Origin of the sequence: Acidisoma cellulosilyticum (assembly GCF_020621385.1) — a bacterium.
Lineage (GTDB): Bacteria > Pseudomonadota > Alphaproteobacteria > Acetobacterales > Acetobacteraceae > Acidisoma > Acidisoma cellulosilyticum.
On the sequence record NZ_JAESVA010000001.1, the window covers coordinates 112,067 to 227,409 of the forward strand.

91 protein-coding genes (2 of these 91 running past the window's edge) are annotated in these 115,343 nt (G+C 61.9%); 39 read left to right on the forward strand and 52 right to left on the reverse strand.

What is annotated here, in order from left to right; genetic code table 11:
* Window positions 1-397 carry the beginning of a citrate synthase/methylcitrate synthase gene (locus tag ACELLULO517_RS00530; RefSeq protein ID WP_227304615.1) on the reverse strand. It extends 680 nt beyond the left edge of the window, so 397 of the gene's 1,077 nt are visible here — the first part of the coding sequence; its start codon is at window positions 395-397; its stop codon lies off the left edge, out of view.
* A gap of 112 nt (window positions 398-509) precedes the next feature.
* Here ACELLULO517_RS00530 and ACELLULO517_RS00535 point away from each other — a divergent pair, with 112 nt between their 5' ends.
* Window positions 510-1,601, forward strand: coding sequence for a citrate synthase (locus ACELLULO517_RS00535; RefSeq protein WP_227304618.1), 1,092 nt, complete (start codon window positions 510-512; stop codon window positions 1,599-1,601).
* A 4-nt stretch (window positions 1,602-1,605) separates the two neighbouring features.
* On the opposite strand, the gene ACELLULO517_RS00540 is transcribed toward ACELLULO517_RS00535, so the two are convergent.
* From ACELLULO517_RS00540 to ACELLULO517_RS00565, 6 genes are all read right to left on the reverse strand, one after another.
* Entirely contained in the window at window positions 1,606-2,745 is a 1,140-nt protein-coding gene (locus ACELLULO517_RS00540) for a hybrid-cluster NAD(P)-dependent oxidoreductase (RefSeq protein WP_227304621.1), read from the reverse strand.
* Entirely contained in the window at window positions 2,745-4,022 is a 1,278-nt protein-coding gene (locus tag ACELLULO517_RS00545; RefSeq protein ID WP_227304623.1) for an aromatic ring-hydroxylating oxygenase subunit alpha, read from the reverse strand. The genes ACELLULO517_RS00540 and ACELLULO517_RS00545 overlap by 1 nt, the downstream gene beginning before the upstream one ends.
* Before the next feature lie 152 nt (window positions 4,023-4,174).
* A complete protein-coding gene (locus ACELLULO517_RS00550; protein WP_227304626.1) occupies window positions 4,175-5,236 on the reverse strand; it encodes a GlxA family transcriptional regulator in 1,062 nt (353 codons plus the stop codon).
* Window positions 5,237-5,362: 126 nt separating this feature from the next.
* A complete protein-coding gene (locus ACELLULO517_RS00555; RefSeq protein WP_319796404.1) occupies window positions 5,363-6,226 on the reverse strand; it encodes a transglutaminase-like domain-containing protein in 864 nt (287 codons plus the stop codon).
* 293 nt (window positions 6,227-6,519) lie between these two features.
* Window positions 6,520-8,034: an anthranilate synthase component I gene (trpE, locus tag ACELLULO517_RS00560; RefSeq protein WP_227304630.1), complete on the reverse strand. Its 1,515-nt coding sequence runs from the start codon at window positions 8,032-8,034 to the stop codon at window positions 6,520-6,522.
* Between the two features lie 32 nt (window positions 8,035-8,066).
* Window positions 8,067-10,013, reverse strand: coding sequence for a peptidylprolyl isomerase (locus ACELLULO517_RS00565; protein WP_227304632.1), 1,947 nt, complete (start codon window positions 10,011-10,013; stop codon window positions 8,067-8,069).
* A gap of 81 nt (window positions 10,014-10,094) precedes the next feature.
* Between ACELLULO517_RS00565 and tpiA the strand changes: the two genes are divergently transcribed.
* The 18 genes from tpiA to ACELLULO517_RS00655 all read left to right on the forward strand — a co-directional run bounded on the left by tpiA (window position 10,095) and on the right by ACELLULO517_RS00655 (window position 26,901).
* Window positions 10,095-10,820 carry a triose-phosphate isomerase gene (gene tpiA, locus ACELLULO517_RS00570; RefSeq protein WP_227304635.1) on the forward strand — a complete coding sequence of 242 codons (726 nt, stop codon included), beginning with the start codon at window positions 10,095-10,097 and terminating at the stop codon, window positions 10,818-10,820.
* A gap of 161 nt (window positions 10,821-10,981) precedes the next feature.
* Window positions 10,982-11,746 carry a phosphoribosylaminoimidazolesuccinocarboxamide synthase gene (purC, locus tag ACELLULO517_RS00575; protein WP_227304638.1) on the forward strand — a complete coding sequence of 255 codons (765 nt, stop codon included), beginning with the start codon at window positions 10,982-10,984 and terminating at the stop codon, window positions 11,744-11,746.
* The gene (purS, locus tag ACELLULO517_RS00580; RefSeq protein ID WP_227304641.1) at window positions 11,743-11,982 is read left to right on the forward strand and encodes a phosphoribosylformylglycinamidine synthase subunit PurS; all 240 of its coding nucleotides are present in this window, start codon (window positions 11,743-11,745) and stop codon (window positions 11,980-11,982) included. Before purC ends, purS begins: the two co-directional genes overlap by 4 nt.
* Window positions 11,983-11,989: 7 nt before the next feature.
* Window positions 11,990-12,685: a phosphoribosylformylglycinamidine synthase subunit PurQ gene (gene purQ / locus ACELLULO517_RS00585; RefSeq protein WP_227306034.1), complete on the forward strand. Its 696-nt coding sequence runs from the start codon at window positions 11,990-11,992 to the stop codon at window positions 12,683-12,685.
* A complete protein-coding gene (gene purL, locus ACELLULO517_RS00590) occupies window positions 12,682-14,871 on the forward strand; it encodes a phosphoribosylformylglycinamidine synthase subunit PurL (protein WP_227304644.1) in 2,190 nt (729 codons plus the stop codon). The genes purQ and purL overlap by 4 nt, the downstream gene beginning before the upstream one ends.
* Window positions 14,872-14,908: 37 nt before the next feature.
* Window positions 14,909-15,142 carry a BolA family protein gene (locus ACELLULO517_RS00595; protein WP_227304647.1) on the forward strand — a complete coding sequence of 78 codons (234 nt, stop codon included), beginning with the start codon at window positions 14,909-14,911 and terminating at the stop codon, window positions 15,140-15,142.
* Between the two features lie 10 nt (window positions 15,143-15,152).
* A complete protein-coding gene (grxD, locus tag ACELLULO517_RS00600; RefSeq protein WP_227304650.1) occupies window positions 15,153-15,494 on the forward strand; it encodes a Grx4 family monothiol glutaredoxin in 342 nt (113 codons plus the stop codon).
* A gap of 15 nt (window positions 15,495-15,509) precedes the next feature.
* Window positions 15,510-16,436: a glycosyltransferase family 2 protein gene (locus ACELLULO517_RS00605; RefSeq protein WP_227304653.1), complete on the forward strand. Its 927-nt coding sequence runs from the start codon at window positions 15,510-15,512 to the stop codon at window positions 16,434-16,436.
* A gap of 54 nt (window positions 16,437-16,490) precedes the next feature.
* Complete coding sequence (locus ACELLULO517_RS00610) at window positions 16,491-17,444, forward strand: carbohydrate kinase family protein (RefSeq protein WP_227304655.1); 954 nt, start codon at window positions 16,491-16,493, stop codon at window positions 17,442-17,444.
* A gap of 159 nt (window positions 17,445-17,603) precedes the next feature.
* On the forward strand, window positions 17,604-18,017 hold the full coding sequence (gene dksA, locus ACELLULO517_RS00615; protein ID WP_227306035.1) for an RNA polymerase-binding protein DksA: 414 nt from the start codon (window positions 17,604-17,606) through the stop codon (window positions 18,015-18,017).
* A gap of 202 nt (window positions 18,018-18,219) precedes the next feature.
* The gene (secG, locus tag ACELLULO517_RS00620; RefSeq protein ID WP_227304658.1) at window positions 18,220-18,570 is read left to right on the forward strand and encodes a preprotein translocase subunit SecG; all 351 of its coding nucleotides are present in this window, start codon (window positions 18,220-18,222) and stop codon (window positions 18,568-18,570) included.
* A 73-nt stretch (window positions 18,571-18,643) separates the two neighbouring features.
* The gene (locus ACELLULO517_RS00625) at window positions 18,644-20,275 is read left to right on the forward strand and encodes a CTP synthase (RefSeq protein WP_227304661.1); all 1,632 of its coding nucleotides are present in this window, start codon (window positions 18,644-18,646) and stop codon (window positions 20,273-20,275) included.
* Complete coding sequence (kdsA, locus tag ACELLULO517_RS00630) at window positions 20,248-21,102, forward strand: 3-deoxy-8-phosphooctulonate synthase (RefSeq protein ID WP_227304663.1); 855 nt, start codon at window positions 20,248-20,250, stop codon at window positions 21,100-21,102. The genes ACELLULO517_RS00625 and kdsA overlap by 28 nt, the downstream gene beginning before the upstream one ends.
* A 34-nt stretch (window positions 21,103-21,136) precedes the next feature.
* Window positions 21,137-21,550: a VOC family protein gene (locus ACELLULO517_RS00635; RefSeq protein ID WP_227304666.1), complete on the forward strand. Its 414-nt coding sequence runs from the start codon at window positions 21,137-21,139 to the stop codon at window positions 21,548-21,550.
* Entirely contained in the window at window positions 21,547-22,977 is a 1,431-nt protein-coding gene (locus ACELLULO517_RS00640; RefSeq protein WP_227304669.1) for an amidase, read from the forward strand. The genes ACELLULO517_RS00635 and ACELLULO517_RS00640 overlap by 4 nt, the downstream gene beginning before the upstream one ends.
* A gap of 108 nt (window positions 22,978-23,085) precedes the next feature.
* A complete protein-coding gene (locus tag ACELLULO517_RS00645) occupies window positions 23,086-25,593 on the forward strand; it encodes a GcvT family protein (protein WP_227304672.1) in 2,508 nt (835 codons plus the stop codon).
* 171 nt (window positions 25,594-25,764) lie between these two features.
* Complete coding sequence (locus ACELLULO517_RS00650) at window positions 25,765-26,451, forward strand: SIMPL domain-containing protein (RefSeq protein WP_227304674.1); 687 nt, start codon at window positions 25,765-25,767, stop codon at window positions 26,449-26,451.
* 60 nt (window positions 26,452-26,511) lie between these two features.
* Window positions 26,512-26,901 carry a hypothetical protein gene (locus ACELLULO517_RS00655; RefSeq protein ID WP_227304677.1) on the forward strand — a complete coding sequence of 130 codons (390 nt, stop codon included), beginning with the start codon at window positions 26,512-26,514 and terminating at the stop codon, window positions 26,899-26,901.
* On the opposite strand, the gene ACELLULO517_RS00660 is transcribed toward ACELLULO517_RS00655, so the two are convergent.
* Together ACELLULO517_RS00660 and ACELLULO517_RS00665 are read right to left on the reverse strand one after the other, a co-directional pair.
* The gene (locus ACELLULO517_RS00660) at window positions 26,785-28,482 is read right to left on the reverse strand and encodes a thiamine pyrophosphate-binding protein (RefSeq protein WP_227304681.1); all 1,698 of its coding nucleotides are present in this window, start codon (window positions 28,480-28,482) and stop codon (window positions 26,785-26,787) included. The genes ACELLULO517_RS00655 and ACELLULO517_RS00660 overlap by 117 nt on opposite strands.
* A 238-nt stretch (window positions 28,483-28,720) precedes the next feature.
* Window positions 28,721-29,377, reverse strand: coding sequence for a uracil-DNA glycosylase (locus ACELLULO517_RS00665; RefSeq protein WP_227304684.1), 657 nt, complete (start codon window positions 29,375-29,377; stop codon window positions 28,721-28,723).
* A gap of 148 nt (window positions 29,378-29,525) precedes the next feature.
* Here ACELLULO517_RS00665 and folK point away from each other — a divergent pair, with 148 nt between their 5' ends.
* From folK to acpS, 4 genes are all read left to right on the forward strand, one after another.
* Window positions 29,526-30,074 carry a 2-amino-4-hydroxy-6-hydroxymethyldihydropteridine diphosphokinase gene (gene folK / locus ACELLULO517_RS00670; RefSeq protein WP_227304687.1) on the forward strand — a complete coding sequence of 183 codons (549 nt, stop codon included), beginning with the start codon at window positions 29,526-29,528 and terminating at the stop codon, window positions 30,072-30,074.
* Between the two features lie 69 nt (window positions 30,075-30,143).
* Window positions 30,144-30,542, forward strand: coding sequence for a DNA-directed RNA polymerase subunit omega (gene rpoZ / locus ACELLULO517_RS00675; protein ID WP_227304689.1), 399 nt, complete (start codon window positions 30,144-30,146; stop codon window positions 30,540-30,542).
* 6 nt (window positions 30,543-30,548) lie between these two features.
* Window positions 30,549-32,870 carry a RelA/SpoT family protein gene (locus ACELLULO517_RS00680; protein WP_227304692.1) on the forward strand — a complete coding sequence of 774 codons (2,322 nt, stop codon included), beginning with the start codon at window positions 30,549-30,551 and terminating at the stop codon, window positions 32,868-32,870.
* A gap of 178 nt (window positions 32,871-33,048) precedes the next feature.
* The gene (gene acpS, locus ACELLULO517_RS00685) at window positions 33,049-33,462 is read left to right on the forward strand and encodes a holo-ACP synthase (protein ID WP_227304695.1); all 414 of its coding nucleotides are present in this window, start codon (window positions 33,049-33,051) and stop codon (window positions 33,460-33,462) included.
* Window positions 33,463-33,682: 220 nt separating this feature from the next.
* On the opposite strand, the gene ACELLULO517_RS00690 is transcribed toward acpS, so the two are convergent.
* Both ACELLULO517_RS00690 and ACELLULO517_RS00695 read right to left on the reverse strand, forming a co-directional pair.
* Window positions 33,683-33,973, reverse strand: a complete 291-nt coding sequence (locus tag ACELLULO517_RS00690) for a DUF1330 domain-containing protein (RefSeq protein ID WP_227304698.1) — start codon at window positions 33,971-33,973, stop codon at window positions 33,683-33,685.
* Window positions 33,974-34,385: 412 nt separating this feature from the next.
* Window positions 34,386-35,348, reverse strand: a complete 963-nt coding sequence (locus ACELLULO517_RS00695; RefSeq protein WP_227304700.1) for an aldo/keto reductase — start codon at window positions 35,346-35,348, stop codon at window positions 34,386-34,388.
* A gap of 115 nt (window positions 35,349-35,463) precedes the next feature.
* Here ACELLULO517_RS00695 and ACELLULO517_RS00700 point away from each other — a divergent pair, with 115 nt between their 5' ends.
* The 5 genes from ACELLULO517_RS00700 (at window position 35,464) to ACELLULO517_RS00720 (ending at window position 40,252) form a co-directional block, all read left to right on the forward strand.
* The gene (locus ACELLULO517_RS00700) at window positions 35,464-36,360 is read left to right on the forward strand and encodes an AraC family transcriptional regulator (RefSeq protein WP_227304703.1); all 897 of its coding nucleotides are present in this window, start codon (window positions 35,464-35,466) and stop codon (window positions 36,358-36,360) included.
* Window positions 36,357-37,271 carry a helix-turn-helix domain-containing protein gene (locus ACELLULO517_RS00705; protein ID WP_227304706.1) on the forward strand — a complete coding sequence of 305 codons (915 nt, stop codon included), beginning with the start codon at window positions 36,357-36,359 and terminating at the stop codon, window positions 37,269-37,271. Before ACELLULO517_RS00700 ends, ACELLULO517_RS00705 begins: the two co-directional genes overlap by 4 nt.
* A 64-nt stretch (window positions 37,272-37,335) precedes the next feature.
* Complete coding sequence (locus ACELLULO517_RS00710) at window positions 37,336-38,526, forward strand: MFS transporter (RefSeq protein WP_227304708.1); 1,191 nt, start codon at window positions 37,336-37,338, stop codon at window positions 38,524-38,526.
* A gap of 35 nt (window positions 38,527-38,561) precedes the next feature.
* The gene (locus ACELLULO517_RS00715) at window positions 38,562-39,527 is read left to right on the forward strand and encodes an acetylxylan esterase (protein WP_227304710.1); all 966 of its coding nucleotides are present in this window, start codon (window positions 38,562-38,564) and stop codon (window positions 39,525-39,527) included.
* 44 nt (window positions 39,528-39,571) lie between these two features.
* On the forward strand, window positions 39,572-40,252 hold the full coding sequence (locus ACELLULO517_RS00720; RefSeq protein WP_227304713.1) for an esterase family protein: 681 nt from the start codon (window positions 39,572-39,574) through the stop codon (window positions 40,250-40,252).
* Between the two features lie 79 nt (window positions 40,253-40,331).
* On the opposite strand, the gene glgX is transcribed toward ACELLULO517_RS00720, so the two are convergent.
* Genes glgX through ACELLULO517_RS00740 form a run of 4 tightly spaced genes read right to left on the reverse strand, consistent with a single transcriptional unit; the run spans window position 40,332 to window position 50,878 of the window.
* On the reverse strand, window positions 40,332-44,597 hold the full coding sequence (gene glgX / locus ACELLULO517_RS00725) for a glycogen debranching protein GlgX (protein ID WP_227304716.1): 4,266 nt from the start codon (window positions 44,595-44,597) through the stop codon (window positions 40,332-40,334).
* On the reverse strand, window positions 44,594-46,075 hold the full coding sequence (glgA, locus tag ACELLULO517_RS00730; RefSeq protein WP_227304719.1) for a glycogen synthase GlgA: 1,482 nt from the start codon (window positions 46,073-46,075) through the stop codon (window positions 44,594-44,596). The genes glgX and glgA (ACELLULO517_RS00730) overlap by 4 nt, the downstream gene beginning before the upstream one ends.
* 42 nt (window positions 46,076-46,117) lie before the next feature.
* Window positions 46,118-48,346, reverse strand: a complete 2,229-nt coding sequence (gene glgB / locus ACELLULO517_RS00735) for a 1,4-alpha-glucan branching protein GlgB (protein ID WP_227306036.1) — start codon at window positions 48,344-48,346, stop codon at window positions 46,118-46,120.
* An 18-nt stretch (window positions 48,347-48,364) separates the two neighbouring features.
* Complete coding sequence (locus ACELLULO517_RS00740; protein ID WP_456304380.1) at window positions 48,365-50,878, reverse strand: glycogen/starch/alpha-glucan phosphorylase; 2,514 nt, start codon at window positions 50,876-50,878, stop codon at window positions 48,365-48,367.
* A 372-nt stretch (window positions 50,879-51,250) separates the two neighbouring features.
* Here ACELLULO517_RS00740 and treY point away from each other — a divergent pair, with 372 nt between their 5' ends.
* The 6 genes from treY (at window position 51,251) to glgA (ACELLULO517_RS00770) (ending at window position 60,114) form a co-directional block, all read left to right on the forward strand.
* Window positions 51,251-53,812, forward strand: coding sequence for a malto-oligosyltrehalose synthase (treY, locus tag ACELLULO517_RS00745; RefSeq protein WP_227304722.1), 2,562 nt, complete (start codon window positions 51,251-51,253; stop codon window positions 53,810-53,812).
* An 82-nt stretch (window positions 53,813-53,894) separates the two neighbouring features.
* Window positions 53,895-55,337: an NAD(P)-binding domain-containing protein gene (locus tag ACELLULO517_RS00750; RefSeq protein WP_227304725.1), complete on the forward strand. Its 1,443-nt coding sequence runs from the start codon at window positions 53,895-53,897 to the stop codon at window positions 55,335-55,337.
* Between the two features lie 231 nt (window positions 55,338-55,568).
* On the forward strand, window positions 55,569-56,600 hold the full coding sequence (locus tag ACELLULO517_RS00755) for a sugar-binding transcriptional regulator (RefSeq protein ID WP_227304728.1): 1,032 nt from the start codon (window positions 55,569-55,571) through the stop codon (window positions 56,598-56,600).
* Window positions 56,601-56,713: 113 nt separating this feature from the next.
* A complete protein-coding gene (locus ACELLULO517_RS00760) occupies window positions 56,714-57,232 on the forward strand; it encodes a lipocalin family protein (protein WP_227306038.1) in 519 nt (172 codons plus the stop codon).
* A gap of 165 nt (window positions 57,233-57,397) precedes the next feature.
* Window positions 57,398-58,666 carry a glucose-1-phosphate adenylyltransferase gene (gene glgC / locus ACELLULO517_RS00765; protein ID WP_227304731.1) on the forward strand — a complete coding sequence of 423 codons (1,269 nt, stop codon included), beginning with the start codon at window positions 57,398-57,400 and terminating at the stop codon, window positions 58,664-58,666.
* Between the two features lie 5 nt (window positions 58,667-58,671).
* Window positions 58,672-60,114, forward strand: a complete 1,443-nt coding sequence (gene glgA / locus ACELLULO517_RS00770) for a glycogen synthase GlgA (protein WP_227306039.1) — start codon at window positions 58,672-58,674, stop codon at window positions 60,112-60,114.
* Window positions 60,115-60,214: 100 nt separating this feature from the next.
* Here glgA (ACELLULO517_RS00770) and ACELLULO517_RS00775 read toward each other — a convergent pair whose 3' ends face one another.
* From ACELLULO517_RS00775 to ACELLULO517_RS00790, 4 genes are read right to left on the reverse strand one after another with little or no spacing between them, the layout of a single operon-like run.
* Window positions 60,215-61,264: an ABC transporter permease gene (locus ACELLULO517_RS00775; RefSeq protein ID WP_227304734.1), complete on the reverse strand. Its 1,050-nt coding sequence runs from the start codon at window positions 61,262-61,264 to the stop codon at window positions 60,215-60,217.
* A complete protein-coding gene (locus ACELLULO517_RS00780) occupies window positions 61,261-62,259 on the reverse strand; it encodes an ABC transporter permease (protein WP_227304736.1) in 999 nt (332 codons plus the stop codon). The genes ACELLULO517_RS00775 and ACELLULO517_RS00780 overlap by 4 nt, the downstream gene beginning before the upstream one ends.
* Window positions 62,252-63,736: a sugar ABC transporter ATP-binding protein gene (locus ACELLULO517_RS00785; protein ID WP_227304739.1), complete on the reverse strand. Its 1,485-nt coding sequence runs from the start codon at window positions 63,734-63,736 to the stop codon at window positions 62,252-62,254. Before ACELLULO517_RS00785 ends, ACELLULO517_RS00780 begins: the two co-directional genes overlap by 8 nt.
* A 59-nt stretch (window positions 63,737-63,795) precedes the next feature.
* On the reverse strand, window positions 63,796-64,821 hold the full coding sequence (locus ACELLULO517_RS00790; protein ID WP_227304742.1) for a substrate-binding domain-containing protein: 1,026 nt from the start codon (window positions 64,819-64,821) through the stop codon (window positions 63,796-63,798).
* Between the two features lie 358 nt (window positions 64,822-65,179).
* Here ACELLULO517_RS00790 and ACELLULO517_RS00795 point away from each other — a divergent pair, with 358 nt between their 5' ends.
* On the forward strand, window positions 65,180-66,349 hold the full coding sequence (locus tag ACELLULO517_RS00795) for a fumarylacetoacetate hydrolase family protein (protein WP_227304744.1): 1,170 nt from the start codon (window positions 65,180-65,182) through the stop codon (window positions 66,347-66,349).
* A gap of 27 nt (window positions 66,350-66,376) precedes the next feature.
* Here the strand turns inward: ACELLULO517_RS00795 and ACELLULO517_RS00800 are convergent, their stop codons facing one another.
* On the reverse strand, window positions 66,377-67,147 hold the full coding sequence (locus tag ACELLULO517_RS00800) for a class I SAM-dependent methyltransferase (protein ID WP_227304761.1): 771 nt from the start codon (window positions 67,145-67,147) through the stop codon (window positions 66,377-66,379).
* Between the two features lie 108 nt (window positions 67,148-67,255).
* Between ACELLULO517_RS00800 and ACELLULO517_RS00805 the strand changes: the two genes are divergently transcribed.
* Window positions 67,256-68,140 (forward strand): LysR substrate-binding domain-containing protein, encoded by an 885-nt coding sequence (locus ACELLULO517_RS00805; RefSeq protein WP_227304763.1) that lies wholly within the window; start codon window positions 67,256-67,258, stop codon window positions 68,138-68,140.
* A 5-nt stretch (window positions 68,141-68,145) separates the two neighbouring features.
* On the opposite strand, the gene ACELLULO517_RS00810 is transcribed toward ACELLULO517_RS00805, so the two are convergent.
* The 18 genes from ACELLULO517_RS00810 to ACELLULO517_RS28835 all read right to left on the reverse strand — a co-directional run bounded on the left by ACELLULO517_RS00810 (window position 68,146) and on the right by ACELLULO517_RS28835 (window position 90,863).
* The gene (locus ACELLULO517_RS00810) at window positions 68,146-68,577 is read right to left on the reverse strand and encodes a MarR family winged helix-turn-helix transcriptional regulator (RefSeq protein ID WP_227304765.1); all 432 of its coding nucleotides are present in this window, start codon (window positions 68,575-68,577) and stop codon (window positions 68,146-68,148) included.
* Window position 68,578: 1 nt separating this feature from the next.
* Window positions 68,579-69,166, reverse strand: coding sequence for an amino acid synthesis family protein (locus ACELLULO517_RS00815; RefSeq protein ID WP_227304767.1), 588 nt, complete (start codon window positions 69,164-69,166; stop codon window positions 68,579-68,581).
* Window positions 69,163-69,747 carry an amino acid synthesis family protein gene (locus ACELLULO517_RS00820; RefSeq protein WP_227304769.1) on the reverse strand — a complete coding sequence of 195 codons (585 nt, stop codon included), beginning with the start codon at window positions 69,745-69,747 and terminating at the stop codon, window positions 69,163-69,165. Before ACELLULO517_RS00820 ends, ACELLULO517_RS00815 begins: the two co-directional genes overlap by 4 nt.
* Entirely contained in the window at window positions 69,740-70,648 is a 909-nt protein-coding gene (locus ACELLULO517_RS00825; protein ID WP_227304771.1) for a UPF0280 family protein, read from the reverse strand. Before ACELLULO517_RS00825 ends, ACELLULO517_RS00820 begins: the two co-directional genes overlap by 8 nt.
* Window positions 70,618-72,075, reverse strand: a complete 1,458-nt coding sequence (locus ACELLULO517_RS00830) for a 6-hydroxynicotinate reductase (RefSeq protein WP_227304773.1) — start codon at window positions 72,073-72,075, stop codon at window positions 70,618-70,620. The genes ACELLULO517_RS00825 and ACELLULO517_RS00830 overlap by 31 nt, the downstream gene beginning before the upstream one ends.
* 11 nt (window positions 72,076-72,086) lie before the next feature.
* On the reverse strand, window positions 72,087-75,638 hold the full coding sequence (locus tag ACELLULO517_RS00835) for a molybdopterin cofactor-binding domain-containing protein (RefSeq protein WP_227304775.1): 3,552 nt from the start codon (window positions 75,636-75,638) through the stop codon (window positions 72,087-72,089).
* A complete protein-coding gene (locus ACELLULO517_RS00840) occupies window positions 75,635-76,102 on the reverse strand; it encodes a (2Fe-2S)-binding protein (protein WP_227304778.1) in 468 nt (155 codons plus the stop codon). Before ACELLULO517_RS00840 ends, ACELLULO517_RS00835 begins: the two co-directional genes overlap by 4 nt.
* Before the next feature lie 155 nt (window positions 76,103-76,257).
* The gene (locus ACELLULO517_RS00845; RefSeq protein ID WP_227304781.1) at window positions 76,258-77,031 is read right to left on the reverse strand and encodes a sulfite exporter TauE/SafE family protein; all 774 of its coding nucleotides are present in this window, start codon (window positions 77,029-77,031) and stop codon (window positions 76,258-76,260) included.
* A gap of 93 nt (window positions 77,032-77,124) precedes the next feature.
* Window positions 77,125-77,904, reverse strand: coding sequence for a 3'(2'),5'-bisphosphate nucleotidase CysQ (gene cysQ, locus ACELLULO517_RS00850; protein ID WP_227304784.1), 780 nt, complete (start codon window positions 77,902-77,904; stop codon window positions 77,125-77,127).
* On the reverse strand, window positions 77,901-79,811 hold the full coding sequence (cysN, locus tag ACELLULO517_RS00855) for a sulfate adenylyltransferase subunit CysN (protein WP_227304787.1): 1,911 nt from the start codon (window positions 79,809-79,811) through the stop codon (window positions 77,901-77,903). The genes cysQ and cysN overlap by 4 nt, the downstream gene beginning before the upstream one ends.
* Window positions 79,811-80,941, reverse strand: a complete 1,131-nt coding sequence (gene cysD / locus ACELLULO517_RS00860; protein WP_406566219.1) for a sulfate adenylyltransferase subunit CysD — start codon at window positions 80,939-80,941, stop codon at window positions 79,811-79,813. Before cysD ends, cysN begins: the two co-directional genes overlap by 1 nt.
* Window positions 80,942-81,016: 75 nt before the next feature.
* Window positions 81,017-82,225, reverse strand: a complete 1,209-nt coding sequence (locus ACELLULO517_RS00870; RefSeq protein ID WP_227304790.1) for a glycoside hydrolase family 55 protein — start codon at window positions 82,223-82,225, stop codon at window positions 81,017-81,019.
* Between the two features lie 36 nt (window positions 82,226-82,261).
* Window positions 82,262-83,377: a glycosyltransferase family 61 protein gene (locus ACELLULO517_RS00875; RefSeq protein ID WP_227304793.1), complete on the reverse strand. Its 1,116-nt coding sequence runs from the start codon at window positions 83,375-83,377 to the stop codon at window positions 82,262-82,264.
* 603 nt (window positions 83,378-83,980) lie between these two features.
* The gene (locus tag ACELLULO517_RS00880) at window positions 83,981-85,111 is read right to left on the reverse strand and encodes a glycosyltransferase family 61 protein (protein WP_227304795.1); all 1,131 of its coding nucleotides are present in this window, start codon (window positions 85,109-85,111) and stop codon (window positions 83,981-83,983) included.
* A gap of 341 nt (window positions 85,112-85,452) precedes the next feature.
* On the reverse strand, window positions 85,453-86,229 hold the full coding sequence (locus ACELLULO517_RS00885) for a hypothetical protein (protein ID WP_227304798.1): 777 nt from the start codon (window positions 86,227-86,229) through the stop codon (window positions 85,453-85,455).
* A gap of 236 nt (window positions 86,230-86,465) precedes the next feature.
* Window positions 86,466-87,563 (reverse strand): hypothetical protein, encoded by a 1,098-nt coding sequence (locus tag ACELLULO517_RS00890; RefSeq protein ID WP_227304801.1) that lies wholly within the window; start codon window positions 87,561-87,563, stop codon window positions 86,466-86,468.
* Between the two features lie 58 nt (window positions 87,564-87,621).
* On the reverse strand, window positions 87,622-89,061 hold the full coding sequence (locus ACELLULO517_RS00895; RefSeq protein ID WP_227304803.1) for a glycosyltransferase: 1,440 nt from the start codon (window positions 89,059-89,061) through the stop codon (window positions 87,622-87,624).
* Window positions 89,062-89,108: 47 nt separating this feature from the next.
* Window positions 89,109-90,863 carry a glycosyltransferase family 2 protein gene (locus ACELLULO517_RS28835; RefSeq protein ID WP_227304806.1) on the reverse strand — a complete coding sequence of 585 codons (1,755 nt, stop codon included), beginning with the start codon at window positions 90,861-90,863 and terminating at the stop codon, window positions 89,109-89,111.
* 312 nt (window positions 90,864-91,175) lie between these two features.
* On the opposite strand from ACELLULO517_RS28835, the gene ACELLULO517_RS00905 reads away from it, so the two are divergent.
* Window positions 91,176-94,952, forward strand: coding sequence for a hydantoinase B/oxoprolinase family protein (locus ACELLULO517_RS00905; RefSeq protein WP_227304810.1), 3,777 nt, complete (start codon window positions 91,176-91,178; stop codon window positions 94,950-94,952).
* Window positions 94,953-95,026: 74 nt separating this feature from the next.
* Here ACELLULO517_RS00905 and phnF read toward each other — a convergent pair whose 3' ends face one another.
* The 10 genes from phnF to ACELLULO517_RS00955 form a co-directional block, all read right to left on the reverse strand.
* Complete coding sequence (phnF, locus tag ACELLULO517_RS00910) at window positions 95,027-95,743, reverse strand: phosphonate metabolism transcriptional regulator PhnF (RefSeq protein WP_227304812.1); 717 nt, start codon at window positions 95,741-95,743, stop codon at window positions 95,027-95,029.
* A 106-nt stretch (window positions 95,744-95,849) separates the two neighbouring features.
* Window positions 95,850-96,515: a dienelactone hydrolase family protein gene (locus ACELLULO517_RS00915; protein WP_227304815.1), complete on the reverse strand. Its 666-nt coding sequence runs from the start codon at window positions 96,513-96,515 to the stop codon at window positions 95,850-95,852.
* Between the two features lie 28 nt (window positions 96,516-96,543).
* Entirely contained in the window at window positions 96,544-97,038 is a 495-nt protein-coding gene (locus ACELLULO517_RS00920) for an RNA pyrophosphohydrolase (RefSeq protein ID WP_227304818.1), read from the reverse strand.
* A gap of 37 nt (window positions 97,039-97,075) precedes the next feature.
* Window positions 97,076-98,464: a S41 family peptidase gene (locus tag ACELLULO517_RS00925; RefSeq protein WP_227304821.1), complete on the reverse strand. Its 1,389-nt coding sequence runs from the start codon at window positions 98,462-98,464 to the stop codon at window positions 97,076-97,078.
* A gap of 125 nt (window positions 98,465-98,589) precedes the next feature.
* Entirely contained in the window at window positions 98,590-99,780 is a 1,191-nt protein-coding gene (locus ACELLULO517_RS00930; RefSeq protein ID WP_227304824.1) for a murein hydrolase activator EnvC family protein, read from the reverse strand.
* A gap of 61 nt (window positions 99,781-99,841) precedes the next feature.
* Entirely contained in the window at window positions 99,842-101,392 is a 1,551-nt protein-coding gene (gene gpmI, locus ACELLULO517_RS00935; protein ID WP_227304827.1) for a 2,3-bisphosphoglycerate-independent phosphoglycerate mutase, read from the reverse strand.
* Between the two features lie 37 nt (window positions 101,393-101,429).
* Entirely contained in the window at window positions 101,430-101,885 is a 456-nt protein-coding gene (locus ACELLULO517_RS00940; RefSeq protein WP_227306041.1) for a 23S rRNA (pseudouridine(1915)-N(3))-methyltransferase RlmH, read from the reverse strand.
* A gap of 19 nt (window positions 101,886-101,904) precedes the next feature.
* Complete coding sequence (gene rsfS, locus ACELLULO517_RS00945) at window positions 101,905-102,441, reverse strand: ribosome silencing factor (RefSeq protein WP_227304829.1); 537 nt, start codon at window positions 102,439-102,441, stop codon at window positions 101,905-101,907.
* The gene (locus tag ACELLULO517_RS00950; protein ID WP_227304832.1) at window positions 102,411-103,091 is read right to left on the reverse strand and encodes a nicotinate-nucleotide adenylyltransferase; all 681 of its coding nucleotides are present in this window, start codon (window positions 103,089-103,091) and stop codon (window positions 102,411-102,413) included. The genes rsfS and ACELLULO517_RS00950 overlap by 31 nt, the downstream gene beginning before the upstream one ends.
* An 11-nt stretch (window positions 103,092-103,102) precedes the next feature.
* On the reverse strand, window positions 103,103-104,365 hold the full coding sequence (locus tag ACELLULO517_RS00955; protein ID WP_227304835.1) for a glutamate-5-semialdehyde dehydrogenase: 1,263 nt from the start codon (window positions 104,363-104,365) through the stop codon (window positions 103,103-103,105).
* A gap of 546 nt (window positions 104,366-104,911) precedes the next feature.
* Between ACELLULO517_RS00955 and ACELLULO517_RS00960 the strand changes: the two genes are divergently transcribed.
* Together ACELLULO517_RS00960 and tkt are read left to right on the forward strand one after the other, a co-directional pair.
* A complete protein-coding gene (locus ACELLULO517_RS00960; protein ID WP_227304838.1) occupies window positions 104,912-105,586 on the forward strand; it encodes a septal ring lytic transglycosylase RlpA family protein in 675 nt (224 codons plus the stop codon).
* Between the two features lie 369 nt (window positions 105,587-105,955).
* Window positions 105,956-107,986: a transketolase gene (gene tkt, locus ACELLULO517_RS00965; RefSeq protein WP_227304841.1), complete on the forward strand. Its 2,031-nt coding sequence runs from the start codon at window positions 105,956-105,958 to the stop codon at window positions 107,984-107,986.
* A gap of 121 nt (window positions 107,987-108,107) precedes the next feature.
* Here the strand turns inward: tkt and ACELLULO517_RS00970 are convergent, their stop codons facing one another.
* From ACELLULO517_RS00970 to ACELLULO517_RS00985, 4 genes are all read right to left on the reverse strand, one after another.
* A complete protein-coding gene (locus ACELLULO517_RS00970) occupies window positions 108,108-110,372 on the reverse strand; it encodes a Hint domain-containing protein (protein WP_227304844.1) in 2,265 nt (754 codons plus the stop codon).
* Window positions 110,373-111,339: 967 nt separating this feature from the next.
* The gene (locus tag ACELLULO517_RS00975) at window positions 111,340-111,567 is read right to left on the reverse strand and encodes a hypothetical protein (protein ID WP_227304848.1); all 228 of its coding nucleotides are present in this window, start codon (window positions 111,565-111,567) and stop codon (window positions 111,340-111,342) included.
* 27 nt (window positions 111,568-111,594) lie between these two features.
* Complete coding sequence (locus ACELLULO517_RS00980; RefSeq protein ID WP_227304851.1) at window positions 111,595-114,732, reverse strand: efflux RND transporter permease subunit; 3,138 nt, start codon at window positions 114,730-114,732, stop codon at window positions 111,595-111,597.
* Window positions 114,733-114,802: 70 nt separating this feature from the next.
* On the reverse strand, window positions 114,803-115,343 hold the 3' portion of the coding sequence (locus ACELLULO517_RS00985; RefSeq protein ID WP_227304854.1) for an efflux RND transporter periplasmic adaptor subunit. 647 nt of this gene lie beyond the right edge of the window; the window shows 541 of its 1,188 coding nt (coding positions 648-1,188); its start codon lies beyond the right edge, outside the window; its stop codon occupies window positions 114,803-114,805.

Here is a 115,343-nt window from a genome sequence, read left to right on the forward strand (position 1 = left end):
CGTCAGGTGCCACCGGTGCCTGTCCCGCCTGCAGGCGGATCATCAGCGGCGTCAGCACGGCGGGTGCGGCGATCAGTCTGAGCAGATCATCGACCTTGACACCGTCAGGCATGAAGGCGATGCCGGCACGCATGCCGTCATAAAGGTCGAGCCGCGCCAATTGATCCATCACCGGCGCGATGCGCGTAAAGACGTCCATGCGGGCTGCGCCCAGCGCCGCGCCCTGTGACAGATCCGGCACGAGGTCCGAAAGCAGCAGAGAGACCACATCCTCATAGGAAAGCCGTCCGGCGATCTGGCCCAGCGGCTGGCCACGAATGACCAGCCGGCCCGCGATCCCGTCGACATCCGACAGCGCGGTTTCCGCCGCGATGACATCATCCAAGCCACTGATCATGTCGCTTCTCCTTGATTCACGCCGCTAAAAATGCTGCCCTCATCGCTTTCCATCAATCTTGATCAATATAATCAATATGAACGCATGGATTGATCGGCAAACGGTTCTGGATTTGCTCGGGATCAGAGCCCAGACGCTTTATGCCTATGTCAGTCGTGGCCAGATCGGCATGCAGCCGGACCCGGCCGACCCGCGCCGCAGCCTGTATCGGGCCGAGGATATCGAAGGTCTGAAAACCCGCCGCAGCCGCGGGCGCCGGGTTTCCATCGTCGCGGCCAGTACCATGCAATGGGGCGAACCTTCGATCGAGACTGCGATCTCCACCGTACGCCATGCGCGGCTTCTCTATCGCGGGCAGGATGCCGTTACCCTCGCGCAGACAGCGACCTGCGAGGACGCGGCACGACTATTATGGGACAGCGCCCGTCCGATCAGCTTCGCGGGCATGACGCCGCGTGCCTGTGATCCATTTTCCGCGCTCGCGGCGCTGATCCCGGTCAGTTATCCGGCACTCGGGCGCGGCGTCGAAAAACTGCATGAGGATGCAGAGCAAGCCATCGCCTGCCTGGCGACCGCGCTTGGTGCCGCAACCAGCCAAGCGCCTTTGCATGAAAGACTGGCCAAGGGTTGGGGCTTGGATGAGCCGCATAGCGCGCCGATCCGCATGGCGCTGGTCCTGATCGCAGATCACGAACTCAACGCTTCCACCTTCGGGGTGCGCGTCGCGGCCTCGACCGGCGCTTCAATGGCCGCCTGCCTGCTGGCGGGCCTGTCCACCCTGTCCGGTCCCCGCCACGGCGGGGCCGCCAATGCGGCCATGGCTCTGCTCCACGAAGCGCATGCGATGGGAGCAAGAGCTACCCTCACCCGACATCTGGCCACAGGCCAGGCGTTGCCAGGTTTCGGGCATCCGCTTTATCCGATGGGCGATCCGCGCGCCGCGGCGCTGCTCAAAGCGCTGCCGCCCAATATGCTGACCGACCGGCTGTCGCAGGACGCCACAGACCTGACCGGCACGCCACCAAACATCGATTTCGCGCTGGCAGCGCTCGCGGCCTCGGGCAACTTCCCGCAGGATGCACCCTTTCGCCTTTTTGCCCTCGGCCGCAGCCTGGGCTGGGTCGCCCATGCCGTCGAACAACTGGCAACCGGCAGCCTGATCCGCCCGCGCGGCATCTACACGGGCAAGCTACCGCCTAACTAAAGATTCAGCGGTCGATGACGAGATCGCTGAGCGGTTTGGAGCAGCAGATCAGCACCATGCCCTGGTCGATTTCGCGCTGCCGGATGCCACCCTGATGCTGCATCGAGACCTCGCCCGAGACGAGCTTGCTTTTGCAGGTGCCGCAAAGCCCGCGCGTGCAGGATGACGGCAGACGCATGCCGGCGGCGCGCGCGGCGGCCAGAACATTGGTATCGGCCGGAACCTCCACCACGCGGCGGCTTTTGGTGAATTCCACGCGGAAGGTCTTCACCGCATCGTCGGTATTCGCGGGTGGGGCGACAGCGGCATCCGCCGGCGCCAGATCCTCGAACTTGAAGCTTTCCTCATGGTAGCGGGCCATGTCGAAACCGGCCTGCTCCAGAATGCCGCGCACGCCGGCCATATAGGGCGCCGGACCGCAGGCAAACACCTCACGTTCCAGAAAATCGGGTGCGGCGAGTTGCAGCATCGGGAGGCTCAGACGGCCGCGAAGCCCGCCCCAGCCCTCACCCGGACTGTCATGCTCACAGACCGAAACCGCGCGGAAATTGGGCTCGCGCGACATCAGCGCCAGCTCGTCCCGAAAAATGATATCGGCCGGGCTGCGCGTACTGTGCAGGAAGACGGTATCGGTCTCCAGCGCCAGATCGTGGAAGCTGCGCGCCATCGACATCGACGGTGTGATGCCGCTACCGGCCGAAAGCAGCAGGTATTTGCCGTTGGCCGAGGCATGGTCGGCGCAGTTGAATTCGCCCATCGGCCCCATGGCGCGGATTTCCATGCCCACCTTCAGGTGATCATGCATCCAGGGGCTGACGACACCGCCGGCGAAGCGCTTGGTGGTGATCGCGATCAGATGCGGCCGCGTCGGCGAGGAGGAGATGGTATAGCAGCGATTGACCTGCTGACCGTCGATGGTGAGGTCAAGCGTCACGAATTGGCCGGGCTTGTAATCGTGCAGACGCGGCGACCGGCCGGAGAAGACGAAGGTCTTCACGTCATGCGTTTCCTGCCGGATGGCCCGGCAGACGAGAACGTCATCCTCCTCCGAATCCCATTTCGGAAGCGCCCCGGTTTCGGGGGCGATCGTCAGGCGCCTGGCCGCCAGCAGTTCCGGCTTGGCCGGTTCCGTCACAGCCGACATCAGGCAAGTCCCGCCTTCAGCCGGTCGAGGTACCATTTGCAGAACTTCTCCACCAAGGTCTCGGTGAAGGGCGAATAGGGGCCGGGCTCATAGGCCGGCGTGCGGGCACCCGCCTGGGCATATTCCACCAGCGTCGCGTCCTGCTGGTTGGTCGCGTTCCACACGCTGGTCAGATTCTCGACGTCATAGTCGATCCCTTCCCGCGCATCCTTGTGGACCAGCCACTTGGTACGAACCAGGGTCGTCTCCGCGTCGATCGGAATTGTCGTGAAGGTCACGATGTGATCGCTCATGAAATGGTGCCAGGAATTCGGCTGGGTCCAGAAGGACAGCCCGCCCAGCGCCGTATCGGTCAGCTTGCCGAGCAGCTTCCTGGATGCGACCTTCGTGTCCAAGGTCTGGCTTTCGCCGCTCTGGTCGATCGGCAGGCGCTGCGTGCGGAAACCGGTGATGCAATCGTCGAGATGATCGACCTCGGCCGAGGGGATGCCGCAGCTTTCCCAGCGTGCATGCGACGTCGCAACCAACTCGTCATAGCGTGCGGCCTGGGCCAGTTCCGTCTCGTCCATCTGACCGGGGGCGAAACCGAAACCATAGGCAAACAGCGGAATCGTCAGCTCAGGGTGATTGCCCGAGCAATGGTAGCATTCGCGGTTATTCTCCAGCGTCAGCTTCCAATTGCCCTTCTCGATCAGATCAGCCGAGGCCGCGATCTTGGTATTGGCTATGTCATGCGGCGCCAGATAAGGCGTCATCACCCGGTCCAGCTCATCGATATCGGCCGGCGCCTCGGCTGCCAGGCAGATGAAAATGAGCCCGGCGATGGAGCGGACATGAACCTTCTTTAGGCCGAAGCAAGATTTGTCGAAATCCTCGCCCATATGCTCGGCATAGATGAGCTTGCCTTCGAGGTCGTAGGTCCACTGATGATAGGGGCACACGAGATTGCCGACCGCCCCGCTCTCACCCTGCACCAGCTTGGCGCCACGATGGCGGCAGACATTGTGGAAGGCGCGCAGCCCCATATCGTCGTCGCGCAGGATAACGATGGAATTGCGGCCCAGATTGACGGTGACATAGTCGCCCGGCTCCGGCACTTCCGGCTCCACCGCGACATAGATCCAGGTGCGGCTGAAGATCAGCTCCATATCCGCGTCGAAAATCTCTGGGCTGGTATAGAAGGGCGCTTCCAGGCTGTAGCCGGGCTGCCGCCGCGCAATCAGTGACCGCAAGGCGGCCAAGCTTTCGCCGCTCAAGCCTGTCTGCTTCAGGGTCATAACCCCGATCCCTCCAAATTGAAGAATGCCCGCATATCAACGCTGGCCTTATCCTGTCTGGCCGGGCGCCACTCTGTTTGCGCCGATGCGACAAGCGCCTTGCCCAAATCCGCGCGGGCCAATCTCGTATTGAGTTTGGTCGCGGTGCCGCGCTACTCGAAAATCCGCATGGCAGCCAAATGAGCGTTGGGCGGCGGCATGGTCGGCATGGCGGGTTCGTTATCGACCGGCCGGGGCTTCTCACGCGTGCGCGCATCCGTCGGCGTGAAGCCGTGCAGAGCCTTGAACTTGCGGGAAAAATGAGCGCAGTCGGCAAAGCCCGAGTCGAGTGCGATTTCGGTAATCGACAGATCCGTATGGTCCAGCAGCCAGCGCGCATAGCGCAGCCGCAGCAGCCGGTAATGCTGCGCCGGCCGCACACCCATGGCGCTTTGAAACAAACGCTCCAACTGACGAGGAGAGATCGACAGGCGAGAGGCGAGTTCCGCGATCGGCAGCGGGTCCGCGACATGCTGCTCCATCAGCAGCAAGGCGCGGCGCACACGCTCATCGCCGACAATTTCGTCATTGGCCGGCGGATGCGGCTGCGCCTCGCTGCCCGCGCGCACACGGTCCAGCAGCAGAATGTGGCGCGCCTTCTGGGCGATGGCGCGACCCAGATGCCGCTCGATCAGAAAACTGGCGAGATCGGCCGTGCCGGCGCCGCCGGAACAGGTGATGCGGTTGCCGTCGACGAAGAACATGCGGTCGGCGATCACGCGATGGTCCGGGAATTCCGACAGGAAATCCTGATAGCAATACCAGCTGACGCAGACGCGCCGCCCCTTCATCAGCCCGGCACGGCAGAGGATGAAGCCGCCGGTACAAAGCCCGATCAGAGTCACGCCGTCACGCGCGGCGGCGGCCAGATAGGCATTCGTCTCGTCATCGATCTGCGGGCCGGTATGGAGCAAGCCGCCCACCACGACGATATAGTCGAAATTCCTGGGGTCCAGAAAACCGCTGTCCCGGTTGATCTGGACGCCGCAGCTGGCCTTCACCGCCGTCTGGCGGCTGGACATGATGGTCCAGCGGCATTGAATGGGCCGGCTGCGGTCGCCCTCATCCGAGGCGAGGCGCAGGAAATCCACAAAAAGGGAAAAGGCCGAGAGGGTGAAATTCTCGGCCAGAATGAACCCGACGGATAGCGGCGGGCGGGCACGCAGCCCCGCCATCTTGCCGTCATCCGTCAACCTGCCTCGATAAAGATTTGCGACCATAGGCCGATATTACAATCCTGCGGCAAAAAGGCGAAGCCATTCGGAATGGGCGCGTGACACCAAGCGCCTCGCCGCGTTCGATCAGGTGAAGACGGGTGCCCCCACCTCTTCGGTGATGACACGGAAGGTCTTCAGCAGGTTGGGGCCGAAGATCGTCGATATCGCTACATCGGCGGCGTCACGCCCGATGCCGATCAGAACGCGTCCGATACGCGGGCGACCGTGCCGGGCATCGAAGGTGTACCAACGGTCGCCGAGATAGACCTGGAACCAGCCGCTGAAATCCATCGGCGCCCTGTCCGGCGGCACGCCGATATCGCCCAGATAGCCGGTGCAGTAGCGCGCCGGGATGTTCATGCAGCGGCACAGCGTCAGGGCCAGATGGGCAAAGTCGCGGCAGACGCCCATGCGCTCCTGCCAGGCCTCAAAGGCGGTGCGGGTCGCGCGCGCATTCTGATAGCCGAAGGTGATGTGATTGTGGGTGTATTGCACGATCGCCTCGACCTTGGACCAGCCGTCGGGCAAATGGCCGAACTGAGCCCAGGCGAATTCGAGCAACTTCTCGGTCTCGCAGTAGCGGCTGCCGAGAAGATAGATCAGCGTTTCCGCGGGCAGTCTGTCGATCGGCAGCTGCGGCGCATCCGGCGCATAGGGGTCGAGCACGCCGGGGTCATTGATGACGGTATCGGCCTGGAAGGTCACGGTCCCCGCCGGCGCCATAACGCGGCTGCAGAGGTTTCCATAAAGATCGTAATAGCGGGAAATCGCGAGAGACGGGCTGGTCCGGATGAAATCCGGGGTCACCAGATCGGCCGCACGTTCGGGGCGCACGTTCAGCATCAGAACCATAGGCGTCGGCTGCGGCACCTCGAAGGCGATCTCGTAGCCAATTCTGATCTGCATGCGTCGCGTGCTTTCCGTGCCGGGCGGGCCGAGGCCCGCCACCAGAGATTCCCAAAGCGTCAGGGCAGGCCGGATATGGCGTCGATCGGAGCGCTTTACACTAGGCCCGCCCAAATCGACGCCAAATTCCGTATCAGAAATCCCCCCGAACGCCGCGTCCGGGGCATTCCACGACGATGATCATGCAAGTTTCAGGCAAACTGTCCCGTTGCGTTAACCGGGTGACAGTCTCTAGAGCGTTTCCTGCCCGCTTACGCTCGCAGATACCGCTCTAGATTATTGTTTTTGCGAGCATCTTCACACAGCCAGATGATTCCATCTGACTGTGATCTGCTCTAGCGGCCGGATTTCGGTGCGGTGGCGAAGCGCACCGCTTCCTCCGCCGCACGGAACAGCGCGCGCGCCTTGTGGCGGCTCTCCTCATATTCCAGCTCAGGCACGCTGTCGGCGACGACACCGCCGCCCGCCTGGACATACATGACGCCATCTTTCACGACCGCAGTCCGCAGCCCGATACAGGTATCCATAGTGCCGTCCGGCGCGAAATAGCCGATGCAGCCGCCATAGATGCCACGCCGCACGGGCTCCAGCTCCTCGATGATCTCCATCGCACGGACCTTCGGTGCCCCGCTCAGCGTGCCGGCCGGGAATCCAGCCATCAGCGCATCCAGCGCCGTCAGTCCTTTCTTCAGCTTGCCCTGCACCATCGAGGAAATATGCATGACATGGCTGAAGCGCTCGATGACGAAGCTTTCGATGACCTTTACCGAGCCGAGTTCGGCGACACGGCCGACATCGTTGCGGCCGAGGTCGAGCAGCATCAGATGCTCGGCCCGCTCCTTCGGGTCGGCCAGCAGTTCCTCCTCCAGGCGCTTATCCTCGACCGGATCCGCATTGCGCGGGCGGGTGCCGGCCAGCGGACGGATCGTCACCATGCCGTCGCGCAGACGGACGAGAATTTCCGGGCTGCTGCCGACAACCGCGAAATTGCCGAAATCGAGGAAAAACAGGAAAGGCGCCGGGTTGATGCGGCGCAGCGCCCGGTAAAGCGCGAAAGGCGCCAGCGGAAAATCGACCGAAAAACGCTGGCTGGGCACGACCTGGAAGGCATCACCGGCGGTGATGTATTCCTTCATCGTCACGACCATCTCCTCGAAATAGGCTTTGGTCATGTTGGAGCGCGGCTCGCCCAGGCTGAAGGGCGCGACGGGCGCCGTCGCGACCGGCAGCGGCCGCAATAGCCCGGCCTCTATCGCCTCCAGCCGCGCATCCGCCGCAGCATGCGCGGCCTGGACCGATACGCCCGCGCTTGGATAGGCGGGGGCCGCCAGGGTCAGCACGTCACGGACATTGTCGAAGATCACGAAGACGGTCGGGCGTATCAGGATCGCCTCCGGCACGCCGAGCACGTCCGCGTTCTTCTCCGGCAGCCGCTCCATCAACCGGACCATGTCATAGCCCAGATAGCCGAAGAGGCCGCCGGCCATGGGCGGCAGGTTCGCCGGCTGGTCGAGCCGCGAGGCCGAAAGCAGCGCGCGCAAGCTGTCGAGCGCGGGCAATTCTTCCGGCACGAAATCGTCCGGGGATGTCAGCGCGCTGCGGTTGCAGGCGGCTTCCCCTTTCTCACAGCGCCAGATCAGATCGGGTGCCAGCCCGATGACCGAGTAGCGGCCGCGGGATGCCCCGCCCTCCACGCTTTCCAATAGAAAGGAATAGGGCTGGCCATGCGCGATTTTCAGGAAGGCGCCGACCGGCGTCTCCAGATCCGCCGGACTCTCCCGCCAGACCAGCGCGCCCTTCCCTGCCTCATAGGCGGCGCGGAAAGCGGTGCTGGGTCCGTCGGTCGTCATCGTCGGTTGTCTTTCTTGGTCTGTGAGCAAAATCAGGGCTGGGCGATCTGCTGGATCACGGTCTGGTTGATGCGGGGATTGCCCTTGGCCGTCACCACGCCCGCGAAGATCGCCTGCATATCGTCCGCAAGCGCGCTGGAAAGAGAAGCCTTCAGCTGATCATAGCCGACCGGATCGGCTTTCGGGTCTGGCGTATTGATGGCCGTCAGCTGCGCCACAACGAAACCATCCGGCGTCGGCACCATCGTGCTGTCACCTTGCTTGAGCGAGAATAGCGGGCCGATCAGATTTTGCGGCACGCCATTCGGCGCCTGGCCGTTGCGCGTCAGCGCCGGCGTGGTGGTGATCGTCAGGCCACGAGCGGAGGCGACACCCTCCAGCGTGCGACCGCCCTTCATTGCCTGCAGCATGTCGGTGGCGGCCTGGTTCTGCTCGCGCTGCATCTGGTCCTGCGTCCAGGCGGTCTGCACCTGCGCCTTCACATCGGCATAGGCCTTCATGGTGGCGGGCGTGATGCCGTCCAAGGTCAGCGCGAAATAGCTGTTATCCGGCCCGGTGATGAGGGAGGCAGGCTGACCGACCTTCTGCTTGAAGGCCTGGGCCACCACCGCCTGGCGCAGCGCATCGCTGCCGGGAATCGGTGCCGGCGTGCCTTCTTCCGTCAGGCCGTTGGTATCGACCGAGCCTTGCAATCCGGCCAAACCCAAATCGCCGGGCAGCTTTTCCAGCGGCGTGCGGCCCGCCAGCGCATCCTGCAACTGGTCCACCCGCTGATTGACCAGACCCAGCGCCTGCTGGCGGGCGATCTGCATTTTCAGGGCAGGTGCCGCCTGTTCATAGGTCTGGGACGGGCCGCCGGCCGTGATGGCCGTCACATCGAAAACCGCATAGCTGGTCCCACCGGTCGAGATCGGCCCGGTGACGCTATTCGCCGCCGCCTTGAAGGCTGCCGCCGACAGGGTCGCGTTCGGAACCTGATCGGGGGTGATATTGGGCAGCGCGAGCGCCGTCGCCCCGACAGCCGAGGCCGCCTTCTGCACGGCATCCCAATCGGCGCCACCCTGCCACTGCGCGGCGATCTTGGCGGCGGCCGCCTGGCTTTGGGCCAGCACGACATTGACGGTGCGGGTCTCGGGCTTCGGCGGCTGCGCTTCTATCATGCGGTCATAGGCCGCGTGGATCTGGGCGTCCGGCACGGGGATATCGCGGGCCAGCACATCCGGGCTCAGCACAACCAGCGTGATGCGGCGATATTCGGGAGCCGAGAAAGCCGTGGGGTGATTCTTATAGTAGCGCTGCAGATCGGCATCCGTCGGCGCCGCCGGAGCCGGCGCAGCCGCGAAGGGCAACTGCACCAGCTGCGCGACGCGGGTCTGGTTCTGGAAGGCATAGGCCGTCTTCACCATCACGCCCGGTGCCGTCACGGCGGCGCGGATGGAGTTGAGCAGCTGATTGCGGATGATCTGCGCCTGCATCAGATGCAGGAACTCAGTCTCGCTCAACCCGTTGGCCTGCAGCACCTGATCGAACTGGGCATGGCTGAACTGATGGGTCGGCCCCTGGAAGGCATCCATGGCGAAGACCTGGCGCTGCACATCCACGGTCGGGGCCGCGATGCCCATCCGCCCCGCCATCTTATCGACTGCGGTCTGCGCGACCAGCCTTGCCGCCGCCTGCTCGGCGATCATCATCCGCATCTGGGAGGTCACCTGATCAGGGCTGCCCAGCTGCTGCGCCGTCTGCTGCAATTGTTGACGATAGGCGCTGTTCACGTCTTGCGGGCTGATGGAAACGCCGTCGACATGCGCCGCCGCCCCGTCATCACTGCCCAAATTTCGGATCACGTCGCCTATGCCCCAGACGCCGAAGGCCGCAATCAGCAGGATAAACAGAATCCTGACCGGCCATGTATTGAGTGAGCTTCTGAAAATAGCGAGCATCGCGACCTTGGAGCCTGACAGGGAGAGGGGGCGCACCATAGGCAGAGCGCCCACACTTTGCCAGTTCCCGGGCGAGCCTTTATCAGCGTTGCAGCCTTAAGGCCCAGGGGGAGAACAAAAGTGCGCCCATTAATTGCCGGTAATTGGAAGATGAATGGGCTGACGGAGCCCTCGGTCGCTTTGGCCCGCGCAATTCGGCACGGGCTGGGGGATGCCAGCGTCGAGGTTTTGCTCTGCCCGCCCGCGACGCAGCTCGCGTCCGTCACCGGCATCGTCGAAGGCAGCGGTATCGGCACCGGCGGGCAGGATTGTCACGCCAAGGAACAGGGCGCCCATACCGGCGATATCTCGGCTGTCATGCTGCGCGATGCCGGGGCGAGCTATGTCATTCTCGGCCATTCCGAGCGGCGGCAGGATCACGGCGAGACCAGTGAGATGGTCGCGGCCAAGGTCCGGGCGGCCGTCAAAGCCGGCCTTATTCCCATCGTTTGCGTGGGCGAGACCGAGTCCGAGCGTGCCAGCGGCGCGCAGGAAGCGATCGTCGGGCAGCAGATCGCCGCCAGCCTTCCGGAAGATTTCGACGGCGTCGTCGCTTATGAGCCGATCTGGGCCATCGGCACCGGCAAGGTCCCGACATCGGCCGATATCACCAGGATGCATGACTTCATCCGTAAGGAGTTGATCCGCGACCTGCCCGAAGGTGCTAACCTCCGAATCCTCTATGGCGGCTCGGTGAAGCCGAGCAACGCCGCCGAAATTTTAAGCCTGCCCGAGGTCGGCGGCGCATTGGTCGGCGGTGCCAGCCTGATTGCCGAGGATTTCCTGGCCATTATCCGGGCGGTTTGACCGAAATACTGGCCCAGACCGTCACAAACAGGGCAGAAGCCCCGCGCATCTGCCCTACCTACGGAAGTTTGTGGCTGCTATAGCGCAGCGCAACGTCGTTCCCAGTCCCCGGGCGGCGCCGCCGGTCGGTGCCGCCTCATCATTGTTTCCGAGGATTCGTCATGGCCCGCCGCAGACAACTTTATGAGGGAAAAGCGAAAATCCTTTTCGAGGGCCCGGAACCCGGAACCCTCGTGCAATATTTCAAGGATGACGCGACCGCCTTCAACGCCCAGAAAAAGGGCGTCATCACCGGCAAGGGCGTGCTGAACAACCGCATCAGCGAATTCCTGATGCTGCGCCTGGGCGAGATCGGTGTGCCGACGCATTTCGTCCGCCGCCTGAACATGCGCGAGCAGCTGATCCGCGAAGTGGAGATCATTCCGCTTGAGGTGGTGGTGCGCAATGTCGCGGCCGGCAGCTTGTCGACCCGCCTCGGCATCCCGGAAGGCACCCGCCTGCCCCGCTCGATCGTCGAATATTATTATAAGAACGACGGGCTGAATGACCCGATGGTCGCCGAGGAGCATATTACGGCTTTCGGCTGGGCGACCCCGCCCGATATGGACGACATCGTCTCCCTGACGCTGCGCGTGAACGATTTCCTCACCGGCCTGTTCCTCGGCGTCGGCATCACCCTGGTCGATTTCAAGCTCGAATTCGGCCGGCTTTGGGAAAACGACGAAATGCGTATCGTCCTGGCCGATGAGATCAGCCCGGACAATTGCCGTCTCTGGGACAGCAAGACCAACGAGAAGATGGATAAGGATCGCTTCCGCCGCGACCTCGGCAAAGTCGAGGAAGCCTATCAGGAAGTGGCCAAGCGTCTGGGAATCCTGCCGGAGGCGGGAACGCGCGACATGAAGGGTCCGGAGACCATGCAGTGAAAGCGATCGTCACCGTCATGCTGAAGCCCGGCGTGCTCGACCCCCAGGGTCGCGCCATCGGGCATGCGCTGGAGACTCTGGGCTTCGACGGCATCGGCGATGTCCGCGCCGGCAAGATCATCGAGCTCGAACTGGCCGAGACCGATGCCGGCAAGGCTAAGGCCGCCGCCGAAGCCATGGCGGACAAGCTGCTCGCCAATACGGTGATCGAAAGCTATCGGGTCGAGGTTGTCTGAGATGAGTTTGCGGGCTGGCATCGTTCTCTTTCCAGGCACCAATCGCGAACGCGACATGGCGATCGCGCTGGCGAAAGTTTCTGGCGGGCGGGAGCCCGTCATGATCTGGCATAAGGAGACCAGCCTCCCGCCGCTCGATCTCATCGTGCTGCCGGGCGGTTTCAGCCACGGCGATTATCTGCGCTGCGGCGCCATGGCCGCACAGTCGCCCGTGATGCGGGCCGTGCGCGATTTCGCGGAAGCCGGCGGCCATGTGCTGGGCGTCTGCAATGGTTTTCAGATCCTGACCGAAGCCGGCATGCTGCCGGGCGCGCTGCTGCGGAATGCCGGCCTGCGTTTCCTCGGCCAGGACCATTCCATGCGCGTCGAGCAAACCGACAGCATCTACACAAGCGGCTATGCGCAGGGGCAGATCATCCGCGTCGTCCTCGCCCATGGCGACGGCAACTACTTCGCCGATACGGCGACGCTCGACCGGCTTGAGGGCGAAGGCCAGGTTGCCTTCCGCTATGCCAGCCCGTCTGGCGAGGTCTCGGACGCCACCAACCCGAACGGCAGCCAGCGCGGTATCGCCGGCATCATCTCGGCCAATCGCCGTGTCCTGGGGCTGATGCCCCATCCCGAAGACTATGTTGATCCGCTGATGGGCGGAGAGGATGGCCTGCCGATGTTCGCAGGAATTGTGCAGGGGCTCGCAGCATGAGCGCTCGTCCCGTCAGCGAGAAACTCGCCCGCGAATTCGGCCTCAATGCCGAGGAATGGGGCCGCGTCCAGACCATCATGGGCCGTATGCCGAGCTTCACGGAGCTTGGCATCTTCAGCGTCATGTGGTCGGAGCACTGCTCCTACAAATCCTCGCGGATTTGGTTGAAGGAACTTCCCACGAAAGCGGAATGGGTCGTGCATGGGCCCGGCGAGAATGCCGGCGTGGTCGATATCGGCGACGGTCTGACCGCCATCTTCAAGATGGAAAGCCATAACCACCCGAGCTTCATCGAACCCTATCAGGGTGCGGCGACCGGTGTCGGCGGCATCCTGCGCGACGTCTTCACCATGGGCGCCCGCCCCATCGCCAATCTGAATGCGCTGCGCTTCGGCCGCCCTGAGAATCCGCGCACCAAGCGCGTGGTCGACGGCGTCGTGCGCGGCATCGGCGGTTACGGGAATTGCGTCGGCGTGCCGACGGTCGGCGGCGAGGTCAATTTCCACGCGGCTTATGACGGCAATCCGCTGGTCAATGCCATGACGGTCGGCATCGCGCCGAAGGATAGAATATTCCTTTCGGCCGCGGCCGGTATCGGCAACCAGGTCGTCTATGTCGGCTCCAAAACGGGCCGCGACGGCATCCATGGCGCCACCATGGCCTCGGCCGAATTCGACGCGAATTCCGAAGAGAAGCGCCCGACCGTGCAGGTCGGCGATCCCTTCACTGAAAAGCTGCTCATCGAAGCCTGCCTGGAACTGATGGGCACCGACGCCATCGTCGCCATTCAGGACATGGGCGCGGCTGGTCTCACCTCCTCCTCCGTCGAAATGGCGGGCAAGGGCGGCGTCGGCATTCAGCTGGACCTCGACAGCGTGCCCCAGCGCGAAACCGGCATGTCGGCCTATGAGATGATGCTCTCGGAAAGCCAGGAGCGCATGCTGATCGTGCTGCGTCCGGGTGCCGAGGAGATCGCCCGCGCCATCTTCGAGAAATGGGACCTGGATTTCGCGGTCATCGGCCATATCACGGATACCGGCCGCATCGTCGTCCGCCACAAGGGCGTGACGGAGGCCGATATTCCGCTGGGTCCGCTGGCAGACGAAGCGCCGCTCTATCGCCGCCCGATCCAATGGCCGGTGCCGCTGCCCGTGCTGGATAATGCGACCATCACCTGCACTATGCCGACCGATCAGGCGCTGCTGCAGCTGGTCGCCAGCCCCGATCTCTGCTCCCGCGCCTGGATCGCCAGCCAATATGATCCGGCGGTCGGCGGCCAGACGGTGAAGAAGCCGGGCCAGGCGGATGCCGCGATCGTCAAGATCGAGGGGTCCAACCGTGCGCTCGCCATCACGACCGACTGCACGCCGCGCTACTGCCAGGCCGACCCGAAGATGGGCGGCATGCAGGCGGTGGCCGAGGCCTGGCGCAATATCACCGCGACCGGTGCCCGCCCACTGGCCATTACCGACAACATGAATTTCGGCAATCCCGAAAAGCCTGAGATCATGGGCCAGTTTGCGGCCGCGATTCAGGGCATGGCGGAAGCCTGCATCGCGCTCGACTTCCCGGTCGTCTCGGGCAATGTCAGCCTTTATAATGAGACCGAGGGTAAGGGCATCCTGCCGACCCCCGCGATCGGCGGCCTCGGCGTCATCGAAGACGCGCATGTCGCGCGCGGCATCGCCATCGAACCCCATCAGGATCTCGTTCTGATCGGCGAGACGGCGGGTTGGCTCGGCCAGTCGCTGTTCCTGCGCGAAATCATGGGCCGAGAGGAAGGCGCGCCGCCGCCGGTCAATCTGGTGGCCGAACGCCGTAACGGTGATTTCGTCCGTCACCAGATCGCCAAGGGCTGCGTCCATGCCTGCCACGACGTCTCTGACGGCGGCCTGCTGGTGGCCTTGGCCGAGATGGCGCTGGCCGGCAATTGCGGCCTCGCGCTGGATGAGCTGAATACGGCCCACGCGACCCATGCCTTCTTGTTCGGTGAAGACCAGAGCCGCTATGTGATCGCAGCCAAGGACGCCAGCGGATTGCTGGAAGAAGCGCGCACTGCCGGGATTCCCGCCTGCCTGCTCGGCCGCACCGGCGGGAATGAATTGACATTCCCGGGGGGATCGTCGGTATCCTTGGCCGATCTGAAGGAGGCGCATGAGCGCTTCTTCAAGACTTGGATGAGCTGACGGCAGGTAGCCCTGCCGTCGCCTAAGGAGAAACGGCATGGCCATGACCGCCAATGCGATCGAGAACCTGATCCGCGCCGCCATTCCTGATGCGCGGGTGACGGTCGAAGATTTGGCCGGTGACGGAGACCACTATGCTGCTACAGTGGTGAGTGAGCAGTTTCGTGGCATCACGCGCCTGAAACAGCATCAGATGATCTATGCGGCTCTGCAGGGACGAATGGGCGGTGAGCTTCACGCCCTCGCTTTGCAGACATCAGCGCCCGAATAAGGAGCCATCCATGTCTCAAGTCGCCGTGGCAGACCGTATCGCCAAGGAAATCACCGAAAACCCGGTGATGCTTTATATGAAGGGGACAGCGATGTTCCCCCAATGCGGTTTCTCCGCCCGCGTGGTGCAGATCCTCAGCCACATGAACGTGCCTTTCGCGACCGCGAATGTGCTGGAAGATCCCGAGCTGCGCGACGGTATCAAGCAGTTCTCTCAGTGGCCGACCATTCCCCAGCTTTATGTGAAGGGTGAATTCGTCGGCGGCTGCGACATCATCACCGAGATGTATCAGACCGGCGAACTCTCCAGCCTGATGGCCGAGAACGGCATCGCCCATTCCGTCGCCGCTTAAGTCTGGCTGAGGATTATGCGGGTCGCGGTTATCATCGCGGCCCGCGACATCGCCCGTTTTCTGGGCGACGCGATTGGCTCGGCGCTGTCACAAAGCGCTGGCGATTTGTCTGTGATCGTCGTTGATGACGGTTCGACCGATCAGACGCAGTCCGTCATCGCAGGCCAATCCTCCCCTCGGCTGCATAGCCTCCACACCAGCGGTCTTGGCGTCGGCGCCGCACGCAATCTGGGTGCGCGTCATCCCGCTGCGATGGTTGCCGATGCGCTGCTGTTCCTGGACGGTGACGACTGGCTGAGCACGGATGCCCTGTCCCGGCTCACCAAGACCCTCACAGCCAGCCCGGATGCCGCCGCCGCCTATGGCAGCTTCGCTTTCATGCCGGAAAATGCCAGCCCCGGTGGCCGCCCGTCGCACGATATCCGTCAACCTGCGCCCAGCCTGTCGCTGGACCGCCTGATCCTGGGCAATCGCTTTGCCAATGGCGGCCATGTCCTCATTCGGCAGACCGCCTGGCAGGCCACCGGCGGCTTTCGGGAAGACTTGCGCTTCGCCGAGGACTGGGAATTCTGGCCGCGCCTGCGGCTGGAAGGGCCATTTGCCGCCCTTCCCGGCCCGCCCGTGCTGATGGTGCGCCGGCGTATCGGCAGCATGATGCATGGCGCCGCAACCGACCCCGCCGCCTATGCCGCAGCGCTCTCCGCCATGGCCGATAATCCGCGCCTTGCGCGGGCGCTCGGGGTAAGACGCCTGCCAAGGCTCATCCGACAAGCCAGGCGCGAACTCTGCTGGACCATCGGGCGGGAGAGGCTGCGCCGGGGCCTGGCCCGGTCCGCTCTGCCCCTGCTGCTGCGCGGATTTTTTGGCCAATTCCGCCCGCAGCGCGGAATTATTTTATTCCACGCCGCCTGGGTCGCCGGAAGCGATAAAAGCGGCAGATGACTTCCTCCGCCAATTGGACAATAAGCCGCCAAACGACAGGGAACGGGGCAGGAAATGGGTTTCGAGGTTGCGGCTCTCGGCGAGCTACTGATCGACATGGTGCCGCTGCCTGCGGCCAGCGGCACGCTCAATTTCGCGGCCAAGCCGGGCGGTGCGCCGGGCAATGCGGCGGTCGGACTCGGTAAACTCGGCCGCTCGGTCTGCATGCTGAGCAAGGTCGGTGACGACGCCTTCGGCCGGCTGCTGACCAGGACGATCGCGGCCTCCGGCGCCTCCATCGACCATATCATCGTCACCAAGCAGCACCGCACCGGCGTCGCCGTGGTCACGCTGGATGAGCAGGGCGATCGCGATTTCCTGTTCTATCGGCAGGATTGCGCCGACGCGAATTACACGCCCGCGGAAGTGGCGGATGACGTGATTACCCAGGCCCGCATGCTGCATGTGAACAGCCTCGTGCTCTCCGCGCCCGCCTCGGCCAGCGCCGAACGCCATGCGATCGCCGTCGCGCAGGCGGCCGGGATCCTGATCTCGGTCGATCCCAACCTGCGTCCGCTGCTGTGGGACAGCACCGAAGCCATGGTCGCCGCCGCACGGGAGGTGATTGCCGTCGCCAATGTCCTGAAAGTGGGCGCGGACGAGCTGGCGATCATCACCGGCATCGCGGACCCCATAGAAGCCCTCGAGTCGCTCTGGCATGACGGGCTGCGGGTCGCGGCCATCACTTGCGCCGCCAAGGGTGCCATCATCGTCACGCCCGCCGATCGGGTGACGATCCCCGGTGTGCCCGTGAAGGTCGTCGATACCACCGGATGTGGCGACAGCTTCATGGCCGCCTTTCTGGCCGGGCTGCTGGAGTCGGCATTTGACCTTTCGGCGGAAAACCTGGCGCGGATCGGGGGTTTTGCCTGTGCCGCCGGCGCCATGGTGGCGACCGTCCCAGGCGGAATGGACGCCATGCCGACCCGTGCGGAGGTTGAAACCTTCATGGCGGAACGCGGTCTTTAGGCCGATCCGGCCAAAGTCAATCGGCCTCCGCGTTGCAGAAGTTTGAACTTGTTGCAATCTGCTTGGCGCGGAGAGAGACCCCCGCTATAAGCCGGCCCAAACGGCCGAACGTGTTTCGGTGTCGTTCAGTTTAAGCGACAGCGGAGACTTTGCCGCATGATGATTACGCTACCCGAAGACTATCGTCCGCGTGAGGACGAAGAGTTCATGAATCCGATGCAAGTCGAGTATTTCCGAAGGAAATTATTCCGCTGGCAGGAGGATCTCCTTAAAGAGGCCAATGGCACGCTTGCGAGCCTCTCTGAAGGTGGAATCGTCGAAGCCGATATCACCGACCGCGCAAGCGTCGAGACTGATCGCGCCTTGGAATTGCGCACCCGGGATCGGGCTCGCAAACTGATTTCCAAGATCGAGCAAGCGCTGCAGCGAATCGAAAACGGGGCCTACGGCTATTGCGAGGATACCGGTGAGCCGATCGGCCTGAAGCGTCTGGAAGCCCGACCGATCGCGACCCTGTCGATCGAGGCGCAGGAGCGTCACGAGCGTATGGAACGCGTTCACCGGGACGATTGATCCTGCCTCATCTGCGGCGACAGGGCTCGGACTCGACACCTTGCCGCCGCAGATCGTCTTCAAAGGGTGATCATCCACCTCCGTCCCGCACAGGGTCAGGGGTGGAAATCCTTCCGTCGTTTCAAACGCAAGGCAGCCGCGCTTTGCATCCCGGCGAAGCTTCGCTAGAAGGCGCGCGGGTGATCCCCCCGAAAGGCTTCGCATGTTTACCGTCCTGCTTGTCATCCATGTCTTCGTGACTCTGGCCTTGATCGCCGTCGTGCTGGTTCAGCGCAGCGAGGGGGGCGGCCTTGGCATCGGCGGTGGACAAGGCATGGGCAATTTCATGACCGGCCGCGGCACGGCGAACCTGCTCACCCGTTCGACGGCCATTCTGGCCACGATTTTCCTGGCCCTGTCGCTGGTACTGGCGCTCATGACCCGCAGCAGCACGAATGGGGTCAGCTCCATCTTCAACGGGCCGAAGGCGCCCGTCTCGACCATGGCGCCGATGACGCCCGCGCCCACCACGCCTGCCAAGCCCGCTCAGCCTTCCGCTCCCGCGACGCCTTGAGCTTTTCGCATCTGTGCCTAACCACTCGGCTGGGGTTTCCCTGGCCGGGTCTGAACCTGTATGAGGAACGCCCATGACGCGATTTATCTTCGTGACGGGCGGCGTTGTTTCTTCCTTGGGTAAGGGCATCGCCGCTGCCGCATTGGGTGCCCTTTTGCAGGCGCGGGGCTATTCCGTCCGCCTCCGCAAGCTAGACCCCTATCTCAACGTCGATCCTGGAACGATGAGCCCCTATCAGCATGGGGAAGTCTTCGTGACCGATGACGGGGCAGAAACGGATCTCGACCTCGGCCATTACGAGCGTTTCACCGGGGTTCATGCCAGCAAGTCTGACAATGCCACCACCGGACGCATCTATTCCGAGGTTATCGCACGCGAACGTCGCGGCGATTATCTTGGCGGAACCGTTCAGGTCATTCCGCATATCACCGACGCCATCAAGGAAACGGTCCTTCACAAGACGGACGGCATCGACTTCCTGATCGTCGAAATCGGCGGCACGGTCGGCGATATCGAAAGCCTGCCCTTCCTGGAAGCGATCCGTCAGCTGGGTAACGAACTCGGCCCGCAGGCCTCGATGTTCGTCCACCTCACCCTGGTGCCCTATATCTCCTCGGCCGGTGAGCTGAAGACGAAGCCGACCCAGCATTCCGTCAAGGAACTGCTCAATGTCGGCATTCAGCCGCAGATGCTGCTCTGCCGCTGCGACCGTCCGATTCCCGAGAATGAGCGCCGCAAGATTGCGCTGTTCTGCAATGTCCGCCCCGAGGCGGTGATTCCGGCGCTCGACGCCGACAGCATCTATGCCGTGCCGGCGCGCTATCATGACGAGGGCATGGACCGTGAAGTGCTGCGGCATTTCGGTCTGCCCACGGATGCCGAGCCGGATATGAGCCGCTGGGACGCGATCATGGATGCGATCCGCGCCCCTGAGGGCGAGGTCCGCATTGCGGTCGTCGGCAAATATACGTCGCTGCTCGACAGCTATAAATCCCTCGCCGAGGCGCTTTTGCACGGTGGCATCGCGCATCGTATGCGGGTGAAGCTGGAATGGGTCGACAGCCAGATTTTCGAGGAACCGGATTCGGTCGCCCGTCTTGAAGGCGTCCACGGCATTCTCGTGCCGGGCGGCTTCGGCGAGCGCGGATCGGAAGGCAAGATCGAAGCCGTGCGTTTTGCGCGCGAGCGCAAGGTGCCCTTCCTCGGCATCTGCTTCGGCATGCAGATGGCCTGTATCGAAGCGGCCCGCAATCTCGCCGGGATGCCGGACGCATCCTCGACCGAATTCGGTCCGTCCGATACGCCGGTCGTGGGCCTGATGACGGAATGGGCGCAGGGCAATGAGCTGGTGCGCCGCGAGGCGAGCGGCGATCTGGGCGGCACCATGCGCCTGGGCGCCTATCCGGCTGCACTCTCGGCCGGCTCCCTGGTCCGGGAGGTCTATGATGGGGCTGCCGTGATCGAGGAGCGTCACCGCCACCGCTACGAGGTGAACATCCATTTCCGTGAAAAGCTGGAAGCGGCAGGCCTGCGCTTCTCCGGCCTTTCGCCCGACGGTGTGTTGCCGGAGATCATCGAATACCCGGATCATCCCTGGTTCATCGGCGTGCAGTATCACCCAGAGCTGAAGTCCAAGCCCTTCGATCCGCATCCGCTGTTCAAAGGCTTCATCGGCGCATGCGTGCAGCAGGCGAGACTCGTCTGATGGCGCATGTCGCCGTCGGCTCCGTGACTTTCGGGAACGACCTGCCTTTCGTCCTGATCGGCGGACCCTGCCAGATTGAAAGCCGCAACCATGCGCTGGAGGTGGCCGAGGAATTGGTCGGCATCTGCCGGGCGCTCGACATTCCGCTGATCTATAAAAGCAGCTTCGACAAGGCGAACCGTACGTCCGGCGGTGCCGCGCGCGGTATCGGCCTGGCCGGCGGCCTCGCCATCCTCGCCGAAGTCCGGGAAAAATTCGGCGTGCCGGTGCTGACGGATGTGCATGACGCCAGCCAATGCGCGCCCGCGGCCGAGGCCGTGGACGTGCTGCAGATCCCGGCCTTCCTCTGCCGCCAGACCGATCTTCTGCTCGCGGCCGGTGAGACGGGTGCTGCGATCAACGTCAAAAAAGGGCAGTTCCTGGCCCCTTGGGACATGAAGAACGTCGCCGCCAAGATCGCCAGCACGGGGAATGAGCGCATCCTGCTCACCGAACGCGGTGCGAGCTTCGGCTATAACACGCTGGTGACGGATTTCCGCGCTTTGCCGGAAATGGCGCTGACCGGCTATCCGGTCGTCTTCGACGCCACCCATTCCGTCCAGCAGCCCGGCGGCCAGGGCACCTCCTCGGGCGGACAGCGCCAATATGCGCCGATCCTGGCGCGTGCCGCGCTCGCGGTCGGCTGTAGCGCGATCTTCATGGAAACGCATCCCGATCCGGATAACGCGCCGTCGGATGGCCCGAATATGATACCGCTCAGCCAGATGCCGGCCGTACTCGCCCGATTGAAGGCTTTCGACACCCTCGCCAAACAGGCCTCCGCCTAAAAGGCCCGCCTCCAACTGCCAAGGAATGCCGCCGATGTCGCTTATTCTCTACACGACCATCGGCGTAACGGACCTGGAGCGGAGTGCCCGCTTCTACGACGCGGTCTTCGCGACCCTCGGCTATCACCGCAGCCGGGAATCGGATGCCGATTTCGTCGCCTGGGGGCCGACCTACGAAGGCGGCGCGGGGTTCTGGATCTGCAAGCCGTTCGACGGCCAGCCCCCTTCAGTCGGCAATGGCACCATGGTCGCGCTGCGCGGGCGCAGCGAGGCGCAGGTTCAGGCCTTCTATAAGGCTGCCCTCCTTCACGGCGGCAAGGATGAAGGCGCCCCCGGCACCCGCGAAGCCTATGGGCCGAGCTTCTATGTCGGCTATGTGCGCGATCCGGACGGCAATAAGCTCGCCTGCGTCTTCCATAAGCACAAGCCGAAGGATGTCGCGTCTTGACCGAGATCGATCCGACCTCCCTGTCCGCGACCGCGCTTGCGCGCGAGATCGCGACGGGCCAGCGCTCTGCCGTCTCCGTCATGACGGCCTTCCTGGACCGGGTCGACGTCGTCAATCCGCGCGTGAACGCGATCGTCTCCCGTGTCGACCGGCCGACCTTGATGGCCGAAGCGCGCGAGCAGGATGAGATTTTGCGGCAGCACGGGCCCATCGGGCCGCTGCATGGCTTGCCGATGGCGGTGAAGGATCTGGAGGATGTCGTCGGCCTGCCGACGACCCAGGGTTCCCCGTTGTTCCGCGACCATATCGCGACCTCCGATTCGCCCATGGTGGCGCGTCTGCGCCAGGCGGGCGCCATTTTCATCGGCAAGACCAATGTGCCGGAATTCGGCTTCGGCTCGCATACCTATAACCCGGTCTTCGGCACGACGCTGAACGCCTATGACCACAGCCGTTCGGCTGGCGGCAGCAGCGGCGGTGCGGCCGTGGCGCTGGCCACCCGGATGGTGCCGCTGGCCGATGGGTCAGACCATGCCGGGTCGCTCCGCAACCCGGCCGGCTTCAACAATATCTACGGTTTCCGCCCGAGCTTCGGCCGTATTCCGGATGACAATGCCGATCTGTTTGCCGCCAGCCTCGGCGTCACCGGCCCCATGGCCCGCAGCGTCGAGGACCTGGCGCTGCTCTTCTCCGTCCAGGCCGGACCCGATCCGCGCATGCCGCTGTCCATCCAGCAGACGGGTGCCAGCGTCAGCCAGCCGCTGGATCTCCCAGTCACGGGCCGCCGCATCGGCTGGCTCGGCGATCTGGACGGTTATCTGCCGATGGAACCCGGTATCCTGCCGCTCTGCGAGCAAGGTCTCGGCGTGTTGGAAGACCTCGGCTGCGTGGTCGAGCCGCTGTCGATCGGCTTCCCCATGGAAGAGCTGTGGGAGGCCTGGACGCTGCTGCGGTCCTGGAAGGTCGCGGCCAATCTGGGCGATACCTATCAGGACCCGAAGCGCCGCGGCCTGCTGAAACCGGCTGCGCAATGGGAAGTCGCGAACGGATTGAACGTTTCCGGCACGGCTGTCAGCCGCGCGCTCGCCGTCCGTTCGCGCTGGTTCCTGCATATGCTGTCGCTGTTCGACAGCTACGATCATCTGGTTCTGCCGACCGCGCAGGTTTTCCCCTTCGCGGCCGATCTCGACTGGCCGAAGGAAATCGCGGGCCGGGCGATGGACACCTACCACCGCTGGATGGAGGTGGTGATCCTGGCGACCAATGCGCAATTGCCCTCGCTCAGCGTGCCGGTCGGTTTCAACGAAGCTGGATTGCCGATGGGCATGCAGATCATCGGCCGCCATCAGGATGAACTCTCCTGTCTGCAGCTGGGTCATGCCTATGACGTTGCAACGCATTGGCCCGCGCTACATCCGCCGGTCTGACGCAGAAAGGGCGAAAAAGTTCAAATCCGGCGGCGACAACCTTCTGTTGCCCCGGCCCCTGAGCTTTCTATCCTGTAGCCCTCATCACACTGAGCTATAGGTAGCCGTATGAAGACCCAAGCGCGCGTAGTCGTCATCGGCGGAGGCGCGGTCGGCGTCAGCACGCTCTACCACCTCGCCAAGAAGGGCTGGAGCGACGTCGTGCTGATCGAGCGGCGCGAGCTGACATCGGGTTCCACCTGGCATGCCGCCGGCCTGCTGCCGCTGTTCAACCTCAGCTACTCGGTCGGCCAGCTTCATAAATACTCAGTCAATCTGTACAAGTCGCTGGAAGCCGAGACCGGTCTGAATGCCGGGCTCAGCACCGTCTCCAACATTCGTCTGGCCCGCACCAAGGACCGGATGGATGAGTACAAGTATTATGCCGGCATCGCGCGCACCATCGGCGTCGACGTCGATTTCCTGACCGCCGATGAGGTGAAGGAAATCTGGCCGCTGATGGAGACCAACGGCATCCTGGGCGCCATCCAGCACAAGGAAGACGGCTATATTCAGCCGGCCGATCTGACCCAGGCGCTGGCGCGCGGCGCACGCAACATGGGTGCCGAGATCTACCGCTACACCACGGTCACCGGCATCACCCAGAAGCCGAACGGCGAATGGGTCGTTTCCACCGACAAGGGCGACATCACCTGCGAGCATGTCGTGTCCGCCACCGGCAATTTCGCCCGCAAGACGGGTGAGATGGTGGGGCTCGATATCCCCGTCATCCCGGTCGAGCATCAGTATATCGTCACCGAGCAGCACCCGCTGATCATGGAGCGCCGCGCGAAGGGCCTGCCCGAAATGGGCGTGCTGCGCGAAAGCGACAGTTCCTGGTACATGCGCGAGGAAGCCGGCGGCCTGCTGCTCGGGCCTTATGAAATCGGCGCGCCCTGCTGCTATGTCGACGGCCCGTCCGACCAGTCCGAATACGAGCTGTTCCAGGAAGATCTGGATCGCCTGGCGCCGTATATCGAAACCGCCATCGAGCGCGTGCCCGCCTTCGGCGAGGTCGGCGTCAAGAAAGTCTATAACGGCGCCATCGCTTATACGCCGGACGGCAGCCCGATCGTGGGTCCGGCCTGGCACCTCAAGAATTTCTGGCTGAACGAAGGCCATAGCTTCGGCATCACCGCCTGCGGCGGCGCCGGCTGGCAGCTGGCAGAATGGATCGTCGAGGGTGAGCCCTCGGTCGATATGATGGGCGTCGATCCGCGCCGCTTCGGCCCCTATGCCGGCCGTGGCTATCTGCGCCAGAAGACCGAGGAAGCCTATGCCAAGGTCTTCACCGTCCATTACCCGGAAGAAGAGCGTGGCGCGGCGCGCGGGTTGAAGCGCAGCCCCTGCTATGACCGCATGGCCGCAAAGGGCGCCGTCTTCGGCACGGTCTATGGCTGGGAACGTCCGGGCTGGTTCGCCCCCGAAGGCTATGCGCTTTCCGCCGCTGAACTCGACAAGCAGGATGTTCTCGTCAACGAGAACCATGCCGAGGCCGGGCCGGACGGCAAGATCCGCGAGAAGTGGAGTTTTCGGCGCTCCAACGCTTTCGCTTTCGTAGGGCAGGAAGCGCGCCATGTGCATGAGAAGGTCGGCCTGCTGGATATGTCCGCCTTCGCCAAGATGGAGGTGACGGGCCCCGGTGCGGCGCATTGGCTGGAAAGCATCCTGACCACCAAAGTGCCCAAAACCGGCCGCGTGCAGCTGTCCTACCTGCTCACCAAGCGTGGCGGCGTGCGGTCGGAATTTACCATCTTCTCGATGGGTCCGTCGTCCTTCTACCTGGTCTCGGCCGGCGCCCTGGAACGGCATGACCACGACTATCTGGAGAAGCTGGCGCCGACCGACGGCAGCGTGAAGCTCAGCCGCGTCACGACGCAATATGGCGTGCTGGTTCTGGCCGGTCCGCGCGCGCGCGATCTGCTGGCCAAGCTCACCGATACCGATCTCTCCAACCCCGCCTTCCCTTGGCTCACGGGCAAGATGATGTCGGTCGGCGCGGCCTCCTGCCTTGCCATGCGCGTCAATTACGTCGGCGAACTGGGCTGGGAGCTGCATCACCCGATCGAAATGCAGAACTACCTGTTCGACCTGCTGTTCGAGGCCGGTGCCGAATTCGACCTGAAGCCCTTCGGCATCAAGGCCATGGACAGCCTGCGACTTGAGAAGTCCTACAAGCTGATCCCCCGTGAAATGTCGATCGAGTATTCGGCCTATGAATCGGGTCTCGACCGCTTCGTCTCGATGAAGAAGGGCGATTTCCACGGCCGCGATGCGCTGCTGGCCTGGAAGGAAGCCGGTCTGAAGAACGCCTTCGTGACGATGGAGGTCCATGGCGTGACGGATGCGGACGCTCGCGGCTCGGAGCCGATCTATATCGGCGATGAGCTGGTCGGCCGCACGACCTCCGGCGGTTACGGCTGGCGCGTCGGCAAGTCCCTGGCGCTGGCCATGGTTCGGCCGGATCTGGCAGTGCTCGGCCAGGAGGTCGAGATTTCGATCCTGGGCTTGCGGCACAAGGCCGTCGTCATCGCGGACAGCCCCTTCGACGCCGCGAATGATGCGCTGAGGGCGTAAGCCGCCTGTCGCTGGCCTTAAAAGGGCCATGGCGATCTTGTCTTTTCATTGTCGCCCGCGGGCTCGTCCCGCGGGTCTATCCGTCTTGGCGCCACAACGGCGTTTGGGCGCCTGAATGGATAGATCCCCGGCATGAAGCCGGGGACGACGATAAAAAGGGAAACTCAGACGATGCAGCGTATTGCAGGCTTAATCGGCGCAAGCGGGCTCGCCGCCGCTTTGCTTGCTGCCCCAGCGGCCCATGCCGACACCCTGCTTCACCTATCCGTCACTGCCTCCGTCACGGCCATGCCGGACGAGCTCGTGGCTCAGCTGACAGCCCAGGCCGATGCGCCGACAGCGGGCGACGCGCAGCAGCAGGTGAATGCGATGATCGCCAAGGCATTGGGCGACGCAAAATCACTCGACGCCGTGACCGCCAGCACCACCAATTATTCCGTCTGGCATGAGACCGACCCGAAGGACGTCTGGCATGCGAGCCAAGGCATCGCGCTGCGGGCCCATGACGGTGGTGCGTTGCTGGGGCTGATCGGCAAGCTGCAGCAGGACGGGCTCGCCGTCGGTGACCTCACCTGGCAGCTATCCCCTGCCCTCTCCGAAAAGACCTACGAACAGGCGATGGCCAAGGCGATCGGCAAACTAACGGCGCAGGCCGATGTCGTCGCCAAGCTGATGCATCTGCAGGCGCATGGCTTCACCAGCGTGACGGTGGGCGATGACGCGCAGCCGGGACCGCGTCCGATGATGCGGATGATGGCGACGGCAGCCCCGGCGGCAGCCCCGCCGCCGAGTGCCCAGGCCGATGCGGTGACAGTGTCGGCGAGCGTTTCTGGAGATGCGCGGCTGCAGGGTGAGTAACAACGGTTTCGTGCTATAGGAGAGCCTGCAAAGCCGGGGTCTTAGCCGAGGAGCAGAACGATGTCGGACAATCTGGTCTTGGAACTTCTCCGTGCCATGCGGAGTGACCTGACGACCGTCAAGGAAGACATGCGGGAGGTGAAACTACGGCTCACCGCCCTGGAGACGGCCGTCGGCAATCTGGCCGCGACCGAGATGAGCCATTACGCCATCACCGCGGACAGAGTGGACCGCCTGACCAATCGGATCGAGCGGATTGAGACGCGGCTCGATCTTCGTGAAGCATCGAGCTTGGATCGGGATCAACGGAAAGATCACCCACCAACCAAGTCGCTACTCAGCTCCGATCATGATCTCGATCAGATTGGCGGTGCCGGAGGCGATACCGGCTTCGATCGCAGGCGCGATGTCGCCCGGCCGCTCCACCTTGCGCGCCGGCAGGCCCATTGACTGCGCAAGCGCGACGTAGTCGACCGCGGGTTCCATGATATCCATGGCAATGAAGTGATTGCTGCGCGTGGACAGATAATCCTTCTGCCCCTTCATAAATTTCTTCAGGATATTGTATTCGCGGTTATTCATGACGACGAAGGTGACGGGCAGTTTCTCATGCGCCGCCGTCCAGATCGCCTGCGGCGAATAAAGCGCAGCCCCGTCACCGACCAATGACACCACAGGCTTCCGGCCCAGGCCCAGCGAGCAGCCGACCGCCGCCGGCATGCCCCAGCCCAGCGCGCCGCCGCGCAGGAAGGAATACTGATAGGGCGACTGGCTGTTGAGGAATCCACGCAGATGCATCGCCGTGGCGATCGCTTCATCGACGATATGGATATTTGGGCCGATGGCGCGTGCGGCTTCCTGAGCTGCCACCAGCGGCGTGATTTTCGGCGCATCCCATTCCGAGGCCGCGCGGGCCGAGAGATACTGCCGACGCTCTGTGCGCTTGGCAGCCGCCTGACGGCAGAGGCCCGCATAGGTTTCCGCACGCTCGGCCGTAGCCGCGTCCAGCAAAGGCTGCATGGCGCGCAGCGAGGCACGGATATCGCCCACGACCGAAAGCTCGGTATGATAGGTGCGGCCCAAATCACGCACATCGGTCGACATCTGGTAGACCGCGCAACCGGCCGGAATGATCGGCCCGGCGGAATACAGAATGGTGATCAGCGATTTGCCGCCGAGCGCGAAGATAGCGTCGTAGTTCGACAGCATTTCGTAAATGTCGCGGCCCTTGTTCGGCATATTGCCGGCCCAGAGCGGATGCGCCGTCGGGAACGGCAGACGTGACGGCCAGGAGGAGCCATAAACCTCGGCCCCCAGCGTTTCGGCCAGTGTCACGACTTCGCCTGCGGCCTCGCTGGAATGAATCTCATCGCCCGCGATGATGAGAAGACGGCCAGGCGCAATACCCGCCAACTTCTTTGCCAGCACATCGAGGGAGCCCGCGACCGAGCGCCGTTCGATCGTGGAAGGCTCGGCAATGCCGATCGCGCTCATCTCCTCCATCACATCCATAGGCAAGGACAGAAAGACAGGGCCGGCGGGGGCCGCATTCGCATCATGAAAGGCGCGGCGCACGAGAATGGGCAGCTGATCGGCATGGGCCACTTCCTGCGCCCATTTCACGGCCGGCCGCGCGATCTGCGTCAGATCGCCGAACAGCAGCGGATCGGTGATGGTGTGACGCGAATCCTGCTGCCCGGCGGTGACGACCAGCGGCGTCTGCGAGACCTGGGCATTGAGCAGATTGCCCATGCCATGGCCGAGGCCGCCGGCTGTATGCAGGTTGAGGAAACCTGGACGCAACGCCGCCTGCGCATAGCCGTCCGCCATGGCGACCGCGCTCGCCTCCTGCAAGGCCCAGACATATTCGATATCCGGCGTGCCGTTCAGCGCATCCATCAGCGGCAGTTCGGTGGTGCCGGGATTGCCGAAAATATACTCCACGCCCTCGCTGCGCAGAACTTCCAGAAGGACAGCGGCGCCACGGCGATAGCGCGCGTCATCGACGGTGGTGATGGGACCTGCGGACATGTGACGCGCTCCTGAGGAATGGCAGCATCATTGACCAATTTCCGACGATGAGCCAGCGCCGAAAGCGGGCCGAGCGAACTTCGCAAGAATGATGGCTGCTGCCTTGCCTTCCTTGGATCAATGCTGCGCAGGCGGGTGCGTCTGGGCGCGCTTTATTGCCCGTATCGGCCAGGGTCTCACCTTGTCCGATCATCGCCCGAGGCGAAAAAGACCAGCCGAAGACTATCCGCTGGCGCGATCACGCCTCGGCGGCCACGCGCTCCACGGCGGCGCGCACCACGTCCTGGAACATCGGCTCCGTCAACCGGCCGGTATTCGTGTTGTAGCGCGACACATGATAGCTATTGGCGAGGATAAGCCCGTCCGGCAGGTCGTGCATCGCGCCATGGCGAAAGCGGACATGGCTCTGCCTTATGCCGCAGGCTTTCAGCACCGCCGTATGCGCCAGGACGCCGAGCGCAATCGCCACTTTCAGCTGCGGCATGCGCTGTAGCTCCTGAGTCAAAAAGCGGTTGCAGGTCGTGGTTTCGGCCGGGGTCGGCAGATTGGCCGGCGGCACGCAGCGGACGGCATTGACGATGCGGCAGCCGGTCAGTTGCAGCCCGTCATCCGGCCTGGCATCGAAAACCCCATCGGCCAGGCCAAATTTTGTCAGGGTATTATAGAGAAGGATGCCGGCATGATCGCCGGTGAAAGGGCGGCCGGTGCGATTGGCGCCGCGCACGCCGGGCGCCATGCCGATGACGGCGATCGGCGCATCGATCGGCCCCCAGCTCGGCACCGGCCCGTTGAACCAATCGGGATGCGCTGTCCTGTTCGCCTCTCGATACTCGACCAGCCGCGGGCAGAGCGGACAGTCATGCGGCGGTTCGGTCCATTCGATAAGCTGCTGCATCCTGATCGTCTCCAGTGTCACGCCACAACCAGAGCGTGTATAACGCCTTCCCTTGTCGCATAACCTGTCGCGACCGCAAACGCATCATCGCCGCGATTGCTTGCTACCGTCTTGCGCAGGGCCGCGCGCTGCGGCAGGGAGCGAGCCTATGATCCTGATCGCATTCGGCGCCAATCTGCCCGGACCTGACGGCTGTTCCCCGCATGAGACCTGCCGCCGAGCCGTCATGGCGGTGGCTGGCTTGGGAGGGCTGCGGCTGGATGCCGTCTCGCGCTTCTACGCCACGGCCCCCATCCCGGTCTCTGACCAGCCGCCCTATATCAACGGCGTCATGCGCCTGTCCGGAGAAGCCGACCCAGCCCAACTGCTCGCCGATGTGCTGACGGTCGAGGCCAGCTTCGGCCGTACCCGGAGCGTGGCGAATGCCCCCCGCAGTCTCGACCTCGACCTCATCGCGATCGACGACCTGACGCGCGGGCCGCCGATACCGGACCCGATTCTGCCCCATCCCCGGATGCAGGACCGAGCCTTCGTGCTCGTCCCGTTGATGGACGTCGCGCCCGATTGGCGGCATCCGGTCCTGGGCGAAACCGCCGCCGAACTCCTGGTAAAGCTGCCCGATCAGGCCATTGAACTGGCTGAAATCCAGCCCTTCTCGGGCGCCTTGGATGCCAGCCATGTGGCGTCCCGGCCGTGAAAACCTTGCGTCAGGAACCCTGACGGGTTACTGAGCCGGTTCACTCATCTTTCCACGGAGATTGAGCGGATGGCGCGTGTCACCGTTGAAGATTGCATTGTGCAGGTCCCGAACCGCTTTGAGCTGGTTCTGCTGGCCTCGCAGCGGGCGCGGAATATCGCGCGCGGCGAGGAGCTGACGCTGGACCGCGACAATGACAAGAACCCTGTCGTCGCGCTGCGCGAAATCGCCGAAGAGAACGTCGATCTGGACCGCCTGGAAGGCGATCTGGTCCGCACGCTCTCCCGCGCGCCGGAGCCCGAGCCCGCCGATGAGGAGGTCATGGATCTTATCCCGACCGATCAGAATATTTTCGGCTTGCAGGACGTCTCTGCCGAGGAGGAGAATGCCCAGATGGGGCGCGATGATTCTTCTCTCGACATTGAAGCGGCGATCGAGGCTGAACTCGGCGGTCGCGGTCGGCGATAAGAAGCGATGGTTGATGGACGACGGTCCTACGCCGTCCATGATTTGACCGGCCCTACGCGCGCGCCTGAAGGCGTGGCGTCGGGCGGGTCGGAAGCCCCAGCTGCCGGGCAGGGCGCCGAAACCTTGCCTTTCGCGGCGCTTGAACAAGCGCTTGCCGCCAAAATCCTGAACTATGATGCGAAGATGGATATCGGCCAACTTGGCCGCGCCTTCGTTCTCGCCTCCACTGCGCATGCCGAGCAGAAGCGCGACAATGGCGACCCCTACATCACCCATCCCCTCGCGGTCGCCGATATCCTGGCGGGCTACAGGCTTGATTCCGGCAGCATCATCACCGGGCTGCTGCACGATACGATCGAGGATACGGGCGTCACCCAGGCGCAGATCGAGGGCCAGTTCGGCCCCGACGTGGCATTGCTCGTCGATGGCGTAACCAAGCTCACCCGCCTGGAACTGCAATCCGACCGCACCAAGCAGGCCGAAAATTTCCGCAAGCTCGTGCTGGCACTGAGCAAGGACATCCGTGTTCTGCTCGTGAAACTGGCCGACCGTCTGCACAATATGCGGACGCTGCATTTCATGGACAGCGAGAGCCGCCGGCAGCGCATCGCGCGCGAAACGATGGAGATCTACGCCCCGCTCGCCGGCCGCATCGGCATGGATGCGATCAAAAGTGAGCTGCAGAACCTCTCCTTCGCGCAGCTGGAGCCCGAGGCTTTCGACAGCATCCAGGCGCGGCTCAACTTCCTGCGCGGCCAGGGCGCGGATGTCATCGAGGAAGTGCGACGCCAGCTGATCCGCGTCTGCCGCGAGGCCGGGCTGACGAATATCGAGGTCACGGGCCGCGAAAAATCGCCCTTCTCCATCTGGGAGAAGATGCAGAAGCGTAATGTCGCCTACGAGCAGCTGTCCGACATCATGGCTTTTCGTCTTCTCGTGAAGACGCGGGACGAATGCTATATCGCGCTCGGCGCGATCCATTCGGCTTTCCCTGTCATCGCCGGGCGGTTCAAAGACTATATTTCAACGCCCAAGGCCAATGGTTATAAAAGCATCCATACGGGTGTGACGCTGCGCGAGCCGCGCAATCAGAAGATCGAAGTCCAGATCAGGACCTTCGAGATGCACAACATCGCAGAAAACGGTGTCGCCGCGCATTGGCTGTATAAGGATCGGGACCCGCAGGCGGCAGCCGATCTGCAACGCTTCCGCTGGGTGCAGGATCTTCTCGAAATCCTTGAGAACAGCCAGGCACCGGATGAGTTCCTGGAAAACACCAAGCTTGAACTTTATCACGATCAGGTCTTCTGCTTCACGCCGAAGGGCGAGCTGATCCAGCTGCCGCGCGGCGCGACCCCGGTCGATTTCGCCTATGCCGTCCATAGTCAGGTGGGCGATACCTGCGTCGGTGCGAAGATCAACGGCCGCCTGATGCCGCTGCGCTACGAATTGCAGAACGGCGATCAGGTCGAGATCATGACCGCCCGTGGCGGCACCCCCTCCCCGCAATGGGAGCGGTTCGTCGTCACCGGCAAGGCGCGGGCGCGCATCCGCCGTTTCGTCGCCCAGCAGCAGCGCACCATCAACCGAGAGCAAGGCCGCGCGGTGCTGGCCAAGGCCTTCCGCCAGGAAGGGTTGGACGGGTCGGAACGGGCGCTGGAACCCGCGCTCAAGACGCTCAAGCTACTGACGGTCGATGACCTCTATGTCGCGGTCGCCAGCGGCCATGTCGGGCCGAAGGATGTCGTCCACGCGGCCTATCCGGAAATGCGGGAGACGGCCCGCGCGCCGCGCCTGCTGCCGGGCATGGGCCTGCCGCCACGCCCGGCGGGCCGTGCCGGCTCGAAATCCGACGACAGCGCCGCTGGGCCGCCGATCAGGGGCCTCATCTCCGGCATGGTCGTCAGCTACGCCGGTTGCTGCCATCCGCTGCCGGGCGATCCCATCGTCGGCATCGTCGCGACGGGCCGGGGCGTCACCATCCATACGCGCGACTGCCCGCAATTGCAGAGTTTCGCGGCCTCCCCCGAGCGCTTCCTCGATGTCGAATGGGATGACACGCTGCCGCCATCCGCGCGCGGCGGGCAAGCCTATTCCGGTCGCGTCAGCGTCATCGCGACGAATGAGCGTGACCTGCTGCCCAATATCTCCAACGCCGTCACCAAGCATGACGGTTCGGTGCTCAATCTGCGCGTCGTCAGCCGGCAGCAGGATTTTTGCGAAATCCTGCTGGACGTCGAGGTGCGCAATCTGCGCCATCTCTCGACCGTCATTGCCGGTCTGCGCGCGACCAGCGGGATTACCCAGGTGGAGCGGGCGAAGGGCTGAAAGCCTGTTTGGAAATGCTACTACGGAAGCGATCCGGCGCGCCTTTTTGCGCTTCCTGTGCTCACGGCCTTCCATGGCCGCTCCGCTCCGGTTCTCAAAAGACAAGCCGGCCAGCGCCTATGGCGCTTCTCGCGCACCGTAGCGCATTATCAAACAGGCTTTGGGGACGAGAAAGCGCATGATTATCGGGATCGGGTCTGACCTCTGCGATATCCGCCGGGTTGAAAAGACCATGGCGCGCTTCGGCGACCGGTTTCTGGAGCGTGTGTTTACGGAAACCGAGCGCCGAAAAGCGCTGCGCCGGACGGAAAAGCTGCAGGCGCCGACCTTCGCCAAACGCTTCGCCGCCAAGGAGGCCTGCGCCAAGGCGCTGGGCACTGGTTTCAGCGCCGGCGTCTTCATGTCCGATCTCGGCGTCGTCAACCTGCCCTCCGGCGCGCCGACGCTGAAACTAACCGGCGGCGCAGCGCTCCGCCTCGCGGCACTGACGCCGCCCGGCATGGCAGCGCAGGTCGCGCTGACCATGACGGACGAATACCCTTATGCCTTCGCCCAGGTGATCATTTCGGCGGTGCCGCTCGCGGCAGTTTAACGGCTGGGGTGAGCGGAAGGTTTTGGTCCAAAGCCGCGATGGACGAGTGCGGCAGCAGTTCCTAGAGTCCGTCAGGTTTAGGTGGAAACGACCCCTTGCCCCGTCATGGCCGGGCTTGACCCGGTCATCCAGTCCTTGGGCGCCCCAACGAATGGATGCCCGGCTCTGGGGCCGGGCATGACGATATTCGGGACAAGCTTCAGTTAAAATCAGACAAACTCTAATCAGCTTCAACCACAAACATGCGCGCCTGTTGCGCTTCCTCGCGCTCTAATTTGATCGGGCCGTATACGTCCGAGTGATAGAATGCGAGTGCATCGGCAAGTGTTGGAAACTCAAAGATACCGGCAAGCGGCAAGGGCTCGACATCCCCTTCCAGCACCTGGGCTACTGGCCCGAAGTGAAGGATGCGCCCGCCCGCGTTTTGAAGGGCGGCCAGGAAGCGTGGCGCGAGGGCCGCTTGCTTGGCGGGATCGATGACCCGCAGATTGACATGAACGTAAGCCGCCATGGAGAGGCCCCCTATAATAATGCCTATCCATTATGAAGGGGAGCGCCGGCCTGTCGAGGGGATCTATGACCGACAGGCTTGAGCGTCTTATGAGGGCGTGCAAGCGCGTGTTGTCAGGCTTGGATCGGAAGCGCTCCCAAATCTGTCATGCGCGAACAACCAATCTTCTCTTAGAGTCTTGTCAGGTTTTAGCGCTGCAGCAGGCTAGAGTCCGTCAGGTTTAGTTGGAAACGCCAAAAAATCTGTCGTGCGCGGGCCTGGCCGGCCGCACCCCGACCCGCGCATCTACCCGACGCAGCAAGCAATCGGCCGGCTGGGCGCCGCGGCGGGTAGGTCCGGGGCGCGTAGTCCGCGCAACAAGTGCGCGGATGACAAATTATCTATTAAAACCTGACAGACTCTAAGGCTCAGTTCAGATCCATTTGGGAAGCATGGACTCGGCATAGCGCGCCCCGAAACCGCCGGTCGGCAGGATGTCCTTGATCAGAGCGAGGTCCGCGTCCGTCAGAACGAGGCTGGCAGCGCCGATATTCTCTTCCATACGGAGGCTGCTGCGCGTGCCGGGGATCGGCACGATGTCGCTGCCCTGCGCCAATATCCAAGCCAAGGCGAGCTGAGGGGCGGTCGCACCCTTGCTCTGCGCGAGGTCACGCAGTCGTTGCGTTGCCGCGATGTTTTTCTCGAAATTGCCCGGCTGCCAGCGCGGATCGATACGGCGGAAATCACCCTCCGGAAAATCTGCCGCCGGCTGCGTGCTGCCCGACAGAAACCCGCGTCCGAGTGGCGAATAGGCGACAAAGCCGATGCCCAGATCCCGCAGTGTCGGCAGGATGCTTTCAACGTCACGCTCGAACAGCGAATACTCCGTCTGCAGCGCGGTTACCGGTTGCACGGCATGGGCGCGTTTGATGGTTTCCGGGCCGGCTTCGCTCAAGCCGAAGTATTTCACTTTTCCTTCAGCGATCAGATCCTTGACGGTGCCGGCGACGTCTTCGATCGGGACGTTCGGATCAACGCGATGTTGGTACAGAAGGTCGATCTGCTCGACGCCCAGAAAGCGCAGGCTATTGTCGGCAACTTCACGAATACGCTCGGGGCGGCTGTCAGGGCTGAAGTCCCGTTTGAAGCCGAATTTCGTGGCGATGACGATATCGTCCCGGAAGCTTTTGACGACCTCGCCGAGGAAGGTCTCATTCTCGCCCCAGCCGTATAATTCGGCGGTATCGAAGAAGGTCACACCCAGGTCATAGGCGCGGATAATGGCTTTCGCGCTTTCCTCCTTGTCGCTCGGACCGTAAAAGCTGGTGATCCCCATGGCGCCGAAACCGATCTCCGACACCGTCAGCCCTTGGCTGCCAAGTTTCCGCTGCTTCATGACACGACCCTCATTGCGTTGCAGGCCGATTATGACCCGGCGGGCGGTTAAACGCGCCATCCGATGATGGCGTGTTTTTGCCTAATCCTGCCGATTTGTGATAAGCATCGGGTCCATGGACCCGATGTCATTCATGCAGCCGGTGCTGGCCAGAATGAGCGCCATCGCGCGACGCCAATTGGATAGCGGTGCTCAGATGACGGGTATTCCGCGGTTTGAGATTACCCACAGCACCAAACCCACAGAGCCCTTTTCCTTTGTCTTCGAGCCGGTCTGCTGCCTTATCCTGCAGGGCGCCAAACGCGTCATCATCGGTGACAGGGCGTTGCGCTATGGGGCGGGGGACTATTTTCTGGGATCGCTGGAACTGCCTGCCCTCGCGCAGATCGTCGAAGCTTCCCCCGAGGAACCCTATCTTGCCCTGAACCTGTCGCTGGACCCCAGCGTGATTGCGACCGTTCTGTTCAAACTGCCGAGTGAGCAGACACCGGCCTTGGCCCAGGGATTCTCCGTCGGCTGTTCCGACCCGGATTTGATCGACACATGGTATCGCATGCTGCGCACCATGGATCGGCCTTTGGAAATTCCGGTGCTGGCGCCGCTCATTGAAAGCGAACTTCTGTTTCGCATGCTCAACGGACCGCATGGCGCCGTTTTGCGGCAAGTTGCAGGTACGGACAGGCGTCTATCACAAATCCGGCGCAGCCTCACCTGGATCAGGGAAAACTACGCGCGGCCCATTCGTGTCGAGCAGCTGGCGGAACGCGTGGGGATGAGCGGCACTGTCTTTCACAGGCACTTCAAAGCTGTCTGCGCAACGATTCGTCTTCACGAAGCGAGACGACATCTCCTGAAAGACTCGGGGGACATCGCGGGGGCCGCTTTCGCGGTCGGGTATGAGAGCGCGTCACAATTCACCCGCGAATATGCGCGATTATTCGGTGAACCGCCCCGCCGGGACATCAGGCGCCTGATTCTGGAAAGTTCGGGCGAGGACATGCACCCGTCATGAAGCCGACTTTCGAAAAGATAACACCGGATGACGGCGCGTCCTGGGTACTTCTGGACAGGCGCATGCAGGACCGCATTCCCTTCGAATGGCATCATCATCCCGAATATGAATTGACGCTGACGCTGAACAGCCGGGGCCATCGCTATATCGGCAATGACGTCGATGCCTATGATGACGGTGACCTTGTCTTCATCGGCCCCGGCATTCCGCATAGTTGGTGCTCCGAGACGGCGGTCGACCCGGAACAGCCTCATATTGCTTTGGTCGTCTGGTTCACCCACGGTTGGGCCAATGGCCTGCTCGCCCTGTTTCCGGAGATGGCGCGCCTTCGCCCTTTGCTGGCGGCAGCGTCCCAGGGCGTGCGGTTTGGTCCGGCGACGCGGGCAGCGGTTCGCCCCAAGATCGAAGCCATGTCATCGCTGGATCCTGCCGCGCGTCTGATATTGCTCTTCGAAGTCCTTCTGGCGGTATGCACGGATAGCGAGGCCATGACCTTGGCGAATGTACCGGGGCAGACGGACGTAGGGATCGAGACGGATGCGCGGATTTTGCGTGTTCTTGACTATCTGCATGCGCATTTCGCAGAAACCGTCACGGTGACGCGGATGGCTGACCTCGCCAATGTAAGCGTATCGGCTTTTCATCGGATGTTCCGGCGGCATACCCGGATGACGGCGGTCGACTACATCACCCGGCTGCGTATCGGCCGGGCATGTTCCTTCCTGATCGACGGCGACTTGGCCATCGCTCACATTGCCGAGGATGTCGGGTTTCAAAACCTGTCGCTGTTCAACCGGCAGTTTGGGGCCTTGAAGGGCCAGACGCCGAGCGCGTTTCGGAAACGCCATCGCCTAGCCATCTATCCGGCCCCAAGCTCCGCACGCCAGAAAAGTATCAGAAGTCGCGACTAGACGGGAGTGTGGACGATCCCGCCTGGCCCTAGATTGGGGCCGACCTCATCCCATAGGCATAGCCTTGACCGATAATGCTGGTGTTATCCGCGCCGACGACGCGCGTCCGCTTGCCCGGTTGGCCGCAAGCGCGAAATCAGTGACGGCCCAGCGCCGGGCGACGCGCATTATGTTCTTCACGCTCGGGTTCGGCACGGCGTCCTGGGCGCCGCTGGTCCCCTACGCGAAGGCGCGGCTTGGCCTCGACAATCATTCCCTGGGGCTGATGCTGCTTTGCCTGGGCTTTGGCTCTCTCCTCGCCATGCCGGTCGCCGGCGCATTGGCCAATCGTTTCGGATGCCGGGCCGTGCTGGTCTGCCTGAGCATTGTCCTGGCCTGCGCCCTGCCCGTTCTCTCCGTCGCGTCCAGCCTGCCCCTGATGGTGACGGCCTTGTTTGCCTTCGGCGCGGCGCTTGGCGCCTATGGAGTGACGGTGAATATCCAGGCCATTGCCGTTGAGCGTGCAAGCGGACGCCCGGTCATGTCGGGCTTCCATGCCCATTACAGTATCGGCGGCATCCTCGGCGCGGCCGGAATGGTCGGTCTGCTCGGGCTCGGGACCCCCGTGCTGGCGGCAGCCTTATGCGCCGGCTGCATCCTGGTAATCGCCCTGCCGATCGCGGGGCCGAACCTGCTGTCCGACAAAGGCGAAACGGGCGGCACCCTTTTCGCGATGCCGAAAGGCATCGTCACCCTCATCGGCCTTCTTTGCTTTGTCACGTTTCTCGCGGAGGGCGCCATGCTGGACTGGGGCGCGGTCTTTCTGTCCTCGACCGACGGCATGACAGCATCGACGGCCGGACTGGGCTATACGGTCTTCGCGACGGCAATGTCGGCCGGCCGGTTGAGCGGAGATGCGATCGTCGCCCGGTTGGGACGGATCAAGCTCGTCATGGGCGGCGGATGTTGTGCCGGACTCGGCTTCATCATCACGACCATCGCACCGACCTGGCCGCTGGCTTTGGTCGGTTTTGCCATCATCGGTGCCGGCTGCGCCAATGTCGCACCCTCCCTGTTCAGCATCGTGGGACGACAAACCCGCATGCCGGAAAGCGATGCCATGTCGGCGGTATCGACATTCGGCTATGGCGGCATTCTGGTCGGCCCAGCGCTGATCGGATTTGTCGCGGCCGCGACCAGCCTGCACATCGCCTTCCTGGGCCTGGCCTGCGCGCTCGGCCTGGTCGCGGTCTGCGCCCGCTATCTTCCCCGATAGACGCACGGCCTGGCCGGTTGTGTTAATGCCAGAGCATGAGCATTCCGACCCATCACCCCTTTGATTTCGACCCGACCCAGGGCTTCGACCTGGACCGTCTCCGCGCGATCCGGCCGCCTGAGGCCGCGCCAGGCTTCGATGCCTTCTGGCAGGCCCGCTATGAGCGGGCGCGGGGCCTGGACCCGCAGCCGCGCGTGAATGCCAGCAAAACCAGCCATCCGAACTGGCTGGTCCAGGACATCACCTATACCTCGACCGATAAATTCCCCATCGGCGGCTGGTTGCTGCTGCCGCGTGAGGGCAGCGTGAAGCGCGGCCTGGTCGTGGGGCACGGCTATGGCGGGCGAGACGCACCGGATTTCGACATTCCGGTCAAGGAGACGGCTCTGCTGTTCCCCTGCTTTCGTGGCCTGTCGCGCAGTCGCCGTCCGCCGATCTCGACCGACCCGGCCTGGCACGTGCTGCACGATATCGACAAGCCGGATCGCTATATCCTGGGCGGCTGCGTCGAGGATCTGTGGCTTGCCGCTTCCGCCCTGACCAGGCTTTACCCTGCTATCGCTGGGCGGATCGGCTATAGCGGCCTGAGCTTCGGCGGCGGCATCGGCGCGCTGGCGCTGGCTTTCGACAAGCGCTTCGATCGCGGGCATCTGGTCGTGCCGACCTTCGGCAATATGCCGCTGTGGCTGACCTTGCCGACCGTCGGCAGCGGCAATGCGGTGCAAACCTATCAGAAAACGCACGCAGACGTCCTGAAGACCCTTTGCCTCTTCGATGCGGCCGTGGCGGCCAAGCGGATCGAAGCGCCCATGCTGATGGCCGTCGCCCGCTTCGACCCGGCGGTCGCACCCCCTTGCCAGTTCTCGGTCGCCAATGGACTTGCGGCGTCAAATCAGCATGAAATATTCATCCTGGATGCGGGGCATTTCGATTATCCAGGGGAACAGGAGCAGCACGCGCTGCTGTCAGCGAAAGTCGGGCGATTCTTCGGGGTGACATGAGGCGAGATTACCGGCGCTGGTACAGTCCGCGACTTCACCGGGACATGGAGCTCCTGATCTTCGGTCATGCCGGGGCGAAGGTGCTGATGTTCCCGACGCGGGACGGCCGGTTCTGGGAATACGAGCAGCTCAACCTGGTCGGGCGCCTCGCCGATAAGGTCAATGCCGGTCACTTGCAGCTTTATTGCATCGAAGGTCTGGCGCGGGAGACCTTCTATGATAAGGGGCGTCATCCGGCCGACCGTATCCGTCGCCACGCGGCTTATGAAGATTATATTCTCCACGAAGTTCTGCCTCTGATGTCATGGAACAACTCCCATGACTGCACAATCGCGCTGGGCTGCAGTCTGGGTGCCTTCCAGGCGACCAGCCTAGCGTTGCGGCATCCGCATCTGTTCCGCAAACTCGTCGCCTTTTCCGGTCGCTACGACCTGACGACGCAGGTCGAACATTTCAGCGATCTCTTTGACGGCTATTATGACGACGAGATCTATTTCCATACGCCGACGCATTTTCTGCCCGGCCTCGACGGTGGATGGCAGCTGGAACAGCTCCGCCGGTTGGAGATCGTTCTTGCCATCGGCAAGGCAGACCCGTTCATCGGCAATAATCTTCATTTCAGCCAGCTGCTGGGCGCAAAGGGAGTCCAGCATCAGCTGCACTTCTGGGACGGACGCGCCCATCGGGCCGGAGCCTGGCGGGAGATGGCGGCAATCTATGTTTGAACCGATTGAAGCCAAGGGAGGTTATTACCTCCCCTCCCTTTAAATCGATGATAATAAAAGAAAACTTATAAGCGTCTTGTCATGCTGTCGTGTTTGAACGATCAGCAAGCTTGGCTCTGATCATGTCTCCCAATGCTCCCTGCCAAAGATCGGCCGCCGGCCGCATGATTTTTCGCTGCCAATTCGGACGTTCCTGATCCGTGCCGGGCAGATTCAAAGCCTCCGTCTCCCGCCCCAGATCATCGGCCTGAACAAGATCGAGCACCGATGCTGTGCGCCCGATATAGGCGTGGAAGGCCGCCACCACCGCATCGGGCATCGGCGCGATCAGATCAATCGACTCCGCGTGCTCCAGCAATCCTTGCGCGGCAAGCGCCGCAAGCGCGATGCGCTTCTCCTCATCCCGCTGCGTCAGCGCATGCGCCGTTGCCGCATCATCCGACAGATGCAAATGCTGACGCTCGATGATATCCGCGCCCTGCCACCAGCCGGCGAGCGTCGGCAGATCATGCGTCGAAACACAGGCCGCAGCGAGTGACGGATAGGCGGCCGGCGGTTTGAAGCCTGCCCCCTCACGCTCAAACCAGAAGACGCGATAGGCGAGCAGACCGGCGGAGGCCATCGCTTCCCGCACGCCGTCCGGCACGGTGCCGAGATCTTCACCCACCACAAGGCAGCGCGCGGCCTGGCTTTCCAGCGCGGTCACGCCCAGCATGTCCTGCAAAGGATAGGCGAGATAGGCGCCCTCTGCGGCTTTTCCGCCTTCGGGGATCAGGAACAGTCGATTGAGGCCGAGCACGTGATCGATGCGAAGCGCACCGGCGTGGCGCATATTCGCCCGCAGCAATTCACCGAAGCCTTCATAGCCTTGGCCGCGCATCGCCCAGGGATTGGGCGGCGGCAGGTTCCAATTCTGTCCTTCAATCGAAAACGGATCGGGCGGCGCGCCGACCGAGACGCCGGTCATCAGAAAATCCTGCTCCGACCAGGCTTCTGCGCCGACCGGCGCGGTGCCCACGGCCAAGTCACGGTAGAAGCCGAGCGAAAGGCCTGCCGCGCGACCCGCGACATCGGCCGACGCCAATTGATGATCGGCAAGCCATTGCAGGAAGGCGAAGAAACTCACGCTCTCTGTATGGCCGGCCGCGAAATCCTGCACAGCAACGCTGGCAGGGTCATGCAAAGTCACCGGCCAGTTTTTCCAGGTGCTGTCAGGATAAGTCGCGCTGATCGCCTGGAAGGTCGCGAACCGGTCCAGCCCGCGGCCGCCCTGCGCGCGGAAGGACGCGAGGGCCTCTGCCGCTGGGTGGCTTTGCGGGAGCGCGTTCAAGGCTTTGAAGGCTGCGCGCAGCACGCGGTCCTTGGCAGCCCAGACGCCGGCATAATCGACGGCGCGCGTATCGCGTAGCGCCGCGAAAGCACCGGCCTCCGCCGCCAGTGCAGCCTGCACCCCCGGCAATTCGGTGATGAAGGGAAGTTGCGCGACGTCGACATAAAGCGGTTCCAGAAAACGCCGATCGGACGGCGAATAGGGGCTGACAAGACCACGATGTTCCGGAAACAGCGCATGCAAGGGGTTGAGGCCGACAATCGCGCCGCCCCCCGCCGCCGTCTCACGGCCGACCTCAGCCAGCGTTGTGAAATCACCTATCCCTTGATCACCCGCGCGTCGCAGACTGTAAAGATGGGTCGCGAGGCCGAAGCGGCGACCGCCATTGGTAAGTTCCGGCGGTAGATAGCAGCGCTGTGGCGCTACCGTCAGCTTCGTCTCGCCATGCGCCGCCTGGTCCACGCAAACCAGACGATGCCGGCCGATCGGCTGCGGCGGCAGGAAGACATGGCGCACACGCCCGACACGACCGTCGGCCGCCGTCACCTGCGCAAGGCCGGTATCATCCGGCGGCACCACGAAACGAGCCCGGCTGCCGTCCTGACGCAACAACACAAGCGCAATCGCCCGCGGCAAGGTCGCCAGCGCCGGGCCCAGCGTCAAGGTGATGCCTTGTCCTTCCCGCACGACCACGCTCGGTGGCAGCGCCGCGAAATCCCGCAGGTTCGCCAGGCTATACAGGCTTTCCGCGATATCGGCGGTGCTGTCCGCGGGCAGCTTCATCGCCCGCAGCAGCGCGCGGCGGCTGTCATCCGGCACATGATGGAGGTTGCCGGCGATGTCCCACCAATTGGGCGCGAGGCCGGCGGCATCGGCCAATGTCGCGAGACGTCCCGCCGGATCACGCGCCGCCAGGGCAAGGCTTTCCGCCGGCAGAATATTCGCGACCGTCAGCGACGGCTCCTCGATCAGCAACAGCGCCGTCCGCGCCTCAACATGCAAGGTCTGAGCGGCAACAACGCTCTCCGCCTCGGGCTGCGCACTGTCGATGACCCGCCGCCAGGCAAAGCCGGGCCTGTTCTCCGGCAAAGTGAGAAGAAAACTGGACCAACCGGCATGAAGGACAACCAGCGCGCGGCTGCCGCCTGAGACATCCGGCTGATACAGATCGGCGATCAGCGTGCGGGCCTCACCATTCTGCCAATCCTCGCCACGCATCCCCTCACCGTCCGCGCGTCGCCAGACGACATCGGGGCGCAGCGTGTCATCGGCCGGTTCGCCGGTCAGATGGGCGAGACTGGTCAGCGCCGGACAGGAGCGTCGCGCCGCGATCAGCTTCGCGGTATAGTGAGCGAGCGCGGGATCGGCGTCCTGCCATTCGACCCAGGAAATAGGCGTATCCTGCGCATAGGCATTGTTATTGCCCTGCTGCGTGCGACCGAGTTCGTCGCCGGCGGCCAGCATCGGCGTGCCGCGCGACAGCAGAAGGGTTGCCAGCAGCGCGCGGATATCAGCCTGACGTGCCAGGCGCACGCTCTCATCCCCGGTTGGTCCCTCAACCCCATGGTTCCAGGACTGGTTTTCCCCGGTGCCGTCGCGGTTATGCTCGCCGTTCGCGTCGTTATGCTTGCTTGCGTAGGAGACAAGGTCCGCGAGCGTGAAACCGTCATGCGCGGTGATGAAATTGATGCTGCGCGAAGGCGCGTGTGCTGTCTGGCCGTAGATGTCTGACGAGCCGGCGAAGCGCGTCGTCGTTTCGCCAAGCATCCAGCCGTCACCCCGCCAGAAGCGGCGCATGGTGTCGCGATATTTGTCGTTCCATTCGCCCCAGGGCGCGGGGAAGGCACCGACCTGATAGCCGCCCATGCCGATATCCCAGGGCTCGGCGATCATGGCGATGCCGCGCAAAGCGGGATCCTGCGCCACCGCCTGCAGGAAAGGGGCGCGCGGATCATAGGTGCCCGGATTGCGAGCGATCGTCGATGCCAGATCAAAGCGATAGCCCGAGAGACCGGCCCGGCGCACCCAGAGCCGCATACTATCCATGATCATGCGGAGTACCACGGGGTGGTCGGCCGCCAGCGTATTGCCGCAACCTGTATCGTTCACCAGCACGCCGGGCTGGCCGGGCACAAAGCGATAATAGCTGCGATGGTCGAGCCCACGGAACGACACGGTCGGGCCCATGACATCGCCCTCCCCCGTATGGTTGAAGACGACATCGAGCAGGCTGGCGATGCCCCGCGCCCGCAAGGCATCGGTGGTCGCGCGAATTTCCGCAAAACCACCGGGGGCAAGGCGGAAATCAGGCGCCATATAGGTGACGGGATTATAGCCCCAGTAGTTGGTCAGACCCAGCGGCGGCAAATGCCGCTCCTCCAGCCAGGCGGAACTGGGCAGAAACTCGACCGCGCCGATATTGAGATCGCTGAGATAGGAAAGCAGCGGCGTTTCCCGCAAGGCGGCATAGGTGCCACGCAAGCTTTCCGGCACATCCTGACGCAGCTTGGAAAAACCGCGGACATGCATCTCATAGATGACCTGGCGCTGCCAGGAGAGCGGTGGCAGAGCAATCGCGTCATCCGGCGCTTCGACGATCGCCTTCGGCATGAAGGGCGCGCTGTCATCCTGATTCGGGGCCGCGCCCATCTGGGTTCCCGGCGGCCAGTCGAACATGCTGGGATGAAGCTTGAATGCCCGGTCCAACCGCTGCGCATAGGGATCGATCAGCAGCTTGGTCGGGTTGAAGCGATGGCCTTGATCCGGCGCCCAAGGACCGTAGGCGCGCAAGCCATAACGCGCACCGATATCGATGCCCGCAATCTCGGCATGAAAAACATCGAATGTGCGCGCGGGCAGCAGGATACGCTCGACCTCAATCTCGCCCGCCTCGTCAAACAGGCAAAGCTCGATCGCCGTCGCATGGGCTGAGAAGACAGCGATATTGATGCCGCCATCGGTCAGCGACACGCCCATCGGCTCGGGCAGGCCAGCCGTCACAACACGCAAGGTCATGCCCGCAACGCCTCGATTTCGTTCGGGCCGGCCTCAGCCAATTCCCGATAGAGTTCGGCATAGAGCCGCGCGGAGCGCCGCCACGAGACATCGGTCCGCATGCCGTTGCGCTGAATGCGCCGCCAGAGGGCGGGCTTGCGCCAAAGGGAGGCAACGCGGAGCGCCGCACTTTCCAACATCTCGACCGTCGGGGGATGGAATTGCACGCCGGTGCCGATGCCCTCGGCCCGCGCCATCTCATTCGCGTCGATGACGGTATCGGACAGCCCGCCGACGCGAGCGACGACGGGGATGCAGCCATAACGCAGGGCGTAAAGCTGGGTCAGGCCGCAAGGCTCGAAGCGTGAGGGCAGCAGCAAAGCGTCCGCACCCGCCTGCATCAGATGACCCAGTTCCTCGTCATAACCGATGACGCAGCCGACGCGGCCCGGATAGGCGGTCACGGCATCCCGCACCGCTCGTTCCGTGGCGCGGTCACCCTGGCCGATGATGGCGACTTGCGCACCGGTGCCGAGGATCAACGGCAGCGCGTCCAACACCATGTCGATGCCCTTCTGCCAGGTCAGCCGGCTGACGAGACCGAACAGCAGGACATCGGCGTCTTCCCGCAAACCCACACGGCGCTGCAGGCTGAGCTTGTTGATACGCCGCGGCTTGATGTGCAGACGATCGAACTTCGCCGCGATCAGATTGTCGGTCGATGGATCCCAGACATTTTCGTCGATACCGTTGAGGATGCCCAGCACATCGCCGATGCGGTCCCGGACCAGCCCGCCGAGACCCATGCCGCCCTGAAGGGTCGAGATTTCCTCGGCATATTTGGGAGAAACCGTGGTGATCCGGTCGGCGAATTGCAGCCCGGCCTTCAGGAAGCCGATGCCGCCGTAATATTCGATGCCGTCGACGCCCATGGCTTCCGCCGGCAGGCCCAGCCGGTCCAGCAGTTCCGGCGCATACTGGCCTTGAAAGGCGAGGTTATGCACGGTCATCACGGCAGGCGGACGTGGGCGCCCGGCCGCACGGTAATGGAGATAGGCGGGCGTCAGCCCAGCCTGCCAATCATGCGCATGGACGATTTCGGGCTTGAAGGCCGCGACCTCACCCAGGCCGATCGCCGCACCCACGGCACTGAGGGCCGCGAAGCGGATGGGATTGTCCGGCCAATCCTCCTTCTCCTCATTGGTATAGGGCGTGCCTGGACGGTCATAGAGATGAGGCGCATCGATGACGAGGATATCGAGCCCGCCGACCTCCGTCCGCAGCAGTCGCGCAGGACCGCCGAAAAGATCATCGAAATGATGAATGGCCTCGGCGCTCGGCAGCTTGGCCAGGACCTTGGTATAGCCCGGAATCAAGGAAGTGATTTTGATTCCCTCGGGCTTCAGGAACAACGGCAATGAGCCCGCAACATCGGCGAGCCCGCCGGTCTTGATGAGCGGAAAAAGCTCCGAAACAACGGATAGAACCGAAACAGGCATCCTCATGGCCTCTGCCCCCGGTTGGAGCCGCCAAAGCGCCCGTTATTCTGGTTCATATTCGAAATAGACCGTCGCCAAAGGTGGAAGGGTGATGACCGCAGATGCCGGAAAACCATGGCTTGGAACGGGTTCAGCCAGAATAGCCCCGCCGTTGCCATTGTTGCCGCCGCCATAAAGACCAGCATCCGTATTGAGAATTTCGCGCCAGCGCCCGGCATGGGGCAAGCCGATCCGGTAGCCTTCCCGCAGAACCGGGGTGAAATGGGAGACGACCGCGACAGGTGCAATCTCATCCTCTCCACCCTCACGCAGCCAAGCGAAGACGGATTGCTCAGCGTCATCCGAGACAATCCAGCGGAAGCCTTCGGGTTCGCAGTCGCGCCGATGCAGCGCCAGCGTAATGCGGTAAAGCTGGTTGAGGTCGCGCACCAGACGCTGCACACCGGCGTGAACCGCAAATTCCGTCAGGTGCCAATCCAGCCCCTGATTGAAATTCCATTCCGCGCTCTGGCCGAACTCCTGACCCATGAACAGCAGTTTCTTGCCGGGCTGCGCCCACATGAAACCGTAATAAGCGCGCAGATTGGCGAAGCGCTGCCATTCATCTCCCGGCATGCGGCCGAGGATGGATTTTTTGCCGTGTACGACTTCATCATGCGACAGCGGCAGCATGAAGTTTTCGGTATAGGCATAGACCATGCCGAAGGTCATGCGTTCATGGTGCCATTTCCGATGCACCGGCTCCTGCGACATATAGTCCAGGGTGTCGTGCATCCAGCCCATGTTCCATTTGAAGCCGAAACCGAGGCCGCCCATATAGGTCGGCGCCGAGACACCCGACCAGGCAGTTGACTCCTCAGCGATTGTCGCGGTGCCGGGGAATTGGGCATAGGCGAGTTCGTTGACGCGACGGAGGAAGGCGACCGCCTCCCGGTTGTCGTTTGACCCGTCCTCGTTCGCGATCCACTGGCCTGCTTTGCGCGAATAATCCAGATACAGCATGGATGCCACGGCATCGACGCGCAGCCCGTCGATATGGAAGACGTCCAGCCAATATATGGCATTGGAGACGAGTGTCGCGGACACCTCGTTCCGGCTGAAATTGAAGATCGCCGTATTCCAATCCGGATGGAAGCCGCGGCGCGGATCGGCGTGATCATAAAGATGCGTACCGTCGAATCGCGCGAGACCATGGGCATCCACCGGGAAATGTGCCGGCACCCAGTCCAGAATGACGCCGAGCCCGTATTGATGGGCGCGGTCCACGAAGCGCGCGAAAGCCGCCGGATCGCCAAAGCGACGGGTCGGCGCGAACATGCCGACCGGCTGATAGCCCCAGGAGGCATCGAGCGGATGCTCGGTAATCGGCATCAGCTCCATATGCGTGAAGCCCATGTCGCGCACATAGGGGATAAGGCGGTCGGCCAGTTCGTCATAGGTGAGGAAGCGATTGTCCTCCCCCCGCGCCCAGGAACCGAGATGCACCTCATAAACCGACATCGGCTTGCGTCGCGCGTCACCGGTGCTGCGGGCCTCGCGATGCGCCGCGTCATTCCAGGTGAAATTGTCGATCCGCGCAATGACGGAGGCCGTGGACGGCCGCATTTCCGCGGAAAACCCGACCGGATCGGCCTTCAGCGGCAAAAGCTCACCCTGCGGCCCGACGATTTCGTATTTATAGGCAATGCCTTCCCCGATATCCGGGGCGAAGATTTCCCAGACGCCACTGCCACGACGCAGACGCATCTGGTGACGGCGCCCGTCCCAGCTGTTGAAATCCCCCACCACGGCGACACGGCGGGCGTTGGGCGCCCAGACCGCGAAATGCACGCCCGGCACGCCTTCATGCTCGACGACATGCGCGCCAAGACGTTCAAAGATGCGCTGATGCGTGCCCTCGGCGAACAGGTAGTCGTCCAACGTGCCCAGCACCGGCGGAAAGGCGTAGGGGTCATACAATTCCCACATGCCGCCGCCATTCTGGGCGCGAAGCTTGTACAGCTTTCCCGGCATCAGATCGGGCACCAGCCCTTCAAAGAAGCCATGGGCATGTTTGCGGGTCAGATTGACGAATAGACGATCGTCAACACCGACCACCGCCAAACTATCTGCGTGCGGCACAAAGGCGCGCACCGCGAGCCCCGCATCCGTCATATGGGGACCCAGAACGCCAAAGGGATCACCATGCCGCGCGCCGAGAATGGCTTGCAGGTCTCCCGGAGAGACCCGCCAATCCCGGACCCGACGCAGTCCGCCCCTTTCGCGCTCTATCGACGCCACTTTATTTTTTTACCTGTTCGGCCAAGTCGGCACATTCCAAAGATCGGACGCATATTCCCGGATCGAGCGGTCGGATGAGAAGAAGCCCATGCCGGCGGTATTGAGAACGGCCGAGCGACGCCACTCGGTCGGGCGACGCCAGGTTGCAGCAACATCACGCTGGCGCTGGTAATAGGCGTCGAAATCAGCCGCGACCATGAAATAGTCATGATAGCGGATGGCTTCGATCAGCCCGCGATAGCGGCCTGGCTCATCCGGACTGAAATTGCCCGTTTCGACAGCCGTCAGAACCTCCTGCAGCACATCCGATTTCGCGATGAAATCCGAAGAATCAATGGTCTGGCGGCGGCGAACCTCAACCTCCTCGGCCGTCATCCCGAAGATAAAGATATTATCGCTGCCAACCCTTTCAAGCATCTCGACATTCGCACCGTCGAGCGTGCCGACGGTCAGCGCACCGTTGAGCGCGAACTTCATATTGCCGGTGCCCGACGCTTCCATGCCGGCGGTTGAAATCTGCTCGGAGAGGTCAGCGGCCGGAATGATGACCTCGGCCAGGCTGACATTGTAGTTCGGCAGGAAGACGACCTTCAGCGCGTCCCGCAGCGTCGGGTCGCTGTTGATGACACGTGCGACGTCATGCGCGAGTTTGATGATGAGCTTGGCGCGGTGATAGCTGGGCGCTGCCTTGCCGGCGAAGATCTTCACGCGCGGCGTCCAGTCCCGCATCGGCTGGGCGCGGATCGCGTTGTAGAGGGCGATCGTTTCCAGAATATTCAGCAGCTGGCGCTTATATTCGTGGATGCGCTTGATCTGCACATCGAAAAGCGCATGCGGGTTGAGGCGGACACCGACACGGTCGCGCACAAGCTTGGCAAGCGCGGCCTTGTTGTCCTGCTTCACGGCCGCAAACTTCTCCTGGAAGCTTGCATCATCGGCGAAGGGCGCGAGCTTAGCGAAAAGCGTCTCGTCATCCAGGATTTCCGGGCCGACGGCATCGACCACAAGCTTGGTCAGACCCGGATTGGACTGATAGAGCCAGCGGCGGAAGGTGATGCCGTTGGTCTTGTTGTTGATCCGGTCGGGATACATCGCGTTGAAGTCGTGGAAGACCGTCTTGCGCATCAGATCGGTATGCAGCGCGGAGACGCCGTTGACCTTATGCGAGCCAAGGAAAGCGACATTGCCCATGCGCACGCGGCGGCCATGGGTTTCATCGACCAGCGACAGGCTGGTCATCATGTCGACGTCGCCCGGAAAGCGCTGCTTCACCTCATCCAGGAACATCAGGTTGAGCAGGTAGATGATCTGCATGTGGCGCGGCAGCAGGCGCTCCATCAACGGAACCGGCCAGGTTTCCAGCGCTTCCGGCAGCAGGGTGTGGTTGGTGTAGCAAAAGGTCTGGCGCGTGATGTCCCAGGCCTGTTGCCAGGGCACCTGATGGTCATCGACCAAAATCCGCATCAGCTCGATGACGGCGATCGAGGGATGCGTGTCATTGAGCTGGATCGCCGCCTTCTCATGCAGCGTCTCGACCGTCTTGAAGGATTTCAGATGCCGGCGCAGCAGATCCTGCAGGCTGGCGGCGGCGAAGAAATATTCCTGCCGCAGACGCAGCTCCTGCCCGGCCGGGGTCTCGTCGCTCGGGTAGAGCACACGAGAGATCGCTTCCACGCGCGTGCGCTCGCTCAGCGCGCCGACATGGTCGCCACGGTTGAAGGCGTCGAGGCGAATAGGGTCGACCGCACGGGCCGACCACAGGCGCAGCGCATTCACATGGCGGCCGCGCCAACCGACGATCGGAATATCATAGGCGATGGCCGAAACGCGCTCGGCCGGGTGCCACACATGCTGGGTTTCGGAATCCGAATCCGATATCTGGGCGACTTCGCCGCCGAAGCCGATATCGTAGGAGATTTCCGGCCGTTCGAACTGCCAGGGATTGCCCAATTCCAGCCAGTCTTCCGGATATTCCTGCTGATAGCCGTTCTTCACCAGCTGGCGGAACAGGCCGTGCTCATAGCGGATGCCGTAGCCGATGGCGGGAATGGCGAGGCTTGACATGCTTTCGAGATAGCAGGCCGCGAGGCGGCCCAAACCACCATTGCCGAGAGCGGCATCGGGCTCCATCTGGCGGATGGCGTCGAAATCGACGCCCAAACTGTCAAGCGCGCCTTTCACAACGTCAGAGAGGCCGAAATTGGCGAGATTGTCCCGCAGCAGGCGGCCGATCAGGAATTCCAGCGACATATAATAGACGCGCTTGGCGCCCGAGGCGTAAGTCGCGTCGGTGCTGCGATGCCAGCCGTCGACCACGCGGTCGCGCACCGCCAGTGCGGTCGCGACGTACCAGTCCCTGTTATTCGCCGCGATCCGGATTTTGCCGACCTGGTAGTACAGCTTCTGCTCAATGCTATCGCGCATCGCCGCAATCTCTCGGGCCTGCGTCTCGGCCGGGGTCTCATCGCTGTAATGCGTTTCGGTCGCGGGAGCGGCGAACGGGGCGTCATGGTCTAACGTCACCAGGGTCTCTCCTTTAACAATATGCGGCCTCAGGGCCAATTCAGGTCAATGTCTGGCCTGCCGTCGGCCCGTTACGTTTCAGGACAGATATTCCAGGATAGCCGGGCGCTTACAGACACAACTTGCGCAGGATCGCAGACGAAGGAAAGAGGCATTCCGCGGTTGCAGCATGACGAAGTGGCGTCGCCCCTGGCCTGCTCCCCGGCTCCTTAGACAGCCCTCGTTCACGGAACAGCAAGTTTGGTGAAAACCCCTCTGGTTGAACCATTCCCCACCCCTATCTAAGCCTCAGACCAGGAGCCGGGCGCAGGCCAGGTGCTTGCGCACAAGACCGTTCCGCATCGATCTCCGCAATCAGATGAGACGCAAACCATGGCTGTCCCCTTGGCCGCAACCTACCGCCTGCAATTCCACAAGAATTTCACTTTTGCGGATGCGGAAAGGCAGCTGCCTTATCTGAAGCGCCTTGGGATCAGCCACCTCTACGCCTCCCCTATCCAGATGTCCCGCCCCGGATCGACCCACGGCTATGACGGTGTCGACCCTAGCCGGATCGACCCGGAGCTTGGGGGCGAGGATGGGTTCCGTGCCTTGGCCGACGCGACGAAAGCCGCCGGCCTCGGCATGATCCTCGATATCGTACCCAATCATCTGGCGGTCGACAGCCTCAACCCGCTCTGGATGGACGCGCTGGAATTCGGACCGGAAGGCCCGGCCGGGCATCTTTTCGATATCGCCTGGCATAAGGGACAAGTCATCATCCCGGCACTGGGCAAGACGCAGGTAGCCGCCGTTGCGGATGGCGAAATCACCCTGACGGCGGATTGGGAAAAGGGTCGCCTTCTGGCCCGTTATTTCGACAATGTCTGGCCGCTGCGCCCCGAGGCAATCGCGGCTGCGCTGCAGATGGCGGACGCCCGCGACGAAGGCTCGCTCGCTGGCCTCTCCCAACGTTTCCTGCGGTTCGAGAATGACGGCCGGCGAGACTTGGCAGCCATCGCCGAGGCGCGCCACGCGCTATCCGAACTTAACCCCGCGCATCGCGCCTTGGTTGAGGGGTCCCTCGCGCGGATGGACATCGCCGCCGTGCTGCATCGCCAGCATTGGCGACTGGCCCATTGGCGCACGGAAAGCGATAGCCTCACCTATCGGCGCTTCTTCAACATCACCGGGCTGATCGGCGTGCGGGTCGAAGATCCTGCGGTCTTCGACCTCATCCATGCCTTGCCGCTGCGCCTGCTGCGGGCGCGGCTGGTGGACGGGCTGCGTGTCGATCATGTCGACGGTCTGGCCGACCCGACCGGCTATTGCGCGCGCTTGCGCCAGGAAGCGGGGCCGGAGGCTATTCTGCTGGTGGAGAAGATCCTCGGCGAGCAAGAGGCGCTGCGCGACTGGCCGATCACCGGCACGACCGGGTATGAGCGGCTGAACGATATTCAGGGTCTTTTCGTCAATCCGGAAGGATTTCAGACGCTGGATTCCTACCTCGTGCGTCAGCGGCTGCTGGCAACCGACCGCACCGAGCGGCTGGCGACCGCCAAATCCTTCATGCTGCGGACAAGCTTCCTGGGTGAGGTCGAGACGCTGACCCAGCTGGCCCACGGCATAACCCGCAGCGAACCGGATAGCGTCGAATTTGGCCTCGGCACCTTGCGCGAAGCGGTGATCGCGCTGCTGGTTCGGTTTCCCGTCTATCGCGGCTATAGCACCGATACCACGTCCGATCCGACTGACGCCAAGCTGTGGCAGGTGGCCCTCGCCGGCACCGAAGCGCATGACAATCCCTGGACCTTCGACGCGGCCTGCGCCCTCGTTCGTCTGCTCAGCCAGACCGAGCCGGGTTCTCCGCAAGAGGAGTTCATGCGTCGCTTCCAGCAACTCAGCGGCCCGGCCATGGCGAAAGGGCTTGAGGATACCGAGTTCTATCGTAGCGTAGCGCTTACGGCCGTCAACGAAGTCGGGGGCGATATCGCCCGTCCCTGGCGAAGCATTCCTGAGTTTCATGCGATCTATGCGGCGCGCGCCGGAGCGAAGGCGCAGGACCTGATCCCGCTCGCGACGCATGACACCAAGCGTGGGCCGGAGACCCGCGCCCGGATCGCGGCCTTGTCCGAGGATGCCGCCGGCTGGATCGCGCGTTTCGAAGCCTGGCACGCCTTGAATAAAGTCTTGCGATCCGAAATTGCGGCGCATGAGGCGCCGGACCCTATCGACGAATGGCTGATCTATCAGACGCTGGTCGGCACCTGGCCGATTTCCGAAGAGCGCCTGGCCGAATACCTCACCAAGGCGATGCGGGAAGCCAAGCGCCATACATTCTGGGACAATCCCAACGAGACCTATGAGAGCGCGGTCCAGGCATTCGCGTCCGGCCTGCTGCAGGATGAGCGCGCCGCCGGGTTCCGCACCGCGCTGACGCAGTTGGTCGGCGAGATCGACGCGCGGGCTCGCCTCATGTCTCTCAGCATGACGGTGCTGCAACTGACCTTGCCGGGCAGCCCGGACCTTTATCAGGGCACCGAATTCTGGGATTTCAGCCTTGTCGACCCCGACAACCGACGTCCGGTCGATTATGCGGCGCGCGCCGCCGCGTTAGAGTCAACCAGCCTGCCACGTCTTGCGGCCGATAAGCAGGGCGTCACAAAGCTTTTCGTGACACAGCGACTGCTGGCGCTGCGCCAGCGCTCACCGGACCTTTTCGCCCAAGGCAGCTACACCGCGCTCGACCTGCCGCAGCCCTGGTTCGGTTTCCGGCGGGACCATGCCTCCGGCAGTCTGCTCGTGATCCTGCCGCTGGGCACGGAACCCGCGGGGAAGCTGGCCGATCTGCCGGCAGCGCCCAAAGGCCAGGGCTGGCAGCCGGTGCTGGCGGCAGCGGACGGTGCCATCGGGCTCGACCCCGCCCTTCCGCTCATCGTCATGGTCAGCGCCTAATCTCCGCGGAAGCAGTTGCCTTCGGCGCTGCAGCATAGGCAAAATCGCGATCGTTGCAGATTGCCGTCGCTGAGGTGCGCTGATGAGCTTGACCGAACTGAACGCCCGCGTGCGGGCAGATCTCGCTTGTCTGGATTATCCGGCCAAGCCCTGGCTTCAACCGCAGAGCCTGGACGGTCAGCCGGTGCTGGACGTGCTCATCATCGGCGCCGGCCAAGGCGGTTTGGCGACGGCCTTCGGCCTTATGCGGGAGAAGATCACCAATATCCTGGTCGTCGATCAGGCACCGCGCGGCGAGGAAGGCGTTTGGACAACCTTCGCCCGCATGGTCACGCTGCGCACCCCCAAACACGTCTCCGGTCCTGACCTTGGCGTCGGCAGCCTGACACCGCGCGCCTGGTACGAAGCCAGTTTCGGTCATGCCCGCTGGGAGGGCCTGGGCAAAATCCCCCGCGAGGTCTGGCAGGCCTATCTGGACTGGTATCGTCAGGTGCTCAACCTGCCGGTGCGGAATGACACCGGCATCGTCGGTATCGCGGAGCAAGGCCCGTTTCTGGCCGCGACGACCGACAAGGGCGAGCTTCTGCTCGCCCGCAAGATCGTGCTGGCCACCGGCATCGCCGGCAGCGGCGCCTGGCTGATCCCCGATTTCATCGAAAATAACCTGCCGCGGGCGCGCTACGGCCATACATCCGAGCCGATCGACTTCGCAGCCCTGGCTGGCAAGCGCGTCGGCGTGCTGGGAGCCGGCGCTTCCGCCTTCGACAATGCGGCGACCGCGCTGGAAGCCGGTGCCGGACGGGTCCAGCTTTGCGTCCGCCGCCGCCGTCTGCCGCGCGTGAACCCCTATCGCTGGATGGAGCAGGCAGGCTTCCTCAGCCAGTTCGCCGAGCTCCCCGACCTGATGCGCTGGCGCTTCATGCGGCATATCTTCACCATGAACCAGCCGCCGCCGCCCGACACGGTGGCCCGCTGCGCGGCCTTTCCGCAATTTTCTGCCCATCCCGGCACGCCTTGGCTGGACGCGCGGATGGAAGGCGACGAAATCCGCATCGCTGTTCCGGGCGGCGAATTGGCGTTCGACTTCGTCATTATCGGCGCGGGTTTCGTGATCGATGCCTCCAGACGTCCGGAACTCGCCCATTTCGCCCCGATGATCGCGACCTGGGCCGATCACTTCGCCCCGCCCGAAGGCGAGGAAGATCCGGTTTTGGCGAGCTACCCTTACCTGACCCGCAGCTTTGCCTTCACGGAGCGGACACCAGGCCAAGTCCCTGCGCTCGCTCATCTCTACAACTTCACCTTCGGCGCCATGCCCAGCATGGGGCTTTCCGGCGCTTCCATCAGCGGGCTGAAATTCGGCGTGCGCCGGCTGGTGAACGCCATCTGCCGGGACTTCTTTCTGGAAGACGCGGAGGCCAGCTATCTCAGCCTGCTCGACTACCAGGAACCCGAATTGACGCCGGACTCCTGGCCTGATGGTGGGGTCGGCCCTGGCTTGGCACCCTTGACCGCCGCGGATTAGGCTGACGCCAAAACGCCTGCCGATAGCAATCGCTCATAAGCCTTACGGTCCATTGAACAAAACGCCCCGAGCTGCCACAATTGTGCGGCTCGACGGCTTGGCCTTGGATGAAGCCATATCGCAAGGGTTAAGCCTTGTGATAGGAGCGGGCTGACCTGCATCTAGGTCCAAAATAGGACCGGGGGAAAAAACTCTCCGGCGAACGACTAAGCCATTTATGAAGAATGTGGAATGAAGAGCGACACCAGGAAAGCAGCCCCGCTGTCCATCAATATCGCGCATGAATCAGATGACGCGCTGATCGTCCGGACAGCTTGGCTGTACTATATGGCCGGGTTGAACCAGGAAGAGACTGCGGCGAAGCTGGGTCTGCACCGTACCCGCGTCAACCGTCTTCTGGCTGAGGCGCGCGAACGTGGGCTGGTGACGATCACCATCCAGCATGAAAGCGCCCGCGAGCTTGCGACCGAGCAGGAAATCGCCCAATTCTACGGGCTCGACTTCTGCCTCGCGACGCCGCTTATCGGCTTCGAGGATGTCGCCGGCAACCCGACGCTGACCGCCGCGCAAGGCATGATCGCCCGTCGTGCCGTCGGCAGTGCCGGTGCCAATTTCCTGCGCGGAAAGCTGGCGCAGGGCCCCATCACCGTTGGCGTCAGTTGGGGACGCACGATCGAACAGGTGGCCTTGCACCTGTCAGGCGTGCGCAACCCCGAAGCGCATTTTGTTTCGCTGATGGGATCGCTGACCCGCAACTCCGCCTCCAACCCCTTTGAAGTCGTGCAGGCGCTGGCGGCGCGTACCGGCGGCGAAGGGCATTTCATCCCGGTGCCCTTCATCGCCGATTCCGAGGCCGATCGCGACGTGCTCGCCTCTCAGCGCAGCGTCGTCGACGCGCTGGCGCTCGCTGAGAATGCCGATCTCTACATCGCGAGCCTGGGTGAGCTGTCGGAAAACTCCTCGCTCCGCACGCAGAATATGATCTCGTCGGATGAGTTGCGGCAGGCGGCCGAAGCGGGCGCCGTCTGCGACACGATGGGTAAACTTTTTGCGCTCGATGGGCGGCCGATCGACCATGACATCAACAACCGCACCATCGCGGTGAAGATCGAGGCTCTGCGGGGCCGCGATGTCGTGCTGCTCTGCGGTGGCATGGAGAAGATCGGAGCCTTGGAAGCCGTTTTGCGCAGCGGGTTGATCCGTGGCTTGATCATCGACGGCGACACCGCGCGCCTGCTGGCACAACGCTGCCGCCCGGTGTGATGGACGACAATCGGCGGTCAGGCACAGAAACGAGCCTGCCCGCCGAGACGCGATCAACTGAAAACCGACCCAAAGTCAGTGTCTCCAAACTCGCGGTCGCTGGCTTGGCGCTTATGATCGCGGGTCTCGGCGTCGTGACCTCCAAACCAAAAAAAAACCGCCGGCTGCCGCCACCCAGGCCGCGCAAACCGGTCGATCTCGACCGCTATCTGGGGCAATGGCACGAATTCGCGCGCTATACGGCCTGGTTCGAACGTGGCGCCGAAGCCGTGACGGCAGAATATTCGCGTCGCCCGGACGGTCTCATCCGGGTCGTCAACATATCACGCCAGGGCGCACCGACAGGACCTTTGCGCTGGGCAGAAGCGAAAGCGCGGCCGGTGCCGGGCAGCGACAATACCAAGCTCAAACTCGCCTTCTTCGGATCCTTCTATTGGGGGGAGTATTGGGTGCTAGACCATGCGGAGGACTATGCCTGGTCCATCGTGGGTGAAAGCTCCCGCCGCTATCTTTGGATTTTGACGCGCAGCCCCTTCCCTGCCCCCGAGCTGCAGAGCCTGCTTTTGGCCCGCGTCCAGTCTTTTGGGTATGATCCCTCCCGTCTGCATATGACCTTGCACGCCTCCGCCTGATCACCATGGCGTTTGCGGGCAAACTGCGCCATCTGCGGCCCTTCTGTTCCTCCCCAGTGTTAGTTAAGCTGAATACCGAGTGTGCTTACAGGGTTTGAACTTCGCTACGCGCTGGCCGGGCGGTCAAGCGAAGTTCAAATCCGGCACACTAGGGGAGGAATAAAAATGATCGAAAAATCCAAGGCCGTTTCGCCTCTATCCCGCACCGCCATGGCCTATGTTCTGGCCGGTGGCCGCGGTAGCCGCCTGATGGAAATGACCGACCGACGAGCGAAACCCGCCGTCTATTTCGGCGGCAAATCGCGCATCATCGACTTTGCTCTCTCCAATGCTCTGAATTCCGGTATTCGCCGTATTGCTGTTGCAACGCAATATAAGGCCCACAGCCTGATCAGGCATATGCAGCGCGGCTGGAACTTTCTGCGCCCCGAGCGCAACGAAAGTTTTGATATTCTGCCCGCCAGCCAGCGCGTCAGCGAAACCCAATGGTATGCCGGCACCGCGGATGCCGTCTTCCAGAACATCGACATCATTCAGGACTATCGGCCGGAACATATCGTCATCCTGGCCGGCGATCATATCTACAAGATGGATTACGAGCTCATGCTGCTGCAGCACGAGGACAATAACGCCGATGTCACCGTCGCCTGCCTGGAAGTAACGAAAGCGGAGGCCACCGGCTTCGGCGTCGTCGCGGTGGACGAGAGCGACCGGATTGTTTCTTTTCTGGAAAAGCCCAAAGACCCGCCGACGATGCCGGGCAATCCGGACATGTGTTTCGCCAGCATGGGCATCTACGTCTTTCGCACGAAGTTTTTGTTCGACCAGTTAAGGCGTGACGCGGAAGACCCGAATTCCAGCCGAGATTTCGGCAAGGACATTATTCCGTTCCTGGTCGATCAGGGTCGCGCCTTCGCGCATCGCTTCACGCAATCCTGTGTGCGCTCGGCCGATCATGCCGAAACCTATTGGCGCGATGTCGGCACGATCGACGCCTATTGGCAGGCCAATGTCGATCTGACCGATGTCGTGCCGCCGCTTGACCTCTATGATAAAAGCTGGCCGATTTGGTCCTATGCCGAGCTGACACCGCCTGCGAAATTCGTCCATGACGTGGGTGAGCGCAGGGGTGAGGCCGTCGCCTCCCTCGTCTCCGGCGGTTGCATCGTCTCCGGCGCGCGGGTGCGACGTTCGTTGCTATCGACCGGGGTTCATGCGCGGTCCTATGCCACCGTCGAGGGCGGTGTCATCCTTCCGTACGCCACCATCTCCCGCTACGCGCATCTGACCAATGTCATCGTCGATGCCGGCGTGACGATCCCGGAAGGTCTTATCGTCGGGCAAGACCCGGAGCATGATGCGCAGCGCTTCCGCCGCAGCGAAGGCGGAATTTGCCTTATCACCCAACCGATGATCGATGCGCTGAATTTATGAAAAAAATCGAGCTCCTGTCGATCACATCCGAATTCTTTCCGCTCATCAAAACAGGCGGATTGGCGGATGTGGCCGGCGCCCTGCCCGCCGCCCTCGCCCCGGAAGGGGTCAATGTCACGACGCTTCTGCCCGGCTATCCCGCGGTCATGAAAGCGTTGCAGGAGGGTGAGCCGGTTCATGAGGTCAGCGACCTTTTCGGCGGCCCAGCCTGGCTATGGCGTGGGCGATGCGGCAAGGCACCGCTGATCGTTATCGACGCGCCGCATCTGTTCGACCGGCCCGGCAACCCCTATCTAGACGCCAGCGGGCGCGACTGGCCGGACAATCCGCAGCGCTTCGCGGCCCTTGCTTATACCGGCGCCGCGATCGCGCGCGGGCTGATGCCAGGCTATCTGCCCGATGTCGTGCATGGGCATGACTGGCAGGCCGGGTTGATGCCGGCCTATCTGCATTTCAGCGGTGATGCGGCGGATGCCGGCACAACGCGGCCGCCGAGCGTGATGACCGTTCATAACCTCGCCTTTCAGGGCCTATGCGATCCCGGTCTGCTCGGTGCGCTACGCCTGCCGCCACAGGCTTTCTCGATTCAGGGTGTGGAATATTTCGGCCGCATCAGCTTTCTGAAGGCTGGGTTGCGGTTGGCCAATCACGTCACCACCGTCTCTCCCACCTATGCGCGCGAAATCTGTACGCCCGAAGGCGGTATGGGTTTGGACGGATTGCTGCGCGGCCGCGGTACGGCCTTGAGCGGCATTCTGAACGGTATCGACACGGATGTCTGGAACCCGGAAACCGACGCCGCTCTGCCGCAGCGCTTTTCAGAGGGGAGGCTGAACGACCGCACTGCCAACAAGGCAGCGCTCTGCGCCCGCTTCGGGCTGGAGCCGGACCGTCTGCTGTTCGGTATCGTCAGCCGCTTGACCACACAAAAGGGCCTGGACCTGCTGCCCGCGAGCCTGTCCACCCTGCGCGCCATCGGCGCGTCCGTCGTCGTTCTCGGCGCGGGCGCGCCAGAGCTGGAACGCGCCTATGCCCAGGCCGCGCGCCCCGGAGAGATGGGGCTGTTCCTGGGCTATGACGAAGCGCTGGCACATCTGATCTATGCTGGCACGGACGCGTTGCTGATCCCGTCGCGCTTCGAGCCCTGCGGCCTGACCCAGCTTTGCGCCATGCGCTATGGCTGCCTGCCGGTGGTGACGCGCGTCGGCGGCCTTGCCGATACGGTGATCGACGCGAATGAGGCCGCCATCGGCGCCGGTGTCGCGACGGGCTTCCAGATGGACCATACGGATAGCGCCAGCCTCGACCTCGCTTTGCGGCGCGTCGCCCATGTCTGGGGCGATCGCACAGCCTGGGAGAGGATGCAACGCAACGCGTTGACGGCCGAAGTCGGCTGGAGCCGCTCGGCCGCTCGTTACGCCGAGCTCTATCGCGGGCTTGTCGCATAGAGCGTTTCCTGTTCGCTTACGCTCACAGATACCGCTCTAGATTATTGTTTTTGCGAGCATCTTCACACAGTCAGATGGTTCCATCTGACTGTGATCTGCTCTAACTCGGCTTTCGTGCGGGCAGGAACAGACGCGCCCAGGCCCAGACACGACCGATGCCTGCCACCCCCAGAAGGATCGCGCCCCAAAGTGCCAGGCTGAGGAACTGACTGACGTTCAGCAGATTGGCGGCGGTCGAGACGAGTTGCAGGACGATCAGCGACATCACCAGACCGCTGACCTTGCCGAAGCCGCCCGCCGGGTCGATGCCGCCCAACACAGCGGCCAGGATGGTGATGAGCAGGTAGCTCTCGCCGTAAGCGGCATTGGCCGAGTTGAACCGCGCCATCATGAGCAGTCCGGCGACCGCCGAAAGCAGCGCCGACAGCAGATAGACGCGTACCAAAACCCGCCGCGTATCGATGCCGGAATAGCGCACGGCTTGAAGGTTGGAGCCGAGCATCGTCACCCTTTGGCCGAAAGGCGTGCGGGTCAACAGCACGCCCATAGGGATGGCGATGACCGCAAAGACGAGCAGCACCACCGGCACGCCGAGGATGGAGCCATTGCCGATAAAGACCATAAAGGGTGGGAAGCCCGCGATGACCCCGCCATGGGTGAGGCCGACCGCAATGCCCTTCACCATCGTCATGGTGCCAAGCGTCGCCAGAATGGGCGAGACGCCCAGATAGGCGATGACCGTACCGTTGAGGAGACCGACCATCGCGGCGACACCGAAGGCCGCGACCAGTGCCGCGATATGCCAAAGCAAGACGCTGGCGTCTGAACCACTGACGCCGAAATGGGTGAAGACAAAGGCGGCGGCGAGCGCGGACAGATTGGCCGTCGCGATAATCGACAGATCGAGCCCGCCTGAGAGCAGCGGTACCATCATGGCAAGCGAAAAAATGGCAAGCTCCGGCAGCTGAAACGCCATGGAACGAATGGCAGCGCCATTGAACAGCCGATGGCCAAGCAGCACCCCGAACAGAAACATCAGCAACAGGAACAGGACCGTGAGGCGCAGAAGCACCGGGCCCGGCTTCCAGAGCCGAGCCGCAGCCGCCCTTGCCGGCGGCGCGGTATAAGTCACCATGCTCGGCTTACTCATGCCATCACCCGTCTGACGCCAGCGCGCTGCCGCTGACGTTCCAGCGCCAATGCGCTCACGGCGATGAGAATAACGGCGCCGGTGAAGCATTCGGACCAATAGGATTGCACGCCAAGCAGCAGTAGACCGTTCTGCAGGAACGCCAGCAGCATGACGCCCAGAATGGTGCCGAAAACCGTGCCGACACCCCCCGTGAGGCTGGCGCCGCCCAGCACGACCGCTGCCAGCACATCCAGCTCTCGCCCGACCAGCGCATTGGGCGAGACCGATTGCGCGTCCTGCGCCTGGACCAGCGAGGCCATGCCCGCGACGAAACCCATATAGCCGTAAACGAGAAGATTGAGCCGGAAGACCTTGATGCCGACGCGCTGCGCCGCATCCTTGTTGCTGCCCAGCGCATAGATCTGCCGTCCGATATTGGTGCGCGTCAGCAACAGCGCCGTCAGCACAAAGGCGGCAATCAGCCCGATCATCTGTAGGTTGAAGATATAAGGGTTGCCCTGCTTGTCGGTATAGACGACCCAGTTGGCGCCATTCACGAACCAGTCGGGCAGCGCGAAAATCTCATTCCCATGCGTCACGAACATCAATAGCCCGAAGAAGACATTCAGCGTCGCGATGGTGACGATGATGCTGGAAAGGCCGAGCGTGCCGATAAGAACGGCGTTGATCAGGCCACAAGCAATACCGACGACAGCGCAGATCAGAATCACTTCGATCCAGCCGATGTGATATTGGTTGGCGATCGTCATCGCGACATATTGCGCGACCGAGGCGGAGGCGGTGAAGGAGATATCGATGCCGCCGGAAATCAGCACCACCAGAAGGCCGGCCGCCAGCATGCCTGAGAAGGAATAGGAGGTCAGCAGATCGATCATATTCTGCAGGCTGAGGAAGGACTTTGTCGCCAGCGACAGAAAGATCACCAGCGCCAGCACCACAAGCAGCAGCTTGCCCTCATGACTATGCAGAAGACGCTTGGACAGGTCAGGCATCGATCGCCTCCCGCAGAGAGGTTTCGGAGAGTTGCGCCGGATGGAACTCCCCCTTCACGCGCCCGCCCTGCATGACCAGGATGCGATGCGCGTGATAGAGCACTTCCGGGATTTCGTCGGAGATCATCATCACGGCCATGCCTTCCGCCGCGAGACGTTTAACGATGGCATAGATGCCGTCCTTGGCATTGATGTCGACACCGACGGTCGGGCTGTCGAGAATGAGCACGCGCGGCTGGGTCGCCAGCCATTTGGCGATGACGACGCGTTGCTGATTGCCGCCCGAAAGCGTGCGGACCGGATTCTCGGGGTCCGAGACCTTGATGCCCAATTGCTCGATCCCTTGCCACACGGCGCTGCGCGTTCGGTCCCCGCTGAGAAGCCCGGCAGCGCCCGTGAGTTTGTCGAGCGTGGACAGCACGATATTCGACGCAATCGGCTGTTCCAGCACCAGGCCCAGCGACAGCCGGTCTTCCGAAACATAGGCGATGCCGTGGTCGATCGCCGCGCGATTGGACGTAAGGCTGACGGGCGCGCCGTCCAACCTTATCTGCCCGCGATCCGGTGGCCTCATGCCAAAAAGGGAAAGAGCCAATTCCGTGCGGCCGGAGCCGAGCAACCCGATGACGCCAAGGATTTCCCCTTGCCGAATGTCGAAATTGATATCCTCGAAATCCCCGCGCCGTGACAGACCTCGCACCGAGAGCATGACGGGCGCGGCCGACAGATCCGGCACGACGACCTTGTAGTCGAATTCATGACCGGTCATGAGCGTGCCGAGCCGCCTGGGCGTCATATCCTTCGCGTCCCAGGTGCCGAGCTTGCGACCGTCACGCAGCACCGTCACGCGCTCGGCAATCTCCATCACCTCATCCAGCCGATGGCTGACAAAGACGACCGCGATGCCGCGACGCTTCAATTCCCGTGTGATGTCTAGCAGCGTATCGACTTCGGTACGGGTGAGCGAGGCCGTCGGTTCGTCCATGATGACGAGCCGCGCTTCCGCCGCCAGCGCGCGGCAGATGGCGACAAGCTGACGCTGTGCGATGGACAGTTCGCCGACCAGCGCGTCGAGATCGAGGGAAACGCCAAGCCGCGCAATGACGGCCTCCGCCTTAGCCCGCAGGCGCTGTTTGCCCGCCCCGCGCAAGCCCCGCAGATGCTGGGCGAAGGCGATATTCTCGGCGACCGTCAGATCGGGGAATAGTGACAGGTCCTGATAGATCACCTGAACGCCGATACGCGTACTCTCGGCCGGTGTCAGATGCGTATAGCGCTGACCGTCGATGACGATCTCTCCACCGGAATCGGGTGGTTGTACGCCGGAGATGATCTTGATCAAGGTCGATTTGCCGGAACCGTTCTCGCCCGCCAGGCAATGCACCTCTCCGGCGCTGATGGTCAGATCCACATCGGCCAGCGCCGTCACGCCGCCGAAATGCTTGGAAATTCGAGCCAGGTTAATGAAGTCAGGCATTCGCGGCCCCTTATTGTGTCGGCAATCGGCCGGTCACCGGACCAGCCGATTGCCTCATCTCACAGTCCGGTGGCGGCGATGGTGCTGTCGATATTCGCTTTATCGAATGTCAGAATGCGGTCGACGCTGATCAGCTTGTTGGCGGCATCGACCGTCGCTTTGCCCATGCCAGGAATTTCCATGCCGGTCTCAAACTTCGCGCCCTGCAACTGCAGGCTTGCGACCGCGACCATGGCATAGCCGGCGTCCTTCGGGCTCCAGAGGAAACCCTGGCGGATGACACCAGCTTCGATCAGCGGTTTCGCCTGGCTGGGAATGACCGTGCCGACGATGGAGATCTTCTTCTGCAGATGCCGCTGGCGCACGATATTGCCCGAGCCGATCGGCCCGTTGGAGCCGAATCCCAGAATGCCGCGCACATTCGGGTAGCCCTGCAGGACTTCACGCGTCACCTGCTCGGACGTGTCGATCTCATCCGCGCCGGGAAAACGTGAGGTCGCCAGCTTCATGTTGGGATAGTTCTTGAGCTGATAGGCGATGGCCGCATCCGCCCATTTGTTGTGAAGCGGCGTCGTCAGCGTGCCGACATAGATGACGTATTCACCCGTCTCTCCCATATCCTGGGCAAGCGCCTTCATCTGCATCTGACCGAAGGCAACCGAATCCAACAATTCCACATCCCAGGTGCGGCCGTCCTGATTGGGACCTTCCTGCGTGATGACAATAATGCCGGCCGCCTGGGCGCGGGCCAGCACCGGCGCCAGCACCTTCACGTCCAGCGGAACAAGGCCCAGCACATCGACCTTCTTCGCGATCTGGTCTTCCACCAGGCGCACCTGCTGCGCGGGGTCGACCGTGACCGGCCCGACCATGGTGGAATTGATATGAAACGTCTCGCCGCCCTCGATGAGGCCCTTCTGCATGAAGTTGAACCAGGGCACGCCCTGGATTTTCACGACAGTCGCCATCACCTTCTCGGTATCGGCGAAACCGCGTCTCGGCATGCCGGCCGCCGCGATCAGCCCACCGAGGACAAGCCCGCCCGCTTGGCGGCGACTAACGAAGGGATTGATGATTTTTGTCATTCTCGATGTCCTTTTTGGATCTTTTCGATTTTTCTAACTCTTAGGCGTTTTATGACTTGGTATGTCTATCAGCCAATGTGTGTCAGCTGTAGCGGCCGGCTTCCCCCTGTTCTGTCTGCGCATAATCTGCGTCTCTCAGCATAGCAAACCATAAACGTTTCAGAAGGGACAGAGCGTTCGCCCGCTCTGTTCTGATTTATTCCGCATAGGAGCGCGGGCAGATGCGCGGCTTGCCCGGCGACAGATGCGCGTTTGCGCAGCCCGCCTGCCAGCATGAGAGACTTGCCAGCGGCGCCGGACGCTCCCAAGCTCACCAAAAGACATGCGCCGAAGATAGCGCTACCGGAGAGGATGAGTGATGACCGCGAGCGACTATTTGCCCCAGGACCTGGACCAGGCGACGCTGATCGGCCGGGTGTTCGACCCTGCCGTGGGCGGCCCCTGCATCGTGCATCTGCGCGGCGACCAGCTGGCCGATATCACGGCCGCCGGCCCCACCGTCTCTGGCCTGCTGGAACGCGAAGACCTGTTGAGCGCGGTGCGCGAGGTCCCGGCAGCCCGCAGCTTCGCGCTGGACGATGTCCTCGCCAATAGCCTCGCCGGCCGGCTGGATGCGCCGCACTTGCTGGCGCCCTGTGATCTTCAAGCCGTCAAAGCCTGCGGCGTCACCTTCGCCCGCTCCATGCTGGAACGCGTCATCGAGGAGCGCGCGCGCGGTGATTATCGCGCCGCGGCGACCATTCGGGCGCAGATCGGCAATGCGATCGGTGGGCAGCTGCGCGATCTCAAGCCCGGATCGGAAGCCGCCGCCCGTGCGAAGACGATGCTGATGGAAGCGGGCTATTGGTCACAATATCTGGAAGTCGGCATCGGGCCGGATGCCGAGGTTTTCACCAAGGCGCCGGTCCTGGCCTCCGTCGGCCTTGGCGCCGAGATCGGCATTCTCAAAAAGTCGAGCTGGAACAACCCCGAGCCGGAGGCCGTGCTGGCCGTGAACAGCCGTGGCGCTATTCTGGGCGCGACGCTCGGCAATGACGTCAACCTGCGCGATATCGAAGGACGCAGCGCGCTGCTGCTGGGCAAGGCGAAGGACAATAACGCCTCCTCCACCATCGGCCCCTTCATTCGGCTATTCGACGAACATTTCACGCTCGATGATGTCCGTAAGCTTGAGATTACGCTGCGGGTGACGGGCGCGAGCGACGGCTATGTGCTGGAAGGTGCCAGTTCCATGAGCGAGATCAGTCGTGATCCGACCGAATTGGTCAGCCATGCCATCGGCGCTCATCACCATTATCCGGACGGGTTCGTGCTGTTCCTCGGCACGCTGTTTGCGCCGATCCAGGATCGCGACACGCCCGGCCAGGGCTTCACCCACAAGACCGGCGACCGGGTGGAAATCGCGGCGCCACAGCTGGGTAGACTGGTCAATACCGTCACCTATGCCGAAGACGCCGCACCCTGGACTTTCGGCATCGGCGCGCTGATGCGCAATCTGGCGGAGCGCAATCTGCTCGGCAAAAGCTGAGCAGATCGCGACCTCGTTTCGTTTATCTCAGCCCACGATCAGGCGGAGTGATCCATCAAACTCCGTCTGATGCCGAAGCTGGCCGTACGCCTTATCCCACACCCCCTGCTGCAGATCCGCGGTCAGGCGCGTGACGAAAGCCTCCTCATAGCCGGGGTCGACGAAGCTCCAGGCCGAATTGGATTTGCGCGCGCCTGGGTCGAGCAGCGCTTCCGGACGGCCGTAATAGGCTTCGCTGAAACCGTCGGTGCAGTCGAAGGGAATAGGCATCGGGATGATGCGGGCATCAGCGCCCAGAGCGGCAGTCAGCACATCCATGGCCGGATAGCGCCGCGCCTCCACCGCGATCATCTCCGGTGCGTAATCCGCGAGCCAAGACCGATGCAGCGCCGCCGGATCGCAGCTAAGGACAAGCACAGGGCCGCGCGTCACGCGCCGCATCTCAGCCAGGCCCTTCTGCAAATCTTGCCATTGATGCACGGAAAAGGTCGCCATGCTGGCGTCGAAGGATGCGTCGGCGAAGGGCAAAGCTTCAGCCGTTGCGTCAATCGCCGTCGCCAGATGCACCGGCCGCTGCGCCCGCATGGCGGCGGAAGGTTCCACTGGCGTCACCGCCCGCGTCGCGGGCTCGTAGGACCCGGCGCCGGCGCCGACATTCAGCACTGTCCGCGCGTCCCCCAGCGCGACTTCGATGAAAGCCGCGATGCGCGGATCCGGCTGACGGTAGGACCGGTAATGGGTGCCTATGACCCCATAATTCGCGTCACCTGCGCTGCCATCCTCATGCCGGTTCATCATGGCCCCGTCTCCTATCGATCCTGCGACTGACGCCAGCCCTACACCTGTGCGCAAAAGCCGATTAGAAGGAGATTTCTCCCATTACCTGTCAGTTTTTCTCACACGATCATGCGCAAACTCCCTCCGCTCTCCGCCCTCCGCGTTTTTGAAGTCGCCGCCCGCACAAGCAGTTATGTGGAGGCAGGGGCCGAACTGGGCCTGACCCATGGCGCCGTCAGCCGCCAGATTACAGCGTTGGAGACATGGCTCGGCCAGCGCCTGTTCGTGCGCATCGGCCGGCGGATGGTGGCGACCCAGGCGGCGCGTGCCTTCGCGATGGAGATCAGCCGGTCCTTCGACCGCATCATGGTCGCAGCCGATGCCTGCGGCCGCCCTTCCGCGCGGCGCGTGCTGCGGGTCAGCGCACCGACAACCTTCGCGATGCGACGGCTGATCCCCCGATTGGAGCATTTCCAAGCCACCTGGCCGGATGTGGAGATCAATGTGACGACGGTCACAATCGTGCAGGAGGAGTTGCGGCGCGGCTTCGATGTCGCGATCCGGCGCGGATCGGAGGCGGAAGCCTGGCCGCAGCACCATGCGGTGGAAGTGCTTGAGGAATACGACACTGTTATCGCGAGCCCGGCTTTTCTGGCGGAACACGGTATCCGCTCGCCGCAGGATATTCTCGACAAGCCGCTGATCGCAACGGAAACCCGGCCAAGGGACTGGGCGGATTGGCTGAATGCCGCCGGCCTGCCGCACCCGACTGGGCGGCGGCAGGTTTTTGATCATTTCTTCATCTCCCTGCAGGCGATCGGCGACGGGTTCGGCCTTGGTATCGGCGCTTTTCCGTTGATCGAGCGCGAGGTCGCTCTGGGACGGCTGTCGACACCCTTCCCCGACATCCGCGTTCCCCGCCGGGGCTATGTGGCGCTGATTCCCTTCGATGCCGATAAGTCACCGGCGTTGACCGGCTTCGTGGAATGGCTGGTCGCAGAAGGAAAAACGTGAATTGGCTAAAGCAGTTTTTGCAATAGCGCGAACAATAGACGGCTTTCCTCCGCCGTCAGCGGGGCCAGGGTTTCCCGCGTGATGGCAGCAGCGGCGGCGAGGTTGCGCTCCGTCATCGCCTGACCTTCCGCTGTCAGATCAACCAGAAGCTTGCGTCGGTCATCAGCGTCGGGCGTGCGGATGACAAGGCCGCGGGCTTCCAGCCTGTCCACCGTGCCTTTGACGGTGGCGGCATCCATGCAGACCGCCCGGCCGAGGGCCGATTGCGATGTGCGGCCGATTTCATTGAGCTTGGCCAGCGCTGCCCATTGCATCGGCGTCAGACCATCTCCAATGCGCTCGGCGAAAATCCCGGTATGCCGCTGGGTCACCTGACGGAACAGAAAACCGATCTGCTCATCCAGCACATAGGCCCGGTCGATCACGTCCGCTGACATGCTAACGCAACCCGTCCTGGCCGATGATATCGGCCGCCGCCAGACCGCCGACACGAGCGAGCGGCCTTCCGCTATCCGTCACCACGACCGCGACCAGAATCTCATTCGCGCGCGGGGCGTCCGCGATGCTGACCTCCATGGCGTCGAAATGGCTGCGCACATAGGCAGCGTTGCGATGGCCGAGCGGCACGTCGATCACCGTCCCCATCGTCCCGCGCTTCTTGGCCGAAGGCACCAATGCAACGCCGCCGCCCAGCACGTTCCGCATCGGCGCACCCAGCTTAGGGTGGAGGATGGCGGCCGCGTGTTCGATCTCCCCCGCCTCCCCCACCACGGCCGCCTTGCCGTAGCTCTCGGCTGCGTCCGGCGCGATGCCGAGCGCCGCGACCGCACGTTGCGTCAGCAGTGCGCCCAATTCAGCACCGATCTCGATCAGCGGTGACAGATCGGCCGTAAACTGCCCCGCAAAGGGATTGGCGATGACGGCGATGGCCGCCGCGCGACGTGTCGGTGGATTTATCGTCTCACCCATCTCGACCAGGATTTCATCGGTGATGGTGACAATCTTGCGGATGGCAAGCGTGCTCATCGCAACCCGTCCTGGCCCTTGATGTCATCGGCCGCCAGGCCACCGACACGGGCGTGGATGCGCGCGCCCGTTGTCATGACAAGGACGAGCGCCAGTTCATCGGCACGCGGACCGTCCGGCACGCCGACTTCCATCGCGTCGAAATGGCTGCGGACATAGGATGCGTTGATATGGGTCACCGGAATATCAAGCCGCGTGCCGGGACCGCCAACCTTCTTGGCCGAGGGCACGATGGCCTTCGCGTCGCCCAGCACCGCCCGCATGGCATAGCCGCCCGGCACATGCCAAAGGGCGCCATGCTCCAGTTCCCCGGCCGCGCCCACGATGGCGCCCTTGCCATAGCCTTGCACGGCCTTAGGGTCGCCGCCGAGGGCCTTGACCAGCGCCTGCGCCATCTCCACGCCCAACGGCTCCAGGGTTTTCATGAAGAAGGAAATCTCCTCGACGTAGCGCCCGGCAAAAGGATTGGCAATGACGCTGATCGCCGCCGCGCGGCGTAGCGGAATCGCGGCAACCGGGCCGCCTTCGTGGAAGATCTCCTCGACCGTCAGCAGGCGCTTGCGCAATTCGATATCAGCCATGGTTCGTTTCCCTTGTCACGCAGGTCTCGCCCTGCAGATGCAAAGCGGCCCGTTCGATCAATCCCTCGGCGCAGAGCCTATCGGCCATCGCCACACCGCCCGCCAGTGCTTCTGTTTTCTCGGCCAGCGACAAAACCCCGACGTCGCGGGTAACCAGACTATCACCCAGGTCGCTGTCGGGCTGAATCCTATTGGCGGGCAAGCGCTGAACGAGCGGATGGTGCGGCAGATCGACCGCATTGGCGATGACGGTCGCAGCCGCATCCGCCATCGCAGCGGTGCGCGCCAGCACGGTGACGGCATCCGCGATACCGAGCGAAAAGCTGCGACCGTGACGGCCGCTGGTGGCCAGACCGCGCGCGGTATCCTCATGCGTCAGCGTAAAGCGGCCGAAAAGATCAATGCCGCCCAGTTCCGGCTTCGTCACCATGCCAATGGCCAGGGACCGGCCGGGCGATAGATGGAGCGCGATGTCGCCGCCATTATTCACCGCCGCCCGGTCGAGCGGCCCGGCTTCGAGCATGGCCGCCAAGATTTCCTCCGCCACCGCGCCCGCGACGGCCGCCATGGGCGTGATGAAGCCATATACGGCGAGTGGCTCGACCGCCGCCCGCATCCGGCATGCGATCATGCCTGTGGGCCTAGCCGTTTCAGGTGTCACGCCCTGCCGCAGTAAGGGCAATTCGGCGCAAAGCTCATCCAGCACCGTCACGAAACGTGCCTGCGCCGCGCGATAGGCTTGTTCCACGGCATCCGTGCCGCCCTCGGCCATGATGACAAGGTCGATCGGCCCGTCCTGCAAGTGCAGGCGTGGCAAGCCGCTTGCCGCTGTCTGCGGCATGAGCCGCGCTACCGCACGGCCAGCCATCGTCAGTGCTTTGTCATCGGCAAAAGCGGCCAAGGATTCTCCGACATCTGCGGTGCGAAGCGATGCGGGGTGGCGGTGTCAAGCGCGCTCGCCTGTTTGACATGATCCATATAGCCGCCCATGGCCGCGTAATCGGCGAGCGGCAGGGTGAATTCGATGGGGGCTACCAAGGCCGGCGTAGGCACATAGCCGAAGGCATTGTCCGGCAGTTTCAGGACATCGACCATGAAGGTTATGCCGCCGCCGGGCCAAAGATAGACCGGCGCACCGCCACAGGTCAGCCGCGTGATGCTGCGCCCGACCGATTGCGTCAGCCGCACGGGATTATCCGTGACACCAGCGCGCAGAGACCCGCCGGCCCCGCCGATAAACAGCACGCTGCAAAGTGCCGGCTCGCAATTCTCCGCGATACGCTCGACCGATTCCTGAAGCTCAGGCGGCATCTCCTGCTGCACAGGGCGGAGATCATTGTCCAACACGTAATAGCCGTAATGCTCGCCCGTCGTGCTGACCATCAGCATGCGGATACCGGCCCGCGCATGTTTGGCGTCGAAAGGATCGAGAATGGACAGCGGGTCCGAAATATCGGTGCCGCCCCAACCTGTGCCGGGATGCGCCACCTGAAAATAGCGGCCGGGGGTGGAGCGGCGGCCGCGCATGCGAATGCCCGTCGGTTGCACGCCCAGCAACTTGCCGCCCTGATGCTCGGACAATACCCCGGTGATATGATCATCGACGACGACGACCTCATCGACCTTGCCCAGCCATTGCGGCGCGAAGATGCCGATGGTGGCGGAACCGCAGCCGACGCGCATGCGCGTTTCCATCACATCATTGACGATGGGCGCTTTTCCAGCCTGAACGATCACCGTCGCGCCGTCATCGATGGTGAGTTCCACGGCCTGCTTATTGGACAAAGCGAGCAGCGTATCGCAGGTGACGCGGCCTTCCTTCTTGCCGCCGCCGGTCAGATGTCCGACACCGCCGAGGGAGAGCATCTGCGACCCGTATTCCCCGGTCGTGACATGGCCGATGGGCTCACCCTTCGCGCGCACGATCGACCGCTCATTGCCCAGATGCCGGTCGGTGTCGATCTTGATTTTGACACCGCAATAGCTGAACACGCCTTCGGTGACGACGGTCACCATATCGACGCCGTCGACATCGGTCGCCACGATGAAGGGCGCGGGCTTGTAGTCCGGATAGGTCGTACCAGCCCCGATGGCGGTGACGAACGTATCCGCGCCGCGCACCAATCTGCCGTCCCAATCCTCGGTCGGCTGAAGCGAGACCATGGGCGTGCCGTGCGCGTGGGCCGCTTCCAGCAACACGAGCGGATCGACACGCACCAGCAGGCCATCGGCATTGGCATAGCGGTCACAGGCACCGGCAAGGCCTGGGCGAATATTGCACATGACCGGACAGGCATCGCAGCGAATGGTGGCGGTAGGATCAGCCATCTTTTTGTTCCTCACGGACCAGCATGGAAGGCGGTTGCGCGAAGGCGGGAAATCGTTTTGTCCAGATCAGCCCATTCCGGCTGACCGGGTGCATATTGGCGACGCAGGAAGCGCACCAGATCGGCAATCTGGCTATCCGACAATACCGGCCCGAAACCCGGCATGGGGCCGAGATTGGCGACGGCCGGCTTCGGCACACCGCCCAGAATGGTGCGGATCAGATTATCCGGACTGGCACTTTGCAGATTGCTGTTGAAAGCAAGGTTGGGCTTCACGCCAAACAGCGGCGGCGCGGTGGGCGCGTGGCAGACCGCGCAAGCGCCCTGAAAGATGCGTCCGCCCGGACCGGCCGAGGGCAGCATCGCGCCGGCATTGCGCGCGTCCGCAGTGTCAATCGCCACTTTCTCAGCCTCGACTGACACCGGCGGCAGATCGCTTGCCAGATAATGCGCCATCGCGCGCAAGTCGCTGTCGGGCAGGGCCTGCAATTCATGAATGACCGGCGCCATGGGACCGGCCGCCGGGCCATGCAACGGCGAGAAACCGGTGCGGAGATAGGTGAAAAGCTCGCCCTCGCTCCAGGGGATCGGCGCGCGGGACAAGCTGGACAAGGCCGGCGCTTCCCAGCCTTCCGCCACACCGCCCGCATAGCGCTGGCTCGCGATTTCAGCGCCCAGCGCATTGCGCGGCGTATGGCAGCTGCTGCAATGGCCCAGGCCTTCGACCAGATAGGCGCCCCGGTTCCAATCCGCGCTGCGCGCCGGGTCCGGCTGATAGGCGCCGGTCTTAAGATAAAGCGCGTTCCAGCCCGCCATCAGCGGCCGGATATTCATCGGAAAGGCGAGCTTGTTCGCCGGTATTGTCGCGACAACCGGCGTCTGCGCCATCAGGTAGGCGTAGATCGCTTCAAGGTCTTCATCTGTGGTCTTGGTGAAATGGTCATAGGGAAAGACAGGGTAAAGGTGCTGGCCATCCTGGCCGATGCCCTGCCGCATGGCGCGTTTGAAGGCATCGAAGGACCAGGTGCCGATGCCGGTTTGCACGTCCGGCGTCAGATTGGTGCTGAAGATGGTGCCGAAGGGCGTTTCCAGCGGCAGACCGCCGGCCATCGGCTGCCCGCCTTCCGCCGTGTGGCAGACGGCGCAATCTCCGAGTGCGGCGAGCATCTTCCCACGCGCGATGGTCGAAGCCGAATAGAGCGTAGGGTCCGGTCCCGCGATCGGCGCCATCGCGCTGCGGATGGGCAAGGCCAGCGTGCCGATGCCCACGAGCCCGGCAAGGCCAAGGCCGAGCCCAGCCCAAAGCCCGCGCTTCTTCGCCGGCGGCGGCGCGGGCAGAGCCATCGGTGCCGGCGGTGACGTGATACCCGCCGCTTCCAGACCGGCGCGCACACGTTCCGGCGTGAACGGCAATTCCCGAAAGCGCACGCCAGTCGCGTCATAGATGGCATTGGCTATGGCGGCGGCGCTGGGGACGGAGGCCGATTCGCCGACGCCAAGCGGCGGCTCCTGCTGTCTGTCCATCATCAGCACATCGATGGGCGGAATCTCGGGGAAGGTGATCATGGGGTAGCCGCCCCATTCCTTCGTCTCCACCGCGATCTGGTTGAAGGTTACCTCCTCCTTCAGCACACGGCTGATGGATTGGATGACATTGCCGTGGATCTGATGCTGCACCCCGGCAGGGTTGATCATCAGCCCGGAATCCTGACCGACCGTTATCTTTGTCAGGGCAACGTCGCCGGTCGTCTTATTGACCTCGACATCGGCGACCCAGGCGGACCAGGCCGCCGGCACGCCGGGGAACTGGCCATGGACGTAAACGGCATAGGCAAAACCGCGGCCGCGCAGAATGTCACCCTCACCGCCGAGCGTCCCGGGTTCGGTATGCGGCACCCAATCGACCCGATCCGCCATGGCCTTGACCAGATCGACGGCACGCGGGTCATGCAGATAACGCAACCGGTATGCGATCGGATCGACTTTCGCGACGGACGCCGCCTCGTCGATCCAGCTTTCATGCGCGAAGGAATTCGGCATGGATGACACGCCGCGCAGCCAGGACGCGCGGACAATGGGCGCCATGTCATGCGCCGTCGCCCGCAAGGCGCCATAGCTGTAGGGCGGGATCGCCGTGCGGTCGCCCATGGTGAAGACCATCGGCACGGGCGGTATGACGCCGGTCAGAAGTGACGCTAATAATGGCGCGCCGTTGGACGGGTAACGGACGGAAAAGTCGTAGGACGCGACATCGCCCGCCGCATCCAGCCCACCGCGCACCTCCATGAGCTGCGCGGTACCCTTCGGCTCCCAGGCCGTTTCCTGCTCGCGCGTCAATTGCACACGCACCGGGCGGCCGACCGCGCGGGACAACAAGGCCGCGTCTCCACCGACATCGTCGGCGCAATTGCGGCCGTAGCAGCCGGCGGCCTGCAGACGAATGATGTCGATCTGGCCCTCGTCCATGCCCATGAGCTTCGCCAGATCGGCGCGCAGCATATGCGGGTTCTGCGTGCCGGACCACAGCGTCAGCTTATCAGCGCGAAAGTCCGCGACGGTGCAGGAAGGCCCGATGGACCCATGCAGGTGATAGGGCCAGACATAGGTGCGGTCCATCGGCTGTGCCACGGCCGCGCGCACAGCCTCCACATCGCCGCGATGGCTGAGTTCGCGCGGCGTGCTCGGGTTTTCCCGCAGCGCGGTCGGGATATCGGTGAGGTCCCGCAGATGCGGAATGGGCTTCCAGGTCACGCGCAAACGTTCGGCCGCGCGGGCCGCCTGCTCCTCCCGCTCTGCCACGATGCCGATGAAATCACCGATGACGACCACGGCCAGGATACCGGGCAGATCGGCGATGGATGACTGGTCGACGCCGATCAGGCTGGTGCCGACGAAATCGCCGACATCGACGCCGGCATAGGGCGGACGCACCACATGGCCGTGCAGCATGTCCGGCACGCGAACGTCATGCACATAGACCAACCCACCGGTCGCCTTGGCCGGCAAATCGACGCGCGCCGCCTTCTGTCCGACGACGCGATAGTCGGCCACAGGCTTGAGCGGCGCTTCCGGATCGATCCGCAGGATGATGCGGTCATCCCCGATCAGATCGCCGTAGGAGAGCGCGCGATTATCCGGCACAGGCGGCGTGACGACGCCATCGGTGATGCTGAGGTCGCTGACCGGGACAGCAAGCCGTTCAGCCGCACGGGCCAGAAGCGCGGCCCTGGCCGTGGCCGCAGCCCGCGCCAAAGGCTTGGCGCTGATCTGGATGGTTTCCGACGCGATCGTCGGTCCCTGGTTGGGCGTGCGCTCGGTATCGCCCAGCACCACTGTCACGCGCGGAAAAGCGACGTCCAATTCCTCTGCCACGATCTGGCCGAGCGCGGTGCCGATGCCGGTGCCGAGATCGACATGGCCGTTAAAGGCCGTGACCCGACCGTCCCCCGACACGATGACGAAGATTTCGACGTCATCCGGGGAAGTCGCGCCCAGCTTGTCGCGGACCACGGCAAGCTGACTGCCGGTCGCCAGATAATCCGCGGTGGTGCGCGGCTCCGTCATGGCGCCATCATCTGCATCGCGCGTTTCGCCGCGCGGAGAATTTCGACATGAGCGCCGCAGCGGCAAAGATTATAGCGCAGCGCCTCGGTGATGGTCGCGTCACTCGGCTGCGTCTCGCGCGCGAGCAAGGCCGCCACCGTCATGATCATGCCGTTGAGGCAATAGCCGCATTGCGCGCCTTCCTCCGCAATGAAGGCCGCCTGCACCGGATGCGGCTTCTCTGGCGTGCCGAGTCCTTCCAAGGTGGTGATCTCCCGCCCCTCCACCAGCCCCACGGGCAAGCAGCAGGCGCGGGCGGCAACATCGTCGACAAGCACCGTGCAGGCACCACATTCGCCGAGACCACAGCCGTATTTAGGGCCATTCAGGCCAAGGTCGTTGCGCAGGATGAAGAGAAGCGGCGTATCCTCCGCGAGGGTGAGCGCATGCTGCCCGCCATTGACGCGCAGCGTCACCGACCGCATGGCCAGCGACCCTTGCTACCCTGCGATCCTGTCCCGCTGCCCTGCCGCATGGCCTAGCCTATACCCGATCGTTTGTATGCATACGATCATGGGTCGAGGCTCAGGCGGGTGTCAATGAGTTTCGGGCAGTTTGACGGCAGGGACAGTGCGTTGCGTCAGCCCACCATACGAAAGCCGACGACCAGCAGGACGGCCGCCAGGGCGACACGCAACGCGCGGTCCGGCATTTTGGTCGACCACAGGCTGCCCAGGATGACGCCGGGAATGGAGCCGAGCAGCAAGGTTCCGACGAGGTCGAAATTGACGTCGCCCAGCCACCAATGCCCGGCACCGGCCAGAAGCGTCAGCGGCACGGCATGGGCAATGTCAGAACCGACGATCCGCGCCGGCTGCAGTTTGGGATAAAGCACGATCAGCGCCGTGACGCCGATGGCGCCGGCCCCGACCGAGGTCAGCGTCACCATGACGCCGAGCACGGCGCCGGTCAGCACTGTAAAGAGCAGGCGTTGCCGCTCTCCGATCTCCCCCAGCGTGCTGGAGAAGAGACGCGTCACCTGGGACTGAAAGATGACGAAGCAAGCGGTAATGACAAGAACCACGCCCAACGCGTCATTGAGGAAATGCGAATTGGTATGCGTCACGCCGAAGAAGGCGCAGGCGAGGATCGTGAGCACGGTCATCGGTGCGCTGCCAGCAGCAAGCCGGCCGACGATCCGCCAATCGACGCTGCCGCGGAAACCATGCACGCTGGTGCCGACCGCCTTGGTCGTCGCGGCATAAAGAAGATCGCTGCCGACCGCCGTCGACGGGTGGATGCCGAAGAGAAGGATCAGCAGCGGCGTCATCAAGGAACCGCCGCCGACCCCAGTCAGGCCAACCAGGATGCCGACAAAGAAACCCGACAAAGTATGGGTGAACGAAAAAGACATTCGAATTACGAATCCTCATGCCGGAAACGGACAGCAACCGACCCGAAGGCCGGTTGCATCATCACTATTCTGCTGCCGTAAAGGCGCGAAGCGTCAAACCCCCGCCGCACCATGAGCGACGAAATGGGGGTTGCGGAAATCCAGCTTGCCATAGACGAAGGGCCCGCCATCGACGGTGGTGACACCGCCGCCGGCGGCGGCCAGCACCGCATGACCCGCCGCGATATCCCATTCCATGGTCGTGCCAAGCCGCGGATAGAGATCGGCCTCACCCCGCGCGATAAGGCAGAGCTTCAGCGAACTGCCGGCGGCACGAAAAGCAGCGACCTTGCGGTCTTTGAGGAAAGCCTCCATCGCACTTGCGTCACCATGAGAGCGGGAGCCGACGACCGTCTCCCCTTCCTGCGGCGGGCGTCGGCAAAGGATCTTCCGCTCACCGTTCGCGTCAACCAGATAGGCCTCGCCTTCGGTACCAGCATAGGTCTCCCCCAATGCCGGGGCGACCACGACACCGAGCACTGGGCGGCCATCCGCAATGAGCGCGATATTGACCGTGAACTCGCCATTGCCGCTCAGGAACTCTTTGGTGCCGTCCAACGGATCCACGAGCCAGAAACGCGCGCCGACGCTTGCCGGCCCGATGCCCTGCGCGACCTCCTCCTCCGAGACCACAGGGATCTCGGGCGTAAGGGCGCGCAGCGCGGGCAGAATCACCGCCTCCGCTGCCTCATCCGCCAGCGTCACCGGGCTGCCATCGGCCTTTTCCCGCACGCCCGCCTTGTCGCCATAGAAAGCGAGCGTGGCGCGCCCGGCTTCCTCGGCCAAGGGTCGGATGGCAGCGAGCAGTTCCGTCAGCGACAGCACCTCGCTCACAGGCCGGCGCCGCGCAGCAGGCCACGCTGCTCCAGCGCATCGATGATCTGAGCCGCCGCCTGTTCCGGCGTCAGCGCCGTGGTGTCGAGCCGGATTTCCGGATCCTCGGGCGCTTCATAGGGGCTTGAGATCCCGGTGAAGTTCTTGATCTCGCCGCGACGGGCCTTTTTGTAGAGGCCCTTCGGATCACGCTCCTCAGCGACCGCCAGCGGCGTATCGATGAAGACTTCCAGGAATTCGCCCTCGGGCAGCAGTTCACGCGCCATCTGCCGCTCCGAACGGAAAGGCGAGATGAAGGAGACGAGCACGATAAGGCCGGCATCCGTCATAAGACGCGCCACCTCACCGACACGGCGGATATTCTCGACACGGTCGCCGTCGGTGAAGCCGAGATCGCGGTTCAGACGGTGACGCACATTGTCGCCGTCCAGCATCGTGGAATGCTTGCCGAGTTCAAACAGACGACGCTCCACGATATTCGCGATGGTCGACTTGCCCGCGCCAGACAGGCCAGTGAACCAGAGCACGAAGGCCTTCTGATCCTTCTGCCCGGCTCTGGCCGCACGGTCGACCTCCATCGCCTGCCAGTGGATGTTCTGGGCACGACGCAGCGCGAAGTGAATGGTGCCGGCGGCGACCGTCTCATTCGTGAAGCGATCGATCAGGATGAAACCACCGGTCTGGCGGTTCTTGTCATAGGCGTCGAAGGCAACCGGCTGGGCGAGGCTAAGGTTGCAAAGGCCGATCTCATTCATCGCCAATTGCTTGGAGGCCACCTGCTCCAGCGTATTCACATTGACCTTATGCTTGAGCGCGGTGACGGACGCGACGACGGTCTTGGCGCCGAGCTTAAGCAAATAGCTGCGGCCGGGCAGCATTGCCGTCTCGTTCATCCAGACGATGGTGACTTCGAACTGATCGGAAACCTCGATCGGGTCATCCACCCCCGTCAGGACATCGCCACGGCTGCAATCGACCTCATCTTCGAGGGAGATCGTGACCGACTGGCCGGCGACCGCGAAGGGCATGTCGCCGTCGAGGAAGACGCGCGAGACTTGGCTTTCGCGGCCCGAGGGCATGACCCGCACGACATCGCCCGGCTTCACGGAGCCAGCCGCGATGAGGCCGGAAAAACCGCGGAAATCCTGGTTCGGCCGGTTCACCCACTGCACGGGCATGCGGAAAGCCGCGGTGCGATCGACGGTCTTGGTCTCAACCGTCTCCAGATGGCTGAGCAGCGGCTGGCCCATATACCAAGGCGTATTGCCGCTCTTTTCAGTGATATTGTCGCCGGCCAGAGCCGACATCGGGATCGCGACGATATTCTCGAGCGACAGGCCGCTCGCGAAATTCATGTAGTCGCCCAGGATGCGGTTGAAGACATCCTGGCTGTAATTGACCAGATCCATCTTGTTGATGGCGAGCACGACATTGCGGATACCGACGAGCGAGGCGAGATAGGAATGGCGCCGCGTCTGCGTCAACACGCCACGGCGCGCATCGATCAGGATGATAGCGACATCGGCGGTCGAAGCGCCGGTCACCATGTTGCGGGTATACTGCTCATGGCCGGGCGTATCGGCGACGATGAACTTGCGCTTTTCGGTGGCGAAGAAGCGGTAAGCGACGTCGATGGTGATGCCCTGCTCGCGTTCCGCGGCAAGACCGTCCACTAGCAGCGCGAAGTCGATATTCTGACCCTGCGTGCCCATCTTTTTGGAATCGGCTTCAAGCGCCGCGAGCTGATCCTCGAAGATCATCCGGCTGTCATACAGAAGACGGCCGATCAGGGTCGATTTGCCGTCATCGACGGAACCGCAGGTGATGAAGCGCAGCAAGCTCTTCTGCTCATGCTGCTTGAGATAGGCCTCGATATCGGTCGAGAGCAGGTCGTTCTGGGCGTCCATCAGAAGTAACCCTCCTGCTTCTTCTTTTCCATACTCGCGGCGCTGTCCTTGTCGATGGCGCGGCCCTGGCGCTCGCTCGTGGTGGTGAGCAGCATTTCCTGGATGATCTCGGGCAAGGTATCAGCCTCGCTCTCGACCGCGCCGGTCAGCGGATAGCAGCCGAGGGTGCGGAAGCGGATGCTTTTCATCTCGGGCTTCTGGCCGTCGGGGATGCGCATACGCTCGTCATCGACCATGACGGTCATGCCATTATACTCAACCACCGGCCGCTTCGCGGCGTAGTAGAGCGGCACGATCGGGATGCTTTCCTTATAGATATACTGCCAGATATCGAGCTCGGTCCAATTGGAGAGCGGGAAGACGCGGATCGTCTCGCCCTTGTTCTTGCGGGTATTGTAAAGGTTCCAAAGCTCCGGCCGCTGGCTTTTCGGGTCCCAGCGATGGCCGGGGGAACGGAAGGAGAAGATACGCTCCTTGGCGCGGCTTTTTTCCTCGTCACGGCGCGCGCCGCCGAAGGCCACATCATAGCCGAAATGGTCAAGCGCCGCCTTCAGCGCCTCAGTCTTCATGATGTCGGTATAAGCGCCACCATGATCGAATGGGTTGATCCCGCGCGCGATCCCGTCCTGATTGATCCATTCATGGAGTTCGAGACCGAGATCCTTCACGCGCTGGTCGCGGAAGCCGATCATCTCATGGAATTTCCAGGTCGTATTGACATGGAGCAAGGGGAAAGGCGGCTTGCCAGGCGCGAAAGCCTTCATCGCCAGATGCAGCATCACCGCGCTGTCCTTGCCGATGGAATAGAGCATGACGGGTCGCTCGGCCTCGGCCGCCACTTCCCGCATGATATGGATGCTTTCGGCCTCGAGACGCTGCAAATGGGTCAGGTCCGGCGCCGCCAGAATCGCCTCATCAACGGCGTTCGGCATGGTCTTCTCCCAGAGATCAGGTCGCAGATGGTGACGGGGGATGCCGGTGAACTCCTCCACCTTCAGCACCAGGTCGGCCGGGATCTCACGATCGCCATTGACCCATTGACTGACCGCGCCCTCACTCCGCCCGACCGCTTCCGCGATCTCGCGCTGACGTTTGCCGCTACGGCGAAAGAGGGTCTTAAGGTCGGCCATGGCGGGAGTTTAGCTAAACTAAAGTTTGAAGGCAAGGCACTTCACTAATCCAGGCCCATAAAACTCCCGAGCCGCTCACCCTTCGATGTATTTCACGCTACTACCCAGTGAAACTGTGCCGCGAAAAATGCCGTTTCCATTCCATGTTACCGGGTCAGAACTATAATAATATCCGGATACAACCCAGACGGCACCCGCGCTGAACACTCTGCATGCATTACTGCGATACATTGCTATTTCGAGATTTGCATTTTGGATTTCAATCTCCTTGACATTGCTATCTCCAAAAAAGACGAATTCCTCAGCAAAACAACCATGCTCGATGTAGCTAAACCCTCTTATTGTGATTTTCGGAGAAAAGGCTGAAAAGCAAAAAACATTCTTTAGTCCGATTGTCTCGCAATGACAGTCGACCCTAAGCATCGTATGCCCATTTGGCCCAGAAAAAATAACAAAGGCAAACTGCCCTTTGGTCGTTGCATAGCATCTAATGAAATCATGCCGAGTTGTATCGCCCAGCCAGACAGGCACTCCACCAGCCAAATGCCGAAAATCACAATTTACAAAAATATTTTCGTTGAAACTTCCATCTCTGTTTGGCACTAGCGACATATTTATATATTTTGATTTTATATCAAAATGATTTAAACCGTCCTGAACAAGACAATAGCCTTGAGGGTAGTTATTCGTCAGATAAACATGCTCGAAGCTGCTTGTTTCCGCACCTTTGTTATACAAACTGGCTTTCGAAAACGCGCCGAGAATTTTTACATTCGTCAGATGATGATCATCCGCTACATCAAGCGTCACGCGTCCAATCTGCAAGCCAACACTAGGCAATACATCGGAATCCGACAGAAGCGTCAGATCATTAATCGTAAGCCAGCGCGCGCCCAAAGCATCGATTATTGGCTCACCCTCACAGCGACCTAGGACCACCGATCCCTGGCCATCGATAACCGTATTAATATTGCGTAGCATCGTCAAATTGACGCTGCTACGCACAGCGTAAACTCCGGTCGGAAACAGCAATCGACAGCCCAGGCTGAAGCCGTCTAACTGCAGGTGAACACGACGGATTTCCTCTATGGCCTTGTTAATTGCCGAAGCATCATCCGTCACGCCATCGCCAACTGCGCCAAACTGCTTCACGTCAACCGTCTTGAGCCTGCTGGCCACCTCCGTCGCGTTGCCCGCTCTCACAGATCCAATCTCTGCAAACGCAACCCCAACCGATGAAATTGACGCCAGCGACAAATTGCGCCGTGACAGTATTCTATTCATATTTATTTTCCATCATTCGAAATAGAAAAATTTATACTATGAATTTAGAATTTTCCTTAGCGTCAGTGAGAAAACCTCGGGATCGAGATGGAATGATCGCCCGCCATTTGCCACACCCTTTTTGGTGCACAATATTTCGCTCCACACAAGATTGAGCGCGGCACTCATGTTATAGAAAAAATTGTCGCCATGAGATGTAGGTGATAGTGACAAAACATGAGTATCTGGACTACAAAAAACTACGTTCGTCAAATCACTCCCAAGCGTTCCAATAACTAACTGAGATGATCGAAACAAGTCAATTTGAGCACCAACGGACAAACCCGCTGTCTTATGGATCTCAATCCCGAACTCATCACATATTTTCTTGATCTGCTCTATATTCTCGATGTTCCGTCCGTAGCGGGCATCTCTTTCAATAAAAACCTTCCTTCCCGCCGAAATACCAGTTTCTTTGTCAAGACTTCCATTTTTTAAAATGCCCCTCAAAAAATCGATAGCGAGTGGATGCGGGCATCCCGAAACAAAATCCCATAGAAAATCGCAAAAGAAGATCTTCTTAAAGCTATAAGTAATGTTCCGGTCGAGCGGAATGATATCCGCTTCTGAAAAACCTGCGCGATCAAGCAGCTGAAACCAGGAAGAGTTTTTGTTGCTGCCGTAAGAAGCGGGAAGACCCAGCTTTAAAGATGGGTAGATGGATTTCGCTAGAAGCATTTTGGGTAAATTTTGTGCCAAATAATGCCCCCAAGTTCCCCCCCCTTCGTTATGTGCCACAAAAACGCTCTGATCTTTGTGCTCCTCGCTGACATGTAGCTTTACCGAGCGAGCAATACTTACAAAGTCTTGTCTTCTCTTTTCACGAATTGCCGGCCAGACACTATTAACCGATAGGGAAGTTACAAAATAAACAGAATTTTTATCATAGACTACGTATTCGTTTGCCAGAAAGCCGTCGGAAACTTCGTAGATGGAAATCTCCGGATGATCGGAAACGATTCGAAATCCGTCTCGAATCAAGTCATCTTTCAGATCATCGCGGGCCAAAACGCCGATTCTTGGAAAGTAAATTGTCTTTACTTCCTCCGCCACTTTTTGCTTGCCCAAAATTTCCAATTTGGGACCGCCAATTGTGGTGTCGCCTAAAGACATATCATCGCTCCTACAGTATACCTCGGCACCATGATCGACAGCTTTCGAAAACTGCATCTACCGGCTCTAAAACAGGCGCAATTTTAGCACTACCCGGCTCTGTGCGACAGACCGAGTTATTTCAGTTTTCCCACCAGCCTGTATCTTTATCGTTGGATGCAGTAAATCAACACTTTCTTTGAATTTTAGCTGACTCACTCGACACCCGCCTAAAGCCAGAAAATGCCCGGAACTCGCCCTACTGTTCCATGATAAAATTTCGAGCAAGCTGCGTTCTGGAGCAGATCACAGCTAGATAGAATCATCTGACTGGGATCTGCTCTAGGTGGAGCGCCTGCACTGCGTTTTGCCCGGAGATCGCATCGCTAGGAACCGCATCGCGGTCCCTTCGTGCCATTAATGAACTGCCATAGATCTTTAACTACAGTGGTTCTGAGATAAGGCGCCGTAAACTATCCTAGCCCTGCGCAAAGCCTCATCTACGGGCTAGCTATTGTTGACCCTAACCGAAGCCAACCGCATTGTATTTAATACATGGCCATGTCGTCGCGCCGGTCTCAATCTATAGAGAGCGTCGTTCGAAAAACTGCGGAGAATAAGCTGCTAGGCAATTTCTTTTAGACAGGTTTCAAAAAGCCCTTCATCAACTTTCCAATCTGAAAAGGCAACGCGGTTGCTTTTGTTTTCTATACTGCCAAACAGGAAATTATAACGCTTTCCTGTACTTGAATAAATTCTAGCATGTTGCCTGACTGTGTTGTGAAATGATTCCATATCCACAACGGTCGTATCCCGCGGAGAAAATATCGCGTTTAGCATTCCTGATCCCGACGGACCAATCACAGTGTCTGCATTGTAAAATGTCAATATTTGTTGGGAAAATAGCATAGTCTCGGGAAATATTAACTTGAACCCATGCGCTTGCGCTCGACTTGCCAGCTCCGTCTCATTAACAAGACGCCGATAATGCGGCCTTGCCCCACCACCAAGCAAGCGGCTGATATACAATTTTTTGTTTGAGGTGTTTGCTTCTATTTTTGCTTGAGAGGCATTTTCTACCAACTTACTGATGCGCCGGCGAGTTGCAGCATCAAGCCAACCCTCAATACAAAAATCCGAAAAAGTTATTATACTTTGAAAATGATCCCCGATAACTTCTGCAACCGAGAACACTGGGCGGATCGGCAAATTGGCCAGCCTCAACGCTTCCAGAAACCAACTTGTTCTTCCGGACGTCACATAAAAATCAAACTTGACGTCCATGTCCGCCAAAAAAAGCATTTGCGGAAGAACTCTGAATAAGAATGACCCGTAGTTATTTGGCTCTAAATTCGCAAAAAACACGCCTAACCCTGGAAAGTGATTGCGGCGGCGAGCAGATGCAAAATAAGCAAATTTCTCACCACTTTGCACATCGGCCTGCAGTAGAAAGCCGTGGTGATTGTACTTATTCTCAATATCGATTTTTTTGTGCTGTTCTTCCGTAACGATCGGCATGGAAACGAACAGCTGATTGCCGTATAGAAGCGCATTATTACCAACTACGGTAACGTCTAACAGCTTCCACGCAATACGATCTGGTTCAATTATGTTTCGTCGCTCTACGCCGTTCAAGCAGCTCGCGTCGAACGGCTCTCCATAAATCTTCTGAGGCGCACGCATTTCATCTGCGCCCCCCTTCTCACTAAGGAGGATCACTGCCCCAGATAGATCTCCACCAACGGAAACCTTCATTCGTCTTATGCAAAATCCACTAGATTCAGAAACCAGAGGATTTGCTTCAATTTGATTTCGAAGTTCCGAGAGCTGAACTGGATTTAACATTGAAATTCAATCATGAAGCGGGGATTACATAAGACCTTCTGTCAGAATTTTATTTAGTCAATCAAGATTAGATGCATTCCAGCGAAAAAGTCTTTCGCGATGAAATTGCGCTTACATCCAACTTAATAAAATTCCAACAAAAAGGAGCGGAAAAGTAAGAGAAACCAAAAAGAATTTCCGCAACCTTTTTTATGCAGACCCTCACTGCAGTTCAGCAAAATGAGGAATGCAAATTATGCTTCCCCTTACATTCAAAGATATCCAATATCAAAAATCACTCTTTCTCTCGACCGAAACAAGTCGTGAAGATGCCTAAATTCTTCACCTTTCCACCTATCCATGCTCGCATTCTGACTGCCGCTCGTCATATGCTTCGAAGCGCTTTGGTCAACTCCCAAAGCTCCCCAGAATGTCTGCATGAATTGATGATTTGGGTGCATAACACCCAAGTATCGGAAAAGATCGCAAACAGATTGGCTTCTTCTATTAACGAAATCTTCGTAATAACAGAGAATCCCGTTGCCTTTTCGAGCCTCAAAAACCTGAGTTTTCGAAAAGTTACAAATGCTGTCTAGAAGAGAAAGATCATCGCCACTCTCGTTGAAGCTTTTAAAGCCTCTCTTTTCATTGAACTTTTTGACCGAGATGAATGTATCTCTTGGATCACGAACGAGAAAAACAGGTTTGATAACAGATGTAGTGTCTGCAGCCTTCATGAGGCGCAGGACCTCAAAGCCAATAAATTTCTCCGCAAGACCGAGAGTCCCGGTGATACCTTGGGCTGTAAGAAAACCTTCGTATTCCGCTTCCAGCTCCAGCACCCGACTCTGATGATGAAGCGCAATCGACGAACGATACCAGTCCCCTCGGTAGGTCTCGGAAAAACCTCCCGAACTCGACGTATCCTGATTGGACAAGGCTTGGCCGAATCCAACCCTCAAAGCAGCCAAATATCCAGCTTGAGTGGTTCGATCTTCAAACGGAAGATCTCCAATTACCGTAACACCAGCGGCCTTGAGAACCTGCATGAAAAAAGACGATCCGCTTCTGCCATAAGAGCAGACAGCCACAAGCGGCTTGTTTGCATTCGATAGCACTCGCAGTACCATTACGTGTTACCCCAGGAACCAAATCACTACTACGATGCAAACAAGCCAGCGAATCGCTCGACCAGTTGATATAATTGCAACTAAGACATTAAACGATATTTTATAAACGACAAAAGATCAAAATCTAATTCCAACCGACTGCTTTATAAGCAGTTTTAAACTCGGACCTTTGCTCCGGAGACATGGGTTGCTTCAACCCAGGACTGAGCTCCACTCAGATATTTTAGCGGCGTCACACGCCGGGGAACGGCAAGCGCGCGCAGGACGGCCGATTCTTCCGAGGCCACCACACGATGCACCAGCCCAGGACCCACAATGACCAGATCCAAATTGTTGAATTCAACCTCTTCGATCGAAAGCCCCTGCTTCTCCGCCATGGCGCCCAGTTCCCTAGCCCCATCCGCAGTCCAGCGTGAGAAGCCAGCGGGACCGAACTCACCCATTTCATGGCTGTCACGGATGATGTCAAGTCGCACGCTGGCGCCCGGGAAGGCGGCGTAGATCAACAGGGATTCGGCTGGAGACGGCAGAGCTTCGACCGAAGCCGCCTGATGGAAGCCGGTTTCCTCCTTCAAGCGATCCAGACGATAAATGATGGGATGATCGTCGAAGATATTGCGCATCAGACGAACCGTCGAATCGCGGAACAACAGCTTGGCCATGCTGTCCAGCACGTCCTTGATGGTCGCAACGGTGGCTTTGGCGCGCTGTTCGATCGACACCAAGGCCGTTCCGTCCTTCGCCTGCAGGCCCTTGGGAGCCAGCACGCTCGGCAGAACCACATAGCCGTTCAGGATCAATTCCTGCAGCATGGGCTGCAGCTCGGCCGGACAGGACCCGACCGCGATACGACCGGCGAGAACCTGGGCCGCATCCGTACGATCGGTCCAGAAACCGCCGAGCACGGAGCGCGTGCGGCCGGCGCCTTCCGCGTTGCGCATCAGCGCATGCAGAAGATCGAGATAGATCGTCTTCTCGGTCAGCGACAGGCTGAGATCGATTTTCTCGGGCTTGATCTTGACGAACGGCAATTGAGATTCGGTCAGTGCACGGCCGAAGGACATTTCAAAACCACAATGCCCGTCACCGAGACCAACCTGATGCAGGTCAGGCCGATAGAGATCGGCAACAGTTTCGCCGATAACCTCGCCATTCAAAAAAGCGCGCAGCAATGAGGGCGATTCGGAATTAGCCTGATAAATCCAGCCAACGGCCCCCTTGGGTGTCAACTTGTCGATTGAACCAGAAATCATGTCATAAGCTCCGCAAAAGCTGTCTGAGTTGAAGGGAAAGACTATTATACCGACGTGTTTACGCCTCAACCCTTACCGGTGAGGTCATAATCGAACGGTAGAATCGAAGATGCGCGTCCAGCGCCTGGTCCGTGGTCATGCGTTTCCGCACACCCGCCGTCAGTTGTGCGAGCCGCACCGGATCTTCCGTGAGTTCCATGATAGCGCGCGCAAGGCTCAAAGGTTGGCTCGCAGTAAAGTGCAAACCATCGACGCCATGGGCCACTTTCTCGGCCATGCCGCCAATATTGGAACAAATCACAGGCTTGCCGTTAGTGAAGGCTTCCTGAATGACCACGGGCGAATTTTCCCACCAGGTCGAAGGCACAATGATCGCGTCCATGCGGCGCATCAGCCTATGTACGTCGCGATTATCATAGGCACCGTGATAGACGATGCTCTGCCCGGCATCGTCCAACGCCTTCGTCACCACCTCCTGGAAGGCTGGCGGCTGATTGGAATAGTCGCCATGAATTTCGATCGTCGCGCCGGTAACGCCCTGCTTGTTCAGGTATTGCGCCGCTTCGATGATCACCGTGATGCCTTTCAGCGGCGACATCTGACCAAAAAACCCGAAGCGTAGCGGACGGCTTTCTGCCGCGGCGGCGGACTCAACTGCCTTGCCGGCTGGCCCTGGCTTCTCCGCGATTGCGGACTTGGCCGGCGCCGCAGCGACCGTCCTTGTCGCGCGCTTGGCGACCGGACGAACCTCAGTCTCCGCCGCGACTTGCGGCAATGCCACATCTATCTCGGCGACCATGCCGTGATTCTGCACGGGCGGCATATTCTCAAGCACAACAAGCTTTTCCGCCGGTAGGCCCCATTCGTGAAAACGATCCGCGAGGAACTGGCTGGGCGAGACGAACAAGTCGACGTCGGCAAAGAAGGTCTGGATGTAACGCTTACGCAGAAAGAAATCGCGCGCCTTGTACTGCGGAAAGCAGCTTGAACAGGCACTGTAGCTCGAGCGATCGCAGAGATGCATCGACTTCGTCTTCACCATCTGACCGTGATGGTTGCAGATGGCCAGAAACTCATGAAGGCTGAGGACGATCTTCGTGTTCGGCGAGTTGCGCTTGATGACCGCGAATGATTCTACGCCAAAACGGGAGAAGTGATGGGAGTGGACGATATCCGGCTTCAGCTCGGCGACGAGCTTGCCAAGCGCCTTGGGGAAGTTCGGATCGGGATTGGCAAATTTGAAATAATCGAACTCCGCCCCCGGATGGTAGACGTAATCGTCCTCGCCATAAGGCTGGGTCAGTGGCGCGCCAAGACGGGATTCTGTCTTCGATCCGGCGCAGCCTAGAAACCAGGCGGCGCCTGACCGTGACTTCAACCCGCGGAACAGTTCCAGAGCCGCAATCTCGGCCCCCCCGCGCGTTTCCATCGGGTGCGAGTGGCACATGATCAGAACGCTCGGCAAGCCATCGCCGAGGGGTGCTTTCGCGGGTCTCACAATTTTATTCATAGGACGACAGGGCCCAGACAAAAGATCTCATGGAATCAGGCCACCGCCTCGGGCTCGTCCAGAACAAGCGACCGCTCGGCATTGCGGACCCAGCGATTCTGGAAACGCCACGCATTATAGAGGGTGAGATTGAAACGCCAGGACGCCGCCTGATTGCCCTGGCTCTGGCGCTCGAGATGATAAAGGCGCGCGCGCTGATCGACCATACAGGAGAAACCGGCGGTCTTGACCTTCTCACAAAGATCAGCGTCCTCGAAATCTCCGACCACATAGCCCTGATCGAAACCACCGACGCGGCGCGCGAGTTCCGCTTTCATGACCATGCAGGCACCGGTGACGCCGCCCACTTCATGCACACGCAGCACTTTCGGCGAGGTCATGCCCTTGTCGGGATGCATACAAAAAACCCAGTTGCCAAATTCGGGCAGCCGTTCGTATGTGCAGCCGTCGTGCTGCACCGTCTCGTCCTCAAAAACGAGCAGCGCGCCGACGATGCCGACCTTCGGATCGTTTTCCGCCGTCTGCAGCATGTATTCCAGCCAGTCGGATTCGTCCGGGAACACGTCGGAATTGAGGAAGCAAATATACTCGCCCGAAGCGACCTTCAGCCCCATATTATTGGCCGGCGCATAACCGAGATTTTCGGCCAGACCGACCAAAGTGAAGGGCCGGCGAAAACGCGCATAACAGGAGGCCGATAGAAATTCGAGTTCCCGCTGACGGGTCGGATCGTCGAGAACATAAATAATCTCGTGATCCGGTGACAATGTGCCGGCAAAAAAGGCCAGCTGATACTCCATGAAATCCATCCGCCCATAGAGCGGAATAATGATGGAGCAGCGCGGCGATGCCACGCGCGGACCGAAATCCATGCGCGTATAACCAACTTCGTTCCGAAGTCTGAATGTATTGATCGCTTCGATGGCCGGGCCGATGACACGATCATAGCCTTGCACAAGCTCGTCATAGCGCAGGTCGATACGCTGCAGCATGTCCTTGATGGTATCGACGCCCGCGCTGCGGACATTCGCCATCGCCTTGAAACCGATCTCTCCGTAAACCGTCTCGATTTCGATATAAGGCGCCTGACCAGGTAGATAGACGTCGGGGAAATAGGCCAGGAAGCCGCATTTAGGGCTGAGGCCGCCAAACTGCTCCCCGAAGCCACTGCTGACATCGGCGCGCGAAATGCTGATCCATTCTCGTGGATCGATCACGGCGGACCTTCCGCCGCAACGCAACGTCATCCGGGCGATGGTCGCGAAAGGGTCCAGCATCCAACCGAAGAGCCAAAGCCCACTTGGCGGGCAGACAAAGGCAAGATCAACCTGCATGAAAACCGGGCGATCGAAGGACTCGATCGTGTCGGGGCCGGTAAAAAGCGGCCGCTCCAGCAAGGAGATCAGATTTTGCCATTCTTCCGACCTTGTCGCATGGGCCAGAAGATTGCGGCCATGCGTCAGTGCGGTCTGGGGGTCGAATTGCTGCGCTGATACCAGCGGGGTAGAAAATGCAAAATCGCCGCGACGCAGCACAAGATCATGCGGCATCCCCTTCAGATCGCGCTGATCCGGGATGAACATGACAATGCCCGTGCCGACCTTACGAACGTCGGGCCGGTCAATCACACAAATAATGGGTTCCGCAACGACGAGCCGGCCGCCGAAATTAAGCGTCGCTTCGGGCTGAGCGCCTTCCGCATCCCATCCGAAACCAATCCAACCCAGAACGAGCCATCCGCCAATGGACGGGCAATAAGCCAGGGATTCGATATTACCGGGAACCGCCACTACACCCCGCCATTGTCCAGCCAACGCCTTCCGTGGATCCGCATCATCAGATGCCGTCCCATGTTGCAACGCACCCTAATTGGGCATGAAGACGATGACAACCAACTAAAATTAGGTCTAACGAATTATATTCTAGAGCCAAATTTGGCAAAGAAGTTAGAAAAAATTCATCCTCTTACGCCGCCAAACTGCCGCCAAGACTGAATGAACGGGGCGACCTCTCAATCCTTCGTTCGTTCTTGTAACTTATCCCTTTACCCGCCCTGGCCGCTCCCGTTTAATTGTTCGTATGCAAACGATCTGGAGTGACCAATGATGCGACGGGTTGCTGGAATCGACGTCGGGGGAACCTTTACCGACGTACTCCTGTTCGAGGAAGATGCCAGCGGCGGTCGCGTGCATTTCGCGAAAGTCCCGTCGACCACCGCCAATCAGGCGGAAGGCGTGCTCCAGGGCATTGCGGCAGCCGGAACCACACCAGCGGCGCTCGATCTGCTGATCCATGGCACGACCGTCACCACCAATGCGGTGCTGGAGCGGAAAGTCGCCCTTGTCGGCCTGATCACCACCCAGGGTTTTCGCGATACGCTGGAAGTCGGCCGCCGCACGCGGCCCAATCCCTATGGTCTGTTTGGCGTCTTCGAACCTCTGGTGCCGCGCGAATTGCGCAAGGAGGTGCCGGAACGCCTCAATGCGGCTGGCGAAATCCTGACAGCATTGGATGAGGATGCCGTCCGCCAAGCCGTCATCGCCCTGCGTGACGCGGGATGCGAAGCGCTCGTCATTCATTTCCTGCATGCCTACGCCAATCCGGCCCACGAATTGGCGGCCGGGCGCATCGCGGCGGAGCTTTGGCCCAATGCCTATATCACCCTCGGCCATGCGCTGCTGTCCGAATACAGGGAATATGAGCGTGGCACGACGGCATCCGTGAATGCGGCCGTGCAGCCGGTGCTGGATCGTTACCTGGACCGGCTGACGGAAGGCTTGCGCCAGCAGGGCTTCCGCCACGATCTGCTGGTGATGAACGGCAATGGCGGCACCATCGCCGCCCCCCTCGCCGCCCGCGACGCTGCGAAAACGGTCATGTCCGGCCCGGCATCCGGCGTCATCGCCGCGGCAACCACCTTGCAGCAATCCGGCGTCGGCGATGCCGTGACCTATGACATGGGCGGCACGTCCAGCGATGTGGCGCTGATCAGCGGTGGACTGCCGGAAGTCTCGGCCGAACTCACCATCGATTACGGATTGCCCATCCACGTACCCATGGTCGATGTCCGCACCATCGGCGCGGGTGGTGGCTCCATCGCCTGGCTGGACGCCGCCGGCATGCTGCGCGTCGGGCCGCACAGCGCGGGCTCGACCCCCGGGCCTATCTGCTACGGCCGCGGCGGCCGTGCGCCCACCATTACCGACGCCAATCTGATCCTCGGCCGGCTGGACGCTTCCCGCATCAGCATCAGCGGCGACCGCGTAACGCTGGATCAGGTCCGGGAAATCTTCGAGGAGAAACTAGCCAAGCCGCTCGGCCTGACGGTGGATGAAGCAGCTGCCGCCGTTATTGCGCTGGGCAATGTCCATATGGCTGGCGCCATCCGCATGGTCTCGCTCTCCCGCGGGCGCGACCCGCGCAAGCTCTGCCTGTTCGCCTTCGGCGGCGCCGGGCCGTTGCATGCCGTGGCCCTCGCCGCCGACCTCGGCATCCCCGATGTGCTGATCCCGGCGCGGCCAGGCCTGACCAACGCGCTCGGTTGCCTGGTCGCCGATCTGCGGCAGGATTTCGTCAATACGCTCAACCAATCGCTCGACGCGGTCGATATGGCGGAGGTCCATCGCCTGCTGGCCGATCAGGTCAAACGCGGCATGGACATCAACGCCGCCCAGCAAAGCGAGATCGAAACGACGGAGATCCGCCATTCCGCCGATATGCAGTTCCGGGGGCAGACGCATCTGATCCGCGTTGCCATTCCAGATGCGGACGTCGCTCGCGAGACGCTGCAAAGCCTGTTCGAGGAAGCGTATTTCGAGCGCTTTCAGATCCGCATGCCGGAAATCCGCGCGACCTTGGTGAACCTCAATACCTCCGTCACCGGAAAGCGGAAGCCCTTTCCGGTCGCCGCACTGCAGGACCCGAGCCTCCGCTTGGCCTCGGTTGAGGAGGCCCGCACCGGCAGCCGGCCGGTTTTCGCGGGCGGCGCCTGGGTCGATTGTCCGCTCTATGCCCGTGACGCGCTGCCGCTGGGTGCCACGCTCACCGGCCCCGCGGTGCTGGAACAGGCCGACAGCACCATTTTCGTGGAACCGGGTGCGGTCCTTCGCGTCGACGGGATCGGCAATCTGCGCATCACGCCCGCCAGCCTGGGCAATGCGGCGGCGGGGTCGGAAAACACCGATCCGCTGGCGCTGGCCGTGATCGAAGCCGGGTTGCAGCAGGTCTGCAACGAGATGGATCTGGCCTTTTCGCGATCCGCCTTTTCGCCTGTGATTGCCGAAGCCGATGACCGGTCGGATGGCATTTATGATGCCGAAACCGGAGCCTTGATCGCGCAGGGCGAGCTTGGCCTGCCCGTCTTCGTCGGCGTCATGCAATATTCGACCGGCGAGATCACCCGCCTGATCCGCGAAGGACGGGTCGCCGCACCCGAGCCCGGCGATATCTATATCGTCAATGATCCTTATCTGGGCGGCACGCATTTGATGGATGTGCGCTTCGCCATGCCCTTCTTCAATGACGGCAAGCTTCTCTGCTGGCTGCAGAATACCGGCCATTGGCCCGATACCGGCGGCATGACGCCGGGCGGCTTTTCCGCCCATGCGACCGAGGTCGAGCAGGAGGGGCTGCGCCTGCCGCCCGTCAAACTCTTCAAGCGCGGCGAGATGGATCAGGAAATCCTTTCCATCATCAATGCCAATATCCGCGTCGCCGATCAGCGCATCGGCGACATCAAGGCCCAGGTTTCCGCGCTCAAGATCGGTGAGCGGCGCCTGGGCGAGTTGATCACGCGCTATGGGCTGAAGACGGTGACGGGCGTCATCGCGGAAATGAAAACCCGCGCCGCCAATCTCATGCGCGCTAAAATCGAGGAAATTCCGGACGGGGTTTACGAGAGCGAGGCCTTTGTCGATTCGGACGGTATCGTCAATGCGCCGCTGCGCATCGCGCTGACCATGACCAAGGCAGAGGGCGCGCTCAATTTTGATTTCTCACAGTCAAGTCCGCCTTGCCGGGGGCCGATGAATTCGGTCTTCGCGACCACGCTCTCCTCGGTCTATCTCGCCGTGCGGCATATCTTTCCCGACGTGCCGCTGAATGCCGGCGCTTTCGCGCCATTGATCGTGCCGCGACCGGAAGGCACCTTCCTGGATGCGCGCTATCCACGCCCGGTCTCGGGTTGTGCGGCCGAAGTCTCCCAGCGCATCGCGGAAGCGGTCTTCCTCGCCCTTGTGCAGGCCATCCCGGACAAGGTCACGGCCGCACCCGCCGGCTCGTCGGGCAATTTCGCGCTCGGCGGCTTCGACCCCAAGGCCGGTGCCGGCTATGTCATGTATCAGATCTCCGGCGGCGGCTATGGCGGCAATATCCTGCATGACGGGCTGACCAATGGCTGTTCCACCATCGGTATTTCCAAGACCGCGCCGGTCGAGGTGATGGAGCAGAAATTCCCGGTCCTGTTTCGCCGTTTCGCGCTGCGCGAGGGTTCGGGCGGCGCCGGTCAGCATCGCGGCGGCTTCGGCGTGCATTATGAGATCGAGATCCTGCGCGGCGAGGCAACGGCCAGCTTCGTCATGGACCATGGGCGTTTCGGCCCGCCGGGCGTGCAAGGCGGACAGGATGGCGCGCGCAACATCGTGCGCGTCTATCGCGACGGCGAAGTCTATACCCCCGAACATCTCTCCAAGGATCAGAATATCCGCGTCAAGGCGGGCGACCGGGTTGAAGTCATGACGCCCGGCGGCGGCGGTTACGGTGATCCGGCCAGGCGATCCGCCGAGCTGGTACGGCGGGACATTGCCCGGGGTTACTACACGGCGGCGGAGGCAAGCGCGCTTTGGCCTGATACCGCTGCGGAGACCGGCGGCATTGGCTGAACCGATCCCCGGCTCGGTCGAGGCAAGCCCCCAATGTCGTCGTCCGCGCAAGTGTCGCGCGGACGACGAGAGCATCAGGTCGTAACGAGAATTTGCACCCGCTGGCTGGCGGCGCGGGCGATGCCGAATTCGATCACTTGTCCCGCCTCATCCTGATCGATCGTTTCCATGATCAGAACAGGTTCGTTGCTTTTCTGGTGCAGCAGAACCGCCTCTTCCGGGCTCGGCATCCTTGTCCAGATGCGCGTGCTGCGCCGCGTGTAATCCGCCACACCGAAGCGGCGCAGTGCCGCCGTCAGCGAATTCGTCTCCCGGAAGACCATGTCGATGCCACGGAACCGCTCGGCCGGCAGATGCGCGGTCTTCAGGCTGACCGGCTGGCCATCCGCCCGGCGCAGGATCTCCAGGACGATGACCAAGCCCTCCGGTGCCAGCCCGAGGGCGGTCGCGACTTCGGTGCCGGCCGGCTGCTCGCGGCTGGATAATAGCTCACCATCAGCCAAACGGCTTTGCTGGGAGAGGATTTCACTGAAACGGGTGCGGGTGCCGAGCGGATATTCGATGACCGGCGCCGGCCGCACGAACGTGCCACGTCCATGCTGGACACTGACCAGACCCACATCGGACAGCGCGCCGATCGCCTGACGCAAGGTATGACGATTGACGCCGAAACGCTCCGCAAGTGCTGTCTCGGTCGGCAAGCGTGAAGCCGGTGGGAAGCTACCGGCGCTAATCTCTGCCGTCAGGATCTCGGCGATCCGCTGCCACATGACAACGCGGGGTAGTCGCATACACTCTCCTGCCTGCGGGCCAATCAACAGCTCACAAGCTAGGGGCTAAGCCAATCAGACGTTAAAAACAACGTCTGACAGCTATGAAACCAAGGTCTTAGACAGGTCAGGCAGCCAGATGCTTGCGGAAGAAGTCCAGGCTGCGCGTTTGAGCGAGGTCGAAAGCGGTTTCGTTGAAGCTCGCACGCTCCTCGCAGCCGAAGCCATGTCCCGCACCGTCATAGACGAAAACCTCGACACCCGGCTGGGACGTACGAATGGCATCCACATCCGTCAGCGGGATGCCATGATCCTCGGCACCGAAATGCAACTGAACCGGACAATGGGGCACCGCGGTACGGGTCGCGGCGATGCCGCCGCCATACCAGCCGACCGCAGCCTTGAAACGCGTGCTGCGCGTCGCACCCCACCAGCCGATCGTACCACCCCAGCAATAGCCGATGATGCCAACCGAATTCAGGCCAAGAGCGGCGGCCGCGGCTTCGATGTCCAGCATCACCTGCGCTTCGGTGATGCCGGCGCGCAGCGCGAGGCCCCGGTCACGGTCTTCCGCGCCGTAGCCAAGCTCGACGTCACGTTCCGCACGGTCGAACAGCGCCGGACAGATGACGGCGAAACCGGCTTTCGCCAGGGTATCGCTCGCGAAGCGCATATGGCCGTTCACGCCGAAGATTTCTTGCACCACGACAAGACCCATGGTCGCGTCAGCCGGACCGGCCTGATAGGCGGAAAACTGATGGCCGTCGCCGGCGGTCAGCGTGACGATGCTCATGGGCAACTATCCTTACGGCAGAGGAAAATCAGGCCGGAACGGCGAAGCGCGCGAAGGATGAAGCCAGAACCGTATAGATGTCGCGCTTGAAACTGGTCGCCAACGCCGGAAGGTTTGATAGGTCATCCCAGCGCCAGGCGTCGAATTCCGGGTGCGGATCAAGGTCGAGGCGGATATCGCTATCCTCACCGGTAAAGCGCAGCGCGAACCAGCGCTGCCGCTGACCGCGATATTTGCCACCCAAGGCTTTGCCGATCAAGTGATCGGGCAGATCATATTGCAGCCAGTCGGGATGTTCGCCCAGGATTTCGGCGCGGTCGGTGCCGATCTCCTCGCCCAGTTCGCGAAAAATCGCGACGGCAGGGTCCTCGGCCTCATCAATGCCGCCCTGGGGAAGCTGCCAGCCGCCGGCCGCCCCCTCGGCATTGGGGAAATCCGCGCGCCGGGCCACGAAGATGCGCCCCGCCCGATTGAACAGAACCGCGCCGACATTCGGGCGGTAGGGCATATCCTCGGGGCGCATCGCCAATCCTCGTCAGTGGCCTTGTCGGTCGCAGTCGTCAGTTCGAGGCGCTGGTCTGCGCCTTCATGGCGTCCACGACCTTGATCGCCTGTTGCAACTGGAAGTCGGTCGCTGGCTTGGTCGGGTCGAATTTCGGCCAATCCGCCGGCGGCTGCTTCGGGATCGACTTGGCGATGGCCGGCAGGTCGGTGCGCGGGGCCAGCGGCGGCAACTGCTTGCTGTTGGGGTTCAGCATGGCGTGCTGCAAATCGCTCTCGCGCAGCGGCTGCATGGCATTGGCCGCCTCGATCGATTCCGCGACGGGGATGTCCGGCGTGATGCCCAGATCCTGGATGGAGCGGCCGGACGGCGTGAAGTAGCGCGCCGTCGTCAGGCGCATGGCGCTGTTGTCGGGCAGCGGGATCACGGTCTGCACCGACCCCTTACCGAAGCTGCGCTCGCCCATGATGATGGCGCGACGATTATCCTGCAGCGCGCCGGAGACGATTTCGGCGGCCGAGGCCGAGCCAGGATTGATCAGCACGACCATGGGCAAATCGCCCGCAACGTCGCCGTCGGGCTTCGCACTCCAGACTTCGCTGTCCTCCGGGTGACGAGCGCGGGTGGAGACGATCTCTCCGGTGTTCAGGAAGTCGTTGGCGACCGCGACGCCCTGATCCAACAGACCGCCAGGATTGTTGCGCAGGTCAAGAATATAGCCATGCAGCTTGCCCTTGGACTCGGCATTCAGCTTCTTGATCGCGTCACGGATGCCCTGATCGGCATTCTCGGAGAAGACCGAGAGGCGAATATAGCCGGTATCGCCGTAAAGGTCGGAATGCACCGCCGGCACATTGATGACCTCGCGGGTCAGCTTGAGGACGACCGGCCGCGGCTTGTCGGCCGGTTTGATGGTCAGCGAAATGGCCGAGCCCGGCGGCCCACGCATCTCATCGACCGCGGTATCCAGGGAAAGGCCCTGCACGGACTTGCCGTCGATCGCGATGATAAGGTCATTCGGCTTGATATTGGCCTTCGCCGCCGGCGTGCCGTCGATCGGGCTGATAACCTTGATGAAGCCGTTCTCCTGGCTCACCTCAAGACCGAGGCCACCGAAGGCGCCATCGGTCTGGGCCTGCATGTCGCGATATTCTTGCGCATTCATATAGGCGCTGTGCGGATCGAGCCCGGCGAGCATGCCGTTGATGGCATTCTCGACCAGCGACTGATCGTTCACGGGCGTCACATAATCCGCCTTCACCCGTTCGAAGACATCCCCGAACAGGCTCAGCACCTGATAGGTGCCGGAGGCATTATCCTCGGCCGCCAAGGCGTGAGGGATGCCGAGAGCACCCCCGAAGCGATGGAGAAGAACGTCGGACGTGGGCGCAAGGGCGATACCCGCCACAAACGCCGAACCGATCAGCAAACCAGAGCGAAACTTCATCCGAGCTTTCCTAAATCCGCCCCCTGGGGCGCGGTCGTGGGGCGGAGGGATAACGGCCCGGCGCCATTCAAACGCCGACCGTCACCATACATGGTGCGCATTGTGGGAAGGAAACCCGACAACAATCAACCCTGGGCACGCAGCCATGGCGTAGGATTCACGGGATTCCCATCCTGCCGTAATTCCAGATAGAGCTTCGGCCTTGCCGCAGGCTGGCTTGGGTTCCACCCGCCCATGACGCCGACGGGCTCGCCCGCCTGCAACCGTTGTCCGACGCTGACGTCGAGCCGGTCAAGGCCGGCGAGGACGAAGTCATAGCCCTTCCCACAATCGACGATGACGAGCAGACCGTAGCTGCGGAACGGCTGCCCGAACAAAACATTGCCGGTGCAAGGGGAAACGACGCGGGCGTTCGGCGGCGTCGCGTAGGACAGGCCGGTCGCCGGCCCCGCCAAAGTCTGGTCGCCCCAGCCGCGTATGAGCTTGCCGGCGACGGGAGACATGATCTGCCCGGAGGCCTTGCCCAGCCCATTGCCGGCCGGTGTCGCCAGTGCCTCGGCCTGAGCCTGCGCCCGCGCGGCCGCCGCAGCCTTTCCGGCACGCGCAGCCTGGCGGGCCAGACGCGCTGCCTTGGCAGCGGCGGCGGCACGGGCGGCGGCGATTTGTTTGATCGCGTCCTGCAGCGACTGCGCGCGCGTAGCGTCCCGCGCAGCCGCCTGATCGGCGACGGCAGCAGCACTCTCGGCACTTTGGCGGCTGGCGGCCGCACTCGCGATCTGTGCGTCAAGCGCCGCTTCCTGTGCCGCCTGCACCGCTGAGGCTTGGGCTAAAGCGGGGGCTGCGGCCTGCATATCGGCGGTCAGTTTGTCGAGCTGGTCTCGCTCCGCCTTCAAAGCCGCGGCCTGGCGCCCGATCTCCCGCGACAAGCCCTGCAGCACCAGCAGGCCGCGCAAAGTATTCTGCGGCGGCGCCGGCACGGCCAGCAGCGTTTCCGATGGGTAAAGTGCCAAACGCTCGATCAGCGGCAGCATCGGCGCGAAAGCGGCGGCGCGAGCCACCAGCTCGGCCGTCACCTTTTTCTTCTGGGCCGCGAGATCGGCCATACGATCGGCGGCAGCCGCCGTCGCGTCTTCCGCCGCGCGCAGGCGGGCGGCAGCTTGCACCCGCTGTTGCGAGAGGCTTGCCTGCATCGCCGCAAGCGCCGCTGCCTTGGCACGCGCGGCGATGGCCTGGCTTTGATGCAGGGCGCGCAGCCCTTCCGCCCGCTTGACGTCGGCCTGCGACGGGGCACTCGCCGCCCAGACGGGGGCGCCCAAGCTTACCGCCAGCAGGCCTGCGATCGGCAGGGTCAGGCTGAAGCGCGACCGGATAGAAATGCTATGCGCTCGTGGCAGCTGTGGCGCTCCGCAACAGGCTGACACCGGTCATCGCCTCTGGCTGGGCGATCCCCATAAGCGCAAGCAATGTCGGCGCGATATCGCCAAGCCGCCCGCTGGCCAGGGTAGTGCCCATAGGCACACCCACCAGCATGGCGGGCACCGGGTTCAGCGTATGGGCCGTGTGCGGCACAAGCGTCACCTGATCGCGCATTAGCTCGCAATTGCCATGATCGGCCGTCACGAACAGCGCGCCGCCCTGGCGCGTCACGGCGGTCACAATCTCGCCGAGGCCAGTATCGACCGTCTCCACCGCGCGGATCGCGGCTTCCAGAATGCCGGTATGGCCGACCATGTCCGGGTTGGCGAAGTTCAGGATAATGAGGTCGAAGCGCCCGCTATCGATCGCCTCCACGGCCTTCGCCGTCAGCTCCGGCGCCGACATTTCCGGCTGCAAATCATAGGTCGCGACTTTCGGGGAAGCCACCAGGATGCGCTCTTCCCCGTCATTCGGCACTTCGATGCCGCCGTTCAGGAAGTATGTGACATGCGGGTATTTTTCGGTCTCGGCCATGCGCAGCTGGCGGCGACCGGCCTGCGCCACGACCTGGCCCAGCAGATCGTCCATGCTGATCGGCGCGAAAAGCGTCGTCTGGAAGGCATTGAGCGCCGTGCTGTATTGGGTCAAGCCGGCCGCCGCGCCGAAGGGCGGCAGAGGCCCGCGATCGAAACCGTCGAAGGCCGGGTCCAGCATCGCCATCAGAATCTGGCGCGTGCGATCGGCCCGGAAGTTGAAGGTGAGCAGAGCGTCGCCCGGCTTCACGCCCTCATAGCCGCCGATGACGGCAGGGAGCAGGAATTCGTCGCCGAGATCCTCACCATAACCCGCCGCGATCGCTTCGGCAGCCGAGCCAAAATGCGGGCCTTGGCCGGATATGATGACGTCAAAGGCGCGCTTTACGCGCTCCCACCGGTTGTCGCGGTCCATGGCGTAGTAACGGCCGCTGAGGGTCGCGATGCGCGCGCCCGGCGGCAGTGCCGCCTCGAATTCCGCGACGAAACCAACGCCGGAGCGCGGCGGCGTGTCGCGCCCGTCGGTCACCGCATGGATCAGAACGGTAAGACCGGCTTCCGTCAGAATATGGGCAAGGGCGACGGCGTGATCCTGGTGGGCATGAACGCCGCCGGGGGAAATCAGGCCGAGCAGATGGATGGTGCCGGACCCGGCGCGGGCCTTGGCGATCAGATCCCGCAGCACGGCGTTCTGGCCGAGCGATCCGTCCCGCGCGGCGCGGGTGATGCGCGGCAGGTCCTGCATGACCACGCGGCCGGCGCCGATATTCAGATGACCGACCTCGGAATTGCCGAACTGGCCTTCCGGCAGGCCGACATCCTCGCCCGATGTGCTGAGGAAAGTATGCGGTCCATTGCCCCAAAGCCGATCGAAGACCGGCGTATGAGCCAGGCGCACGGCGTTATCGGTATTAGAGTCGCGCCAGCCCCAGCCGTCCAGAATGACCAGCATCACCGGGCGTTGCTGTTGTTCGGTCATGGCGCGAGTCTCCGTTCTTAACGTCTCGCCGCTGGTATCACGGCCGTCCCTCCCGATGGTAGGGGTGGCCTGTCAGGATGCTATGGGCGCGAAACAGCTGCTCGGCGAGCATGACGCGGACCAGGAAATGCGGCCAGGTGAATTTACCCAGGGAAATCTTGGCGTCCGCCCGCGCGATGACGGCGGCGTCCAGCCCCTCCGTCCCGCCGATCAGAAAGCAGATCGGCCGACCGAGGCCCTGCCAGGCCTCCATCATGCGGGCGAGGCCGGGGCTGTCCGGTGTCGCGCCGTCCAGATCGAGCGCGATAACATAGGCTTGCGGCGGCAGGGCGGCGAGCAAAGCCTGCCCTTCCCGCCGCTTGATCTCCACCGGGGCGCCACGCCCCTCGGGCAGTTCAGTGAGGGCAAGCGCCGGGCGCAGGCGACCGGCATAACGGGCGAACAGCTCCGCTTCCGGCCCCTGGCGCAACCGCCCGATGGCGATGACGCGCATCATCGGCGGGGCAGCGCGATCAGCCCTCGCTCGGCTCGTCCAGGTCCGCGCCCCACATCTTTTCAAGGCCGTACAGCTCGCGGCTGTCAGGCTTGAACAGATGAACGACGATATCGCCGGCATCGATCAGCACCCAGTCGGACCCGTTCTCGCCTTCCAGCCGCACGCGGCCGAAGCCTTCCTCGCGCAGCTTGACCTGCAGATGGGTCGCCATGGCGCTGATCTGCCGATCGGCCAGCCCGCTCGCGATGATCATGCGGTCGGCGAAGCTTGCCTTTCCGGCCAGGTCGAGCGTCACGATATTCTCGCCCTTATCGTCATCCAGGCTGGTGACGATGAGGGCCTGCAGGCGATCGAGTTCGCTCGGCGTCGCGGCGGCCTTGCGGCTTTTCGCACGCGGACCGGAAATGACAGCCTTCTTACGCAAGGTTGCGGGGGCCGTTGTTGTTGTCCCTGCCGCGGCGGCTGCCTTGGGGGACGCGACGCGGCGGCGCGGGGCGGCCGGGTCGGTCGTCGGATTGCGGGCTATTGACCTTCTCCATGTATGGCGCTGCATGTCGCAGCATCGATTGTGGCAGCCTCATTGGCAGTGGCTGCCGACTTCGCCGCACGTAGCGCTGTTGCGGATAGCGCATTTTGGGCGGCAGGCAAGAAAATCCAGGCAGGGGTCTGGGCTGCGGCAAGGCGGGAGGCGGCGCGCGCCGGCAGGCGCGCATGGCGCAGGCGATGCGCTGCACGACCGGCCAGCGCTTCCATATTATGTTCCGGTCGCGGCAAGATCCCAAGCGCTGTCTGCGCCGCGATCCTCTGCCAGCGCTGCCAACGTGCGAGATCTTCCAGATTATCCGCGCCCATCAGCCAGACGAAGTCCACGCGGGGAAAAATCCGGTGCAGCTTGGCCAGCGTCGCCCAGGTGTAGCGGGAGCCCAGCTTTGCCTCGATCGCCGTCGCGACGATGCGACGTCCATCGGCAATCGCCTCGGCCGAGGCCAGCCGCTCCCCGAAGGGCGCCATGCCACGCGCCGGTTTTAGCGGATTGCCGGGGGAGACCATGAGCCAGACCTGATCGAGTGCGAAGCGCCGGCAGGCAAGCCTGGCGACATGCAGATGACCGTCATGGGCCGGATTGAAGGACCCACCCAAAAGACCGATGCGCATGCGCCGCTTGTCGCCATGCTTCGGTACGCCGTCCCGCTTGCCCCGCATCGGGAGCTGCGTCAGGGCCGCACCTGGCCCGATCCACGCACCTGATAGCGGAAAGTCGTCAGCTGCTCGACGCCGACAGGGCCGCGGGCATGAATGCGGCCCGTGGCGATGCCGATTTCGGCACCGAACCCGAATTCCCCGCCGTCACAGAACTGAGTGGAGGCATTCCACAGAACGACGGCGCTGGACGTACCGTTCAGGAATTGCTCGGCCGCTGCCGCATCTTCGGTAATGATCGCTTCCGTATGCTCGCTGCCGTGGCGGGCGATATGGGCCATCGCGTCCTCGACCCCGTCGACGACCGCGACGGACAGGATCTTGTCGAGCCATTCGGTGCTGAAATCGCCCTTGGCCGCCGGCGTCAGGTCCGGCAAAATTTCGCGCGCTCGCGCATCGGCCCGGAAGTCGCAGCCCAGCGCCTTCAGATCGGACAGGATCTCCGGCAGGAGGGAGGGTGCGATGGCCGCGTCGATCAGCAGCGTTTCGGTCGCGCCACAGACATCGGTGCGGCGCATCTTGGCGTTCTTCATGATCGTCCGCGCCATGGCCGTGTCGGCCGCCGCGTGGATATAGGTGTGGCAAAGCCCATCGGCATGGGACAGCACGGGAACGCGGGATTCCGCCTGCACGCGGGTGACAAGACCCTTGCCGCCACGCGGAATGATGAGATCGATCAGCCCGGCCGCCTTCAGCATGGCGGCAACGAAGGCACGATCCGTATTCGGCGCGATCTGCACGCAGGCTTCCGGCAGACCAGCCTCACGCAGCCCCTGAACGATCGCCGCGTGGATCGCCTGAGCGCTGTTGAAACTGTCCGAGCCGCCACGCAAAATCACGGCATTGCCGGAGGCTAGGCAAAGCCCGGCCGCATCGGCGCCGACATTCGGGCGGCTTTCATAGATCATGCCGATGATGCCGATTGGCGTCGAAATGCGCCGGAAGTCCAGGCCGTTCGGCCTTGTCCACTCCGTCTGAACCCGACCCAGCGGATCGGGCAGGTTCGCGATCTCCTCCAGCCCCACGGCCATGCCCTCGACCCGCTTCGCGTCCAGGCGCAAGCGGTCGCGGAGCGCCGGCGTGCCCTGATAACCCGCCAGATCGATCGCATTCGCGTCCAGAACGGCCGGCATGGCCGCGCGCAAGGCAGCCGCACCAGCCCGGAGCGCATGCTGACGGGCAGCATGACTGGACCGAGCCAGGATGCGGGTGGCTTCACGGGCGGCGAGGCCAGCGGAGCGGAGGTCGGCAGCGGCGGGATCGACGTCGATATTCATCAATGGGCCTGCAGAACAAAGCGGGGGCAATAAGCAAGATTAACACAATAAAACCCGAGACTTTCTGCCTTTCCACCGACTTACTGGCAATGGAGGCCTGCGCGCGGCAGCATCGCGCACCAAACGAATGTTAGTCGAATGGCAAAGATCCAGATCTGACACAAATGTGAGCGAATGTTGATTAATCAAATATCAATATGACCAAATCTGAACCAATCAAGGCGGAAATGTGGCGAGATGAACTAGCCTTTTGACAAGAACAACTTAGGCCGCCGATGCGCATTATTGATCGCGATATCGCATTTGATTCATCTAGTTTTGCTTGCATTACCCAGAAAATTCCGCATTATCGCAAATGTGACCGATAATTCTTCTCACATTCGGCCCCGCGATTCGTTTCATTCACAAGGCCTTAGCGGGACCTCCTTCGCAGCGACGTTAACCCGTCGCACAGGATTGATCCGAAAAGCAGCGCCGCTGAGCGATGCCGCCGGGTCTCAAGGGGAAGTGCGTCTTGCCGCTTCCCCCAAAAAGGAGAGACCTGGGATGAAGTCGCGCATTGCGCTCTCTATCGCCCCGATCTTGATGATCACCTTTGCCCACCAGGCTGCCCAGGCCGCGACGACGCACGAGAAACAGGTGCATCACGCCCGGACGGCCGCGACGACCCACCGCCATGGCAAATCTCGCGTCGCCATGACCGCAACGCGCCACAATCGCCATGTGACCGTGCATCACTTGGCCATGCGCCATGTCCACGGCCATCATGTCGAAGTGGCCCATGCCGTGACCGACAGCGATGGCTGGAGCCCCGCTCTCGCGGATATCTCCTACCCGTCCGGCAGCAAGCCGATCGGCGCTTCCGTCCATCTGACGAGCTTTACCGAGCCTGAAGATGCCAGCACCGCCTCCGCTTCGGGTGTCGAGACCGCTGCCATCCAGACCGGTGTCGCCTCCTATTACGGTGGCCGCCATAATGGGCGTCGCACCTCCAGCGGTCAGATTTTCAACGAGCATGCGATGACCGCGGCCCATGCCACCCTGCCCTTCGGCACCAAAGTTCTGGTCAAAGTGCCGGGAACGGATCGTTCGGTCATCGTGACGATCACCGACCGGCTGTTCTCCCACCATCGCATCATCGACCTGTCGGAAGGTGCCGCCGAGCAACTCGGCATCATGCGCGAAGGCCTCGCCATGGTGACACTGACACCGACGAACTGACCGATCCAGGCCATCGTCGTCGATAGGCGGCACCGGCTAACTCTCGGAAATAGAAGGCGCACGAGTTGAGGCTGGTCATAAGGCCAGCCTGCTCGTCTTCGCGCCTGCACAAAAATATGTGATCAGCGCAAATGTCGTTCCCGCTCTCCGCATGCGGTCTGCGGTGAAGCGAGACGGCAGGACGGCAATCGTGCTTATGTAGTGGCGGTTGTTCGGCATGGCCCGGTTTGGCAAGGGGAAATTCCCTGCCCTCCCCGGCCGCAGAAGCGTCCGTGAAGATTGCGCAAAAGCTGCCTCCCCGGTTTCAGCGCGGCACGAGCCATGCCATACCCATGCGTCGATGACCTCGCGAAGAAGGATATCATAGCCATGGCAGACGTTACCCCGGGCTCAGCGGTTAAAACCGTGCCGGCTCCGAAAGACCAGCACCTGCGCGACCTCGCGGATTGCATCCGCTTTCTCTCGATGGACGCGGTTCAGCTGGCGAAAAGCGGTCACCCCGGCGCGCCTATGGGCATGGCCGATATCGCTGTCGTCCTGTTCAAGGATTTCATGAAGTTCGATGCCGCCGAGCCGAAGTGGTTCGACCGCGACCGCTTCATCCTGTCGAACGGCCACGGCTCCATGCTCCTCTACAGCCTTCTGTACCTGCTCGGGTACAAGGATATGTCGATCGAGGATCTGAAGACCTTCCGCCAGGTCGGCTCCAAGACCGCCGGCCACCCGGAATACGGCCATGCCGCAGGCATTGAGACGACGACCGGCCCGCTCGGCCAGGGCGTCGCCAATTCCGTCGGCTTCTCCCTCGCCGAAGCAATCATGAGCGCCAAGTTCGGTAAAGACCTGGTGAACCACCATACCTATGTCTTCCTGGGCGACGGCTGCCTTCAGGAAGGCATCAGCCAGGAAGCGATCTCTCTGGCCGGCCATTACAAGCTCGGCAACCTGATCTGCTTCTGGGACCACAACTCCATCACCATCGACGGCGATACCAGCCTGTCGACCTCCGAAGACGTCATCGGCCGCTTCAAGGCCGAAGATTGGCATACGCTGGAAATCGACGGCCATGACACGGACGCCATCCGCGACGCCATCAAGGCCGCGCAGGCCGTGACCGACAAGCCGACGCTGATCGCCTGTAAGACGATCATCGGTTTCGGCTTCCCGACCAAGGCCGGCACCCACAAGGCGCATAGCGACGCCCCGGGCGAAGAAGAAATCGCCGGTGCCCGCAAGCTGCTGAGCTGGGATGCCCCGCCCTTCGTCATCCCCGAGAACCTGCTAACGGAATGGCGCGCCATCGGTGCCCGTGGCGCCGAAGCCCGCACCGCCTGGGAAGAGCGTTTCAAGTCCGCCCCGGCCGAGTTCCAGCGCCGCGTGAAGAATGAGCTGCCGGCCGATTGGCGCGATGCCATCGCTGCCGCCCGCAAGGAATTCATCGATAGCGGCAAGGAAATGGCCACCCGCTCCGCCAGCGGCGCCGTTCTGAACCATCTGTTCGACGCGATCCCCGAAATGCTTGGCGGTTCGGCCGATCTGACGCCGTCCAACAACACCAAAGCCAAGAACCAGACCGAGATCCATCCCGGCGCGTTCGACGGCTCCTATATGCATTACGGCATCCGCGAACACGGCATGGCGGCGGCGCTGAACGGTCTCGCGCTGCATGGCGGCCTGATCCCCTACGGCGGCACCTTCATGTGCTTCTCCGACTATTGCCGCCCGTCGATCCGCTTGGCGGCCCTGATGGAGATCCGTTCGATCTTCGTCATGACCCATGACAGCATCGGCCTCGGCGAAGACGGTCCGACCCATCAGCCGGTCGAGCATCTTGCTGCCATGCGCGCCATGCCGAATCTCGGCGTCTATCGTCCGGGCGACCCGGTCGAGACCGCCGAGTGTTGGGAAATGGTTCTGGAACAGCCGCATCGTCCGGCCTTCCTCGCCCTCTCCCGCCAGCCGATGCCGCTTCTGCGTAAGGAAGCCGGCACCGAGAACAAGTCCGCGAAGGGCGCCTATGTTCTGCTGGAAGCCGAAGGCGGTGAGCGTCAGGTGACGCTGTTCGCGACCGGTTCCGAGCTGCATATGGCCGTCGAAGCCCGCACGACGCTGCAGGCCGACGGCATCCCGACCGCCGTCGTCTCGATGCCGAGCCGCCTGCATTTCGAAATGCAGGACGCGGCCTACAAGAAGTCCGTCATCGGCACCAACAAGGCGCGCGTCGCGGTGGAAGCCGCCGTCGAGCTGGGTTGGGAACGCTATATCGGTGACTACGGCCGCTTCGTCGGCATGCACAGCTTCGGCGCCTCCGGCAAGATCGGCGACGTCTACAAGAAGTTCGGCATCACGGCCGATGCCGTGGTCGCCGCCGCGAAGGAAAGCCTGGCCGAAGTCGGCTAACTCTTTCTTTTTCCGGACAGTAAAAAAGGCCGGCGGGGGAAACCCTGCCGGCCTTTTCTTTTGGTCGCTCACGCGTCCGGTCTCTGACGACGAGGTCTTCGGCAGAGACCGGACGCGTGGCTCAGGCGGCGCGGCGCAGCGCGGCTGGCTTCTCCACGTAGCGGGAAACCGCGGCAAGAATGACCTCGACTGAGCGCGTGCCCGCCGTCACCGGAATAGCGGCGGAACCATTAGTCCAGCGCGCCGGCTGGCCCTTGATCATTTCGATCGTCCACCAACCGTCTCGCAGATTATCATCCTGCATATCGATGACGCGCAGCCCACCATCGGCATGATCGAACAACAGAATGCTCTCGACCATGACGCCAAGCTGGCGACGATCATCGAGCCAGGGCTGCACGTCCGCCGGGGTCGACGATTTCGACAGAATCCGGGCATCAATGGTTGCGGCGCCATCTCGCAGCGACAATGGCAGATTAAAAACGTAGCGATGCGCGACCCCATAGTCGAGCGCCTGCGCCGGACGAATAATCTGGCCGTTGATGGCCAAGTGCAGATCAGGCTCGAGATTGAACGCTACCTTCGGAAGCGTGAGGCCAAGGGCCTTGGCACGTTCCGCCAGACGATCCCAGATCGGCCGAACGATTGCGGTATCCACGACCAGCGGCGCAGCGGCATCAGCCCAGGATGCGTGATTTGCATTTTCGGTGAAATTCAAATCCAACTGCATCACACCGCCATTGGCGAACCGGCCGCGATTGCCGGTATCGAGATAGCTTTCCGCGGTGAGACCATTGGCGATCAGGATGCCGTGCCGTTCCAACTCGACATGAAAGTAGGTGTAGCGGTCGATCGTCTCGTCGCGGGCGACAGTGCCGCCGTTAAGCAACAGGCGCACGGGAATGAGAACGCCATCGACGAAGATGCTGTGTTCCGGCGTGATCAGCAGATCAGTATGCGGCACATTCTCGGCGAAGGCGCCTTTGGAAATGCGCACCAGACGTTGGGTCTCCGGGTTGCGCAGCTTGGTCAAATCGACAGTGCGATAACCGATCCACTTGACTGGCTTGGCGCCAGCCAGCGTCCGAACCATGTCGCCCGCAATCAGGCTTTCAATTGCAACCTCACCATCCGGGGTCGCGATCAGCGTGCCTTCGGCGAAGCAGACCTCGAAAGCCAACTCTCCGTTTTCGCTTGTCAGATCAAACCCGAACGTATTGACATTCGAAACGTCAATCTCATCGGTAACACCGTTGGACGTAACTTCCAGGATGCTGCCATTATAGTTGACTGTCACGTCATCGATTGTAGTTCCGCCGCTGCCGATAACTTCACTATCTGTGAAAGCGATGTTGGAGAAGACAATCTCGTCACCGGTTGCAATGCCCTGGATGAGATTGCTGGGGGAACCACTGACGACCACTGTCGCGCCACCAGTGGGTGCATTCAGATCGATTGTGCCGGTGCCGTCGGTGAGCAAGCTACCGTATAAATCAAGCGTGCCTCCGGACATGACGTTGGTCGTTCCGGTTAAGATACCACCGGAACTGACAACTTCCGTGCCGCCGGCAGAAATGATCGTGCTGCCCGCCGTGCCGCCCGAGGCGACCACCAGCGTTCCGCCTGCAAGATTCGTCCCGCTAACAACGCCGCCAGATGACACAACCTCATAGCCGCCAACATTGACGATCGTGTCGTTAGAGGAGCCACCGGACGATACTATCTCCGAACCGGAATCATTGATGGTAGCGCTGATGCTGCGTCCGCCACCCGCGACGCCCAGGCCACTGCCAAGCAGCAATGTGCCGCCACTATCGATAAGGCTATTCGAGGCAACCGCGGTCGACAAAATCCACTGGACCGAACCGTCATTGACGGTTGCATCGACATCTGTGCTGCCGTTGGCGACGTAGTCACCGCCATCCGCTGTCACTACGGTCCCTGAAGCATAGCCCGGCACGACCAGGTCGGAATTGGTATCGACGATTATATAGGCACCGCTGATATAGGCATCGTAGCTGAAACCAGCCTGGACGTACATGTCGCCGTTCGGTCCGATCGTGGCGCCAAAAGCGACCCCACCGATGGATACGAGTAGCTGGCCACTGTTGATCACAGTGTCAACGGCGAGCCCCCCAGCGCTGACTTTTACGATACCGCTACCGACAGCCGTGGTGCCTATGGCAACGCCACCGCTGGAGACCATTTCCCACCCGCCGCTCAAAAGGGCATCGACGGAAGAACCACCGCTGGAAATCAATTCCGTACCGCCAGCGTCGACGGTCGCGCTGACCGTGGTTCCTCCGGACAGTATGACCAGGAAATCTCCGGCAGGCACGGTAAGGCCAGAGCTGACTTCACCGTAAGTGATGGAAGTAGTCGTCATATGGGCCAGTTCTCCGGTTCAAAATGCGAATGGGTTTTGTCAGACGACCGCGTCACGCTGTACGGAGATTGACCTCCTTGCACAGTGAAAGAATTTCGTAACGGTTCCGCCGACCTGCGACAGACTGAGGTCTCGCACGCATGGCTTAGCTTACAATCAGCCATTACCTAGATAAATTTAATTATTGAAATGATGACAAAACAAAATACTGTTCCTGGAAACTTCTGCCTTATCAGATAAAAAATCGAAGTTGCAAAGACCTACGTATGTTGAAATTATTATTTTGATAATCAAACAAATGGTTATTTCTGACAAAGCTATGCGATAATTTCTCTGTCAAGACTCATATAAGTCTTGTTTTTGTTAATTCTGTATTTAAATTTCATTACGATATAACAATTATATAATAATTATTATGATTTATTATTTATTGCTTTTTAACAAGCATCTTTACGAGCCCGAGGAAATACAGTGTGAAAATCCCTCTCTGAGGAGAGCCCTTGTCCAAAAACGTTTCACTAATGCTTTACCGAAAAAAAGTTAACTGCCTGCATTGTGCCGACAACATGACTCTCTCGGAGATTTCGGGCTAGAGCAGATCCCGGTCAGATGGAATTATCTGGCCGGGTGAAGATGCTCGCGAAAACAATGATCTAGAGCGGCGCCTGTGAGCATAGGCGAACAGGAAACGCTCTAGGCAGAGCCAACCCTTAACAACACATGCCAACAGGGCGATGGGTCGCGATTACGATACTTCACTAACAAAATGCGATTCGCCGTTCACGGCAGACATCATTCCCGGGCAGGTAATTTTTGCGCGCGATGACCAAGCAATTCATGAAAAGTTTCGCAAAGAAAGTTTCTGGACGAAATTTTTCAAATTAAGAAAATGCGATCTTTCGTAATTTATAACCTCGCTCCTGCGCAGAAGTAAGACATCTCGACCGGCGCAGCCTCACTCCCTTACCTACCGATTCAGATGCTCATGCAGCGCCTTGAGAAATCCCCAGACGACGCTGAAGACAAGAACGGGAACGCTCCACAGGACAAACAGAAAGAAGAAGGCCGAAAGCGCCCATACGGGAAGGGGGTCCAGCGTCGGCTCATAGCCCAGTCGCCGCTTCACGATGAAGCCGAAGAGAGCGCAGATGGCGAGCGTCCAAACCAATAGCAGCGCTTTCTTCGCTAATGCCATGGACGCGCCGCCCCGCCGTCATTCCGCTTATTGCCTGGCCTCTGTGCTGGCTGGCGCCATCTTCTCGGCCAGGCGTGGCAGGCGCCGCTGCTTCTTGGGCGAGAGCCAATGGGACAGCTGGTCGAGATAGAGGTAAATGACCGGCGTGGTGTAGAGCGTCAGCACCTGGCTGAGCAGCAGGCCGCCGACCATGGCAAAGCCCAGCGGCTTGCGCAGTTCGGACCCCGCCCCGCTTTCAATCATCAGCGGCGCACCGCTGAGGATCGCCGCCATCGTCGTCATCAGAATGGGCCGGAAGCGCAGAAGACAGGCCTGGCGGATCGCCTCCAAGGGTGACATGCCCTGCTGGCGCTCAGCGTGGATCGCAAAATCCACCATCATGATGCCGTTCTTCTTCACGATGCCGATGAGCAGAATGATGCCGATGAGCGCGATGACCGTCAGCTGATAGCCGAAGAGCATCAGCATCAGCAGCGCGCCGACGCCGGCTGAGGGCAAGGTGGAGAGAATGGTCAGAGGCAGAATATAGCTCTCATACAGAATGCCGAGGATGATGTAGACGGCGATGAGCGCCGCCGCGACCAGGATGGGCTCGGAACTGAGCGACGCCTGGAATGCCTGGGCCGTGCCTTGGAAATTGCCCTGCACCGTGTCCGGCACGCCGATCTGGCTTTTCATTTTCGCCACGTCGGTCACGACATTGCCCAGCGAGGCATTGCCCTTGAGATTGAAGGAGATCGTGACCGAGGGGAACTGGCTTTGATGGTTGACGGCCAGCGGCTGCACCGGCGCTGTCGTCTCCGTCACGAAGGTCGAGAGCGGCACCACGGCACCGCTGGTTGATTTCACATAAAGCTTGCCCAGCGTGCTGAGCTTGCCAAACTCATTCGGTTTAGCCTCCAGAATGATGTAATAGGCTTTGTTGCCCGTGAAATACTGCGCCACTTCGCGCTGGCCGAAGGCATCGTACAGAATGGCGTCGATGGCAGCCGGCTGAATGCCGAAGCGTGCCGCGCGCGCGCGATCGATCACCATCGAGACGGTGGTGCCGCCATTCTCCTGGTCGGAGGTCACATCCTGCAGCATTGGCAGCTTCTTCATCGCCGCCAGGACCTTCGGCGCCCATTCATTGAGTTCCGTCGAACTCGAATCCTGGATCGTATACTGGTATTGCGTCTTCGACAGCCGCGCACCGACGCTGACATCCTGCGCCGGCTGCATGAACAGGCGAATGCCGGTCAAGGAGGCCGTCGATTTATTGATCTGGTTGATGACCTGCGTGACGTTGAACTTCCGCTTATCCCAGGGCTTCAACGAAATATACATGCGGCCGTCATTGGCGGCCTGGCCGCCGACGCCGGAGCCCACGGTCGCCGTGACCGCCTGTACGGACGGGTTTTTCAAGACAACCGCGTTCAACTGCTGCTGAAGACGGGAAATCTGCTGGAAGGACGCATCCTGCGCCACTTCCGAGATACCGATGATCGTCCCGGTATCCTGGGTCGGAAAGAAGCCTTTGGGAATGATGATGTAAAGGAAGACCGTCAGCGACACCGTGGCGATCCAGATCATCAAAGTGATGAAGCGGAAGCGCAGCGCGAGATCCAAGGTGCGGCTATAGAAGCTCACCATTCCGTCGAAAATACGCTCGATGAAATTATAGAGCCGCCCGTGCTTCTTCGTCTCAGGCCGCAGGAAGCGCGAGGCCATCATCGGCGTCAGCGTCAGCGAGACGATGGCCGAGATCACGATGGTGATGGAGACGGTGATCGCGAATTCGCGGAACAGCCGGCCGACGATACCGCCCATGAGCAGCAACGGGATGAAGACGGCGATGAGCGACAGGCTGATGGAGACGATGGTGAAGCCGATTTCGCCGGCGCCCTTCAGCGCCGCCTCGAATGGACCCATCCCCTCTTCCATATGCCGGACGATGTTTTCCAGCATGACGATGGCATCATCGACCACGAAACCGACCGCGATGGTCAGCGCCATGAGCGAGAGATTGTCGAGGCTGAAACCAGCGATATACATCACAGCCAAGGTGCCAACGAGCGCCACGGGGATGGTAATGCTGGGGATGATGGTCGCCCAGACATTGCGCAGGAAGACGAAGATCACCATCACCACAAGGCAGATGGCGAGCATGAGCGTGAACTCGACATCACTGACCGAGGCGCGAATGGTCAGCGTGCGGTCGGACACCACATCCAAATGCACATTGGGCGGGAAATAAGCTTCCAGCCGCGGCAGCTTGGCCTTGATGCCATCCGCGGTTGATATGACATTCGCGCTCGGCAGCTTGAAGATCAGCAGGGTGACAGCGCGTTTATTGTTCACCCAGGCGGCAAGCTCGCGGTTCTGCGGCCCGGACACGGCGCGCCCGATATCGCTGATATGGATCGCCGCGCCATTCTTGTAGCCGATGATGAGGTCGTTATAGGGCTCGGCCGTCGTCATCTGGTCGTTATTGTAGATGGTGAAGGAGCGGTTGGGGCCGTCGATGCTGCCCTTAGGGTCGTCCACCGTCGCGTCCGCCAGAACGCTGCGCACATCCTCCATCGTCATGCCCATGGCGGCCAGTCGCGCCGGATCGACCTGCACACGGATCGCCGGCGTCTGCTGGCCGCCGACCAGCACCTGGCCCACGCCTGGAAGCTGGGAGAGCTGCTGTTCGACGATATTCTCAGCGTAGTTATCGACCTCGGTGATCGGCGCCTGATCCGAATGCATCGCCAGGATCATGATCGGGCTGTCGGAAGGGTTGATGGCGCGGAAGGTCGGCGGGCTTGGCATATCGGCAGGCAGGGACCCCTGCGCCGCGTTCATCGCTTCCAGCAGCAGCGTCTCGGCATTGCCGAGATTGGTGCTGAGATCGAACTGCAGCGTGATCTGGGTACTGCCATAGGTGCTGGTCGAGGTCATCTGCGACAGGCCGGGCAGCATCTGCCCGAATTCCGTTTCCAGCGGCGTCGCGACGGTCGATGCCATGGTGGCGGCGCTGGCGCCCGGATAGGTGGCGCTGACTGTCAGCGTCGGGAAGGTCACATTCGGCAGCGGCGCCACCGGCAGCAGCGGATAGGCGGCGAGACCGACCAGAAAAATGGCCGCCGCCACCAGCGATGTCGCAATCGGGCGACGGATGAAGGGCGTTGAAATACTCATGGAGACTTAAAACCCCCGGCAGGCGTGCGGCGCGCGTGAACCAGACAATCGAAACGACCGATCCATCGGCTCATCCTGGCGCACCGCCGTCATCCGTCGCGCCGGAGGCCTCGATTTTGGCGGCATCGACCGTCTTGCCCTGGACCTTGATGCCGGGAGAGAGACGCGACTGGCCGGAGACGACGATGTCATCGCCGGCCGCGACACCCTTCCCGATCACGCTCATCCCGCTATCCTGATAGGAGACCGTGACCGGCGTCTGCGCGACGGATGTATCGGGTTTGACCAGGAAGACGAACAGCCCGTCGGGCCCGTGCTGTACGGCGATGGAAGGGATCGTCACCGCATTCTGCAGCATTTTCACCTGCAGCCGCGTATTGACGAACTGGCCAGGCCAAAGATGATCGTCATCATTGGCGAAGCGCGCCTTGAGCGAAATCGTGCCCGTCGTCATGGAAATCGTATTGTCCGGTGTCAGCAGCGTGCCGGTGGCAATCGCGGCGCCGGAATCCTTATCCGTCACCAGCACCGCCAGCGGGCCCTTGGCCCTTGCATCCTGCACCTGCGGCAACTGGTCCTCAGGCAGGGTAAAGACCACGGCGATGGGCTTG

What these genes read in the sequence shown, in the direction of transcription:
- ACELLULO517_RS00540 (WP_227304621.1), bottom strand. Translation starts at nt 2,745, where the DNA reads ATGTCGGCTGTGACGGAACCGGCCAAGCCGGAACTGCTGGCGGCCAGG.
- ACELLULO517_RS00545 (WP_227304623.1), bottom strand. Translation starts at nt 4,022, where the DNA reads ATGACCCTGAAGCAGACAGGCTTGAGCGGCGAAAGCTTGGCCGCCTTG.
- ACELLULO517_RS00550 (WP_227304626.1), bottom strand. Translation starts at nt 5,236, where the DNA reads ATGGCGGGGCTGCGTGCCCGCCCGCCGCTATCCGTCGGGTTCATTCTG.
- trpE (WP_227304630.1), bottom strand. Translation starts at nt 8,034, where the DNA reads ATGACGACCGACGGACCCAGCACCGCTTTCCGCGCCGCCTATGAGGCA.
- ACELLULO517_RS00565 (WP_227304632.1), bottom strand. Translation starts at nt 10,013, where the DNA reads ATGGTGCGCCCCCTCTCCCTGTCAGGCTCCAAGGTCGCGATGCTCGCT.
- purC (WP_227304638.1), top strand. Translation starts at nt 10,982, where the DNA reads ATGGCCCGCCGCAGACAACTTTATGAGGGAAAAGCGAAAATCCTTTTC.
- purL (WP_227304644.1), top strand. Translation starts at nt 12,682, where the DNA reads ATGAGCGCTCGTCCCGTCAGCGAGAAACTCGCCCGCGAATTCGGCCTC.
- ACELLULO517_RS00595 (WP_227304647.1), top strand. Translation starts at nt 14,909, where the DNA reads ATGGCCATGACCGCCAATGCGATCGAGAACCTGATCCGCGCCGCCATT.
- grxD (WP_227304650.1), top strand. Translation starts at nt 15,153, where the DNA reads ATGTCTCAAGTCGCCGTGGCAGACCGTATCGCCAAGGAAATCACCGAA.
- ACELLULO517_RS00605 (WP_227304653.1), top strand. Translation starts at nt 15,510, where the DNA reads ATGCGGGTCGCGGTTATCATCGCGGCCCGCGACATCGCCCGTTTTCTG.
- ACELLULO517_RS00610 (WP_227304655.1), top strand. Translation starts at nt 16,491, where the DNA reads ATGGGTTTCGAGGTTGCGGCTCTCGGCGAGCTACTGATCGACATGGTG.
- dksA (WP_227306035.1), top strand. Translation starts at nt 17,604, where the DNA reads ATGATTACGCTACCCGAAGACTATCGTCCGCGTGAGGACGAAGAGTTC.
- secG (WP_227304658.1), top strand. Translation starts at nt 18,220, where the DNA reads ATGTTTACCGTCCTGCTTGTCATCCATGTCTTCGTGACTCTGGCCTTG.
- ACELLULO517_RS00625 (WP_227304661.1), top strand. Translation starts at nt 18,644, where the DNA reads ATGACGCGATTTATCTTCGTGACGGGCGGCGTTGTTTCTTCCTTGGGT.
- kdsA (WP_227304663.1), top strand. Translation starts at nt 20,248, where the DNA reads ATGCGTGCAGCAGGCGAGACTCGTCTGATGGCGCATGTCGCCGTCGGC.
- ACELLULO517_RS00635 (WP_227304666.1), top strand. Translation starts at nt 21,137, where the DNA reads ATGTCGCTTATTCTCTACACGACCATCGGCGTAACGGACCTGGAGCGG.
- ACELLULO517_RS00645 (WP_227304672.1), top strand. Translation starts at nt 23,086, where the DNA reads ATGAAGACCCAAGCGCGCGTAGTCGTCATCGGCGGAGGCGCGGTCGGC.
- ACELLULO517_RS00650 (WP_227304674.1), top strand. Translation starts at nt 25,765, where the DNA reads ATGCAGCGTATTGCAGGCTTAATCGGCGCAAGCGGGCTCGCCGCCGCT.
- ACELLULO517_RS00655 (WP_227304677.1), top strand. Translation starts at nt 26,512, where the DNA reads ATGTCGGACAATCTGGTCTTGGAACTTCTCCGTGCCATGCGGAGTGAC.
- ACELLULO517_RS00660 (WP_227304681.1), bottom strand. Translation starts at nt 28,482, where the DNA reads ATGTCCGCAGGTCCCATCACCACCGTCGATGACGCGCGCTATCGCCGT.
- ACELLULO517_RS00665 (WP_227304684.1), bottom strand. Translation starts at nt 29,377, where the DNA reads ATGCAGCAGCTTATCGAATGGACCGAACCGCCGCATGACTGTCCGCTC.
- folK (WP_227304687.1), top strand. Translation starts at nt 29,526, where the DNA reads ATGATCCTGATCGCATTCGGCGCCAATCTGCCCGGACCTGACGGCTGT.
- rpoZ (WP_227304689.1), top strand. Translation starts at nt 30,144, where the DNA reads ATGGCGCGTGTCACCGTTGAAGATTGCATTGTGCAGGTCCCGAACCGC.
- ACELLULO517_RS00680 (WP_227304692.1), top strand. Translation starts at nt 30,549, where the DNA reads ATGGTTGATGGACGACGGTCCTACGCCGTCCATGATTTGACCGGCCCT.
- acpS (WP_227304695.1), top strand. Translation starts at nt 33,049, where the DNA reads ATGATTATCGGGATCGGGTCTGACCTCTGCGATATCCGCCGGGTTGAA.
- ACELLULO517_RS00690 (WP_227304698.1), bottom strand. Translation starts at nt 33,973, where the DNA reads ATGGCGGCTTACGTTCATGTCAATCTGCGGGTCATCGATCCCGCCAAG.
- ACELLULO517_RS00695 (WP_227304700.1), bottom strand. Translation starts at nt 35,348, where the DNA reads ATGAAGCAGCGGAAACTTGGCAGCCAAGGGCTGACGGTGTCGGAGATC.
- ACELLULO517_RS00700 (WP_227304703.1), top strand. Translation starts at nt 35,464, where the DNA reads ATGGACCCGATGTCATTCATGCAGCCGGTGCTGGCCAGAATGAGCGCC.
- ACELLULO517_RS00705 (WP_227304706.1), top strand. Translation starts at nt 36,357, where the DNA reads ATGAAGCCGACTTTCGAAAAGATAACACCGGATGACGGCGCGTCCTGG.
- ACELLULO517_RS00715 (WP_227304710.1), top strand. Translation starts at nt 38,562, where the DNA reads ATGAGCATTCCGACCCATCACCCCTTTGATTTCGACCCGACCCAGGGC.
- ACELLULO517_RS00720 (WP_227304713.1), top strand. Translation starts at nt 39,572, where the DNA reads ATGGAGCTCCTGATCTTCGGTCATGCCGGGGCGAAGGTGCTGATGTTC.
- glgX (WP_227304716.1), bottom strand. Translation starts at nt 44,597, where the DNA reads ATGACCTTGCGTGTTGTGACGGCTGGCCTGCCCGAGCCGATGGGCGTG.
- glgA (WP_227304719.1), bottom strand. Translation starts at nt 46,075, where the DNA reads ATGCCTGTTTCGGTTCTATCCGTTGTTTCGGAGCTTTTTCCGCTCATC.
- treY (WP_227304722.1), top strand. Translation starts at nt 51,251, where the DNA reads ATGGCTGTCCCCTTGGCCGCAACCTACCGCCTGCAATTCCACAAGAAT.
- ACELLULO517_RS00750 (WP_227304725.1), top strand. Translation starts at nt 53,895, where the DNA reads ATGAGCTTGACCGAACTGAACGCCCGCGTGCGGGCAGATCTCGCTTGT.
- ACELLULO517_RS00755 (WP_227304728.1), top strand. Translation starts at nt 55,569, where the DNA reads ATGAAGAGCGACACCAGGAAAGCAGCCCCGCTGTCCATCAATATCGCG.
- ACELLULO517_RS00760 (WP_227306038.1), top strand. Translation starts at nt 56,714, where the DNA reads ATGATCGCGGGTCTCGGCGTCGTGACCTCCAAACCAAAAAAAAACCGC.
- glgC (WP_227304731.1), top strand. Translation starts at nt 57,398, where the DNA reads ATGATCGAAAAATCCAAGGCCGTTTCGCCTCTATCCCGCACCGCCATG.
- ACELLULO517_RS00775 (WP_227304734.1), bottom strand. Translation starts at nt 61,264, where the DNA reads ATGAGTAAGCCGAGCATGGTGACTTATACCGCGCCGCCGGCAAGGGCG.
- ACELLULO517_RS00780 (WP_227304736.1), bottom strand. Translation starts at nt 62,259, where the DNA reads ATGCCTGACCTGTCCAAGCGTCTTCTGCATAGTCATGAGGGCAAGCTG.
- ACELLULO517_RS00785 (WP_227304739.1), bottom strand. Translation starts at nt 63,736, where the DNA reads ATGCCTGACTTCATTAACCTGGCTCGAATTTCCAAGCATTTCGGCGGC.
- ACELLULO517_RS00790 (WP_227304742.1), bottom strand. Translation starts at nt 64,821, where the DNA reads ATGACAAAAATCATCAATCCCTTCGTTAGTCGCCGCCAAGCGGGCGGG.
- ACELLULO517_RS00795 (WP_227304744.1), top strand. Translation starts at nt 65,180, where the DNA reads ATGACCGCGAGCGACTATTTGCCCCAGGACCTGGACCAGGCGACGCTG.
- ACELLULO517_RS00800 (WP_227304761.1), bottom strand. Translation starts at nt 67,147, where the DNA reads ATGATGAACCGGCATGAGGATGGCAGCGCAGGTGACGCGAATTATGGG.
- ACELLULO517_RS00805 (WP_227304763.1), top strand. Translation starts at nt 67,256, where the DNA reads ATGCGCAAACTCCCTCCGCTCTCCGCCCTCCGCGTTTTTGAAGTCGCC.
- ACELLULO517_RS00810 (WP_227304765.1), bottom strand. Translation starts at nt 68,577, where the DNA reads ATGTCAGCGGACGTGATCGACCGGGCCTATGTGCTGGATGAGCAGATC.
- ACELLULO517_RS00815 (WP_227304767.1), bottom strand. Translation starts at nt 69,166, where the DNA reads ATGAGCACGCTTGCCATCCGCAAGATTGTCACCATCACCGATGAAATC.
- ACELLULO517_RS00820 (WP_227304769.1), bottom strand. Translation starts at nt 69,747, where the DNA reads ATGGCTGATATCGAATTGCGCAAGCGCCTGCTGACGGTCGAGGAGATC.
- ACELLULO517_RS00830 (WP_227304773.1), bottom strand. Translation starts at nt 72,075, where the DNA reads ATGGCTGATCCTACCGCCACCATTCGCTGCGATGCCTGTCCGGTCATG.
- ACELLULO517_RS00835 (WP_227304775.1), bottom strand. Translation starts at nt 75,638, where the DNA reads ATGACGGAGCCGCGCACCACCGCGGATTATCTGGCGACCGGCAGTCAG.
- ACELLULO517_RS00840 (WP_227304778.1), bottom strand. Translation starts at nt 76,102, where the DNA reads ATGCGGTCGGTGACGCTGCGCGTCAATGGCGGGCAGCATGCGCTCACC.
- ACELLULO517_RS00845 (WP_227304781.1), bottom strand. Translation starts at nt 77,031, where the DNA reads ATGTCTTTTTCGTTCACCCATACTTTGTCGGGTTTCTTTGTCGGCATC.
- cysN (WP_227304787.1), bottom strand. Translation starts at nt 79,811, where the DNA reads ATGGACGCCCAGAACGACCTGCTCTCGACCGATATCGAGGCCTATCTC.
- cysD (WP_406566219.1), bottom strand. Translation starts at nt 80,941, where the DNA reads ATGGCCGACCTTAAGACCCTCTTTCGCCGTAGCGGCAAACGTCAGCGC.
- ACELLULO517_RS00870 (WP_227304790.1), bottom strand. Translation starts at nt 82,225, where the DNA reads ATGAATAGAATACTGTCACGGCGCAATTTGTCGCTGGCGTCAATTTCA.
- ACELLULO517_RS00875 (WP_227304793.1), bottom strand. Translation starts at nt 83,377, where the DNA reads ATGTCTTTAGGCGACACCACAATTGGCGGTCCCAAATTGGAAATTTTG.
- ACELLULO517_RS00880 (WP_227304795.1), bottom strand. Translation starts at nt 85,111, where the DNA reads ATGAAGGTTTCCGTTGGTGGAGATCTATCTGGGGCAGTGATCCTCCTT.
- ACELLULO517_RS00885 (WP_227304798.1), bottom strand. Translation starts at nt 86,229, where the DNA reads ATGCAGGTTCTCAAGGCCGCTGGTGTTACGGTAATTGGAGATCTTCCG.
- ACELLULO517_RS00890 (WP_227304801.1), bottom strand. Translation starts at nt 87,563, where the DNA reads ATGATTTCTGGTTCAATCGACAAGTTGACACCCAAGGGGGCCGTTGGC.
- ACELLULO517_RS00905 (WP_227304810.1), top strand. Translation starts at nt 91,176, where the DNA reads ATGATGCGACGGGTTGCTGGAATCGACGTCGGGGGAACCTTTACCGAC.
- phnF (WP_227304812.1), bottom strand. Translation starts at nt 95,743, where the DNA reads ATGCGACTACCCCGCGTTGTCATGTGGCAGCGGATCGCCGAGATCCTG.
- ACELLULO517_RS00915 (WP_227304815.1), bottom strand. Translation starts at nt 96,515, where the DNA reads ATGAGCATCGTCACGCTGACCGCCGGCGACGGCCATCAGTTTTCCGCC.
- ACELLULO517_RS00920 (WP_227304818.1), bottom strand. Translation starts at nt 97,038, where the DNA reads ATGCGCCCCGAGGATATGCCCTACCGCCCGAATGTCGGCGCGGTTCTG.
- ACELLULO517_RS00925 (WP_227304821.1), bottom strand. Translation starts at nt 98,464, where the DNA reads ATGAAGTTTCGCTCTGGTTTGCTGATCGGTTCGGCGTTTGTGGCGGGT.
- gpmI (WP_227304827.1), bottom strand. Translation starts at nt 101,392, where the DNA reads ATGACCGAACAACAGCAACGCCCGGTGATGCTGGTCATTCTGGACGGC.
- ACELLULO517_RS00940 (WP_227306041.1), bottom strand. Translation starts at nt 101,885, where the DNA reads ATGCGCGTCATCGCCATCGGGCGGTTGCGCCAGGGGCCGGAAGCGGAG.
- rsfS (WP_227304829.1), bottom strand. Translation starts at nt 102,441, where the DNA reads ATGCAGCGCCATACATGGAGAAGGTCAATAGCCCGCAATCCGACGACC.
- ACELLULO517_RS00950 (WP_227304832.1), bottom strand. Translation starts at nt 103,091, where the DNA reads ATGCGGGGCAAGCGGGACGGCGTACCGAAGCATGGCGACAAGCGGCGC.
- ACELLULO517_RS00955 (WP_227304835.1), bottom strand. Translation starts at nt 104,365, where the DNA reads ATGAATATCGACGTCGATCCCGCCGCTGCCGACCTCCGCTCCGCTGGC.
- ACELLULO517_RS00960 (WP_227304838.1), top strand. Translation starts at nt 104,912, where the DNA reads ATGAAGTCGCGCATTGCGCTCTCTATCGCCCCGATCTTGATGATCACC.
- tkt (WP_227304841.1), top strand. Translation starts at nt 105,956, where the DNA reads ATGGCAGACGTTACCCCGGGCTCAGCGGTTAAAACCGTGCCGGCTCCG.
- ACELLULO517_RS00970 (WP_227304844.1), bottom strand. Translation starts at nt 110,372, where the DNA reads ATGACGACTACTTCCATCACTTACGGTGAAGTCAGCTCTGGCCTTACC.
- ACELLULO517_RS00975 (WP_227304848.1), bottom strand. Translation starts at nt 111,567, where the DNA reads ATGGCATTAGCGAAGAAAGCGCTGCTATTGGTTTGGACGCTCGCCATC.
- ACELLULO517_RS00980 (WP_227304851.1), bottom strand. Translation starts at nt 114,732, where the DNA reads ATGAGTATTTCAACGCCCTTCATCCGTCGCCCGATTGCGACATCGCTG.